The 114608-nt window shown below is 72.4% G+C and carries 101 protein-coding genes (2 of these 101 running past the window's edge); 49 read left to right on the top strand and 52 right to left on the bottom strand.

All coding sequences use genetic code 11. The features are described from left to right. The 3 genes in view from ACIOC0_RS22140 to ACIOC0_RS22130 are tightly spaced (at most 1 nt apart) and all read left to right on the top strand, a layout consistent with a single transcriptional unit that may run on beyond the window. Window positions 1-373, top strand: partial view of a roadblock/LC7 domain-containing protein gene (locus ACIOC0_RS22140; protein WP_402156937.1) — the 3' portion only. 62 nt of this gene lie to the left of the window's left edge; 373 of the gene's 435 nt are visible here — the last part of the coding sequence; the start codon falls outside the window, past its left edge; it ends in the stop codon at window positions 371-373. Window position 374: 1 nt separating this feature from the next. Beyond that, window positions 375-737, top strand: a complete 363-nt coding sequence (locus ACIOC0_RS22135) for a DUF742 domain-containing protein (protein ID WP_402156935.1) — start codon at window positions 375-377, stop codon at window positions 735-737. Further along, entirely contained in the window at window positions 724-1320 is a 597-nt protein-coding gene (locus tag ACIOC0_RS22130; RefSeq protein ID WP_402156933.1) for a GTP-binding protein, read from the top strand. Before ACIOC0_RS22135 ends, ACIOC0_RS22130 begins: the two co-directional genes overlap by 14 nt. A 7-nt stretch (window positions 1321-1327) precedes the next feature. Here the strand turns inward: ACIOC0_RS22130 and ACIOC0_RS22125 are convergent, their stop codons facing one another. Both ACIOC0_RS22125 and ACIOC0_RS22120 read right to left on the bottom strand, forming a co-directional pair. After that, a complete protein-coding gene (locus ACIOC0_RS22125; protein ID WP_402156931.1) occupies window positions 1328-1747 on the bottom strand; it encodes an ankyrin repeat domain-containing protein in 420 nt (139 codons plus the stop codon). Window positions 1748-1844: 97 nt separating this feature from the next. Beyond that, complete coding sequence (locus ACIOC0_RS22120; RefSeq protein ID WP_402156929.1) at window positions 1845-2801, bottom strand: ABC transporter substrate-binding protein; 957 nt, start codon at window positions 2799-2801, stop codon at window positions 1845-1847. 261 nt (window positions 2802-3062) lie between these two features. Between ACIOC0_RS22120 and ACIOC0_RS22115 the strand changes: the two genes are divergently transcribed. Genes ACIOC0_RS22115 through ACIOC0_RS22100 form a run of 4 tightly spaced genes read left to right on the top strand, consistent with a single transcriptional unit; the run spans window position 3063 to window position 7504 of the window. Next, a complete protein-coding gene (locus tag ACIOC0_RS22115) occupies window positions 3063-5954 on the top strand; it encodes an ATP-binding protein (protein ID WP_402156927.1) in 2892 nt (963 codons plus the stop codon). Continuing rightward, a complete protein-coding gene (locus ACIOC0_RS22110; protein ID WP_130438043.1) occupies window positions 5951-6427 on the top strand; it encodes a roadblock/LC7 domain-containing protein in 477 nt (158 codons plus the stop codon). Before ACIOC0_RS22115 ends, ACIOC0_RS22110 begins: the two co-directional genes overlap by 4 nt. Window positions 6428-6477: 50 nt before the next feature. Further along, complete coding sequence (locus ACIOC0_RS22105; RefSeq protein ID WP_402156925.1) at window positions 6478-6918, top strand: DUF742 domain-containing protein; 441 nt, start codon at window positions 6478-6480, stop codon at window positions 6916-6918. After that, window positions 6905-7504, top strand: coding sequence for a GTP-binding protein (locus ACIOC0_RS22100; protein WP_402156924.1), 600 nt, complete (start codon window positions 6905-6907; stop codon window positions 7502-7504). Before ACIOC0_RS22105 ends, ACIOC0_RS22100 begins: the two co-directional genes overlap by 14 nt. Window positions 7505-7613: 109 nt before the next feature. On the opposite strand, the gene ACIOC0_RS22095 is transcribed toward ACIOC0_RS22100, so the two are convergent. The 5 genes from ACIOC0_RS22095 to ACIOC0_RS22075 form a co-directional block, all read right to left on the bottom strand. Further along, window positions 7614-8291, bottom strand: coding sequence for an ABC transporter permease (locus ACIOC0_RS22095; protein ID WP_402156922.1), 678 nt, complete (start codon window positions 8289-8291; stop codon window positions 7614-7616). Next, window positions 8288-8962, bottom strand: a complete 675-nt coding sequence (locus ACIOC0_RS22090; protein ID WP_402156921.1) for an ABC transporter permease — start codon at window positions 8960-8962, stop codon at window positions 8288-8290. The genes ACIOC0_RS22095 and ACIOC0_RS22090 overlap by 4 nt, the downstream gene beginning before the upstream one ends. Next, window positions 8959-10104: an ABC transporter ATP-binding protein gene (locus tag ACIOC0_RS22085; RefSeq protein ID WP_402156919.1), complete on the bottom strand. Its 1146-nt coding sequence runs from the start codon at window positions 10102-10104 to the stop codon at window positions 8959-8961. Before ACIOC0_RS22085 ends, ACIOC0_RS22090 begins: the two co-directional genes overlap by 4 nt. Before the next feature lie 117 nt (window positions 10105-10221). Next, the gene (locus tag ACIOC0_RS22080; protein ID WP_402156918.1) at window positions 10222-10653 is read right to left on the bottom strand and encodes an FMN-binding protein; all 432 of its coding nucleotides are present in this window, start codon (window positions 10651-10653) and stop codon (window positions 10222-10224) included. A 10-nt stretch (window positions 10654-10663) separates the two neighbouring features. Next, entirely contained in the window at window positions 10664-12001 is a 1338-nt protein-coding gene (locus tag ACIOC0_RS22075; protein ID WP_402156917.1) for a ferric reductase-like transmembrane domain-containing protein, read from the bottom strand. 167 nt (window positions 12002-12168) lie between these two features. Here ACIOC0_RS22075 and ACIOC0_RS22070 point away from each other — a divergent pair, with 167 nt between their 5' ends. From ACIOC0_RS22070 to ACIOC0_RS22060, 3 genes are all read left to right on the top strand, one after another. Then, window positions 12169-12858 (top strand): response regulator transcription factor, encoded by a 690-nt coding sequence (locus ACIOC0_RS22070; RefSeq protein WP_130438049.1) that lies wholly within the window; start codon window positions 12169-12171, stop codon window positions 12856-12858. Continuing rightward, window positions 12855-14312 (top strand): sensor histidine kinase, encoded by a 1458-nt coding sequence (locus ACIOC0_RS22065; protein ID WP_402156916.1) that lies wholly within the window; start codon window positions 12855-12857, stop codon window positions 14310-14312. The genes ACIOC0_RS22070 and ACIOC0_RS22065 overlap by 4 nt, the downstream gene beginning before the upstream one ends. 91 nt (window positions 14313-14403) lie before the next feature. Further along, entirely contained in the window at window positions 14404-15441 is a 1038-nt protein-coding gene (locus ACIOC0_RS22060; RefSeq protein WP_402156914.1) for a YbhN family protein, read from the top strand. 46 nt (window positions 15442-15487) lie between these two features. On the opposite strand, the gene msrB is transcribed toward ACIOC0_RS22060, so the two are convergent. The 4 genes from msrB to ACIOC0_RS22040 form a co-directional block, all read right to left on the bottom strand. Then, complete coding sequence (gene msrB, locus ACIOC0_RS22055; RefSeq protein ID WP_402156913.1) at window positions 15488-15895, bottom strand: peptide-methionine (R)-S-oxide reductase MsrB; 408 nt, start codon at window positions 15893-15895, stop codon at window positions 15488-15490. Window positions 15896-15919: 24 nt separating this feature from the next. Then, window positions 15920-17311, bottom strand: coding sequence for a UDP-N-acetylmuramate--L-alanine ligase (gene murC / locus ACIOC0_RS22050; protein ID WP_402156911.1), 1392 nt, complete (start codon window positions 17309-17311; stop codon window positions 15920-15922). A 121-nt stretch (window positions 17312-17432) separates the two neighbouring features. Beyond that, the gene (locus tag ACIOC0_RS22045) at window positions 17433-17906 is read right to left on the bottom strand and encodes an indole-3-glycerol phosphate synthase (RefSeq protein WP_402156910.1); all 474 of its coding nucleotides are present in this window, start codon (window positions 17904-17906) and stop codon (window positions 17433-17435) included. Window positions 17907-18092: 186 nt separating this feature from the next. Next, window positions 18093-18875 carry a pyrimidine reductase family protein gene (locus ACIOC0_RS22040; protein ID WP_402156909.1) on the bottom strand — a complete coding sequence of 261 codons (783 nt, stop codon included), beginning with the start codon at window positions 18873-18875 and terminating at the stop codon, window positions 18093-18095. A 70-nt stretch (window positions 18876-18945) separates the two neighbouring features. On the opposite strand from ACIOC0_RS22040, the gene zapE reads away from it, so the two are divergent. The 8 genes from zapE to ACIOC0_RS22000 all read left to right on the top strand — a co-directional run bounded on the left by zapE (window position 18946) and on the right by ACIOC0_RS22000 (window position 27237). Continuing rightward, a complete protein-coding gene (zapE, locus tag ACIOC0_RS22035; RefSeq protein WP_402156908.1) occupies window positions 18946-20061 on the top strand; it encodes a cell division protein ZapE in 1116 nt (371 codons plus the stop codon). A gap of 209 nt (window positions 20062-20270) precedes the next feature. Next, window positions 20271-20663, top strand: coding sequence for a hypothetical protein (locus ACIOC0_RS22030; protein WP_402156907.1), 393 nt, complete (start codon window positions 20271-20273; stop codon window positions 20661-20663). Between the two features lie 78 nt (window positions 20664-20741). Then, complete coding sequence (locus ACIOC0_RS22025; RefSeq protein WP_402156905.1) at window positions 20742-21320, top strand: carbonic anhydrase; 579 nt, start codon at window positions 20742-20744, stop codon at window positions 21318-21320. An 8-nt stretch (window positions 21321-21328) separates the two neighbouring features. Further along, complete coding sequence (locus ACIOC0_RS22020; RefSeq protein ID WP_402156903.1) at window positions 21329-22822, top strand: SulP family inorganic anion transporter; 1494 nt, start codon at window positions 21329-21331, stop codon at window positions 22820-22822. A gap of 814 nt (window positions 22823-23636) precedes the next feature. Continuing rightward, the gene (locus tag ACIOC0_RS22015; RefSeq protein ID WP_402156902.1) at window positions 23637-24470 is read left to right on the top strand and encodes a slipin family protein; all 834 of its coding nucleotides are present in this window, start codon (window positions 23637-23639) and stop codon (window positions 24468-24470) included. Between the two features lie 94 nt (window positions 24471-24564). After that, window positions 24565-26007 (top strand): alkaline phosphatase PhoX, encoded by a 1443-nt coding sequence (locus ACIOC0_RS22010; RefSeq protein ID WP_402156900.1) that lies wholly within the window; start codon window positions 24565-24567, stop codon window positions 26005-26007. Window positions 26008-26100: 93 nt separating this feature from the next. Further along, entirely contained in the window at window positions 26101-27006 is a 906-nt protein-coding gene (locus ACIOC0_RS22005) for a polysaccharide deacetylase family protein (RefSeq protein ID WP_402156899.1), read from the top strand. Between the two features lie 42 nt (window positions 27007-27048). Beyond that, entirely contained in the window at window positions 27049-27237 is a 189-nt protein-coding gene (locus ACIOC0_RS22000) for a hypothetical protein (protein WP_351092186.1), read from the top strand. Window positions 27238-27261: 24 nt separating this feature from the next. Here ACIOC0_RS22000 and ACIOC0_RS21995 read toward each other — a convergent pair whose 3' ends face one another. Together ACIOC0_RS21995 and ACIOC0_RS21990 are read right to left on the bottom strand one after the other, a co-directional pair. Next, window positions 27262-27933 (bottom strand): ABC transporter, encoded by a 672-nt coding sequence (locus ACIOC0_RS21995; RefSeq protein ID WP_402156897.1) that lies wholly within the window; start codon window positions 27931-27933, stop codon window positions 27262-27264. Then, entirely contained in the window at window positions 27930-28805 is an 876-nt protein-coding gene (locus ACIOC0_RS21990) for an ATP-binding cassette domain-containing protein (RefSeq protein WP_402156895.1), read from the bottom strand. Before ACIOC0_RS21990 ends, ACIOC0_RS21995 begins: the two co-directional genes overlap by 4 nt. Window positions 28806-28893: 88 nt before the next feature. Here ACIOC0_RS21990 and ACIOC0_RS21985 point away from each other — a divergent pair, with 88 nt between their 5' ends. The 5 genes from ACIOC0_RS21985 (at window position 28894) to ACIOC0_RS21965 (ending at window position 34758) form a co-directional block, all read left to right on the top strand. Continuing rightward, a complete protein-coding gene (locus tag ACIOC0_RS21985; RefSeq protein WP_402156894.1) occupies window positions 28894-29625 on the top strand; it encodes an aminoacyl-tRNA hydrolase in 732 nt (243 codons plus the stop codon). Between the two features lie 236 nt (window positions 29626-29861). Beyond that, window positions 29862-31175 (top strand): DUF692 domain-containing protein, encoded by a 1314-nt coding sequence (locus tag ACIOC0_RS21980; RefSeq protein WP_402156892.1) that lies wholly within the window; start codon window positions 29862-29864, stop codon window positions 31173-31175. Between the two features lie 143 nt (window positions 31176-31318). After that, entirely contained in the window at window positions 31319-32152 is an 834-nt protein-coding gene (locus tag ACIOC0_RS21975; protein ID WP_402156890.1) for a DUF4142 domain-containing protein, read from the top strand. Between the two features lie 101 nt (window positions 32153-32253). Then, the gene (locus tag ACIOC0_RS21970) at window positions 32254-33018 is read left to right on the top strand and encodes a TIGR04222 domain-containing membrane protein (RefSeq protein WP_402156888.1); all 765 of its coding nucleotides are present in this window, start codon (window positions 32254-32256) and stop codon (window positions 33016-33018) included. A 147-nt stretch (window positions 33019-33165) separates the two neighbouring features. After that, a complete protein-coding gene (locus tag ACIOC0_RS21965) occupies window positions 33166-34758 on the top strand; it encodes an alpha/beta hydrolase (RefSeq protein WP_402156887.1) in 1593 nt (530 codons plus the stop codon). Window positions 34759-34830: 72 nt separating this feature from the next. On the opposite strand, the gene hemQ is transcribed toward ACIOC0_RS21965, so the two are convergent. Both hemQ and hemG read right to left on the bottom strand, forming a co-directional pair. Then, window positions 34831-35562, bottom strand: coding sequence for a hydrogen peroxide-dependent heme synthase (hemQ, locus tag ACIOC0_RS21960; protein WP_130438070.1), 732 nt, complete (start codon window positions 35560-35562; stop codon window positions 34831-34833). Window positions 35563-35567: 5 nt separating this feature from the next. Continuing rightward, window positions 35568-37058: a protoporphyrinogen oxidase gene (hemG, locus tag ACIOC0_RS21955; protein ID WP_402156885.1), complete on the bottom strand. Its 1491-nt coding sequence runs from the start codon at window positions 37056-37058 to the stop codon at window positions 35568-35570. A 159-nt stretch (window positions 37059-37217) separates the two neighbouring features. On the opposite strand from hemG, the gene ACIOC0_RS21950 reads away from it, so the two are divergent. Next, window positions 37218-38141 (top strand): DUF4349 domain-containing protein, encoded by a 924-nt coding sequence (locus ACIOC0_RS21950; RefSeq protein WP_402156884.1) that lies wholly within the window; start codon window positions 37218-37220, stop codon window positions 38139-38141. A gap of 192 nt (window positions 38142-38333) precedes the next feature. Beyond that, window positions 38334-39740 carry an FAD-dependent oxidoreductase gene (locus tag ACIOC0_RS21945; RefSeq protein ID WP_402156883.1) on the top strand — a complete coding sequence of 469 codons (1407 nt, stop codon included), beginning with the start codon at window positions 38334-38336 and terminating at the stop codon, window positions 39738-39740. Window positions 39741-39756: 16 nt separating this feature from the next. On the opposite strand, the gene ACIOC0_RS21940 is transcribed toward ACIOC0_RS21945, so the two are convergent. After that, the gene (locus ACIOC0_RS21940) at window positions 39757-40032 is read right to left on the bottom strand and encodes a hypothetical protein (RefSeq protein WP_402156882.1); all 276 of its coding nucleotides are present in this window, start codon (window positions 40030-40032) and stop codon (window positions 39757-39759) included. A 124-nt stretch (window positions 40033-40156) separates the two neighbouring features. On the opposite strand from ACIOC0_RS21940, the gene ACIOC0_RS21935 reads away from it, so the two are divergent. Then, entirely contained in the window at window positions 40157-40969 is an 813-nt protein-coding gene (locus ACIOC0_RS21935) for a rhomboid family intramembrane serine protease (protein WP_402156880.1), read from the top strand. Window positions 40970-40985: 16 nt separating this feature from the next. On the opposite strand, the gene hemE is transcribed toward ACIOC0_RS21935, so the two are convergent. Next, the gene (gene hemE, locus ACIOC0_RS21930; RefSeq protein ID WP_402156878.1) at window positions 40986-42053 is read right to left on the bottom strand and encodes a uroporphyrinogen decarboxylase; all 1068 of its coding nucleotides are present in this window, start codon (window positions 42051-42053) and stop codon (window positions 40986-40988) included. A 177-nt stretch (window positions 42054-42230) separates the two neighbouring features. On the opposite strand from hemE, the gene ACIOC0_RS21925 reads away from it, so the two are divergent. The 5 genes from ACIOC0_RS21925 (at window position 42231) to ACIOC0_RS21905 (ending at window position 48947) form a co-directional block, all read left to right on the top strand. Beyond that, on the top strand, window positions 42231-42899 hold the full coding sequence (locus ACIOC0_RS21925) for a DUF3000 domain-containing protein (RefSeq protein WP_130438077.1): 669 nt from the start codon (window positions 42231-42233) through the stop codon (window positions 42897-42899). A 372-nt stretch (window positions 42900-43271) separates the two neighbouring features. Beyond that, entirely contained in the window at window positions 43272-43934 is a 663-nt protein-coding gene (locus tag ACIOC0_RS21920; protein WP_003972894.1) for a response regulator transcription factor, read from the top strand. A gap of 191 nt (window positions 43935-44125) precedes the next feature. Then, on the top strand, window positions 44126-45415 hold the full coding sequence (locus ACIOC0_RS21915) for a ribonuclease D (RefSeq protein ID WP_351092163.1): 1290 nt from the start codon (window positions 44126-44128) through the stop codon (window positions 45413-45415). Window positions 45416-45603: 188 nt separating this feature from the next. Continuing rightward, window positions 45604-46821 carry an acetyl-CoA C-acyltransferase gene (locus ACIOC0_RS21910; protein ID WP_130438079.1) on the top strand — a complete coding sequence of 406 codons (1218 nt, stop codon included), beginning with the start codon at window positions 45604-45606 and terminating at the stop codon, window positions 46819-46821. Further along, entirely contained in the window at window positions 46818-48947 is a 2130-nt protein-coding gene (locus tag ACIOC0_RS21905; protein WP_402156876.1) for a 3-hydroxyacyl-CoA dehydrogenase NAD-binding domain-containing protein, read from the top strand. The genes ACIOC0_RS21910 and ACIOC0_RS21905 overlap by 4 nt, the downstream gene beginning before the upstream one ends. Window positions 48948-49031: 84 nt before the next feature. Here ACIOC0_RS21905 and ACIOC0_RS21900 read toward each other — a convergent pair whose 3' ends face one another. After that, window positions 49032-50066, bottom strand: coding sequence for a hypothetical protein (locus ACIOC0_RS21900; protein WP_402156875.1), 1035 nt, complete (start codon window positions 50064-50066; stop codon window positions 49032-49034). A gap of 59 nt (window positions 50067-50125) precedes the next feature. Here ACIOC0_RS21900 and ACIOC0_RS21895 point away from each other — a divergent pair, with 59 nt between their 5' ends. Beyond that, window positions 50126-50500, top strand: coding sequence for an NTP pyrophosphohydrolase (locus ACIOC0_RS21895; protein WP_402156874.1), 375 nt, complete (start codon window positions 50126-50128; stop codon window positions 50498-50500). A gap of 188 nt (window positions 50501-50688) precedes the next feature. On the opposite strand, the gene ACIOC0_RS21890 is transcribed toward ACIOC0_RS21895, so the two are convergent. The 6 genes from ACIOC0_RS21890 to ACIOC0_RS21865 all read right to left on the bottom strand — a co-directional run bounded on the left by ACIOC0_RS21890 (window position 50689) and on the right by ACIOC0_RS21865 (window position 59427). Then, the gene (locus tag ACIOC0_RS21890; protein ID WP_402156873.1) at window positions 50689-52209 is read right to left on the bottom strand and encodes an amino acid permease; all 1521 of its coding nucleotides are present in this window, start codon (window positions 52207-52209) and stop codon (window positions 50689-50691) included. A gap of 148 nt (window positions 52210-52357) precedes the next feature. After that, window positions 52358-54286 carry a 1-deoxy-D-xylulose-5-phosphate synthase gene (gene dxs / locus ACIOC0_RS21885; RefSeq protein WP_402156872.1) on the bottom strand — a complete coding sequence of 643 codons (1929 nt, stop codon included), beginning with the start codon at window positions 54284-54286 and terminating at the stop codon, window positions 52358-52360. Window positions 54287-54516: 230 nt separating this feature from the next. After that, the gene (locus ACIOC0_RS21880) at window positions 54517-55860 is read right to left on the bottom strand and encodes a sugar ABC transporter permease (protein ID WP_402156871.1); all 1344 of its coding nucleotides are present in this window, start codon (window positions 55858-55860) and stop codon (window positions 54517-54519) included. Then, window positions 55857-56648 (bottom strand): ATP-binding cassette domain-containing protein, encoded by a 792-nt coding sequence (locus tag ACIOC0_RS21875; RefSeq protein ID WP_130438086.1) that lies wholly within the window; start codon window positions 56646-56648, stop codon window positions 55857-55859. The genes ACIOC0_RS21880 and ACIOC0_RS21875 overlap by 4 nt, the downstream gene beginning before the upstream one ends. 361 nt (window positions 56649-57009) lie before the next feature. Then, window positions 57010-58104, bottom strand: coding sequence for a sugar ABC transporter substrate-binding protein (locus ACIOC0_RS21870; protein WP_402156869.1), 1095 nt, complete (start codon window positions 58102-58104; stop codon window positions 57010-57012). A 123-nt stretch (window positions 58105-58227) separates the two neighbouring features. Further along, on the bottom strand, window positions 58228-59427 hold the full coding sequence (locus ACIOC0_RS21865; protein ID WP_130438330.1) for an ROK family transcriptional regulator: 1200 nt from the start codon (window positions 59425-59427) through the stop codon (window positions 58228-58230). A gap of 500 nt (window positions 59428-59927) precedes the next feature. Between ACIOC0_RS21865 and ACIOC0_RS21860 the strand changes: the two genes are divergently transcribed. Further along, entirely contained in the window at window positions 59928-61898 is a 1971-nt protein-coding gene (locus ACIOC0_RS21860) for an alpha-glucuronidase (RefSeq protein ID WP_402156867.1), read from the top strand. 16 nt (window positions 61899-61914) lie between these two features. Here the strand turns inward: ACIOC0_RS21860 and ACIOC0_RS21855 are convergent, their stop codons facing one another. Genes ACIOC0_RS21855 through ACIOC0_RS21830 form a run of 6 tightly spaced genes read right to left on the bottom strand, consistent with a single transcriptional unit; the run spans window position 61915 to window position 69701 of the window. Continuing rightward, window positions 61915-63960, bottom strand: a complete 2046-nt coding sequence (locus ACIOC0_RS21855) for a beta-galactosidase (RefSeq protein WP_402156865.1) — start codon at window positions 63958-63960, stop codon at window positions 61915-61917. Then, window positions 63957-64637 carry a hypothetical protein gene (locus ACIOC0_RS21850; protein ID WP_402156863.1) on the bottom strand — a complete coding sequence of 227 codons (681 nt, stop codon included), beginning with the start codon at window positions 64635-64637 and terminating at the stop codon, window positions 63957-63959. The genes ACIOC0_RS21855 and ACIOC0_RS21850 overlap by 4 nt, the downstream gene beginning before the upstream one ends. Then, on the bottom strand, window positions 64634-66142 hold the full coding sequence (locus ACIOC0_RS21845) for a xylan 1,4-beta-xylosidase (RefSeq protein WP_402156862.1): 1509 nt from the start codon (window positions 66140-66142) through the stop codon (window positions 64634-64636). Before ACIOC0_RS21845 ends, ACIOC0_RS21850 begins: the two co-directional genes overlap by 4 nt. Beyond that, window positions 66139-67791: an extracellular solute-binding protein gene (locus ACIOC0_RS21840; protein WP_402156860.1), complete on the bottom strand. Its 1653-nt coding sequence runs from the start codon at window positions 67789-67791 to the stop codon at window positions 66139-66141. The genes ACIOC0_RS21845 and ACIOC0_RS21840 overlap by 4 nt, the downstream gene beginning before the upstream one ends. A gap of 45 nt (window positions 67792-67836) precedes the next feature. Next, window positions 67837-68718, bottom strand: a complete 882-nt coding sequence (locus tag ACIOC0_RS21835; RefSeq protein WP_402156859.1) for a carbohydrate ABC transporter permease — start codon at window positions 68716-68718, stop codon at window positions 67837-67839. Beyond that, window positions 68712-69701 carry a sugar ABC transporter permease gene (locus tag ACIOC0_RS21830; protein WP_130438093.1) on the bottom strand — a complete coding sequence of 330 codons (990 nt, stop codon included), beginning with the start codon at window positions 69699-69701 and terminating at the stop codon, window positions 68712-68714. Before ACIOC0_RS21830 ends, ACIOC0_RS21835 begins: the two co-directional genes overlap by 7 nt. A 281-nt stretch (window positions 69702-69982) precedes the next feature. Here ACIOC0_RS21830 and ACIOC0_RS21825 point away from each other — a divergent pair, with 281 nt between their 5' ends. Beyond that, window positions 69983-70987: an acetylxylan esterase gene (locus tag ACIOC0_RS21825; RefSeq protein ID WP_402156857.1), complete on the top strand. Its 1005-nt coding sequence runs from the start codon at window positions 69983-69985 to the stop codon at window positions 70985-70987. A 137-nt stretch (window positions 70988-71124) separates the two neighbouring features. Here ACIOC0_RS21825 and ACIOC0_RS21820 read toward each other — a convergent pair whose 3' ends face one another. From ACIOC0_RS21820 to ACIOC0_RS21810, 3 genes are all read right to left on the bottom strand, one after another. Further along, on the bottom strand, window positions 71125-72183 hold the full coding sequence (locus ACIOC0_RS21820; RefSeq protein WP_402156856.1) for a lytic polysaccharide monooxygenase: 1059 nt from the start codon (window positions 72181-72183) through the stop codon (window positions 71125-71127). A 263-nt stretch (window positions 72184-72446) separates the two neighbouring features. Further along, window positions 72447-74753 (bottom strand): FtsX-like permease family protein, encoded by a 2307-nt coding sequence (locus ACIOC0_RS21815; protein ID WP_402156854.1) that lies wholly within the window; start codon window positions 74751-74753, stop codon window positions 72447-72449. Continuing rightward, window positions 74750-75460 carry an ABC transporter ATP-binding protein gene (locus tag ACIOC0_RS21810; RefSeq protein WP_402156853.1) on the bottom strand — a complete coding sequence of 237 codons (711 nt, stop codon included), beginning with the start codon at window positions 75458-75460 and terminating at the stop codon, window positions 74750-74752. The genes ACIOC0_RS21815 and ACIOC0_RS21810 overlap by 4 nt, the downstream gene beginning before the upstream one ends. Window positions 75461-75599: 139 nt before the next feature. On the opposite strand from ACIOC0_RS21810, the gene ACIOC0_RS21805 reads away from it, so the two are divergent. Then, entirely contained in the window at window positions 75600-76436 is an 837-nt protein-coding gene (locus ACIOC0_RS21805; protein WP_402156852.1) for a sensor histidine kinase, read from the top strand. Next, complete coding sequence (locus tag ACIOC0_RS21800; protein WP_402156850.1) at window positions 76433-77212, top strand: response regulator; 780 nt, start codon at window positions 76433-76435, stop codon at window positions 77210-77212. Before ACIOC0_RS21805 ends, ACIOC0_RS21800 begins: the two co-directional genes overlap by 4 nt. 51 nt (window positions 77213-77263) lie before the next feature. Here ACIOC0_RS21800 and ACIOC0_RS21795 read toward each other — a convergent pair whose 3' ends face one another. Further along, the gene (locus ACIOC0_RS21795) at window positions 77264-80062 is read right to left on the bottom strand and encodes an aconitate hydratase (protein WP_402156848.1); all 2799 of its coding nucleotides are present in this window, start codon (window positions 80060-80062) and stop codon (window positions 77264-77266) included. Window positions 80063-80409: 347 nt separating this feature from the next. Here ACIOC0_RS21795 and ACIOC0_RS21790 point away from each other — a divergent pair, with 347 nt between their 5' ends. The 3 genes from ACIOC0_RS21790 to ACIOC0_RS21780 all read left to right on the top strand — a co-directional run bounded on the left by ACIOC0_RS21790 (window position 80410) and on the right by ACIOC0_RS21780 (window position 82766). Beyond that, window positions 80410-80610, top strand: coding sequence for a DUF4236 domain-containing protein (locus tag ACIOC0_RS21790; RefSeq protein ID WP_351092129.1), 201 nt, complete (start codon window positions 80410-80412; stop codon window positions 80608-80610). A gap of 65 nt (window positions 80611-80675) precedes the next feature. Beyond that, a complete protein-coding gene (locus ACIOC0_RS21785) occupies window positions 80676-82205 on the top strand; it encodes a helix-turn-helix domain-containing protein (RefSeq protein WP_402156846.1) in 1530 nt (509 codons plus the stop codon). Window positions 82206-82349: 144 nt separating this feature from the next. Next, entirely contained in the window at window positions 82350-82766 is a 417-nt protein-coding gene (locus ACIOC0_RS21780) for a hypothetical protein (protein WP_402156845.1), read from the top strand. A gap of 69 nt (window positions 82767-82835) precedes the next feature. Here the strand turns inward: ACIOC0_RS21780 and ACIOC0_RS21775 are convergent, their stop codons facing one another. The 3 genes from ACIOC0_RS21775 to ACIOC0_RS21765 all read right to left on the bottom strand — a co-directional run bounded on the left by ACIOC0_RS21775 (window position 82836) and on the right by ACIOC0_RS21765 (window position 87161). Continuing rightward, the gene (locus ACIOC0_RS21775) at window positions 82836-83255 is read right to left on the bottom strand and encodes a peptidase M23 (protein ID WP_402156844.1); all 420 of its coding nucleotides are present in this window, start codon (window positions 83253-83255) and stop codon (window positions 82836-82838) included. Between the two features lie 57 nt (window positions 83256-83312). Continuing rightward, window positions 83313-83819 (bottom strand): hypothetical protein, encoded by a 507-nt coding sequence (locus tag ACIOC0_RS21770; protein ID WP_402156842.1) that lies wholly within the window; start codon window positions 83817-83819, stop codon window positions 83313-83315. 114 nt (window positions 83820-83933) lie between these two features. Then, the gene (locus tag ACIOC0_RS21765) at window positions 83934-87161 is read right to left on the bottom strand and encodes an AfsR/SARP family transcriptional regulator (RefSeq protein ID WP_402156841.1); all 3228 of its coding nucleotides are present in this window, start codon (window positions 87159-87161) and stop codon (window positions 83934-83936) included. Between the two features lie 360 nt (window positions 87162-87521). Here ACIOC0_RS21765 and ACIOC0_RS21760 point away from each other — a divergent pair, with 360 nt between their 5' ends. The 4 genes from ACIOC0_RS21760 (at window position 87522) to ACIOC0_RS21745 (ending at window position 90895) form a co-directional block, all read left to right on the top strand. Further along, window positions 87522-88172, top strand: a complete 651-nt coding sequence (locus tag ACIOC0_RS21760; RefSeq protein WP_402156839.1) for a M15 family metallopeptidase — start codon at window positions 87522-87524, stop codon at window positions 88170-88172. 84 nt (window positions 88173-88256) lie between these two features. Beyond that, window positions 88257-88967: an RNA polymerase sigma factor gene (locus tag ACIOC0_RS21755; RefSeq protein ID WP_402156837.1), complete on the top strand. Its 711-nt coding sequence runs from the start codon at window positions 88257-88259 to the stop codon at window positions 88965-88967. A gap of 128 nt (window positions 88968-89095) precedes the next feature. Next, window positions 89096-90019: a C40 family peptidase gene (locus ACIOC0_RS21750; RefSeq protein WP_402156836.1), complete on the top strand. Its 924-nt coding sequence runs from the start codon at window positions 89096-89098 to the stop codon at window positions 90017-90019. A 90-nt stretch (window positions 90020-90109) separates the two neighbouring features. Further along, window positions 90110-90895: a M23 family metallopeptidase gene (locus ACIOC0_RS21745; RefSeq protein WP_402156834.1), complete on the top strand. Its 786-nt coding sequence runs from the start codon at window positions 90110-90112 to the stop codon at window positions 90893-90895. 97 nt (window positions 90896-90992) lie between these two features. Here ACIOC0_RS21745 and ACIOC0_RS21740 read toward each other — a convergent pair whose 3' ends face one another. Further along, on the bottom strand, window positions 90993-91430 hold the full coding sequence (locus ACIOC0_RS21740) for a DUF6299 family protein (protein WP_402156832.1): 438 nt from the start codon (window positions 91428-91430) through the stop codon (window positions 90993-90995). Window positions 91431-91668: 238 nt separating this feature from the next. On the opposite strand from ACIOC0_RS21740, the gene ACIOC0_RS21735 reads away from it, so the two are divergent. Then, a complete protein-coding gene (locus ACIOC0_RS21735; protein ID WP_351092107.1) occupies window positions 91669-91863 on the top strand; it encodes a DUF5999 family protein in 195 nt (64 codons plus the stop codon). 1 nt (window position 91864) lies between these two features. Here the strand turns inward: ACIOC0_RS21735 and ACIOC0_RS21730 are convergent, their stop codons facing one another. Both ACIOC0_RS21730 and ACIOC0_RS21725 read right to left on the bottom strand, forming a co-directional pair. Beyond that, window positions 91865-92272, bottom strand: coding sequence for a RidA family protein (locus ACIOC0_RS21730; protein ID WP_352245910.1), 408 nt, complete (start codon window positions 92270-92272; stop codon window positions 91865-91867). Beyond that, window positions 92269-93453, bottom strand: a complete 1185-nt coding sequence (locus ACIOC0_RS21725) for an acyl-CoA dehydrogenase family protein (protein WP_402156830.1) — start codon at window positions 93451-93453, stop codon at window positions 92269-92271. Before ACIOC0_RS21725 ends, ACIOC0_RS21730 begins: the two co-directional genes overlap by 4 nt. A 246-nt stretch (window positions 93454-93699) precedes the next feature. Here ACIOC0_RS21725 and ACIOC0_RS21720 point away from each other — a divergent pair, with 246 nt between their 5' ends. Both ACIOC0_RS21720 and ACIOC0_RS21715 read left to right on the top strand, forming a co-directional pair. Further along, the gene (locus ACIOC0_RS21720) at window positions 93700-95385 is read left to right on the top strand and encodes an AMP-binding protein (RefSeq protein ID WP_402156829.1); all 1686 of its coding nucleotides are present in this window, start codon (window positions 93700-93702) and stop codon (window positions 95383-95385) included. Window positions 95386-95400: 15 nt separating this feature from the next. Beyond that, entirely contained in the window at window positions 95401-96225 is an 825-nt protein-coding gene (locus ACIOC0_RS21715; RefSeq protein WP_402156827.1) for a PaaX family transcriptional regulator C-terminal domain-containing protein, read from the top strand. Window positions 96226-96249: 24 nt separating this feature from the next. Here ACIOC0_RS21715 and ACIOC0_RS21710 read toward each other — a convergent pair whose 3' ends face one another. Both ACIOC0_RS21710 and ACIOC0_RS21705 read right to left on the bottom strand, forming a co-directional pair. Then, window positions 96250-98736: a bifunctional salicylyl-CoA 5-hydroxylase/oxidoreductase gene (locus ACIOC0_RS21710; protein WP_402156825.1), complete on the bottom strand. Its 2487-nt coding sequence runs from the start codon at window positions 98734-98736 to the stop codon at window positions 96250-96252. Beyond that, window positions 98721-99548, bottom strand: coding sequence for an enoyl-CoA hydratase family protein (locus ACIOC0_RS21705; protein WP_402156824.1), 828 nt, complete (start codon window positions 99546-99548; stop codon window positions 98721-98723). The genes ACIOC0_RS21710 and ACIOC0_RS21705 overlap by 16 nt, the downstream gene beginning before the upstream one ends. Window positions 99549-99868: 320 nt before the next feature. Here ACIOC0_RS21705 and ACIOC0_RS21700 point away from each other — a divergent pair, with 320 nt between their 5' ends. After that, entirely contained in the window at window positions 99869-100327 is a 459-nt protein-coding gene (locus tag ACIOC0_RS21700; RefSeq protein ID WP_351092095.1) for an ATP-binding protein, read from the top strand. On the opposite strand, the gene ACIOC0_RS21695 is transcribed toward ACIOC0_RS21700, so the two are convergent. The 3 genes from ACIOC0_RS21695 to ACIOC0_RS21685 form a co-directional block, all read right to left on the bottom strand. Continuing rightward, a complete protein-coding gene (locus ACIOC0_RS21695; protein WP_402156822.1) occupies window positions 100281-101738 on the bottom strand; it encodes an amino acid permease in 1458 nt (485 codons plus the stop codon). The two genes, ACIOC0_RS21700 and ACIOC0_RS21695, sit on opposite strands and share 47 nt — an antisense overlap. A gap of 104 nt (window positions 101739-101842) precedes the next feature. After that, window positions 101843-102850 (bottom strand): ornithine carbamoyltransferase, encoded by a 1008-nt coding sequence (gene argF / locus ACIOC0_RS21690; RefSeq protein WP_402156820.1) that lies wholly within the window; start codon window positions 102848-102850, stop codon window positions 101843-101845. A gap of 103 nt (window positions 102851-102953) precedes the next feature. Then, entirely contained in the window at window positions 102954-104177 is a 1224-nt protein-coding gene (locus ACIOC0_RS21685) for an arginine deiminase (protein ID WP_130438120.1), read from the bottom strand. A 153-nt stretch (window positions 104178-104330) separates the two neighbouring features. On the opposite strand from ACIOC0_RS21685, the gene ACIOC0_RS21680 reads away from it, so the two are divergent. Further along, complete coding sequence (locus tag ACIOC0_RS21680; RefSeq protein WP_402156818.1) at window positions 104331-105575, top strand: SPFH domain-containing protein; 1245 nt, start codon at window positions 104331-104333, stop codon at window positions 105573-105575. Further along, on the top strand, window positions 105572-106474 hold the full coding sequence (locus tag ACIOC0_RS21675) for a hypothetical protein (RefSeq protein WP_402156817.1): 903 nt from the start codon (window positions 105572-105574) through the stop codon (window positions 106472-106474). Before ACIOC0_RS21680 ends, ACIOC0_RS21675 begins: the two co-directional genes overlap by 4 nt. Window positions 106475-106565: 91 nt before the next feature. Here ACIOC0_RS21675 and ACIOC0_RS21670 read toward each other — a convergent pair whose 3' ends face one another. The 7 genes from ACIOC0_RS21670 to ACIOC0_RS21640 all read right to left on the bottom strand — a co-directional run. Then, window positions 106566-109124, bottom strand: coding sequence for a polynucleotide kinase-phosphatase (locus tag ACIOC0_RS21670; protein WP_402156816.1), 2559 nt, complete (start codon window positions 109122-109124; stop codon window positions 106566-106568). Beyond that, complete coding sequence (locus ACIOC0_RS21665) at window positions 109121-110590, bottom strand: 3' terminal RNA ribose 2'-O-methyltransferase Hen1 (RefSeq protein WP_402156815.1); 1470 nt, start codon at window positions 110588-110590, stop codon at window positions 109121-109123. The genes ACIOC0_RS21670 and ACIOC0_RS21665 overlap by 4 nt, the downstream gene beginning before the upstream one ends. A 110-nt stretch (window positions 110591-110700) precedes the next feature. After that, window positions 110701-111672: a DUF4232 domain-containing protein gene (locus tag ACIOC0_RS21660; RefSeq protein WP_402156814.1), complete on the bottom strand. Its 972-nt coding sequence runs from the start codon at window positions 111670-111672 to the stop codon at window positions 110701-110703. Window positions 111673-111907: 235 nt separating this feature from the next. Next, complete coding sequence (locus ACIOC0_RS21655) at window positions 111908-112831, bottom strand: LLM class F420-dependent oxidoreductase (RefSeq protein WP_402156813.1); 924 nt, start codon at window positions 112829-112831, stop codon at window positions 111908-111910. Window positions 112832-113281: 450 nt separating this feature from the next. Further along, the gene (locus ACIOC0_RS21650; RefSeq protein ID WP_130438127.1) at window positions 113282-113743 is read right to left on the bottom strand and encodes a DUF6099 family protein; all 462 of its coding nucleotides are present in this window, start codon (window positions 113741-113743) and stop codon (window positions 113282-113284) included. Between the two features lie 230 nt (window positions 113744-113973). After that, on the bottom strand, window positions 113974-114300 hold the full coding sequence (locus ACIOC0_RS21645) for a nucleotide pyrophosphohydrolase (protein ID WP_130438128.1): 327 nt from the start codon (window positions 114298-114300) through the stop codon (window positions 113974-113976). An 88-nt stretch (window positions 114301-114388) separates the two neighbouring features. After that, window positions 114389-114608, bottom strand: the 3' portion of a protein-coding gene (locus tag ACIOC0_RS21640; RefSeq protein WP_351092080.1) for a cell division protein SepF. 170 nt of this gene lie beyond the right edge of the window; 220 of the gene's 390 nt are visible here — the last part of the coding sequence; its start codon lies off the right edge, out of view; the stop codon is at window positions 114389-114391.

Genomic DNA, 114608 nt, shown 5'->3' with positions numbered 1-114608 from the left:
GAAGGTCGCCGATGTGAACCAGGCCGTCGTGCTCTCCGAGGACGGGCTGGTGATCAGCAAGTCCCTGGGCTTCACACGCGAGGACGCCGAGCGGCTGGCGGCGACCGCGTCGGGCCTGATGAGCCTCAGCAAGGGCGTCAGCATGGACTTCCGCGGCGGCCCGGTGCGCCAGGCGCTCATAGAGATGGCGAACAGCTACCTGATCCTCACCTCGGCCGGCCCAGGGGCCCACCTGGTCGTGCTGGCCGGTTCGCACGCGGACGTCGGTGTGGTGGCGTACCAGATGAACATGCTGGTGAAGAAGATCGGCGAGCACCTCAGCGCGGCGCCGCGGACCGGTGTCGGTCCCGCCTCGCGCCGCCTCGGCGGGTGAGGTGAGCGGAGGCGACGAAGCGGGCCGGCTGGTACGGCCGTTCGCCCTCACCGGCGGGCGGACCCGGCCCAGCCGTGCCGACTTCACGCTCATCACGACGGTGACCGCTGTGGACCCACCGCCGGAGCGGGCGAACCGGCCGCAGCCCGAGCATGCGCGGATCGTGCGGATGTGTGCCCGGCCGGTCGCCGTTGCGGAGCTCGCGGCGCTGCTGGACCTGCCGGTGAGCGTGGTCGTCATCATGCTCTGCGATCTGCTGGAGGCGGGGCTGATCACGGCCCGGCCGCCCCGTCCCGTGACCGGTGACGGCGGCCGGGACCTGGAGCTGCTGCAGAAAGTGAGGGACGGCCTTGACCACATCTGACCCCACCGCCGCCGGGGCCCCCGCGGCGCCCGACGCGGTGAAGATCCTCGTCGCCGGCGGTTTCGGCGTAGGCAAGACCACGATGGTCGGCTCGGTCAGCGAGATCGCGCCCCTGCGCACGGAGGAGCCGCTGACCGTCGCGGGGCTGGACGTGGACGACCTGAAGGGCATCGAGGAGAAGCGGTCCACCACCGTGGCGCTCGACTTCGGGCGGATCACCATCGGCGACGACCTGGTGCTGTACCTGTTCGGCACGCCGGGGCAGCAGCGGTTCTGGTTCATGTGGAACGACCTGGCCGTCGGCGCGCTGGGGGCGGTGGTGCTGATCGACGTGCGCCGGCCGGACGCCAGTTTCGCGGCGATCGACTTCTTCGAGCGGCGCAGGATCCCGTTCGTCGTCGGGGTCAACGGCTTCCACGGGCTGCACCCTTATCCGGCGGACGAGATCCGTCAGGCGCTGGCGCTGCCGACGGGCGTTCCGGTGCTGCTGTGCGACGCCCGGGAACGGGAGTCGTGCCGGGATGTGCTGATCGGGCTGCTCGATCTGCTGATCGCCGACGCGGGCCGGCAGATCCGTAATTGACACTCCGTCAGAGCGTGGCTCCCGCCGCGCGCAGTACGGCGATCGTCTCCGGGTACGGCCCCGCGGTCGCCCATTCCAGCGGGGTGCGGCCGGTGCCGTGGTCCTCGCGGCGGGCGGGGTCGGCGCCGTGGGCCAGGAGGACGCGGACGGTGTCGGTGTGCCCCCAACAGGCGGCCGCGCACAGGGGTGTTCCCTCGGAGCCGAGGCCGCCGCTCTCCACGTCGGGTGGGGCTCCGGCGGCGAGAAGGAGCCGGGCGGTCTCCGCCGCCCCGTGCACGGAGGCCGCGTAGAGGGGGGTACGGCCGTCCATGTCGGCCACCGCCGGATCGGCGCCGGCGCGCAACAGCGCGGCCACGCCCTGCCGGTCGCCGGACCCGGCCGCGCCGACCAGGCGTGCCGTCAGCTTCTTCCGCCGTCTTCTGTTCACGGCCGCCGAGGGTAGCGGGGACCGCTTGCGGTCGCCTCCCGTTTTCCGGCGGACCGGGAGCAGGTCACCACTCGGCCCGCCCCGGCCGCCGCGGGCCTCAGGACAGGCCTGCCGACTTCAGCCACGCCTTGGCGACGTCCAGCGGGTCCTTGCGCTGGAGCTGCACCTGATCGTCGAGGTCGAGCAGCGTCTTGGTGTCGAGCTTGGCCGAGACCGCGTTGAGCGCGTCGACGCCCTCCTTCGAGAGCCCGCTCTTGTAGACCAGCGGGGTCACGTTGGCGAAGCCGAAGAGGTTCTTCGGGTCCTTGAGGACGACGAACTTGTCCCTGTTGATGGTCGGATCGGTGGTGAAGATGTCCGCGGCCTGCACGGTGTCCTTCTTCAGCGCGGCCTGGGTCAGCGGGCCGCCGGCATCGAGCGCCTTGAAGGACTTGAACTTCAGGCCGTACACCGCTTCGAGGCCGACCATGCCCTGCTGCCGGGTCTGGAACTCGGGCGAGCCGCCGAGGACCAGCTGCGGGGCGATGTCCTTGATGTCGTCGAGGGTGGACTCGGCGGTGAGGTTGTGCTTCTTCGCGGTCTCCTGGTTGAGCGCGACGGAGTCCTTGTCCTCGGCCGCGGAGGACTCCAGCAGCGTCAGCTTGGGGTCGAGCTTGGCCTTCACGGCGGCGTTGACCGCCTCCGTCGACTTCTGCTCGGCCTTCGGGTCGAAGTAGGCGAGCAGGGAGCCGTTGTACTCGGGCAGAACGGTGATGGAACCGTTCTTGAGCAGGCCGTACGTGGTCTCGCGGCTGCCGATGTTGGGCTTGTAGGACACCTTGATGCCCTTGGCCTTGAGGGCCTCGCCGTAGATGTCCGCGAGCAGGATGCTCTCGGCGAAGTTGTTGGAGCCGACGACGACGGTGCTGCCGTCCGCCTTCCCCTCGGCGAGCGGGTCGGTGGTGTCGTCGGAGGAGGAACATCCCGCCAGCAGAACCGTCGTCGCGACGAGAGCGACGGCTGCCGCGCCGCGGTGGTGCCGGAGGGACCTGCTGCTGTGGGCGTTGGAAGTCACGGTTGCCGTTCCGGGCTCGGGGTCGGTGAGAGGGAACTGAAGCACGCTGCAACTGATCCAATCCATCCGCTTCTCCATCAGTCAAGTGCCTCCGGGTTACCGATCGGCTTCGATTTGTGACCGACCGTGTTCGCGAAAGGGGCGCTTCGTAATGGATTCTTGACTTAGGGCGACAACCTGACCGCACAAAGGCGCGATAGTGTCACGGCAGTTGACGTCGGTCGCAACGGCGTGTGCCTGCGAGACCCTGAAGGAGGCCTGGTGTCCACGAAGCCGGTGGACGCGCCCGCCCGGTCGTCCGGGGCGGCCTCACCGGTCCGCCGGGGCCCGCGGGGCTTCGCCGACAGGTGGCCTTTCCAGCGCAAGCTCAACGTCCTCGTCGGCGTGCCGATGACGGTGATCGCGCTGCTGCTGACGTACCTCATCGTCAACCTGGTCGAGGAGTCCGACCGCGCCGAGTCGGCGGCCCGGCTGGTCCGCGACAGCGCCGAGGTGGCCCGACTCGTCACCGACATACAGGCGGAGCACCAGCAGGCCATCCTGCTCTCGGTGCGGCACGAGGCGTCCTTCGACGGCGGCACCCCCTCCACCAGCGCCTACCGGGTCGCCCAACTCGCCGTGGACTCACAGGTGCAGAAGGTGCGCGACGCGTTCGGCGGGCGGCTGCCGGCCGGTGAGGCGCAGGCGCTCAGGGAGATCGAGGGCCTGGCCGGCCTGCGCGACACCATCGAGCAGGGCTTCCTCCCCGCCGACAACATCGACCCCGCGTACACGGGCGCCGCCGAGGGCCTCATCGACGGACTCGGCCTGGACCGCAACTCCGACCTCGCGACGACCTTCACCGGCAACCTGCTCGACTCGCTGCTGCGCGCCGACGCCGCGCACGGCGCCTTCGAGACCGGTGTCTTCTCCGCCCGCACCGGCGACAGCAACGCCCTCATCGAGTTCATGAACGCGGTGGGCTCCGCCGAGTCGTACGCCTACCAGTCCGGGCGGTTCGCCCGGTTCGCCGGCGAGGCGCAGACCGACGAGCTCGGCGGTATCGAGCACAACTCCTCGATGGCCGCGATCGGTCGGCACTACGCCGAACTGGCCGTCGACCCCAGCGAGTTGCAGGCCGACTCCAAGGACGAGCTGCGCACGGCGTTCCGGGAGGCGCTCGACTCCTACCACCTCTACAGCCAGCAGGCCTCGACGCGGGTCGAGATCACCGGCTCGCTCATCGGCCAGATCGCCGACCGGGCCGACGACGCGTCGACCGGCGCCCAGTGGCGTGCCGGTCTGCTGCTCAGCCTGGCGCTGCTCGGCTTCGCCCTGTGGATCGCCCTCGCGGTCCTGGTGCGCCGTAGCGTGATCCGCCCGGTGCTGGCCCTGACGGGGGTCGCTCAGGAGGTCGCCGACGTCGCCGGGCGCGAGCTCGCGCGGGTGGCGGACGACGACGCCGAGGAGAGCGGGCCGCCCCGTCTGCGCGAGCTGCCGGTCACCGCGGACGACGAGATCGGCGAACTCGCCGAGGCCTTCAACAACGTTCAGACCACGGCGGCCGCGCTGCTGGAGCGCCAGGTGCTCAGCCGGCGCAACGTGGCGGAGATGTTCGGCAACGTGGGCCGCCGCGTCAGCAACCTGACGACCCGTCAACTCGCGCTGATCGACGCGGTGGAGCGTGGCGAGACCGACCCCGCGCTGCTCGAACGGCTCTACTCCATCGACCACATCGCGGTCCGGTTGCGCCGTAACGCCGACAGTCTGATGCTGCTGGCCGGCATCCGCGAGGCCGTCCTGGACTCCGGCCCCAGCGCGCTGACCAACGTGGTGCGTGCCGCGCTCGGCCAGATCGAGGGCTTCCAGCGGGTACGGCTGCACGCCGGGACCGAGGTCATGGTGGAACCCGACGTCATCGGCGACCTGACGCTGATGGTCGCCGAACTCCTGGAGAACGCCGTGGCGTTCTCGCCGGAGGGCAGCCCCGTCGAGGTGGCCGTCGACTCCGTCGACGGCGGTGCGACGATCACCGTCGCCGACCACGGTCTGGGCATGAGCGCGGAACGCCTGGCCGAGGAGAACGCCCGCCTGGTGCGCCGCGAGCGCCTCGACGTGGTGCCGACGAAGGTGCTCGGCCTGTTCGTGGTGGGCGCGCTGGCGCGCCGCTGGGACATCGCCGTCACCCTCTCCCGCACGCCCGGCGGGGGTGTGACGGCGGAAGCGGTGATCCCGTCCGCCCTGCTCCTGAAGCCGGGTGGCACGAGCGACGCCAGGGCCGCGCGAACGCTCACGGGGGCGGACCCGGACACAGGGCCGAACCCGGACGCGGAGGCGCGCGGTTCGCTTCCCGCGCCCTCGGCGCCCGCGTCCGGCCCCTCCCGTGCCCTCTCCGTCCCGGCCTGGGTCGTCGACGACGGTGAGCCGGCCCCGCTCCCCCGCCGCGTCCCCCGGCGCGACCCGGCGTCGGCCGACGAGCCGCAGCCTTCGCACCCGGCACCCGCGGCCACGGAGGACGAGCAGCCCCCGGCCCACGCGAGGACGTCCGACCCGGGTCTCCCCGACGGCACCGGAACGCACGGCGACGAACAGGCCCCGGCCCCCACCGCAGCCCACGAAGGCGCGCCCGCCCCCGCCCACACCGGCACCGCGACCCACCAGCCCGCCCCGGCCCCCCGCACCGAGGCTCCCCGGGCCGCCCGACCCCAGGCCCACCACACCGCCCCGGCCGCCCCCACCGCCCCCACCGGGGCCCGCCACCCCGCCCCGGTCCCCCACACCCGTTCCGAGGGCAGCACCTCCGGCCGTCCCGCCCGGGCCGACCGCCCGGCGGACGCGTCCCGCCCCGCCGGATCCTCCCCGGCGGAACCCGCCCCCGACGGCCCCCGCCCGCTGCGCCGCCGGGTCCGCGGCGCCACGCTGCGCACGACCGCCGAGGCCGCCCAGCAGGCCGCGCGCGGCCCCGCACGGCCCGTGGACGCGGACGCCGTCCGCAGCGCGCTGGAGGAGTTCGAGGCGGCCGTGGAGCGCGCCCACCGCGACACCGGCGAGCACCCCCGCCCCGCGGTCCCCGCCGCCACCCCCGGCACCGAAGACACGCAAGACACGCAGGACACCGACCACCGGAACCCCGCGCACCGCCAGAACCACCTTCCGGAAGGAGCCGAGCAGTGAGCACGTCGACAGGTGAGACTCCCCCGGGAGACGCCACGCCGACCGACCTGCGGGCCGCCGCAGCCGACTTCACCTGGCTGCTCAACCGATTCGCCACCGAGACCGCCGGGGTGGTGGACGCCATCGCGGTGTCCTCCGACGGCCTGCTGATCGCCGTGTCGGAGCTGCGCGAGCACGCCGACTCCGAGCGGCTGGCCGCGATCGTCTCGGGCATCACCAGCCTGGCCGCGGGCGCCTCCGGCAACTACGGCCTGGGCGGGCTGAACAAGGTCATCATCGACCTCGAAGGCGGCCACGTCCTGGTCTCCGCGATCGGCAGCGGCGCCGTCCTCGGCGTGGTCACCGACAAGGAGGCCAAGCTGGGCAACATCGCCTACGAGATGACGGTGTTCGCCAACCGCGCGGGCGCCGCGCTGAGTCCGCAGCTCGTCCTGGAGCTGAAGAACAGCGTCGGCGCCGTCAGGTCGCGCTGAGGCGGCCGTCGGCGCCCGGCCCGCCGGTCCAGAGAGGAAGCGAAGCAGCGATGGCGGACGGCCGCACCGCGCGCGACGCCGGCGAGGACGGCGCCACACCGGTCGGTCCCGCGTCCGCCGTCCGGCCCTTCCTGGTCACCGCCGGGCGGGTCGCGGGCGCGGGCGAGGCGTCGTCCGGGCGGACGATGCCCGTCGAGACCCAGTTGGTGGCCACCGCCGACGGGCTCGGCGCCCTCGACCGGCTCTGTTTCGAACAGCACGACATCGTCGCCGCCTGCCGGGTGCCGCAGTCGATCGCGGAGATCGCGGCCCGGCTGCGGCTGCACCTGAACGTGGTGCGGGTCCTCGCCGAGGACCTGCGCGCGGCGGGGCAGCTGTCGGTGCACGTGCCGGACGCCGGCGTCGCCCACGACGCGTCCGTCCTGCGCAGGCTCATCGATGGCCTCCGTGCCATCCCCGACTCCCGGGGGGTATTCCGTGACTCCGACTGAACCGCTTGTACGGCACACCGCCGACCAGGGCGCCGTACGGCCCCCGCTGCCGGTGAAGCTGGTGATCGCGGGCGGCTTCGGCGTGGGCAAGACCACCGCCGTCGGCGCGATCTCCGAGATCGAGCCGCTGACCACCGAGGCGGCCATCACCGAGGTCGCCGCGGGCGTGGACGACCTCAGCCACACCCCGCGCAAGACGACGACCACCGTCGCCATGGACTTCGGCTGCATCACCATCGACCCCACCCTGAAGCTGTACCTGTTCGGCACGCCCGGGCAGGAGCGGTTCGGGTTCATGTGGGACGACATCGTGGAGGGCGCGGTCGGCGGGCTCGTCATCGTCGACACGCGCCGCCTGGACGACTGCTACGCCGCCGTCGACTACTTCGAGCACCGGAGGATCCCGTTCGCGGTGGCCGTGAACGCCTTCGACGGCCAGGTCGCGCACACGCTGGAGGAGGTCCGCTGGGCGCTCGACGTGTCCGAGGGCGTGCCGGTGCTGGTCTTCGACGCCCGCGAGCGCGGCTCGGTCCGCGACGCGCTGCTGGTGGTGCTGGAACAGGCGCTGGCGCGGACTCAGGGGTGAGCGCGCCTCCCCCGCGGCGCGGACTCAGGGGTGAGCGCGCCTCCCCCGCGGCGCGGACTCAGGGGTGAGCGCGCCTCCCCCGCGGGGCGGTGGCGCGCTTCCCGTCGCGTCAGGCCTTCGGGTCGCCCCGGCGCACTCCCGGCGACACCGCCACCCGGGCCACGGCCCAGAACACCGCGAGGGTCGCCAGGGCCATCACGGCGGTCAGGGTGGCGCCGCCCACCACCTTCTCGTAGTTGCGCTGGTAGAGACCGTCGACGATGTAGCGCCCGAGGCCGCCGAGGCTGACGTACGCGGCGATGGTGGCGGTGGAGACGATCTGGATGGCGGCGGAGCGCAGGCCGCCGAGGATCAGCGGCAGCGCGACCGGCAGCTCCACCCGGAAGAGGATCCCGCTCTCCCGCATGCCCATGCCCCGGGCGGCGTCGACCGGGGAGGGGTCGACGGAGCGCACGGCCTCGTACGTCGTGACCAGGATGGGCGGGACGGCGAGGACGACCAGCGGGATCATCACCGGCAGCATGCCGAAGCCGAGCAGCAGGGTCATCAGCACCAGCAGGCCGAAGGTGGGCAGCGCCCGCCCCGCGGTGGCGACCATGGACAGCGCGTTGCCGCCCCGGCCGTAGTGCCCGGTGAGCAGACCGACCGGCAGTCCGACGGCGGCGGCGAGGGCGAGCGCTTCGAGGGTGTAACCGGCGTGCTCCCCCAGGCGGGTGGGGATGCCGTCGTAGCCCTGCCAGTGGGCGCCGTCGCTGAAGAAGGCGTGGACGAAGTTGAGGACGTTCACCGGGTCGCGACCGCCTTCCGGGGCGTACGGGCGCCGCTCGGCATCCACGGCGTGAGCAGGACGCGCAGGAGCACCAGCAGGCCGTCGGCGAGGATCGCGAGGACGGCCATGGTGAGCACGGCGTTCCAGGCGAGTTCCGGCCGGTTGTAGATGGTGGCGTCGTGCAGGAGGTTGCCGAGGGCGCCCTGGTTGCCGATGAGGGTGCCGACGCTGACGAGGCTGATGCTCGACACGGTCGCCACCCGCAGCCCGGCGATGATCGCGGGCACGGCGATCGGCAACTGCACCTGGAGGTAGCGGCGTACGGGCCCGAAGCCCATGGCGGTGGCGGCGGCGAGCGTCTCCTGCGGCACCGAGCGCACCCCGTCGACGATCGCGGGGACGAGGACGACCAGCGTGTAGACGGTCAGCGGGATCATCACGGTCAGCTCGGTCTGGCCGGTGTAGTCGATGAGGACGACGAAGAAGGCCAGCGAGGGGATCGCGTACAGCACGGTCGTCACCCACAGCACCGGCGGGTACAACCAGCGCAGCCGCACGCAGAGTTGGGCGAGCGGCAGGGCGAGCAGCAGACCGGCCAGGACCGGCAGCAGGGCCTCGCGCAGATGCAGCCCGATGAGACCGGCCCAACTGTGCTGGAGGTCGCTCGGGATGTCGAAGAACCCGTTCACCGGACGGCCTTCACCGCGGTCTTGGCCGCCTCGCCGCGGCCTTCGGCGTGGGCGCCCCGGATCGCCTCGCCGATGCTCTGCTGGGAGACGACGCCGGCCGCCCGGCCCTCCTCGTCGACGGCGACGGCCCAGCCGGTGGGCGAGAGCACGGCGCAGTCCAGCGCGGCCCGCAGCGAGTCCGTGCCCGCGGTGAACGGCCTGCCGCAGGAGAGCAGCCGGGCGGCGTCGATCCGCCCGGCGGTCAACTCGCCCGGTTCGCCCCAGCCCAGCGGCTTGCCCTCGACGTCGGTGACGAGGAGGTAGGGGGCTCCGGCGCCGGCGCGGGCGGCGATCTGCTCGGCGCTCGCGTCGACGGCGACGATCGGCGCGGTGAGCAGGTCGAGTCCGGCGCAGGTGAAGAAGGACAGGCGCCGCACGCCGCGATCGGCGCCGAGGAAGTCCTCGACGAACTCGTCGGCCGGATGGCTCAACAGCTCGGCGGGCGGCGCGAACTGGGCGAGCCGGCCGCCGGTGCGCAGCACCGCCACCATGGTGCCGATCTTCACCGCCTCGTCGATGTCGTGCGTGACGAAGACGATCGTCTTGCCCAACTCGGCCTGCAAGCGCAGGAGTTCGTCCTGAAGTCCCTTGCGGACGACGGGGTCGACGGCGGAGAACGGCTCGTCCATCAGCAGGACCGGCGGATCGGCGGCGAGCGCCCGTGCGACGCCCACGCGTTGCTGCTGGCCGCCGGAGAGCTGGTAGGGGTACCGCTTGGCGAGCGAGGCGTCGAGACCGACCCGCTCCATCAACTCCCGTGCCCGCGAACGGGACTTGTCCTTGCTCCAGCCGAGCAGGCGGGGCACGGTGGCGATGTTGTCGACGATCGTGCGGTGCTGGAAGAGACCGGCGTTCTGGATGACGTATCCCATGGACCGGCGCAGCGTTTCGACGGGTTGCCGCTGGATGTCCTCGCCGTCGAGGAGGATGGCGCCCTCGGTGGGCTCGACCATCCGGTTGATCATGCGCAGGGTCGTCGTCTTGCCGCATCCGGAGGGGCCGACGAGCACGGTGATGGAGCGGTCCGGTATGTCGAGGGAGAGCCGGTCGACCGCCACGGTGCCGTCCGGGTATCGCTTCGTGACTGAATCTATCCGTATCAAAACGCCGAATGCCCTTCGGGTCTGACAGTCTCCGCCCGCTCTCGACCTTTTGAGGTCGGGCCGTTGCGGAGAGAGTCTAGACCTGTCGTTTTTCGGCAGGACGCGGGGCTGCGGCCGTCAGGAGGTCCTCGCGTCGATGGCGGCCTGGAGGGACTTCTTGTAGCCCTCGCTGGTCACCGTCGCCCCTGACACCGTGTCGATGTCCGCGCTCTGCGCCTGAAGCGTCCCCGCGATCAGCTTCGGCACCGCCGCCGTCGTCTGCGGGTGGTCCGGCTGCTTCAGCGTCCTGACGGCCGTGATCCGGTCGCCCTCGTAGGTCACCTCGACCTGCACGTCCCCCTTGTCGGTGCTCACGACCGTGCCCTTGACGACGACGGACGAGCCGGACGCCGAGCCGGACGAGGAACCGGCGGCAGAACCGGCCGGCGAAGTCGTCTGCGCCGGCGCCGCGACCGCGCCGGACGACGACGCACCCGAGGACGGCTCGTAACGCCACACCGGGATGAGCCCGGCGATGCTCAGGACCAGGACAGGCAGTGCTCGCTTCACGGTCTTCCTCTCATCCCGCCAGGCTGAAACGCTCGAAGTGGACCTGCGTCCGGGGCACGTCCAGCGCGCGCAGGCTGCCCAGCACCGCGTTCATCATCGGCGGCGGCCCGCACAGGAACACGTCCCGCTCGGCGATGTCCGGCACCAGCCGGATCGGCTCGTCCGGGGCCAGCCTGTCGGGGACGGGCGGGCCGGTCACGAGGTGCAGCTCGGCGCCCTTGGCGTGGGCGAGGTCGCGCAGCTCGTCGTGGAGGACGGCGTCCCGGTCGGCGCCCACGCGGTAGATCACGACGGCGTGGCCCTGCAGTTCCTCCAGCAGCGCCCGGATGGGCGTGACCCCGACGCCGCCGGCGATGAGGACGGCCTCCGGCCGGGTGCGGTGCATCGCGGTGAAGGCGCCGTAGGGGCCCTCGGCGAAGACGCGGGTGCCGGGTTCGAGGCGACGCAGCCCGGCGGAGCCCTCGCCGGCGGCCTTGACGGTCAGGCGCAGGGTGCGCCCGTCGGGCGCCGCCGACAGCGAGAACGGGTTGGCCTGCCACCAGCGGTCCTTGGTGAGGAACCGCCACAGGAAGAACTGCCCCGCGCGGGCCGGCAGCCGGTCCAGGTCACGTCCGGTGACGTAGACGGAGACGACGTCGTCCGACTCGGGGACGACCGCCTCGACGCGCAGCCGGTGACGCCGGTTGCGCCACAGCGGCAGGACGATCCGGCCGGCGAACACCGAGCCGAGGGCGACGCCCCACACGCCGTACCAGTACGCCGTCGCGGCGGACGAGGCGGTGAAGGTGGTGCCGGCGGCGACCTGGTGGGTGAACGCGAGCACCACGGCGACGTAGGCGTACAGGTGGACGAAGTGCCAGGTCTCGTAGGCGAGTCGGCGGCGAGCCCGACGGGCGGAGGCCCCGCCGACGACCAGCAGGAGGCCCGTCGCCACGACCGCGCGGAAGACGCCCTCGACGGTCTCGGCGAGGTCCACCACCTGGCTGACCGGGTCCAGGGAGGACGACTCGGCGTAGCCGAAGGCGATGAACACGACGTGCCCGACGAGCGTCCACAGCAGGCCGAAGCCCGTCCAGCGGTGCCAGTTCGTCAGCCGGTCCATGCCGATGCGGCGGTCCAGCCAGGGCAGCCGGGCGACCAGCAGCAACTGGAACGCCATCAGCAGCGCGGCGTACAGACCGGCGAACCGGCCCACCACGACGAGGGCGTTGGAGGCGAAGCCCGCCTGGACGGCGAAGAGGGTCACGACGGCCGCGTTGGCGGCCAGCACGGCGTACAGACCGGTGCGGGCCACGGCCCGGGGCCGTATCGTCGCGGTGCGCGCGGGAGGCGACTGGACGGTCGTCACGGACGGGAACTCCTCGGTCTCAGGGGCCCTTGGGGGTCCTCAGGACACCGAGCCTGGCCGCCGGAGCTGTCGATCTCCTGTCGTACAACTTTCAAGTGTGTATCGATCTGCGCACGGGTGCGGAACCGGGCTCCGGTCCGGCCGGGTCGGTGACGCAGTATGACCCCGTGGACAAAGTGCGACTCCTCGTGGTGGACGACGACCCTCCGATCGCCGATCTCGTGGCGACGGTCGCCCGTTACGAGGGCTGGGAAGCGGTCACCGCGAACACGGGCGAGGAGGCGCTGCGCCGCGCCGCCGAGTTCCGCCCCGACATCGTGGTGCTCGACCTGATGCTGCCGGACGTCGACGGCTTCGGCGTCCTGGACCGTCTGCGGCGGTCCGGGACCATGGTGCCGGTGGTGTTCCTGACCGCCCGCGACGGTGTCGCCGACCGGGTCGCGGGGCTGACCCGCGGCGGGGACGACTACCTGGTCAAGCCGTTCGCGGTGGAGGAGCTGATGGCCCGGCTGCGCACCGTGCTGCGGCGCAGCGCGGGACCCGCCTTCCAGCGGTCGGTGCTGCGGGTGAGCGATCTGACGATGGACGAGGACACCCGTGAGGTGCGGCGCGGCGAGCGGCTGCTGACGCTGACGCCGACGGAGTACGAGGTGCTGCGCTATCTGATGCGCAAGTCGCCCACCGTGCTGACCAAGGCGCAGATCCTGGACCATGTGTGGGAGTACGGCTTCGGGGGCCGCTCCAACGTCGTGGAGCTGGTGGTGAGCCGGCTGCGGCGCAAGCTCGACGCGACGGGCGCGCCGCTGATCCACACCGTGCGCGGCTTCGGGTACGTGGTCCGGCAGGCGGCCCGGTGATCCGCAGGGTCCGGCGGGCGTACCGCGGGCTCCGGCTCGGCACCCGGCTGGCGCTGGGCCTGGGCGCGCTGGCGCTGGTGGTGTTCGCCATCGTCGGCACGGCCCTGACGACCTACATGCGCGACTATCTGTCGGCGCAGCTCAACGAGCAGCTGAAGCTCGCCCAGGTCGCGCAGTCCAGGAGCATCGCCGACTCAGGCACGCTGACCGGCAAGAAGTACTACCGCTGGTACTACGCGGTGTACGACGTGTCGGCCGACGGCACGCCGGTGCTGCGCAGGCCCGAGGACGCCGGCGACCTGCCCGGCGACCCGGCCGGCGTCGCCGACTTCACCGCCCTGGCGAGGGCGCAGACGACCACGAGCGAGGAGGTCCTGCGCACCGAGCACCTCAGGGGCGAGGGCGTGTACCGGCTGCGGGCCTGTTCGGCGGGACCCGGCGTGGTGCTGGTCAGCGGCGCGCCGATGGACGCCGTCGAGGGCACCGTACGGCGGCTGGTCACCGTCCAGGTCGTCACCTTCGGCCTCGCGCTGCTGGCGCTCGTGGTGTGCGGCCGGGCGATGCTGCGGCGCGGGCTGAAGCCGCTGAGCGACATGGCGCACACCGCTCATGGCATCGCCTCGCACGATCTGACGGAGTCGGCGTCCCGGCTGCACCTGCGCGCGGACGCGCCGGGCGGCGGCCCGGAGGTGGAGGAGCTGCGCACCGCGTTCAACACGATGCTGGAGCACATCGACGACTCCCTAGCGGTCCGCGCCCGGGCCGAGCAGCGGCTGCGCAGCTTCGTCGCGGACGCCTCGCACGAGCTGCGCACCCCGCTGATGTCGGTGCGCGGCTACGCGGACCTCTTCCAGTACGCGGCGGCCAACGCCCCCGAGGAGCGCGACCGGCATCTGGCCCGGCTGCGCGCCGAGGCCGCGCGGATGGGCGTCCTCCTCGACGACCTGCTGCTGCTCGCCCGGCTGGACGCGGCGGAGGTGGAGACCCCGCTGCGGATGGCGGAAGCCGACCTGGTCGCGCTGGTCGAGCAGGCCGCCGACGCGTTCCGTGCGAGCCATCCCGGCCATCCGCTGACCGTGCGCCCCGGGCCGGAGTCGGCACGGCTGCGGCTGGACGCGCACCGTGTCCGCCAGGTGCTGGACAACCTCCTCACCAACGCGGCCGTGCACACCCCGCCCGGCACACCGGTGTCCGTCGCGGTGTCGGTGACGGGGGACGCGGCGCTGGTGCGGATCTCCGACGAGGGGCCCGGCATCCCGCCCGGCGACCGGGAGCGGGTCTTCGACCGCTTCCACCGCGTCGACAAGGCCCGCAGCCGCGACCGGGGCGGCAGCGGACTCGGACTGTCGGTGGCCCGTTCGCTGGCCGACGCCCACGGCGGCTCCCTCACCCTGGCCGGCGCGGCGGGCCCGACGGTCTTCGCCCTCGCCCTGCCGACGACGTCGTCCGGATGACGCCGTCGGGGCACCTTTGAGCTGTGCGGGGCGCGGGCAGAACTCTCCCAGCCCCCGCCCGCGGACATGACGCGAAAGGACGCCGTGCGCCGTGCCCCCGCTGCCGCTCGACGGTCCCGCCTCCCCGCTCCCCCGCGCGGACGACCGCCCCCCGCCGACCGTCACCTCCGCCCGCCCCTCGGCGGCCCGCGCCTCCGGCTCGTCCGTCGTACGCCGTGTCCTCGTCCTGCTGCCGCTGCTGATGCTCGCCGGGTGGGCCGCCCTCGACCGGCACTCCCTGAGCGAGGGCGCCGCCCGTCTCGCCGCCGCCGACCCCTGGTGGCTGCTGGCCGGGTGCCTGTTCACCGGCGCGGGTTGGATCGCCGCCGCCTGCGCCCGCCAGGGCGCGGTCGCCGACCGGCTGCCCAAGGGCCTGCTGCTGGTCTCCCAGATCGCCGCGGGTGCCGCGAACAACCTGCTGCCCGCGGGCATCGGCGCCCACGCGGTCACGGTCCGCTTCCTCCAGCGCCGGGGCGTCCCCCTCCCTCGCGCCACCGCATCCATCGCCCTGTACTCCCTGGTCAGGGCGGTGGCGAAGACGCTGGTGCTCCTGGTGCTGCTGCTGGCCGCGCCGACCGCGGCGCCCCCGGTCGAGCTTCTTCCCGAAGGGCGGACGCTGCTGACGGCCGCCGCGGGGGCGGTCCTGATCCTCGCCGCGGGCGCGGCTCTCCTGGTCCTCGTTCGGCCCCTGCGCCGGCCCGCCGTGGACTTCGTCCGCACGGCGCTCACCGACGCCCGCCGGCTGCACTCCCGCCCGGCCCGCTTCCTCCCCCTGTGGGGCGGAGCGACGGCGGCCCCGCTGCTCCAGGCCTGCGTCCTCGCCTCGGTCGGCACGGCACTGGACGTGCCGCTGACCTGGCCGCAGCTGCTGTTCGCGTTCCTCGCCGCGAGCACCGCCGCCGGCGCGGTCCCGGCCCCGGGCGGCATCGGGCCCGTCGACGCGGTCCTGGTCCTCACTCTGGCCGGCTACGGCGCCCCGCTCCCCCTGGCCACCGCCACCGTGATCGGCTACCGCGTGCTGACCGTCTGGCTGCCCATGCCGCCGGGCATGCTGGCGCTCTCGGCCCTGGTGCAGCGCGGGGCGCTGTGAGCGCCCGGCCCCTCGGACCGGACGCTCATCCCTGCTCCCGCCGGCGTCAGCTCTCGGCCGGCGTCAGCCGCAGCGACACGCTGTTGATGCAGTACCGCTGGTCGGTCGGGGTGGGGTAGCCCTCGCCCTCGAAGACATGGCCGAGGTGCGAGCCGCAGCGCGCGCAGCGCACCTCGGTGCGCACCATGCCGTGCGAGCGGTCCTCGATCAGCTCGACGGCGTCGCTGTCCTTCGGGTCGAAGAACGACGGCCAGCCGCAGTGGGACTCGAACTTGGTGTCGGAGGTGAACAGTTCGGCGCCACAGGCCCGGCAGGAGTACACGCCCCGCGTCTTGGTGTCGGTGTACTCACCGGTGAAGGCGGGCTCGGTGCCCGCCTGGCGCAGCACGGCGTACTCGGCCGGGGCGAGCTCCGCCCGCCACTGCTCGTCGGGCTTTTCGACGTCGTACGACATGAAGGCCAACCCCTCTGTTTCTCTCTACCTCTGTGCGAGACGGTCCAGGATCCTCGGGCCCAGGTCGGTCACATCTCCCGCGCCCATGGTGAGAACGAGATCACCGGGCTTGGCCATTCCCGCGACGAGGGCCGGCGCCTCGTCCTTGTCGTGGACCGGGGTCACGTCCGCGCCCGCCGCACGGCCCGCGGCGATGATCAGCTCGCTGGTCACGCCCGGGATCGGGTCCTCGCGGGCCGGGTAGATGTCGAGGACGAGGGAGGTGTCGGCCAGAGCCAGCGCCTCGCCCATCTCCTTGCCCAGCTCCTGCGTGCGCGAGAACAGGTGGGGCTGGTAGACGACGAGGATGCGGCCGTCGCCGACCGCCCCGCGCATCGCCTCCAGGTCGGCGGTCATCTCGGTGGGGTGGTGCGCGTAGGAGTCGATGACCTGGACGCCCGCGGCCTCGCCCTTGAGCTGCAGGCGGCGCTTGACGCCGGTGTACGCGCCGAGCGCCGTCGCCAGCGCGGTGGCCGGGACGCCGAGGGCGACGCCGGCGGCGAGCGCGGCGACCGCGTTGTGCGCGTAGTGGCGGCCGGGCACGGAGACCGTGAAGGTGATCTCCTGGCCGTCCAGGGCGACGGTCACGCTGCTCTTCAGCCCCTGGGCCGTCACGGACAGGATCCGCACGTCGGCGTCGGCGGACTCGCCGTACGTCACCACGCGCAGGCCGCCCTCGATCCGCCGCGTCAGCTCGCGCGCGCCCTCGTGGTCGGCGGAGACCACCAGTGTGCCGCCGGGGACGATCTTGCGGACGAAGGTCTCGAAGGACTCGTAGATCTCGTCCATCGAGGCGTAGTTGGCGTGGTGGTCCAGCTCCACGTTGAGGACGATGGCGACCTCGGGCGCGTAGGTGTGGAAGCTGCGGTCGGACTCGTCCGCCTCGGCGACGAAGATCTCGCCCTCGCCGTGTTCCGCGTTGGAGCCGGGGACGTCCAGGTCGCCGCCGATGGCGTACGAGGGGTGCAGGGCCAGCTCGGTCAGCGCGACCGCCAGCATGGACGTGGTGGTGGTCTTCCCGTGGGTGCCGGCGACCGCGATCGGGCGCAGACCGTCCATCAGCCGGGCGAGAGCATCCGATCGGTGGACGACCGGGATGCCCAGCTCCCCCGCACGGGTGAGCTCCGGGTTGTCCGCGCGGATCGCCGACGACACCACGACACAGGTCGCGTCGTCGGCCAGGTGCCCGGCCGCGTGCCCGATGTGCACGGTGACGCCGAGCGCGCGCAGCGCCTCGGCGGTCGCGGTCTCCTTGGCGTCGCTGCCCGCCACCCGGGCCCCGCGCCGAGCGAGGATCTTGGCGATGCCCGACATCCCGGCGCCGCCGATGCCAATGAAATGCGGTCGGTCCATGGCGGTAGGAAGGCCAGGTGCCATGCGTGTTCTCCCAAGTTCCGTACGACACTGAACGCGCCCCCCGGCGGGAGCGCGCCCCCAGACTATTGCGTACAGAACCGACGCGTGCCGCTAGGTGTCCGGAGCGCGCCCGCGTGCCGGGTCACGTCTTGCTGTGTGAGAAGAGTTTGAGCACGGGCACGCCGACCTTGTGGCGGGCGCGGGAGGCCCAGTCGCGGTGGAAGAACTCCTCCACGTAGTGAGGATCGGTCAGGACGATCACCTCGTCCGCGTTCACCTCGTCGACGAGGGACTTCAGCGCGTCCAGCGGATGGTCCTCCACCAGCCGCCCCACCGCCCCGCTCCCGGCCGCGTGCAGTGCCTGCAGGGACACCTCCAGGGCACGCACGCCGAACCCCTTCGCCTCGTCGCCCTCCGGCGTCTCCCCCTCGCGCGCGGCCTCGTCGAGCTCGCCGAGCGCCACGTCGTCGATGGCCCGCAGCAGCCGGTCCGCCTGGTCGCCGCGCGGCTGGAGCAGCACGTGGAAGGCGACCTGCTCGTCGCCGTGCAAGGTGGTGACGAACTCCACGTCGGCGGACGTCAGGGCTTTCTCGATCATCAACACGCTTGTGAACACCAGCGCCCCATTCTCCTTCGAGGGCCCCCGTGGCCCTCAGTCCTCCGTGAGCCGTGCCCGGCCCTGCCGAAACCATCCTTCCCGTGCGCGCACGGGAAGCGCACGGCGTGGTCCACCCGCGCGCCGTGCCCGCCTGCCCCGGATCCGGCCCGCCACACCCGGGTGCGTCCAGCCGGCGCCGGCACGTCAGTCGCCCCGCTCCCGGCGGTAGCTGCCGTACAGGAAGCCATCCTCCTCCAGGAGGGAGGCCAGCGCGTACCGCTGCGGCACGGCGATGGCGGGGCCGCCCGCGATCCGCTGCGCGTCACCCGCCGTGAGCAGCGGCGAGAGCGTCATGCACAGTTCGTCCAGCACGCCGGCGGCGACGAGCTGCCCCAGCAGCCGGGGGCCGCCCTCGGTCAGCAGCCGGGTGTGCCCGAGGCCGGCGAGGGCCGGCACGACCCGGTCCGGCTCGACGCCCGTGCCGTCACCGGCGACGACCACCCGGGCGCCGGCCTTCTCGACGGCCGCGACCCGCTCGGGGGCGGCCGCCGCGCCCGTCAGGACGAGGGTGGGGACCAGGGGCGAGGTGAACAGCGGGAGGGAGAAGTCGAGGTCCAGGCTCGCGGAGACGACGGCGATGGCCGGCGCGGGCCCCTGCCCGGCGGCCTCCCTCCGCCGCGCGAACTCCGCACGCGCGCGTGCCGGGCGGTACCCCTCCTGGCGTACCGTCTCCGCGCCGACGAGCACCACGTCGGCGAGGGCCCGCAGGGTGCCGAAGATCCGCATGTCGGTGGCGTTGGAGATGGGCTGGGAGCGCCCGTCGTGCTGGGCGGCGCCGTCGAGCGTGGACACCATGTTGGCCCGCAGCCAGGGCGCGGGCCCGCCCGCCCCGGGCCGGGGATAGGCGTAGGCCTCGGCGATGTCGTCGAGCCCCCACTCCCGGGGCTCGGTCGCTGTCTGGTCGGTCACAGGGAACAGCCGTCGCATGCCAGGCAGTCTGGCACGCCCCGTACCGCCCCGGCGGGCGGCGTTCGCCGCGGCAGTACGATGGGGAACCGTGTCGTCCTCCACTCCCGCCTCCGCCCAGACCTCCCCTCACGGGCCGATAGCCGACGCCGCGCCGGTGTCCCTGTGCGCTCGTGAGCCGCGGGTCCCCGCGGACCGGCTGGTCGCCGAGATGGTTCCGCCGCCGCGGTTCGACTCGGTCCGGTTCAGCACCTACATCCCGGACCCGAACCAGCCCAGCCAGACCGAGGCGGTCGGCGTGCTGGAGGGCTTCGCAGCGGGGCTCGGCGCGCGGGCGGCCGGTTCCGCCAAGCGGGGGTTCTTCGGCTTCGGCAGGGCGAAGGCGCCGAGGGCCGCGGCCGGCCCGCGCGGCGTCTACCTCGACGGCGGTTACGGCGTCGGCAAGACGCACCTGCTGGCCTCGCTGTGGCACGCCACCGAGGCCGAGCCCGAGCTCAAGGCGTTCGGCACGTTCGTGGAGCTGACCAACCTGGTCGGCGCGCTCGGCTTCCAGCAGACCGTGCGGACGCTCTCCGGTCACCGGCTGCTGTGCATCGACGAGTTCGAGTTGGACGATCCCGGCGACACCGTCCTCGTCTCCACCCTGCTGGGCAAGCTGGTCGACGCGGGCGTCGCGCTCGCCGCCACCTCCAACACCCTGCCGGGCAAGCTCGGCGAGGGCCGCTTCGCGGCGGCCGACTTCCTGCGCGAGATCCAGGGCCTGTCGGCCCACTTCCGCGCCCTGCGCATCGACGGCGAGGACTACCGCCACCGCGGCCTGCCCGAGGCGCCGGCGCCGTTCTCCGACGAGCAGGTGAAGAAGGCGGCGTACGACGTCGAGGGCGCCTCGCTCGACGACTTCCCCCGGCTGCTGGAGCACCTCGCCAAGGTCCACCCCAGCCGCTACGGCGCGCTGACCGACGGCCTGAAGGCGGTCTGCCTCACCGACGTGCGGCCGGTTCCCGACCAGTCGACGGCGCTGCGCCTGGTCGTCCTCGCCGACCGGCTCTACGACCGCGAGGTGCCGGTGCTGGCCTCCGGGCTGCCCTTCGACCGGCTGTTCAGCGAGGAGATGCTGAACGGCGGTTACCGCAAGAAGTACTTCCGGGCGATCTCGCGGCTCACCGCGCTCGCCCGTGACGCGGGCCGCCTCGTCGAAGGCGGCTGACGCACCCGGCCGACAGGCCCACTACCCCGAGGGACGGAAGCGGATCAAGAGGCTTTTCCAGCCGTCCACCCCGCACGCTTCAGCCTGTCTTCAGCTCGAAACGCTAAGTTAACCCTGCAAACGACTTTGCAGGGTTAATGTGTTTCTTGACCATCCGTTGACCAACCGTTGGTCCGGACTAGAGGCGTGAACGGCCGGGAGGGGGGCGTGTGTTCCGAGGTACGACTGTCAAAGCCCTGCTGGCGCTCCTCGCTGCCGCCCTGCTCGCCCTCCCGCTCCTCACGCCCGCCGAGTGCTTCGCAACCGCGCACACAGCCCGCCATGTCGAGGCCAAGACCCAGTCCGGAACCAAGCTCTCCGGCAAGGCGCTCCGCGACACGAGCACGTCGCCCCGCCCCTGCGACCCCTCCGGGGACCCGACCGGTCCCCTGCGCGCCCGCGACCGGCACCGCGCCGCCGACCTCCCCCCACAGGGAATCGAACGGCCCCTGCCGGCCCAGGACCGGACGGACCCAGCCCCACCCTCAGGACGCGCCGCGCTCACCCTGTCGAGACCGTCGGCAGCTCACTCCCCGGCCGCACTCCAGGTCTTCCGCTGCTGACCGCACAGAGCAGTTCCCCCCACCTCTGTCATGCAAGCCCGACGCGCCGTTCGGCGCGCCAGGAGGAGTCAACACGCCATGCAGCCCCTCATCGACAACGCCCGCACGCACGGACAGCGCCCTGAGGAGTTCGCCCCGCTGGCCCAAGGCCAGTCACCGCAGGTCCTGTTCATCACCTGCTCCGACTCCAGGGTCGTCCCGGCCCTGATCACGGGCGCCCGGCCCGGCGAGCTCTTCGAGCTGCGCACCGCGGGCAACATCGTCCCGCCGTACGGCTCCGAGCACCCCACCAGCGAGGCGGCCACCATCGAGTACGCCGTGGAGGTCCTCGGCGTCAGCGACATCGTGGTCTGCGGGCACTCCCACTGCGGCGCCGTCGGCGCCCTGGTCCGCGGCGACGACCTCACCGCCGTGCCGGCCGTGCGGGAGTGGCTCGCGCGGGCCGAGCCCCGCCCCATCGGCGCGGCCGAGGACCCGTGCGTGGCCGAGGGCGTGCAGAACCACGTCCTGGCCCAGGTGCTGCGGCTGCGCTCCTACCCGTTCATCGACAAGAAGCTGTCGGCCGGTGAACTCACCGTGCACGCCTGGTACTACGAGGTCCACACCGGTTCGGTGCTGACCCACGACTCCGCCACCGACGCCTTCCGCGCGCTGTGAGGGGCCCCGTGAACATAGCCAAGACATCCAGGTTTCCCCATCTCAAGGCGGACTTCGCCGCCTCCCTCGTGGTCTTCCTGGTCGCGCTCCCGCTGTGCGTGGGCGTGGCCGTGGCCTCCGGCGTGCCGGCCGAGCTCGGGCTCGTCACCGGCATCGTCGGCGGCATCGTCACCGGTCTGATGCGGGGCAGCAGCCTCCAGGTGTCCGGTCCGGCGGCCGGTCTGACCGTGCTGGTCTTCGAGGCGGTGCAGGAGTTCGGGCTGCCCGCGCTCGGCGTCATCGTGCTCGTCTCCGGGCTGCTGCAGATCGCCATGGGCGCGCTGAAGCTCGGGCGGTACTTCCGGGCCATCTCGGTCTCCGTCGTCGAGGGCATGCTGGCCGGGATCGGCCTGGTGCTGATCGCCGGGCAGCTCTACTCGATGGCCGGCGCCAAGGCGCCGGAGTCCGGACTCGCGAAGATCGCCGGCCTGCCGGAGGCCCTCGTCACGTCTCTCGGCGACACCGGCGCGCTGGCCTCGCTGGGGCTCGGCGCCGGCACCATCGCCGTGCTGGTGCTGTGGAAGCGGATGCCGGCCAAGGTGCGCACGGTGCCCGGGCCGCTGGCCGCGGTCGGTCTCGCGACGCTGGCCGCGCTGGTGTTCTCACTGCCGGTGGCCACCGTCGAGGTGCAGGGGCTGATCGGCTCGATCCAGCCGCCGCCACTGGGCGAGTTCGGCGAGCTCGCGAGCGTCGGTCTGCTCGGCACCGTCATCGCCTTCACGCTGATCGCGTCCGCGGAGTCGCTGTTCAGCGCGGCGGCGGTGGACCGGCTGCACGACGGGCCGCGCACCGAGTACGACAAGGAACTGGTGGCGCAGGGCGCCGGCAACGCGGTGTGCGGTGTGCTCGGCGCGCTGCCGATGACCGCGGTGATCGTGCGCAGCTCGGCCAACGTCGCGGCGGGCGCCCGCACCAAGGCCTCCCGGGTGATGCACGGCGTCTGGCTGCTGCTGTTCGCGGCGCTGCTGCCGAGCGTGCTGGCCTACATCCCGCTGCCGGCCCTCGCGGGCATCCTCGTGCACGCCGGCGCCAAGCTGGTGCCGCTGCGCGCGATCGCCACGCTGTGGCGCGAGCACCGGGGCGAGGCGCTGATCCTCGTCGTCACGGCCGTGTCGATCGTCGCGGTCAGCATGTTCGAGGGCGTCCTGATCGGCCTCGCGCTCGCCGTCGTCAAGACGGCCTGGGAGGCCTCGCACATCAGGGTCCAGGTGATCGACAAGGGCGCGGGCCCCGTCCGGGTGTACCTGTCCGGCAACGCGACCTTCCTGCGCCTGCCCAAGATCCTCGACGACCTGGAGGCCCTCCCCCAGGACCGCCCCGTCGAGCTGGACCTCACCGGCCTCCACCACCTCGACCACGCCTGCCGAACCGCCCTGGAAACCTGGGCAGAACGCCACAGCGCGGTAGGCCCGGAACCGGTGAAGGTACGAGAACCCCACCCGGAGCCGGCCACGGCAGCGTGACGCCCTGCCGGGCCGGCCCCGATTCGGGGCCGGCCCGGTTGACCCGGGTCTGACCCGACTGACCCACCGGCCCGGCCTACCCGACTGAACCGTCAGCCCCGTCCGGCCCACTGGCCCCGGCCGGCGGCCGGCCCACTGGCCCGGTCGGCCGGCTGAACCGACCGGCTCGGCTGGTCGCCGGCCCGGGGGATCCGAACGGCTCGGCGGACCGGCGGACCTTGCAGGTCCGACTCCCCGGCCAATTCAGCCGGTTCGGCCGGTCCGGCCGGTTCGGCCGGGGCCGGCCCCACTCGTTCGCGCTGGTTCGGCCGGCGGGACCATGGCGGTTCGGCCGGTGCGGTCGCTGTGGCAGCGCGGCCTGTTCGGGAGTGCTGCGGGGTGCCGCCGGTCTCGTTGGTGCGGCCGATGCTCCGGTCCCCGTATCCGTCCCCGACGGACCCAGCCGCCCACCCGTTCTGGCCTGGCGGCCCCGCCAGGCTCAGCCCGCCGGTGTGCCCGCCCCGCATCCCCGCGCTTCTCCTGCCGTCCGGCCGGCTTCCGGACGGCGGTCCCTTTCGGTACAGCCGTCCGCGCCGGACCACCCGACCGACCTGCCGGCCCCGTCGGCATGGAGAGGGGACGGCCGGCAGGTCCCCACACCGGCCCCGCCGGACCACTGGATCCCGAGTCGACCTGGCCACCTCCGCCGGCCCACCCGACAGCTCGCCCGGTCTGCCGGAGCCGCACCCGTCGGGGGTGCATGGCTCGGGGGACACATTGGGGCATATCGTTGCATTGCAGGCTTTGGGGCGAGGGGTGGGGTGAGGAGGTCGTCATGGTGGAGGATCTGCTGGCGGCGGGTGCGGCGGTCGGGATCGCCGGGGTGGCGTATCTCATCGCGGCTGCGCGGGTGGTCAAGCAGTACGAGCGCGGGGTGGTCTTCCGTCTGGGTCGGGTCATCGGCGACATCCGCAAGCCCGGCTTCACTCTGGTGATCCCCGCCGTCGACAAACTGCGCAAGGTCAACCTGCAGATCGTGACGATGCCCGTGCCCGCCCAGGAGGGCATCACCCGGGACAACGTGACCGTGCGGGTGGACGCCGTCGTGTACTTCAAGGTCGTGGACCCCGAGGCGGCGATCGTCAACGTCGAGGACTACCGCTTCGCCGTCTCGCAGATGGCCCAGACCTCCCTGCGGTCGATCATCGGCAAGAGCGAACTGGACGACCTGCTGTCCGACCGGGAGAAGCTCAACCAGGGCCTGGAGCTGATGATCGACAGCCCGGCGGTGGGCTGGGGCGTGCAGATCGACCGGGTCGAGATCAAGGACGTCTCCCTGCCGGACACGATGAAGCGGTCGATGGCCCGCCAGGCCGAGGCCGACCGGGAGCGGCGGGCCCGGATCATCAACGCGGACGCCGAACTGCAGGCGTCGAAGAAGCTCGCCGAGGCGGCACAGCAGATGGAGGACACGCCCTCCGCGCTCCAACTGCGGCTGCTCCAGACGGTGGTGGCCGTGGCCGCCGAGAAGAACTCGACGCTGGTGCTGCCCTTCCCGGTGGAACTGCTGAGGTTCCTGGAGAAGGCCCAGCAGCCGGCGCCGGCGACGCTCCCTCCGTCGATGCGCCCGCAGAACAGCCCGCCGCATCCTGAACGCGCCGCGCCGTGACACGTGCTACGCGCGTGGTTCCCGGGGCGCGCGGCGAGTGATAGACACGGGCGGGTCAGTGTGTTCCTGTCCGCCAGCAGGAAGGTGACTGCCCGTGCCGCAAACCCCTCGCCCCACGCCCCCCACCGCCCCCGCGCCGGAGGCATCCCCCACCACCCGCCGCCAACTCCTCGCCCGTACCGGCGCGTTGGGCGCGGGCATCGTCTTCTCCGGGGCCCTCTCCGAGCTGTTCCCGGCCACCGCCGCCGCCGAGGACCTCGGCCACAGCGGCTACGGCCCCCTCGTCCCCGACCCCGACGGCCTGCTCGACCTGCCGAAGGGCTTCCGCTACCGGGTCCTCTCCCGCGAGGGCGATCCGCTGCGCTCCGGCGAGGGCCCGGTGCCCTCCAACCACGACGGTATGACGGCCCTCCCCGCCCGCGGCGGCCGCGTCCACCTCGTCCGCAACCACGAGAACCGCCCCACCGCGAAGATCGGCGTCCCCACCGTCGAGGGCCTGACCTACGACCCCGCCGGCAAGGGAGGCTGCACGGCCCTGACCCTCGGCCCCGGCGACAGGGTGCTCTCGGAGCGGGTCGCGATCGCCGGCACGGCCGTCAACTGCGCGGGTGGGCCCACCCCTTGGCGCACCTGGCTGACGTGCGAGGAGACCGAGGACAAGGCCGGCGTGAACGGCTACACCAAGGATCACGGCTTCATCTTCGAGGTGGACCCGGCGGACCCGCACCGCACCGGCGCCGTCCCGCTGACCGCGATGGGCCGCTTCCAGCACGAGGCGATCGCCGTCGACCCGGTGCGCGGCATCGTCTACGAGACGGAGGACGCGTTCCAGAAACCCTTCGGCCTGTTCTACCGGTTCCTGCCGAGGAAACCGCTGGGCGGGGTCGGCTCGCTGCGCGCGGGCGGCCGGCTCCAGGCGATGCGGGTGCCGGGCGCACCCGACCTGTCGGCGGTGAAGGAGACCGGCGCGTCCTTCGACGGCGTCGAGTGGGTCGACGTACCGGACCCGCTGGCCGTCGGGACGCCCGTCCGGCTCCAGGACTTCGGGCCGGGGGGCATCACGCACGCGCAGAAGCTGGAGGGCTGCTACTGGGGCGGCCGGTGCGTGTACTTCGTGTCCTCGTTCGCACGCGGCGCGGACGGTTCGGCTGCCGACCACTTCGGCCAGATCTGGCGCTACGACCCGGAGCGCCGCCGGCTGACCCTGGTGATCGTCTTCGGTCCCGACACGGACGTGCAGCTGCCCGGCGAGTCCCCCGACAACATCTGCCTCGCGCCCAGCGGCGGCCTGATGGTCTGCGAGGACGGCAACGGCGCCCAGCACGTCTACGGGGTGACCCGCGGCGGCGAGGTGTACGCGATGGCCCGCGGACGCCAGACGATCACATCAGCCGCTGCCGCGGCGGGCGGCACCCCCGAGGAGCCCGAGTGGGGCGAGTTCGCCGGCGTCACCTTCTCCCCCGACGGCCGCACGATGTACGTCAACTGCTACACCCCGGGGACGACGTTCGCGGTGACGGGCCCCTGGCGGCGGTAGCTCCGCCGGCCCGGTGATCCGGGCGGGTGACGGGAGCGAAGACGTGAGCATATTTACACACGAGTGATCGCTCGTTTCTCGTACTTTCATCGGGTGATCACTCCTGTACGTCGTCTCGCCGTGGCCTGTGCCCTGGGCGCCGCTCTGGCCGCCTGCGGCCAGGCCCCGGCGCCCCCGGCCGCCCGCCCGGCCCCCGACCGCCCCAGCCCGTCCGGCTCCCCCACGGCTTCGCCGTCCGGCGCACCCCCCGCCACGGCGCCGCCGTTCCGCACGAGCCCCTCCCCCGCGCCCACCCTGGCCCCGGGGCCGGCCGGCCTGACCCCCGTCTTCGAGCACGGCCCCCGCACCGGCGGCAAGACCGTCGCCCTCACCTTCGACGCCGACATGACCGCCGATCAGGGGCCGCGGGCGGCGGACGGGGAGCGTTTCGACCACCCGCAACTGATCGCCGCGCTGCGCGAGCTGAAGGTGCCGTCCACCGTGTTCATGACGGGCCGGTGGGCCGAGGAGTACCCGGACCAGGCGCGTTCCGTGGGACGCGACCCGCTGTTCGAGGTCGCCAACCACTCCTACAGCCACTACGCCTTCACCGACGACTGCTACGGCCTGCCCACGGTGCCGAAGGAGCGGATGCGGGCCGACGTGGAGCGGGCGTACGCGGCCTTCCGCGCGGCCGGGGTGCCGAACGCGATGCCCTACTTCCGCTTCCCCGGCGGCTGTCACGACCGGCAGGCGCTGCGCGAGGTGAGCGGCGCGGGCGTCACCGCCGTGCAGTGGGACGTGGTGAGCGGCGACGCGTTCGCGACGGACGCGGACGCCGTGGCCCGGCAGGTGCTGGACGGGGTGAGACCCGGGTCGGTGGTCGTCATGCACTGCACCCGCAGCGCAGCCCCCACGACCGAGCGCGCGGTCCGTGCGATCGTCCCCGAACTGCGCCGCCGGGGCTACCGCTTCGTCAAGGTCTCCGAGCTGATCCGGGCGGCGGGCGAGCGGCGCTGAGACACACCCGCGCGCGTGCGGCGCGTTCGTACCCTTGGAGGTATGAGCGACGAGAGCGGCAACGCCTACTGCCTGATCGACGACGCCCGGCCGCCCCGGGCCGACGGGCCGCCGTACGCGGCCTGCGTGCTCTGCCAGGAGCCGACGGAGTACCCGGAGTCGTACAAGGGCATCACCCTGTGCCCCGTCTGCGAATGGCAGGAGGCCCAGCGCACGGCCTGCTCGGGCTGAACGGGCATCTCCGGGTCGGCGGCTTCAGGCCGACCGCCGGGACGTCAGCGCGCACGCCACCGCGATGGCCGCGGCGGAGATCAGCGCCGCGGCGGCCAGCGGCAGCAACGGCGGATGCACCGTCGCCGACCGCGACCCGCTGACCAGGCCCTCGACCGCGGCCTGCGCCGGAGAGCCGGTCGCCACCAGCGCGAGCAGCGCCGCGAGCAGCAGCGAGGGCACCGCGCGGCCGGGTGTGCGCAGGACGGGCCAGGCGGTGAGCGCGCCCACGGCCGTGCCGAGCAACGCGCAGGTCAGAGCCGCGAGCAGCCCCGCCGCGGCGGCCTCGGGCAGGGGGATCCGCTGCTGGTGGTCGGCGCTCACCGGGTCGCTGATCAGCGCCAGGACCGCCGTCGCCGCCGTCCCTGGCACGGCGGCGGCCGCCAGCGCCGCCAGCACGGCGGCCAGGTGCGCCCGCGCGGGTCCGGCCGCCGCCGCAACGACGGCACGGGCCGCCGGGGGCTCGTCGGTCACGCAGATCCGCACCAGCCAGGCGGCGACGGGCAGCAGGGCCGCGGCCGCGTAGCCGAGCGAGTCCAGCACGGGTTGGCCGCTCTGCACGCCGACGCCCAGGAACACGGCGTACAGCAGGAACGGCGGCAGCCAGCGCTGGGAGCGCACCAGCAGGGCGGCCCGGTACCGCAGGAGGGCTTTCACGAGGCGCCTTCACGGTCGGGTCCGGTCGCCGCTGCCGGGCCGACGCCGATCACGTGCCACGACGGCCGGGCGGTGAGCAGGGCGCGGAGCAGGACGTCGGAGCGGGAGGCGGGGACGGTGAGGCGGTGGACGCCGGGGGCTGTCTCCTCGGCGGTGACGGCCAGGCGCAGCGCCCGAACCGGCAGCGGCCCGGCGGGCGGCCCCTGCACCTCGACGGCCACGTGCGGCCCCGGGACGGCGGGGGGCGGTTCCGTACGGGGGTGCAGACCCCCGTCCCGGACCGTGTACTCGGCGTCGGTGGTCCCGGCGAGCCGGCGCGGGTCGTGGTCGACGAAGACGACGGCCGCGCCGGACGCCGTCCTCTCGGCGACCGCCCGCTCCAGTTCGGCCCGCGCGCCCGCGTCCAGTCCGGTCCACGCCTCGTCCAGGACGAGCAGTTCCGGCTCGGCGAGGAGCGCCTGCGCCACGGCGACCTTCTGACTGGTCCCCTTGGACAGCCGGGCCATGGGCACGCACGCGTGGGCGGCGACGCCGAAGCGGTCCAGCCACTCCTCGGCGGCCCGCCCGGCGGCGGGGCGGGTGAGGCCGTGCACGGTCCCGAGGTGGGTGAGGTAGCCGACGGCGGTGAAGGGCAGGGCGGCGGGGAAGCGTTCGGGGACGTACGCGGTGCGGGGGCGGCCGGTGAGCCGTCCCTCCGTCGGGGCGTCGACGCGCGCCAGGAGGCGGAGCAGGGTGGACTTGCCGGTGCCGTTGGCCCCCTGGACTCGGGTGAGAGCGCCGGGCGTCAGCTCCAGGCTCGCGTCGCGGAACACCCAGGGACCACGCACGCCGTAGCGGCGGCCCACCCTGTCCAGACGTAACACGTAGGTCATCGCCACATCCTCCCGTACGCGCCCCCGCGGACGAGGAGGGCGGCCCCTCGCCAGAAGGACTGCCCGGGGCCCCTTAGGGTTGGCCGGTGTGAGCTCTGATCGTGCGTCCGCCGGTGACAGCCCCTTCCGGTCCGAGGTGAGCGCGCGCGACGCCGCGCCGCAGTTCGTGCTGCCCCTCGTCCTCCACCTGGAGAAGGCGGCTCCTCCCGCCCGTACCGATGCGCTGGAGACGGCCGCCCGGGCGGTGCTGGTGCTGCTCAGCGACGAGCGCGCCGTCGCGGACGGGGAGTGGGCGCAGGCGGTGCGGGACTGGCAGGACGCCCGGATCCGGAAGGTCGTACGGCGGGCCCGGGGCGCCGAGTGGCGGCGGGCCGAGGCGCTGCCCGGGATCACCGTCACCGGGAAGGCGGCCGAGGTGCGGGTGTTCCCGCCGGTGCCGCTGGACGGGTGGCCGAAGGAGCTCGCGAAACTCCAGGTGTCCGGCACCGAGCTGGACGACCCCGAGGCCCCGGCGAAGCCGGATCCGGACGCGCCGGTGCTGTGGATGAGCCCGGAGGTGGAGATGTCCGCGGGCAAGGCGATGGCGCAGGCCGGGCACGGGGCGCAGCTCGCCTGGTGGGAGCTGACGGACGACGAGCGGTCGACGTGGCGGGAGTCGGGGTTCGCGCTCTCGGTGCGGACCGCGGAGCCCGCGCGCTGGCGTGAACTGACCGCGAGCGGGCTGCCGTTGGTGCGGGACGCCGGTTTCACCGAGATCGCTCCCGGCAGCTGCACGGTGGTCGCGGACCATCCGGCCCTGCGGGCGCGGTCGGCTCGGTGAGCGCAGCCCGTCCGGCTCCCCTGCGTTGACGTGCACGCGGTCGATTCCTCTCCGCTCCTTTGAACCCGCTGTGCCCGGCGCGCGTACCAGACGGGGACGGGGACCGGCGGGCGCTGCCCGCACGCCCCGGGCCGAACCTCAAATGTTGCTCTGAAGGACGGCGGCGGGCGGTTCGGGGAGCGGTGCCCGGGTCATATCCCCGTCACCGCGGTGGGGGCCGGACGGAGGAGGGGACCATGACGCGACTCGGGACGGGAATCGGCTGGCGGCCGGAGATCGCGGACGCCGTCGAGCGGATGCCGGGCATCGACTGGGTCGAGGCGGTGGCGGAGAACGTCTGCCCCGGCCACCTCCCCGACTCCCTGCTGCGGCTGCGTGAGCGCGGCGTCACCGTCGTACCGCACGGCGTCTCGCTCGGGCTCGGCGGCGCGGACCGGCCCGACGAGGGGCGGCTCACGGCGCTGGCCGAGCGGGCCGAGGCGCTGGGCTCGCCGCTGGTCACCGAGCACATCGCGTTCGTCCGCGCGGGCGGTCCGCTGACGGCCTCCCCGCGCCTGGAGGCCGGACACCTGCTGCCCGTGCCCCGCACCCGCGACGCCCTCGACGTGCTGTGCGAGAACGTGCGCATCGCGCAGGAAGCGCTGCCCGTGCCGCTCGCCGTGGAGAACATCGCCGCGCTCATCTCCTGGCCGGGCGAGGAGATGACCGAGGGCCAGTTCCTCTACGACCTCGCCGACCGCACCGGCGTGCGGCTGCTGATCGACGTCGCCAACCTGCACACCAACCACGTCAACCGTGGTGAGGACCCGGCCGAGGCGCTCGCCGAACTGCCCCTGGAGGCCATCGCGTACGTCCATGTCGCGGGCGGCTTCGAGCGGGACGGCGTCTGGCACGACAGCCACGCCCACCCGGTGCCGCGCCCCGTCCTCGACATCCTGACCGACCTCGCCTCCCGCGTCTCCCCGCCCGGGGTGCTGCTGGAGCGCGATGAGAACTTCCCCGAACCGGCAGAGCTGGAAGGGGAGTTGAGCGCGATCCGGGAGGCGGTGGAGCGGGGCGCGCGCACCCGTCCGCAGGCGGAGGGCCGCCCGGAGCAGCAGGCCCGGGACCACACCGCTCCGGTGCCTCCCGGCGGCGAAGCGGCCCGGCAGCGTCTCGCCCTGGCCCAGGCCGCGCTGCTGTCCGCGCTGGTCGCCGGGACCCCCGTCCCGGAGGGGTTCGACCGGGTGCGGCTCGGGGTGCAGTCGCGGGCGCTGGCGGCCAAGCGGGCGGACGTGGTGGCGAAGGTCGCCCCGGAGCTGGTGTCGATCCTCGGCACGGAGTACCGGTCCGCCTTCGTCGGCTATGCCCAGCGCCACCCGATGCGCGGCGGTTACCGCCAGGACGCCCTGGACTTCGCGGAGTCGCTGTTGCTGAGCGAGAAGCTGACGGAGGGCCGCGCCCGGCGGGAGCTGCGCCGGTGGTGGCTGGACCGGTCGGGGCCCGCCCCGCGGCCGCTGTCGCGGCTGGCCCGGGTGGGGCAGGTCGGCCGGTCGCTGATCGGACGCTGAGCGGCGCTGACACGGCCCCTGGTCCGGTGGCCGGCCCGACGCCTGGTCCGGGGCCGGGCCAGACGCCTGGTCCGGGGCAGTAATATGCCTTTCCCGCACGCACCCGAAGCCCACTGGCGTGCGGTGCGTGTGCAGGAGGCTCCATGCGACCGCGACCCCCGATCAGGGGCAAAGGCATGTTCACCGGCACCGGGCTCATCATCACGGGCCTGGTGGCGACCCTGGCGGCGTTGATCCTCCCGCTCTGGTCCTACGAGGAGCGGTCCGCGCCGGGAACGAGCGTCGACACGCTGAACGCCGACACCGTGCCGACGCTTTACGGGCCGCTGACCGCTCTCGACCGGGACTTCCTCGTCAAGGTCCGGCTGGCCGGGCTCTGGGAGCTGCCGGCGGGGCGGCAGGCACAGCAGAAGGGCGTCGGCGAGGCCGTACGGACGGCGGGCCGGCACCTCGTCGAGGGGCACACCCTCCTCGACGAGCGGGTGCGCACCGTCGCGGCACAGCTGAACATCGCGCTGCCCGACCAGCCGAACGACCAGCAGAAGGCCTGGCTGTCCCAGCTGGACTCGGCTCAAGGCACGGACTACGACCGTGAGTTCGCCAACATCCTGCGGCTGGCGCACGGCCGGGTCTTCCCCCTCGTCGCACAGGTGCGGGCGAGCACCCAGAACGCTCTGGTGCGCGGCCTCGCCGACGACGCCAACACCACCGTCCTGGACCACATCACGGTCCTGGAGGCGACCGGTTACGTCGACTTCGCCGCTCTGGCCCGCGAGATGGCGGCCACCGGCGCATCGCCGACCGCCGCCACGACGCCCGCGGCACCCGCATCGCCCGCCGACGCCGGTACGGCGACGCCCGCCGACCCGACCATCCCCGCCGATCCCGCCGCCCCCGCCGTGTCCGCCCCGGCCGCCCGGGCCGTGCCGGTGGATCCCGGCACCGGGCCCGGGCAGGTCGTCCCGGTCACGCCGTGACGCCGTGACGCAAAACGGAACGTCACATACCCGCAACGCCTTGGGTGCGAACAGTGAACGAGGCATGGCGTTCCCGTGTGCCTCCGGCATAGAAACACGGCATGTTCTGGCTTCTTCTCCTGCTCCTGGCCTGGGCCGGCGCCGGTGTGGCGTGCACCCGGCTGTGCATGGCCGCCGTCCGGGCGGCGGCCGTCGACTCGGACGCGGGACGAGGACATGAACTGACCCTGTACGAGGCGGCGTTCCTGTCCGGCGGACCCACCCGGGTCGCCGACCTCACGCTGGTGGCCATGGCCCGGCAGCGGCGGCTCCTGCTCGCCCACACCGGCTGGGCGACCGTCGTCGACCCGTATGGGCGCGACGAGATGGAGCGGTCGGTCATCGGAGCCGTCGGACCGGCCGGACAGTCCCGCACAGCCCCGGTGCGCGCCGCCGCGGCCGCCGCCGACGCCGTGCGCGGACTGGCGGACCGGCTGGTCGACGCGGGCCTGGCCGTGCCCGACGGCGCCCGGACGACGGTCGCCGCCGGCGTGCGGCAGGTGCGGGCGGCCGCCGTGACCGTCGTCGCGCTGGGCGCCGTCGCGCTGCTGCTGCCGGTCGCCCCGGACGTGCCGCGCGCCCATGTGGCCCTGTGGTTCGCGCTGCCCCTGGCGCTCACCCTGAGCTGCCTTGCGATCGCCCGGTTCGAGGCGCACCCGTACACCCGCTGGGCCTCCCCGGCCGGTATGCGCCTCCTGAACGCACTGACCGTGCCCGCGGCCGGCGAGGGCGACGACGGCGCCTACCTGGCCTCGATCGCCGTCCACGGCGTCCACGCCGTCGGCGAGCCCGGGCTGCGCGCCGCGCTGGCCCACCGTCACCACTGAGCGGGGCTCTCGGATCCCTCGGGGGCGCGCCGACGTTGGAGGGGCGCACCGGGGGCATCGGGTGCGACACCCGGGCGCGGTGCTTGCCTTCGCCCACGGCCGAACCAACCATCCCTTCTGTCGCCGCCGTGCACCGAAGGGACACCGATGAGAGCCGCCGTCCTCTACCCGGCCGCCGGAGCCCTGCTCCTGTCGACCCTGACCGCCGCGCCGGCCGGCGGCGCCCCGCACACCGCGGGCGTCTCCGGCGTCGCGCTCGCCGCCGCCCGGGCCGCCGCCACGGGCATCGCGTTCGGGAAGTGCTCCGACGCGCAGGACCTGCCGGGCGACCTGCAGTGCGGCAAGGTCTCCGTCCCGCTGGACTACGCCCGGCCGGACGGCAGGCAGATCGAGCTGACGGTCAGCCGGGTGCGGGCCACCCACCGCGACCCGCACAACAGCAAGCGCCGGGTGCCCCGGCAGGGCGCGCTCGTCTTCAACCCGGGCGGGCCCGGCGCCTCCGGGCTGTACTTCCCGCTGGTCGGGCTGACACCGGAGTGGAAGCGCATCGGGGCCGCCTACGACCTCGTCGGCTACGACCCGCGCGGCGTCGGCCGCTCCGCGCCGCTGTCCTGCCAGAAGCCCGAGGACTTCTTCAAGGGCCCCTCGCCCGCCCCGGCCCACCCCTCGGAGGCGTACAAGCGAGAACGCGTCGCGCGGGCCAAGAAGCTGGCGCGCGGCTGCGCCCAGCGGACGGGCAGTGCCCTGCGGCACTACAACTCGCTCAACAACGCCCGCGACCTGGACGTGCTGCGCGCCGCGCTCGGTGAGGAGCGGCTGACGTTCATGGGGGCGTCGTACGGCACCTACTTCGGCGCGCTGTACGCGACGATGTTCCCCTCGCACGTGCGGCGGATGGTGTTCGACGCGGCTGTGAACCCCGACCCCGCGAAGGTCTGGTACCGCAACAACCTCGACCAGTCGGTGGCGTTCGAGAGCCGCTGGACCGACCTGCGCGAGTGGATCGCCGCCAACGACGAGGTGTACGGGCTGGGCGGGACCGCCGAGGCGGTGCGGCTGAGCTACGAGCGGGCGCTGGCCCGGCTGGCCGAGAAGCCGGCCGGCGGCGCCGTGGGCCCCGGGCAGTTGCAGGGCGCGTTCCTCCAGGCCGGCTACTACGACGACCTCTGGCCGTCGCGGGCCGAGGCGCTGTCGGCGTATCTGAAGGGCGATCAGGAGCCGCTGGTCGCGCTGGCCTCGCCGGTCAGGGAGGCCGCCGCTGAGGCGGAGAACGCGAGCGCCGTCTACACGGCCGTGGAGTGCAACGACGCGCCCTGGCCGACCGACTTCCGGGTGTGGGACCGCGACAACACGCGGCTCGCGCGGGTGGCGCCGTTCGAGACCTGGGACAACGTGTGGGCGAACCTGCCGTGCGCATATTGGACCGCGCCCCGGCAGCGGCCGCTGGATGTGCGGACGGGGCCGGGCGAGCTGCCGCCGACGCTGATCCTGGCCGCCGAGCGGGACGCCGCCGCGCCGTACGACGGGGCGCTGGAGATGCACCGGCGGCTGTCGGACTCGGTGCTGGTGACCGAGCGGGACGCCGGCACGCACGGCATCGCGGGCGGGCCCAACCGGTGCGTCAACGGCCACCTCGAGGCCTACCTGCTGGAGGGCCGGCTGCCCTCACGGCGGGCCGCCTGCGCGGGACACGCGGCGCCTGCGGCCACGGCTCCGGGCGCGAAAGCGGCGGCGAAGTGAGACCGTGAGCGGCCTCCGGCCCGCTCACGCGCGGAGCCGCAAAGTGCTGCGGCTCCGCGCGGGCGGGGCGTTCTAGGCGAGGCCCGCGATCAGGTCGGCGACCGACTTGCGGCGGCCCGTGTAGAACGGGACCTCCTCGCGGACGTGCATACGGGCCTCGGAGGCGCGCAGGTGACGCATGAGGTCGACGATGCGGTACAGCTCGTCGGCCTCGAAGGCCAGGATCCACTCGTAGTCGCCCAGCGAGAACGAGGCGACCGTGTTGGCGCGCACGTCCGGGTAGCCGCGGGCCATCTTGCCGTGGTCGGCGAGCATGCGGCGGCGGTCCTCGTCGGGCAGCAGGTACCAGTCGTAGGAGCGCACGAAGGGGTAGACGCTGACGTAGTCGCGGGGCGTCTCGTCGGCGAGGAACGCCGGGATGTGCGAGCGGTTGAACTCGGCGGGGCGGTGCAGCGCCATGTTCGACCACACCGGCTCCAGCGCGCGGCCGAGCTTCGTGCGGCGGAAGAGGTTGTACGCCTCCTGGAGCTGGTCGGCGGTCTCGGCGTGCCACCAGATCATGACGTCGGCGTCGGCGCGCAGCCCGGAGACGTCGTACGTGCCGCGGATCGTGACGTCCTTGGCGGCGAGCTGGTCGAACAGCTCCTGGACCTCGTCGGCGTAGCCGGTGCGGTCCTCGGGCAGCACGTCCTTCAGCCGGAAGACGGACCACAGGGTGTAGCGGATGACCTCGTTGAGGTCCTTGGCCAGCTTGCCCTTGTTGGGGATCCTGCCGGGCTCGGTGGTGGAGGCGTCGTCACTCATGGTCCTCATTCTCCCGCTCCGCCGTGCAGGCTCTGCACCGGGTGGGCGGTGAGCTCCTGCACAGCGCGCAGGTCGCCGTGGATCTGGTCGACCGCCGCGTGGGCGCTCGCGACACAGGCGGGGATGCCGACGCCGTCGTACTGCGCGCCGCACACGGCGAGGCCGGGCAGCTTGGCGACGTGGTCGCGGACGCGGGCCACGCGCGCGTGGTGGCCGACCGGGTACTGGGGCAGGCCGTCCGTCCAGCGGGTGACGCGGGTCTCCACCGGGGCGGCGGCGAGACCGGTGGCGGCCTCCAGGTCGCCGCGGGAGACGGCCACCAGATCGGCGTCGGAGCGGTCCAGGATCGCCGTCTCGCCGTGGCGCCCCACGGAGGTGCGCAGCACGACGACGTCCGGGTCCTGGTCGGCGATCCAGCCCCACTTCTGCGAGGCGAACGTCGACGCCTTGATGGTGCGTCCGTCGACGGGCGGCACGAGGAAGCCGCTGCCGTCGGGTAGCGCGGCGGCATCGGAGCGGCGGTAGGCGAGGGTGATCAGGGCCATGGAGGCGTACTCGACGGCGCGCAGTTCGGCGGCGGCCCCGGGCGACTCGGCGGCCAGCAGCGCGGCGGCGGCGGGCGCGGGGACGGCGACGATCACGGCGTCGGCGTGCAGCACCCGGTCGCCGGCGACGACCCGCCAGCACGCCGCGTCCGCGTCGCCGTCCGCGCCCTCGGCCGGCACGGACGTCCTGCGCAGCTCGGTGACCGGCGCGCCGGTGACGATCTCGCCGCCCCGCGCGCGGACCGACTCGGCGACCGCGAGCGGCAGGGAGCCCACCCCGCCCTCGATGCCCATGAACACGGGCCCGGTCTGCTGAGCTGCGGCGGCCTTGGCCTGGATCTCGCGGACGGCCTCGGTGAGCGAGGTGTGCGTGCGCGCCGCCTCGAAGAGCTGGGGGACGGCCGAGCGCATCGAGAGGCGGTAGGCGTCACCGGCGTAGACGCCGCCCAGCAGCGGCTCCACGAGACGGTCGACGACCTCACGGCCGAGGCGGGCCGCCACGTACTCCCCCACCGCGACGTCCTCGCCGACCTCCGTGCGGGGCAGGTCGGCGTCCCGCTCGACACGCGCGAGGCCCTCGTCGGAGAGGACGCCGGCGAGGGCGGAGGCGGTGCCGGGGACGCCCATGACGTGCCCCTTGGGCATGGGGCGCAGCGCGCCGCGGGTCCACAGGGACGCGGTGGCGGTGGCCGGCGGCCGGAGCCGGTCGGCGAGGCCCGCCTCGCGCGCGAGGGCGACCGCCTCGGGCCGGCGCGCCAGCATCGACTCCGCGCCGAGGTCGACACGGACGCCCGCGATCTCGCCGGGCAGCAGCTTGCCGCCGACCCGGTCCGAAGCCTCCAGCACGGTCACGCGCGCGCCGCGCTCCAGCAGCCGGTGGGCCGCGGCCAGGCCCGCGACACCGGCTCCCACGACGACGACATGCCCGCTGCCCGTGCCCGTTGCGCTCATGCCCCCACTCTCTCAGAACCCGCTGACACTCCCGTCGCGCCCGGTGTCCCTTCCGCGTCCCGACCGTGACCTGTTCGGGACCGTCGGCCGCCAACGTTCCGGTCCGCCCCGGCGTCGAAGGACCGTCAGCCGTTCCACGACTCTCGGGGGTTCGCCCGCATGCGCACACGACGATCCGTACGGACCGTACGACCGGCCCGGGCCCTGGCCGGACTCCTGCTCGCCGCCGTTGCGCTCACCGGCTGCGGCGCCGGGGGCGACTCGGGCGACGCGCCTTCCCGGATGAAGGACGCGGCCGCCGCGCCGGGCGAGGCCGACGGCGCGAAAGCGGACGCCGAGGAGGGCGCGGGCCCGGCGGCGAGCGGGGCGCGGCCCGGCGCCGCGCCGAAGCTCCCGGTCGACCACGTCATCCGCACCGCCACCCTGACCGTGCAGGTCAAGGATGTCCCCAAGGCCCTCGACACCGCCCGCTCGGCCACCGAGAACGCAGGCGGCTACATCGGCGACGAGACCACCACCCGCGATGTGGACAGCGCCGAGCAGACGCGGGTCGTACTGCGCGTGCCGGTCGGGAAGTACGACGACGTCCTCGCCGCCCTTCAGGGCGCGGGCACGCTCCTGGAACGCACGGCGAAGGCCCAGGACGTCGGCGACCAGGTCGTCGACGTGGACAGCCGCGTCGCCTCGCAGCGGGCCAGCGTGGCCCGGGTCCGGGCGCTGATGGACCGGGCCACCAAGCTGACCGACGTGGTCGCCCTGGAGGGCGAACTGAGCCGCCGCGAGGCGGACCTGGAGGCGCTGCTGGCCCGGCAGGCGTCCTTGAAGGACCGCACGAGCATGGCCACCGTGACGCTGACGCTGACAGAGACGCCGGTGAAGAAGGCCGCCGAGGACGAAGACCCCGGATTCCTGGACGCACTGGCCGGCGGCTGGCACGCACTGCTGACGACACTGCGCTGGATCGCCGTCGCAATCGGCGCGGCATTGCCGTTCGCCGTCCCGGCCCTGGTGATCCTCCTGGCCTGGCGACGCCTGCACCGAGCCCGACACGAAACCCGGCCGGATGAGCCCACCGAGGACTGACCCGCCCGCCTCCCCGAGCCGGGAGGCGCCCCGGCGGAGAATAGGAGGCGGCGGCCGCCGTCCGGGCGGCGCGGGGCGCGGACGGGGGGGGACCGGTCCGAGAATGACCCGGGCGGGCCCCACGACCCGGGCCGCACCGGCGGGGAGTGGCCCGGGCGGGAGTGAAGTGGGGTGCGGTCGTAGCGTGTTCGCATGAGCTTGAGTGAGAGCGTGCGGGGTGGGGACAGTGGGCGGGAGCGTCTGGTCGTGGTCGGTGGGGATGCCGCGGGGATGTCCGCGGCGTCCCGGGCCCGTCGGCTGAAGGGGCCCGGGGAGCTGGAGATCGTGGCCTTCGAGCGCGGGCACTTCACGTCCTACTCGGCGTGTGGCATCCCGTACTGGGTGGGCGGTGACGTGCCCGACCGGGACGACCTGGTCGCCCGCACGCCCGAGGCGCACCGCGCCCGCGGGATCGACCTGCGGCTGCGCACGGAGGTCACCGAGATCGACGTGCCCGGACAGCGGGTACGCGCGCGTGACGTCGACTCCGGCGCCGAGTCCTGGACGTCGTACGACAAGCTCGTCATCGCGACCGGGGCCCGGCCGATCCGGCCGGACATGCCGGGCGCGGACGCCGACGGGGTGCACGGGGTGCAGACCCTGGACGACGGCCAGGAGCTGATCGACACGCTCACGCGTGCGCGTGGCCGGCGCGCGGTGGTGGTCGGCGCGGGCTACATCGGCGTGGAGATGGCCGAGGCCCTCATCAACCGCGGATATGAGGTGACGGTCGTCAACCGGGGCAGCGAGCCGATGTCCACGCTGGACGCGGACATGGGCCGGCTGGTGCACGAGGCCATGGAGGGCCTCGGCATCACCATGGTGAACGACGCCGAGGTCACCAGGCTGCTCACCGGCGAGAACGGCCGGGTACGGGCCGTCGTCACGGACGACGCCGAGTACCCGGCGGACGTGGTGGTCCTCGGTCTCGGCGTCCGTCCGGAGACGAGCCTGGCGGAGGCCGCCGGCCTGCCCCTGGGCGCCCACGGCGGTCTGCTCACCGACCTGGCGATGCGGGTGCGCGGCCACGAGAACATCTGGGCCGGCGGCGACTGCGTGGAGGTCCTCGACCTGGTGTCGGGCCGGGAGCGCCACGTCGCCCTGGGCACGCACGCCAACAAGCACGGCCAGGTCATCGGCACCAACGTCGGCGGCAGTTACGCCACCTTCCCCGGCGTCGTCGGCACCGCCGTCAGCAAGGTGTGCGACCTGGAGATCGCCCGCACGGGCCTGCGGGAGAAGGACGCGCGCCGGGCCGGACTCCGGTTCGAGACGGTCACCGTGGAGTCCACCAGCCGCGCCGGCTACTACCCCGGCGCCTCCCCCATGACGGTCAAGATGCTCGCCGAGCGGCGGACGGGCCGCCTGCTCGGCGTGCAGATCGTCGGCAGGGAGGGCGCGGCCAAGCGCGTCGACATCGCCGCGGTGGCCCTGACGGCCGGCATGACGGTGGAGCAGATGACCGCCCTGGACCTGGGCTACGCCCCGCCGTTCAGCCCGGTGTGGGACCCGGTGCTGGTGGCGGCCCGCAAGGCGGCGGCGAAGGTACGGGGCGACTGATCCGCCGGACGGGCCCCTAAGCCGTCCCGGACAGCCTCGGCAGCGTGGAGACCGGTGAGCCGGACGTCGGCGGCTGCTCCGTCGGCTTGGCGTGCGCGGCGGTCGCGGGCCGGGAGCGCAGCCGGTGGCTCACCGCCTCGTCCAGCGTGACCGGCCGCTGCGACTGGGAGGCGAGCCGTGCCGCCTCCTGGCCGAGCCTGGCCACGTCCTCCCAGGGGAGTCTGATCACGAGCGCGATCTCCGCCTCGCCGTCGGGCAGGGCGTGCATCGGGGGAGTAACCCGGTCGTTCATCGCCTGTTCCTCACGTCGTCCCCGCGGCCCGCATCCCCGTGCCGCGGACGGTTGACGCTTCATACGCGGCCACGGGAGGGCGCGTTCACCGATTCACCGAACGGATCGGGGGCAGTACTTCCTTGTGGTCATCCCCGTCCATGACGTGAACCCCGTGCGCCGTACTCCGGTGGTGACGTACGCGCTGATCGGCGTGAACGTCTTCGTGTTCTTCTTCATGCCCGGCCTGTCGGGCTCCGTGGCCGGCGACAGCACCCTGGTGCAGACGTGCAACCTGCACGCGTTCCTGGAGCAGTACGCGGCCGTGCCGACCGAGTTGATCCACCATCAGCTGCCGCAGCTCGTCCCCACGGGCGACGCGCGCGACGGCGGCTGCGTGCTGGGCCCGCCCGGCTACGACAAGTCCCCGGCGCTGAGCGTCCTCACCGCGATGTTCCTGCACGGCGGATGGCTGCATCTGCTGGGCAACATGCTGTTCCTGCTGATCTTCGGCAACAACATCGAGGACCGCATGGGCCACCTGCGCTTCGCGCTGTTCTACGTCGCCTGCGGTTACGCGGCGTCGTACGGCTTCGCGCTGCTGAACGCCGACTCCACCGATCCGCTGATCGGCGCGTCGGGGGCGATCGCGGGGGTGCTGGGCGCCTATCTGGTGCTGTATCCGAAGGCCAGGGTGTGGGTGCTGGTGCCCTTCCTGATCTTCCTGCCGCTGCGGCTGCCGGCCTGGCTGGTGCTCGGCTTCTGGTTCGTGCTGCAGGCGGTGTACTCCTACGGCGAGGGCGTCTCCGAGGCGGGCACCGTGGCGTACGCGGCGCACATCGTCGGCTTCCTCGCCGGCATGCTGCTCGCCTGGCCCCTCAAGCCGGGCACGCCCCCGCCGCCGGAGCCGGGCGGCCTGCTCTTCGGCAGGCGGGCCCGGCCCCGGCAGACGTGGTGAGCGACTCGCCCGCCGGTCAGCCGGCGGTCTGGGTGTGGACGTAGTCCACGAGGCGGGTGAGGGCGTCCGGGTCGGTGGACGGCATGACGCCGTGGCCGAGGTTGAAGATGTGGCCCTCCAGACCGGCGGCGGCGTCGAGGACCTCGCGGGTCTTGGTCTCGACGGCCTCGCGGGTGGCGAAGAGGACGGTCGGGTCCAGGTTGCCCTGGAGCGCCTTGCCGGGGCCGACGCGCCGGGCGGCCTCGTCCAGCGGGACACGCCAGTCGACTCCGACGACGTCCGCGCCGGCCTCGCCCATGAGCGTCAGCAGCTCGCCGGTGCCCACACCGAAGTGGATGCGCGGGACGCCGTACCCGGCGACGGCGTCGAAGACCTTCGCGGAGGCCGGCAGCACCGAGCGGCGGTAGTCGGACGGGGCGAGGGCGCCGGCCCAGGAGTCGAACAGCTGGACGGCGGAGGCGCCCGCCTCGATCTGCACCTTCAGGAACGTGGCCGTGATGCCGGCGAGGCGGTCGAGCAGGTCGGCCCAGAGCTCGGGGTCGCCGTACATCATCGCCTTGGCGTTCTCGTAGGTGCGCGAGGGGCCGCCCTCGACGAGGTAGCTCGCGAGGGTGAAGGGCGCGCCGGCGAAGCCGATGAGGGGGGTGGCGCCGAGCTCCCGGGTGAGCAGGCCGATCGCCTCGGTGACGTAGGAGACGTCCTCGGGGGTGAGTTCGCGCAGCCGGGCGAGGTCGGCGCGGGTGCGGACCGGCTGTTCGACGACCGGGCCGACGCCGGGCTTGATGTCGAGGTCGACGCCGATGGCCTTGAGCGGGACGACGATGTCGCTGAAGTAGATCGCCGCGTCCACGTTGTGCCGGCGGACCGGCTGGAGGGTGATCTCGGTGACCAGTTCGGGCCGCATGCAGGACTCGAGCATCGGGATGCCCTCGCGGACCTTGCGGTACTCCGGCAGGGAGCGCCCGGCCTGCCGCATGAACCACACGGGCGTGTGCGGCACGGGTTCACGCCTGCACGCCTTCAGGAAGGGGCTGTCGTACGTCGCTGTCGGCTGCCGGCCCGCCGGGCCCTCGTTCACGCTCACGACGGCAAGTCTCGCACGGCGCCGGAACCGGTGCGGCCGCCCTCTTCCGGGCCCCCTCCCCGGCGCTCTCCGGGGCCCGCCGCCCGCGCGCGTGTTCGCCCAGCGCGCATCCGCCCGCGGCCCGCGCGCGGGTGTCTTGCCCTGCGCGAAGGCCCCGTTCCCTTTAATCTTCCCCGCATGGCTGCGGCTCAGGGACGACTGTCGGACGGCACGGACGGAATGGACGACGGGAACGAGGAGGACCGGAATGGGACCAGTTCGGCTCCGCCGCCCTTCCGGGCCGCCGTCGACGCGCTGAGGGCCGCCCGGCTGCGGCCACAGATCGAGGTCGAGCCGACGCCCGCCCCGCAGCGGCTCGCGCCGCACGCGTACGCGTTGGAGGCGACCGTCGTGGACGGCGACCTTGACCTGGCCGACGGCCGGCTGGTGCTGCTGCACGACCCCGCCGGGCACGAAGCGTGGCGCGGCACGTTCCGGCTGGTGACGCTGATCCGGGCCGAGCTGGAGCAGGAGATGGCCGTCGATCCGCTGCTGCCGGAGGTGTGCTGGTCCTGGCTGACGGGCGCGCTCCAGGCCCGTGGGCTGACCTACGGCGAGCCGAGCGGGACCGTGACGCGCGCGAGTTCGCACTACTTCGGCGGGCTGTCGGAGCGTCCTGCGGCCTCCCAGATCGAGATCCGGGCCTCGTGGACGCCCCGGGAGGGGCTCGGCGGAGTGCCGGACACGGGGGCGCATCTGGCGTCCTGGTGCGATCTGCTGGCCCAGGTGGCGGGGCTGCCGCCGGCCGGGCCCGGGGACGCCTCGGTGGTGACGCTCCCCCAGCGGCGGGACCCCCAGGCCCGCTGACCCCCGGCGGGATCCCGGGGGCGCCGCCCCCGCCACGAGACCTCAGGCGCGCTGCCCTCACGGCAGCGCGCCTTTGTCGTTCCGTACCCCAGTCCGGGGAACCCCTGTGCTGCCGGAAACCTCGCGCCGCCCCCATTGACCATCTCTTTGTCGATACGACCACTTTCGATCTCGTACGACACCCACTCAAACCGACTCGATCTTCGGATGATCGATCGCGTGTCCGAATTGCACAGATTGTTACTCACTAGATCGTGATCATCCCCTAAAGGACACCGGGCCCGGTGCCGAAGACGACTGTGACCTTGAAAGCACGGTTCGCCCCGGCTCCACTCCCCACGAGCCGGCCCGTCCCGCAACCCAGGAGGCCTGGTGTCCGTTCTCCTCGAGCAGCCCGCAAGCCTGGTCGCCTACCGCCCGAACAAGCCCACCGCCATGGTGGTCGTGGCCGACCCGCGCGTCCGCTCCACCGTCACCCGCCATCTGTGGGCGCTCGGTGTGCGCGATGTCATCGAGGCCTCGTCCGTCGCGGAGGCTCGTCCCCGCATCGGCAACCCCCGCGACATCTGCGTCGCCGACGTCCACCTTCCCGACGGCTCCGGCCTGACCCTGCTGTCGGAGACCCGTGCCGCCGGCTGGCCCAACGGGCTCGCCCTGTCCGCCGCCGACGACATCGGAGCCGTGCGCAACGCCCTCGCGGGCGGCGTCAAGGGCTACGTCGTCACCGGCACCCGTACCAACGTCGGGCTCCCCACCCGGCCCGGCGCCGCCCCCATCGGCGCGGCCGCCGCCCGCCTCCACCGCCGCCCCCCGGGCGCCCCGAGCCACCCGGGCGGCTACCGCGAGCTGTCGGGCCGCGAGGTGGAGGTGCTCAGACTGGTCGCCGAAGGCCAGTCCAACAAGGCCATCGGCGTCTCCATGGGCCTGTCCGCGCTGACCGTCAAGAGCCACCTCGCCCGCATCGCCCGCAAGCTCGGCACGGGCGACCGCGCCGGCATGGTCGCGGTCGCCCTGCGGACCGGCATCATCCACTGACCCCCACCCCCACCCTGACCTCGCACCGACCGCTCCGCCTTGCGACCATTGCCCTGAACCGACCGACCGCCGTCCCGACCCTTACGGGACTGCCCGATCGATCACCGATCTGACCGGTTTACGACCCCGCGAAGCCCGCCGACGGAACGTTCCGTCGGCGGGCGACGCCCCCACACGGATACCCTTGACAGGTGACCGACGCCCAAGAAACCGCAGCAGCCAGCTCACTGCGAACCACCGGAGGCGCCCCTCCGGACGACGGCGGATCGACTGCTTCCGGGGCGCCGACACCTCTCCTCGAACCGCGCGAGGGTATCCCCGAGGTGATCGCCGACGAGGCCTCGCTCGCCGAGGTGATCGCCGCGTTCGCCGCCGGCTCCGGCCCCGTCGCCGTCGACGCCGAGCGCGCCTCCGGTTACCGCTACGGACAGCGCGCCTATCTGGTGCAGCTGCGCCGCCAGGGCGCCGGCACCGCGCTGATCGACCCCGTCGCCTGCCCCGACCTCTCCGCACTGGGCGAGGCGCTCTCCGGCGTCGAGTGGGTGCTGCACGCCGCCACCCAGGACCTGCCCTGCCTGCGCGAGATAGGCATGGTGCCGACGCGGCTGTTCGACACCGAGCTGGCCGGACGGCTGGCCGGGTTCCCGCGGGTCGGCCTCGGCGCGATGGTCGAGGGTGTCCTCGGCTTCGTACTGGAGAAGGGGCATTCCGCCGTCGACTGGTCGACCCGCCCGCTGCCCGAGCCGTGGCTGCGCTACGCGGCTCTGGACGTCGAGCTGCTCGTCGACCTGCGCGACGCGCTGGAGAAGGAGCTCGACCGGCAGGGCAAGCTGGAATGGGCTCGCCAGGAGTTCGACGCGATCGCCTCCGCGCCGCCGCCGGAGCCCCGCAAGGACCCCTGGCGCCGTACGTCCGGCATGCACAAGGTGCGCCGCCGCCGGCAGCTCGGCGTGGTGCGGGAGCTGTGGCAGACCCGGGACCGGATCGCGCAGCGGCGGGACGTCTCGCCGGGCAAGGTGCTGTCGGACGCGGCCATCGTGGAGGCGGCGCTCGCCCTTCCCACCACCGTGCAGGCGCTCGCGGCGCTGAACGGCTTCGGGCACCGGATGGGGCGGCGCCAGCTGGAGCAGTGGCAGGCCGCCGTCGACCGGGTGAGGTCGCTGACGGAGGCGCAGCTGCCGCTGCCGGGGCAGTCGGTCGCCGGGCCGCCCCCGCCCCGGGCGTGGGCCGACAAGGACCCGGCGGCCGCCGCGCGGCTGTCCGCAGCGCGGGCCGCGGTGTCGGCGCTCGCCGAGGAGCTGAACATGCCCCAGGAGAACCTGATCGCGCCGGACAGCGTGCGCCGGGTCTGCTGGGAGCCGCCCGCGCAGGCCGACGAGAGCGCGGTCGCGGCAGCCCTCGCGGGACTCGGCGCGCGTCCATGGCAGGTGGAGCAGGTGACACCGGCCCTGACCGCCGCCCTTTCCGCCAAGCCGGCCTGAGCCCCGCAGGCGAACGGACGGCGGTCGGAAGCGGGGCAGGGGCGGCGAGATCACGCCAAGATCTGCGGCGGCCGCGCCCGCCGGTGTGACCTTCGCCGCTCGCCACGCGAGGACTGGGCAGCTACGTTACTCAGAAGTAGCATGGTCTGAGCAAGCGCTCAGCGTCCCGCACCTGGAGGAGAGCCATCGTGCCTCGTACCGTCAGGGACGTCGTCTTCGTCGACGGCGTCCGTACCCCGTTCGGCAAGGCGGGCCCGAAGGGCATCTACCACGAGACCCGCGCCGACGACCTCGTCGTGAAGGCGATCCGGGAGCTGCTGCGCCGCAACCCCGGGCTCGACCCCGCGAAGATCGACGAGGTCGCCATCGCCGCGACCACGCAGATCGGCGACCAGGGCCTCACCATCGGCCGCACCGCCGGGATCCTGGCCGGCCTCCCCCAGTCGGTCCCCGGCTACTCCATCGACCGCATGTGCGCAGGCGCCCTGACCGCCGTCACCTCGGTCGCCGGCTCCGTCGCCTTCGGCGCGTACGACATCGCCGTCGCCGGCGGTGTCGAGCACATGGGCCGCCACCCGATGGGCGAGGGCGTCGACCCCAACCCGCGCTTCGTCAGCGAGAAGCTGGTCGACGAGTCCGCGCTGTTCATGGGCATGACTGCGGAGAACCTGCACGACCGCTACCCGCAGATCACCAAGCAGCGCGCCGACGAGTACGCCGTGCGCTCCCAGGAGAAGGCCGCCAAGGCGTACGCCAACGGCAAGATCCAGGCCGACCTGGTGCCGATCTCGGTGCGCCGCACCAACCCGGAGGCCGGTGAGACGGGCTGGGGCCTGGTCACCGCCGACGAGCCGATGCGCCCGGGCACGACCCTGGAGAACCTCCAGGGCCTGAAGACCCCGTTCCGCGTCCACGGCCGGGTCACCGCCGGCAACGCGGCCGGTCTGAACGACGGCGCCACCGCGTCGCTCATCGCGTCCGAGGACTTCGCCCGCGCCAACGACCTGCCGGTCAAGATGCGCCTGGTGTCCTACTCCTTCGCGGGCGTCGAGCCCGAGGTCATGGGCTACGGCCCGATCCCGGCCACGGAGAAGGCACTGGCCCAGGCGGGCCTGTCCATCTCCGACATCGGCCTGTTCGAGATCAACGAGGCCTTCGCCGTCCAGGTCCTGGCCTTCCTGGACCACTACGGCATCGCCGACGACGACGAGCGCGTCAACCAGTACGGCGGCGCCATCGCCTTCGGCCACCCGCTCGCCTCCTCTGGCGTCCGTCTGATGACGCAGCTGGCCCGCCAGTTCGAGGAGCAGCCGCAGGTCCGTTACGGCCTGACCACCATGTGCGTCGGCTTCGGCATGGGCGCGACGGTCATCTGGGAGAACCCGCACTTCGAGGGGGACAAGTGAGCACCACCGCTGAGCTGTTGAAGGGTGCGGCCGAGCTGTTCCCGGACGAGGTCGTCACCCAGGCGCACGTACGCCACCTGGACCTGCCGTTCGGCGCCGGGCGCTTCGCCCTGATCACGCTGGACAACGGTTTCGACCACACCAAGCCGACCACCTTCGGCCCCGCGTCGCTGGCGAACCTGAACCTCGCCATCGACCAGGTCGAGAAGGAGGCCGCGGCCGGCGACATCGTCGGTGTCGGCATCACGGGCAAGCCGTTCATCTTCGCCGTCGGCGCGGACCTCAAGGGCGTCGAGCTCCTCAAGGAGCACAAGGACGCGCTCGCCATCGGCAAGGGCGGCCACGAGGTGTTCAAGCGCCTCGCGGGCCTCGGTGTGCCGACCTTCGCGTACTACAACGGCGCGGCCATGGGCGGCGGCGTCGAGGTCGGCCTGCACTGCACCTACCGCACGGTGTCCGCGGCGCTGCCCGCGTTCTCGCTCCCCGAGGTCTTCCTCGGCCTGGTCCCCGGCTGGGGCGGCTGCACGCTGCTGCCGAACCTGATCGGCGCCGACAAGGCCGTCTCGGTGATCATCGAGAACTCGCTCAACCAGAACAAGCAGCTCAAGGGCGCGCAGGTCTACGAGCTGGGCATCGCCGACGCGCTGTTCGAGGGCGCGGACTTCCTGGAGCAGTCGCTGCTGTGGACGGCGTCCGTCCTCAAGGGCGAGATCGTCGTCGACCGCCCGGTGATCGACCGCGGCGAGGCCTGGGACCAGGCCGTCGCCAAGGGCCGTTTCATCGCGGACTCCAAGGTGCACGGCGCGGCCCCGGCCGCCTACCGCGCCCTCGACATCATCGCCGCCGCCAAGAACGGCGACCTCCAGCAGGGCTACGACGCCGAGGACAAGGCGCTCGCCGACCTGATCATGGGCGGTGAACTGCGCGCCGGCATCTACGCGTTCAACCTGGTGCAGAAGCGCGGCAAGCGTCCCGCGGGCGCCCCGGACAAGAACCTCGCCCGTCCGGTCACCAAGGTCGGCGTCGTGGGCGCGGGCCTCATGGCCTCCCAGCTCGCGCTGCTGTTCCTGCGCCGCCTGGAGGTGCCGGTCGTGCTGACCGACATCGACCAGGAGCGCGTCGACAAGGGTGTGGGCTACGTCCACGCCGAGATCGAGAAGCTGCTCGGCAAGGGCCGTATCAACCAGGACAAGGCCAACCGCCTCAAGGCGCTGGTGTCCGGCGTCCTGGACAAGGCCGAGGGCTTCTCCGACGCGGACTTCGTGATCGAGGCCGTGTTCGAGGAGATCGGCGTCAAGCAGCAGGTGTTCGCGGAGGTCGAGGCGGTCGCCCCCGCGCACGCGATCTTCGCCACCAACACCTCCTCGCTGTCGGTCTCCGAGATGGCGTCGAAGCTGAAGCACCCCGAGCGGGTCGTAGGCTTCCACTTCTTCAACCCGGTCGCCGTCCTGCCGCTGCTCGAGATCGTCCGCGGCGAGCAGACCGACGACGCCTCGCTGGCCACGGCGTTCGCCGTCGCCAAGAAGCTGAAGAAGACCGCGGTGCTGACGAAGGACGCCCCGGCGTTCGTCGTGAACCGCATCCTGACCCGCTTCATGGGCGAGGTGCAGAACGTCATCGACGAGGGCACCCCGGTCGACATCGCGGAGAAGGCGGTGGAGCCGCTCGGCCTGCCGATGTCCCCGCTGGTGCTGCTGGAGCTGGTCGGCCCGGCGATCGGTCTGCACGTCTCCCAGACGCTCAACCGCGCGTTCCCGGACCGCTTCACGGTCTCCCCGAACCTCAAGGCGGTCGTCGAGGCGGGCAAGCGCGGCTTCTACGTCTACGACAGCGGCAAGCCGGAGCTGGACCCGGAGGTCGCCGCGCTGCTGAAGCAGGGCGATGTGGTCCTCACCGAGGAGCAGGTGCGCGCCCGCGTGCTGGAGGCCGTGGCGCAGGAGATCGGGCTCATGCTCGACGAGGGCGTCGTCGCCGAGGCCCAGGACATCGACCTGTGCCTGATCACCGGCGCGGGCTGGCCCTTCCACCTGGGCGGCATCACGCCGTACCTGGACCGCGAGGGCGTGTCGGAGCGGGTGAACGGCAAGCGTTTCCTGGCTCCGGGCGTGGCGTCCGTCCCGGCGTAACCGCCGTACGGCACACGGGAGTACGACCGTGAAGAGGGCCTCCGCCGGTTCGGCGGGGGCCCTCTGCCGTACTCGTCCCTCCCCTCAGACCTCCTGCCAGGACGCCGGCGCGGGGCCCGGCTCGCCGGCGTGGAGGCGGGCGACGAGGAGGCGGCCGGTCGACGGGGACAGGGCCGCCGCGACCACCCGGCCCTCGTCGTCCTTCGCGAGGGCCACCTCGGTGTCGTCGGGCAGCGTCGGCCCGGACTCGGTCCAGCCGCCGGCCGCTTCCTCCCCGGCGCGGTACGCGGTGAAGGCGACGCGGCCGTCCGTCGAGCGCTGGGCGAGCAACGTGACGTCCCGGCCGTCGAGTTCGCACCGGACGGCGGCCACCGGGCCGGGGCCCGCCACCGGCGCCACCGTGACCGGCTCGCCGCCCGGACGCCAGGCGCGCAGGTCGCCGGAGTCGTCGGCGTAGAAGAGCGTGGTCTCCTCGGAGGAGGTGGCCAGGGCCCTGAGGGTGCCGGGCCGGACCGGCGTGCGAAGGAACTCGGCCGCCGCCACCCGCTTGGCCGGCGCGTCCTGCCGTCGGCGCAGGATGCCGCCGCCGACCACGGTGTACACCTCCACGCACCCCGACTCCCCCACCATGGCGGCCGGCGGCCCCTGCGTCCGGGCCCCCTCCGTCTCCGGTCGGTCCTCCAGCACGCGCCAGGGCCCCCAGCCGCCCTTCTCCTTCTGCGCGATCATGCGCAGCCCGCCGTCGCCGCAGCGCACGAAGACGTGCGCCCGCCCCTGGTGGTCCACGGCCACCGCGGGCGGGCCCGTGCGGTCGCCCTTGGTGTCCGGGTGCCCGAGAGGGGTCCAGTCCATCGGGGAGAGCAGCGGACGGAAGTGGGTCGAGTGCACCACGCCCGCCTCGCCCTTCCCGAGGGGCCGCCAGGAGACCAGGTGTGCGTAGCCGTCGACGCCTCGGCCGACGGCGAGGACCGGGTGCACCTTCTGGTCGCCGCCGACTTTGCGGGGTGCCTGCCAAGAACCGCCCGGGGCCTGCTCGGCCCGGCACAGGACGCCGTCGTCCGACGTGAGGTAGACACAGAGCCGCCCGTCACGCCCGCGTATAAGCCAATCGCCGTTCATCGGCTCACTCTAAGCCGCGGACATCGGGTGCCGTGCGCCGCCCGTGCGACCCTGGGCGCATGGACGACGACAATGACCCTGTGCTGGTGATCGTGGACGCCGCGAACGTGGTCGGGTCGGTGCCGGACGGCTGGTGGCGGGACCGGCGCGGCGCCGCCGAACGGCTGCGGGACCGGCTGGCGGCGGACGGGCTGCCGGGGCACTCCGGGCCCGCGGAGATCGTCCTCGTCGTGGAGGGCGCGGCCCGCGGAGTCCCGACGGTGCCCGGCGTACGGGTGGAGTCGGCACCCGGCAGCGGCGACGACCACATCGTCGCCCTGGTGTCCGACGCGACGGACCGCCGACGCCTGGTGGTGACGGCCGACCGAGAACTACGCCGCCGGGTGACGGAACTGGGCGCGGAGGTGACGGGCCCCCGCACGGTACGCGGCTGACACCCCGCACGGGAGCCCACCGGCCCCGCCGGGGTCGCACCGCCCCGCGGGCTTCCAACCGCCCCGGGGCGCAGCCCACTCAACGAGCCTCCGGCCCCGTCGGCGTCATATCCGCCCGGCGAGCATCCAGCCCCCCGGGGGCGCAGCCCACTCAACGGGTCTTCGGGCGCCGCTCGGGCGCGGAGCCGTCAGTGGGCTTGCGGGCCCGCCGGGGGCGCCGCCTGGGCCGGTGCGGCCTCGCCGCGACCCAGGCGGCTGTGGGAGCGGCCGTACAGGAAGTAGACGGCGATGCCGATGACCATCCAGACGGCGAAGCGGAGCCAGGTCTCGGCGGGCAGGTTGAGCATGAGCCACAGGGAGGCGGCCACCGACAGGATCGGGATGACCGGCACCCACGGGGTGCGGAAGGCCCGGTGCAGGTCGGGGCGGGTCCGGCGGAGGATGATCACGCCGATGGCGACGACGACGAAGGCGAACAGGGTGCCGATGTTGACCAGTTCGGCCAGCTCGCTCAGCGGCGTGAAGCCGGCCAGGATCGCGATGAGCACACCGAGCAGGATGGTCGGCCGGTGCGGGGTCTTGAAGCGCGGGTGGACCTGGGAGAAGAAGCGGGGCAGCAGTCCGTCGCGGCTCATCGCGAAGAAGACCCGGGTCTGTCCGAGCAGCAGGATCATGCAGACCGTGGTGAGGCCGACGGCGGCGCCGAAGCTGATGAACCCGGCGAACCAGGGGTGCCCGGTGGCCTTGAAGGCGTCGGCGAGCGGCGCGGTGACGGACAGCCTGCTGTAGTGCTGCATGCCGGTCACGACGATCGACACCAGCACGTACAGCGCGGTGCAGATGACGAGCGAGCCGAGGATGCCGCGGGGCATGTCCCGCTGCGGGTTCCTGGTCTCCTCAGCGGCCGTGGCGACGACGTCGAAGCCGATGAAGGCGAAGAAGACGACCGACGCGGCCGTGAAGATGCCCAGCACGCCGAAGTTGGACGGCGCCCAGCCGAACATCAGCTGGATCAGCGGGGACTGGAGGCTGTCGCCCGGCGGTACCGGCTGCGACTTCGGGATGAACGGCTTGTAGTTGTCACCGTCGATCAGGAAGGCCCCCGCGACGATCACCGTGAGCACGACGGTCACCTTGATGGCGACGACGACCGTGGTCACGCGCGCGGAGAGCTTGGTGCCGATCACCAGGATGGCGGTGAGCACCAGCACCAGCAGCGCGGCGAGGAGGTCGAAGCCGAAGCCCGTGGCGCCGTCCCGCACGCCGAGCGTGGCCGGCAGGTGCACGCCCACGTTGTCCAGCAGCGAGTGGATGTACCCGGACCAGCCGACGGCGACCACCGCCGTGCCGAGCGCGAACTCCAGGACGAGGTCCCAGCCGATGATCCAGGCGGGCAGCTCCCCCAGGGAGGCGTACGAGAACGTGTACGCGGAGCCCGCCACCGGGACGGTGGAGGCGAACTCGGCGTAGCAGAGCGCGGCGAGCGCGCAGACGACGCCGGACACCACGAAGGCCAGGGCGACGGCGGGACCGGCGTTGTTCTTGGCCACGGTGCCGGTGAGGACGAAGATGCCGGTGCCGATGATGACGCCGACGCCGAAGACGGTCAGGTCCAGCGCGGACAAGGACTTCTTGAGCGCGTGCTCTGGCTCCTCGGTATCGAGGATGGACTGCTCGACCTTCTTCGTCCGGAAGAGGGTGCTGCTCACGGGGGTACCTCCCACGCTGTGTCGTCCTCGACATGATCGAGAGGGGGCGTATTGCGTATGCCCCGGCGCGGGCGCGTTAACGCGAATGGGCCGGTGCGACCACTCCTTACAGTGGTCGCACCGGCCCATCCGGGCGTGTCGGGTGGCGTCAGTCGCGCGCGGACTCGACCGCGTCGGCCGCCGCCGTCGTCCCGCCGTACCGGCCGTCGAGCCGGGAGACCAGGCCGGTGACCTGGCGGGCGATGTCGGGGGCGGTCAGGCCGATCTCGGCCATGACCTCGGCGCGGGAGGCGTGGTCGAGGAAGCGCGGCGGGATGCCGAAGTCGCGCAGCGGGACGTCGACGCCGGCGTCGCGCAGGGCCTGGGAGATCGCGGAGCCGACGCCGCCGACGCGGGAGTTGTCCTCGACGGTGACGACGACGCGGTGGCGGTCGGCGAGCGGGGCCATCGCCTCGTCGACGGGCTTGACCCAGCGGGGGTCGACGACGGTGGTGGTGATGCCCTGCCGGTCGAGCAGCGCGGCGATCTCCAGGCACATCGGGGCGAGGGCGCCCACGGAGACGAGCAGCACGTCGGGCCGGTCGGTGCCGGGCTCGCGCAGCACGTCCATGCCGCCCACGCGGCCCACGGCGGGCACGGCGGGGCCGACGGCGCCCTTGGAGAAGCGGACGACGGTCGGGGCGTCGTCGACGGCGACGGCCTCGCGCAGCTGGGCGCGCACCTGGTCGGCGTCGCGCGGCGCGGCCAGCCGCAGGCCGGGGACGACCTGGAGGATCGACATGTCCCACATGCCGTTGTGGGAGGCGCCGTCGGTGCCCGTGACGCCGGCCCGGTCCAGGACGAAGGTGACGCCGCACTTGTGCAGGGCGACGTCCATCAGCACCTGGTCGAAGGCGCGGTTGAGGAAGGTGGCGTAGACGGCGAAGACGGGGTGCACGCCCGCATGCGCGAGGCCCGCGGCGGAGACGGCGCCGTGCTGCTCGGCGATGCCGACGTCGTAGACGCGCTCGGGGAAGGCCTTGGCGAACTTGTCGAGGCCGACGGGCTGGAGCATCGCGGCGGTGATGGCGACGATGTCCTCGCGCTCCTTGCCGAGCTCGACCATCTCGTCGCCGAAGACGGAGGTCCAGTCGGCGCCGGAGGTGGAGATCGGCAGGCCGGTGTCCGGGTGGATCTTGCCGACGGCGTGGAAACGGTCGGCCTCGTCCTGGAGGGCGGGCTGGTAGCCGCGGCCCTTCTCGGTGAGGCAGTGCACGATGACGGGGCCGCCGAACCGCTTGGCGCGGGCCAGCGCAGACTCCAGGGCCTCGAGGTCGTGGCCGTCGATGGGGCCGACGTACTTCAGGCCGAGGTCCTCGAACATGCCCTGGGGGGCGACCAGGTCCTTCAGTCCCTTCTTGGCGCCGTGCAGGGTCTCGTACAGGGGCCGTCCGACGACCGGCGTGCGGTCGAGGATCTCCTTGGTACGGGTGAGGAAGCGCTCGTAGCCGTCGGTCGTGCGCAGCGTGGCCAGGTGGTTGGCGAGGCCGCCGATGGTCGGCGCGTAGGAGCGCTCGTTGTCGTTGACGACGATGACGAGCGGGCGGTCCTTGGCCTCGGCGATGTTGTTGAGCGCCTCCCAGGCCATGCCGCCGGTCAGGGCGCCGTCGCCGATGACGGCCACGACGTGGCTGTCGCGATCCAGCAGCTGGTTGGCCTTGGCGATGCCGTCGGCCCAGCCCAGCACCGTGGAGGCGTGGCTGTTCTCGATGACGTCGTGCTCGGACTCGGCCTGCGAGGGGTAGCCGGACAGGCCGCCCTTCATCTTCAGCCGGGAGAAGTCCTGCCGCCCGGTGAGCAGCTTGTGCACGTAGGACTGGTGGCCGGTGTCCCAGAGCACCTTGTCCTTGGGGGACTCGAAGACGCGGTGCAGGGCGATGGTGAGCTCGACCACGCCGAGGTTGGGGCCGAGGTGGCCGCCGGTCTTGGAGACGGCGTCGACGAGGAAGCTCCGGATCTCCCCGGCCAGCAGGGTCAGCTCCTCCGGGCTGAGCCGGTCCAGATCGCGCGGTCCCCTGATGCGGGTCAGCAGCGGCACCCGTGCCTCCTTGCAGTAGAGCTGATCGAGCTGTTTCCGGGCGCATCGAGTCTAATGTTCCGCCCGGGCGGACGGCGCCCACCCCGTGCGTAGTACGTCACGCCGGGTCAGTTCCCGTGACGGCGGTCCCCGTCACACGGGTCGTGCCCGGGCCGCCCGCACACGACCCTGCCCGGCACCGAGGACGGTGCCGGGCAGGGGTGCGGGGCTTTGTCGTGCCTGGTGAACCGTTATCCGCGGCCCGCGGCCTTCTGGCTGCGGCGGGAGACGGAGTCGATGACGACCGCGCCGAGCAGGACACCACCGGTGATCATGTACTGGATCGAGGTGTTCATGTTCAGCAGGTTCAGCCCGGTCGTGATCGACTGGATGACGAGCATGCCCAGCAGCGCGGACCACACGGAGCCGCGGCCGCCGAAGAGGCTGGTGCCGCCGATGACCGCCGCGGCGATGGCCAGCATCAGGGTGTTGCCGCCGCCCGCGTTCAGCGTCGCGGACGCGGTCTGGCCGGCGAAGAACATGCCGCCGATCGCGGCGAAGCCGCCGGAGATGGCGAACACCGTGATGCGGATCATCGGCACGTTGATGCCGGCGCGGCGTGCGGCCTCGATGCCGCCGCCGACCGCGAACACCTTGCGGCCGTACGTGGTGCGGCGCAGCACGAAGTCCACGATCACCAGCGCCGCGAGGAAGATCACCAGCGCGTTGGAGACGCCCTGGGCGTTGTTCAGCACGGCGGCGGCGGCGAAGGAGGCGACGGCCAGCAGGCCGACCCGGACGAGGATCTCGCCGGTGGGCCGGAAGGGCACGCCGGCGGCCTTGCGGCGGCGCTGCTCGCCGAAGTTGCCGACGAGGGAGAGCACGACGCCGAGGCCGGCCAGCAGGTAGGCGCCGACGATGGCCTGGTCCATGAAGAAGGAGCTCTGGCCGAGGATGTGGACGGGGCCGTCGTCGGAGGGGATGTTGATGGTGCCGGTCGAGCCGAGCAGCCACAGCATCAGGCCGTTCCAGCCGAGGAAGCCGGCGAGGGTCACCACGAACGCCGGTACGCCGATCTTGGCGAAGAACCAGCCGTGCAGCGCGCCGATGCCGAGGCCCGTGACGATGGCGAGGATCAGCGCCAGCCAGCCGTTCATGCCGTGCTCCACGACGAACACGGCGAAGAGCGTGGAGGCCAGACCGCTGACGGAGCCGACGGACAGGTCGATCTCGCCGAGCAGCAGGACGAACACCAGGCCGATGGCGAGCATGCCGGTGGCCGACATGAAGTAGCTGATGTCGGAGAGGTTGTCGGCGCTCAGGAAGCGGTCGTTCTTCGACTGGAAGATGACCCAGATGATGATCAGGCCGAGGACGACCGGGAGCGAGCCGAGCTCGCCGCCCTTGATCTTGCGCTTGAACTCGGTGACGTATCCCTTGAGGCCCTCTTCGCGGACCAGCAGGCGCGGGTCGACGACGGCGACCGGGGCGGCCGTCGGGTCGTCGGCGGGCGCGACCGTGGTCTGGTCCTCCACGACGCCGTCGGTCTTGACGTCCCCGGCGGCGCTCTTGACGGTCTTGGACGTGTCGCTCACTTGGCCGCCTCCGTGGTGCGACGTCCGGCACGACGGGTGACGGCGTTGTCCGTGGCACCCGTGATGGCGGCGATGATCTCTTCGTGGCTGGTGTCCTTCACGGGGAAGGAACCGTTGTTCTTGCCCAGGCGCAGGACGGCGACGGTGTCCGCGACCGCCTTCACGTCGGCCATGTTGTGGCTGATGAGGATGACGCCGAGGTCGCGCTCGCGCAGCCGCTCGACGAGGTCGAGGACCTGCGCGGTCTGCTCGACGCCGAGGGCGGCGGTGGGCTCGTCCAGGATGACGACCTTGGGGTCGCCGATCAGAGCGCGGGCGATGGCGACGACCTGGCGCTGGCCTCCGGAGAGGCTGGCGATCGGGATGCGCACACTGGGGATGCGGATGGAGAGCGTGGACAGCAGCTCGCGGGCGTTCTTCTCCATCATCACCTCGTCGATGACGCCGCGGTGCAGCAGCTCGCGCCCGAGGTAGAGATTGCCGACCACGTCGAGGTTGTCGCACAGGGCGAGGTCCTGGTAGACCGTCGCGACGCCGAGTCCCTGGGCGTCGTGCGGCTTGTTGATGCTGACCGGCTTGCCCTCCCACTCGATGACGCCCTCATCGATGGGGTGGACACCCGCGATCGTCTTGACCAGGGTGGACTTTCCTGCGCCGTTGTCGCCGACCAGCGCGACGACCTCTCCGGCGTGGACCTCCAGTTCGACGTCGGTGAGGGCCTGGACCGCACCGAATCGCTTGGAGACTCCGCGCAACGCCAGCACGGGCGTAGCGGACACGTGAACCATCTCCTTCGCCGCCTGACCGGCGGGGATGCCGCGCTGTGGGACAGGCGCGGAGGGATGTGCGGGGCGGTCGCGGGTGGGCGGCGCCTGCGCACGTGGTTTACAGAATGAACATGCGCGAGACCGTCTGCGTTGGCAACGGTTCCGTTCGGTCGTCGTCGGCGACGGTTTTCGCGTCGTCGTCGGCGGCGGTGCCGTCCGACGCCCGCCCCGCAGCGGGGTGTTGGGCGGGGCGGGCGTCGGCGGGGTCTCGCGGGGCCGTGCGGCGTGAGGCCGTCGGCATGGGCCGTGCGGCGGGGGCCGTGCGGCGGCCGGGGGCCCGGGCCCCTCTGCGGGGCCCGGGCCGCCGGCGGGGTGCGGGCGCCTACTGCAGGCCGGCGGCCTTGCAGGCGGCGGCGTACTCGGCGGTGCAGATCTCGCCGACGGTGTACACCTTGTCCTTGAGGACGGTGTCCTTGATGTTGGCCTTGGTGACCGACACCGGGGTCAGCAGCTGGGAGGGCACCTTGTCGCCGGAGCCGCTGGTCAGCTCCTGCGTGGCGAGGGACTTGACGTCCTTGCCCTGGAGCAGGTTGACGGCCATCTGCGCGGCGGCGTCGGCCTCCGGCTTGAAGGCCTTGTAGACCGTGGCGGACTGAGTGCCGGCCACGATCCGCTGGATGGCGGCGAGTTCGGCGTCCTGGCCGGTCAGCGGGATGGTGCCGATGCCGGCGCCCTTGAGGGTGTTGGCGATGCCACCGGCCATGCCGTCGTTGGCGGCGTAGACGCCGGCTATGTTCTTCGCGCCGATCTGGGTGATCGCGGCGGACATCTTCTCGGCGGCGACCGTGTCCTTCCACAGACCGGACTGCTCGTAGGCGATGGCCACCTTGCCGTCGAGGGCCTTGTGGGCACCTTCCTTGAACTGCGCGGCGTTCGGGTCCTGGTCGTCACCGTTGATCATGACGACCTTGGCGGCCGGGGTGGCCTTGGCGCCCAGGGCGCCGAGCAGGGCCTGGCCCTGGAGCTCGCCGACCTTGACGTTGTCGAAGGAGACGTAGGCGGAGACGGGGCCCTGCGCGAGGCGGTCGTACGCGACGACCTTGACGCCCTTGTCCACCGCGGCCTTGATGGAGGACTTGATCGCGGCGGAGTCCTGGGCGGAGATCACGATGACCTTGACGCCCTTGGTCACCATGCTGCTGACCTGCTGGGCCTGCTTGGCGGTGTCGGCGGCGGCGTTGGCGTACTCGACGTCGCAGTCGGAGCAGAGCTCCTTGACCTTGGCCGTGAACAGCGGCTTGTCGAACTTCTCGTAGCGCGCGGTGACGCTGTCGGGGAGCAGCAGGCCGATGGACTTGCTGTCGGAGTTGCTGCTGCCGGAGTCCTTGTCGTCGCCCGCCTTGCCACACGCGGCAATCGACAGGGCCATGGAGACGGCGGTGGCGCCGATCACGACTCTACGCATCGTTGCGTTCATTTGGGGTGTGCCTCCCTGACAGGGCCGCAACGCTGCGGCCGAGGTGGCTCGAAGTCAACTCGGCCGCAAGTTCGACGTCAAGAAGTAAATACTTAACGAGATGGCAACGGCGTCATGCGTTCTCTAAGTGAAGGCGGGTGCCGCGACGGCGAGGGTGCCGTCCAAAAGGGTTGAATCACCCATCTCGCTGAGGGCCAGCGCGAGCGCCCCGAGCACCTCCGCGCGGCCTCCAAGTGCCCCTGGGAGCACGGAGAGCTGCCGGGCCGCACTGGGGATCGCGTAGCGGCCCACGGACTCCCTTATCGGCCCGAGCACCAGCTCTCCGGCCTCGGCGAGATCACCGCCGAGGACGACCCGGCTCGGGTTCAACAGGTTGCAGAGGTTGGCGACTCCGCTGCCGACATGGCGGCCGACGTCGGCGATCACCCGGCGGCAGCCGGGGTCCCCGTCCCTGGCCAGCCGCACGACGCCCTCCATGGTGAGGTCGGTGCCGTGGCTCCCCTGGAGCAGCGGCAGGACGTACCGCGCGGCCGCGAAGGTCTCCAGGCAGCCGCGGTTGCCGCAGCGGCAGACGGGGCCGGACTCGTCGAGGGTGATGTGCCCGATCTCGCCGGCGGTTCCGCCGGGACCTCGGTAGATCTTGCCGTCTATGACCAGCCCCGCGCCGACGCCGCTGGCGACCTTGATGTAGGCGAGATCACGTACGCCCCGGCCGCTGCCCCACACCATCTCGCCGAGGGCGCCGAGGTTGGCGTCGTTGTCCACGTGCACGGGCACGCCGAGGCGGCCTCTCAGTTCCTCGGCGGGACGGGTGCCGATCCAGCCGGGGAGGATGGCGGAGGAGCCGAGCGTGCCGGACTCCAGCTCGATGGGGCCGGGGACGCCGAGGCCCACTCCGGCGATCTTCGAGCGGTCCACGCCGGTGGCCTCGATCAAGCGGCTGACCAGCTGTTCCGCCCGGTCGAAGCCCTGTTGCGCGGAGGCGTCGACGTCCAGCGGCTCGGACTCCTCGGCGAGGACCTGATGGGCCAGGTTGCCCACCGCGACCCGCAGATGGGTGTGGCCGAAATCGACCCCGATGACGATGCCGGCGTCCCCGCTCAGCGATACGCTGCGAGCCCTTCGGCCGCCCGCGGAGGTGGGCGTGACCTCGACGGTTCCGCCGTCCTTCAGCTCCCGCACGATGTTGGACACGGTCGCCGCCGACAGCCCGGTCGTCCGGGCGATCTCCGCCTGGGTGAGTGACCCGGCCAGACGCACGGCCCGTACGACTCGCTCCAGGTTGGCTCGGTGCAGCGACGACTGCGACCCCGGAGTCTCCACGACGACCTCCTGCGCGCGGGGCCGCTTCGATGAGACCCCGTCCATGTCCAACTAGTGAACTCTAAGCTGAGCTGTTCGGGTCGCCTCCCGTCAAGAGGTTGAACGGTTTCCGCGTGGTCGAACACGTGGGCGCGGAGCGACCCGATCGGTGGTCGCGGGGTGTACGGGGGCAGGTGCGCGGTGTCGCCGGAAGGGCCCTGTGCGGGGAGTTCATACCGGGACCGATACGGGCACTGGCGGACAAAATGCGACGTGTGCACGCCCCCGGGAGCGAGGAGTGCGCGTACGCCGCCTGAAGGCACGGGGTTCGTTTCAACGCTCCCTCCGTCGACCTCCATGAGACAGCCCGGGAAAGTGCGCCGGAAAAGCACAAGCCGTTGGCGCGACAGGCGTTCTTGACACGCTCCGTCGCCGGGCCGCTACTGAAGTCTGCGTGTCCCGCGGGACAACGTTGTCCGGCACCGTGAGCGTGCGCGGTTTCCCGAAGGGGAGTTGGCGTCTTGAGTCGACCGGATGCGGCGGGCGTCGACCCCGCCTGGCTGCCGCCCGAGGCGTTTCGCGCCCTGGGGGCGCGGCGGACCCTGATCCGGGGGGCGGGGCCGCTGGTGGACACCGTGCGCGGCGAGGTGTCGGACGCGTGCGGGCGGTTCGGCGGGCGGCTGGTCGAGGACGGCGGCTCCCCCGACCTCCTGCTCGAAGTGGCCGACGCGGAAGGCGAGTCGGGATCCGAGGGCTTCGTCTTCGCACGGGACGGCGGCACGACGACGGTCACGGCCTCCGACGGACGCGGGCTGCTGTACGGCCTCTTCCACGTCGTACGGCTCGGCGAGGCGGCGTTCGAGGGCGAGTCCCCGCGCGAGACGCACCGGCCGGCGACGGCGCTGCGGATGCTGGACCACTGGGACAACGTCGACGTGCACCCGGTCATGGGCCAGGTGGAGCGCGGCTACGCGGGCGGCTCCCTGTTCTGGCGGGACGGACGGGCGCGGGGCGAGAGGGAGCGGATACGGGCGTACGCGCGGCTCCTCGCGGCCTGCGGGATCAACGCCGTCTGCGTCAACAACGTCAACGTGCACGACACGGAGGCCCGTCTGCTGACCGACCGGCTCGGCGAAATCGCCGAGATCGCCGAGGAGTTGCGGCCGTACGGGATCCGGACGCATCTGTCGGTCACCTTCGCCGCGCCGATCGTGCTCGGCGGGCTGCCCACGGCCGACCCTCTGGACGCGGCCGTGCGCGACTGGTGGGAGCGGGCCGTGCGCGGAGTGTACGCGGCGATCGGGGACTTCGGCGGGTTCGTGGTGAAGGCGGACTCGGAGGGCCGTCCGGGGCCGTTCGCCTACGGCCGCTCGCACGCGGACGGCGCGAACATGCTCGCCGCGGCGCTCGCCCCGCACGGGGGCACCGTGCACTGGCGGGCGTTCGTCTACGACCACCGCCAGGACTGGCGGGACCGCACCACGGACCGGGCGAGAGCGGCGTACGACCACTTCGCGCCGCTGGACGGGGAGTTCGCCGGCAACGCGGTGCTCCAGGTGAAGCACGGGCCGATGGACTTCCAGGTGCGCGAGCCCGTCTCGCCGGTGCTGGGCGCGATGCCGCGGACCCGGCTGGCGCTGGAGGTGCAGGCCACGCAGGAGTACACCGGCCAGCAGCGGCACGTGTGCTGGCTGGGCCCGATGTGGAGCGAGGTGCTGCGGTTCCGGCCACGGGAGGAGGCCTGTGTCGGGGAGACGGTCCGGGGCGGGATCGTGGCGGTGTCCAACGTGGGCGACGACCCGTTCTGGACCGGGCACCCGCTGGCGCAGGCCAACCTCTACACCTTCGGGCGGCTCGCCTGGCGGCCGGACGCCGACCCGCTGCGGATCCTGGACGAGTGGATCGCGCTGACCTTCCCGGCCGCCCCCGGACGCCTGGCGGCCGGCCTGCACCGGGTGCTGGACGGCTCCTGGGCGACGTACGAGAAGTACACGGCGCCGCTGGGCGTCGGTTTCATGGTGCAGCCGGGGCACCACTACGGGCCGAGCGTCGACGGCTACGAGTACAGCCCGTGGGGCACCTACCACTTCGCCGACCGCGACGGCGTGGGCGTGGACCGCAGCGCCGCCACCGGGACCGGTTTCGCCGCCCAGTACGCCAAGCCGTGGTCCGAGCTCTACGAGACGCCCGGCACGTGCCCGGACGAGCTGCTGCTGTTCTTCCACCACGTCCCGTACGGGCATGTGCTGCACAGCGGGAAGACGGTGATCCAGCACATCTACGACACCCACTTCGAGGGCGTCGAGGAGGTCGTGGAGGCTCTCCGCGTGTGGGAGGGCCTCGCGGACCTGGTGGCGCCGGCCCGGCACGCGCGTGTGGCCGCGCGGTTCGAGGAGCAGTTGCGCTGTGCGCGGGAGTGGCGGGACCAGGTGAACAGCTACTTCCTGCGCAAGTCGGGGATCGGGGACGAGCGGGGCCGGACCGTCTACTGAGGTCTGAGGGGACCGTCTACCGAGGTCTGAGGACCGCCACGCCCAGCGGGTCGAGGGCGAGTGGCTCGCCGCGCGCGTACCGCTTGCCGGTGAGCAGGTCGGTGGCGGCGGTGTGGGCGGTCAGGTGCGCCGGGGCGGGAGCGTGGTTGAGGAGGAACAGGAGGTGCTCGCCGGCGGGGGTGACACGGCCGGCGGTCTCGACGGCGGGCAGGTGGGCGTACGGGCCGACGAGGCCGTGGCGGTCCAGTACACGCCGGACGACGTCGTCGACGCCGCTCGGGTCCAGGGCGGTGGCCACGTACCAGGCCTCCCCGTCGCCGAACCGGTTGCGGGTCACGGCGGGCGTGCCGGCATAGAAGTCCGCGCCGTACGTGGCGATCGGTTCGGCGCCGCGCGGCTGCACGATCTCGAAGACGAGACGGGCGTCGTGGCAGGACTCTCCCATGCGCACCGGCTGTATGACGTCCTGCGGGCGGGCGTCCCACTCGTCGACGCGGATGCCCAGGAGGCCGGCGAGCGGGCCGGGCACGTCGGTGGGGAACGCCCGGTCGTGCTCGTCGCAGCGCGCGGTGAGGAAGGTCGCGAGGAAGGTGCCGCCGCGGCGGGTCAGCTCCTCCAGGCGGGTGGGCAGGTCGCCCCGGATCAGATGCAGGACGGGGGCGAGGACCACGTCGTAGCGGGTCAGGTCGGCGGTCACGGGGACGACGTCCACGTCGGCGCCGGCCTCCCGGGCGGCCCGGTAGTAGGTGTGGACGACGTCCGGGTAGCGGACCAGCCGCGAGGGGCCGTCGGAGATCTCCAGGGCCCACCAGCTGTCCCAGTCGAACAGGAGCGCGGTGCGCGCCGGGGTGCGGGCCCCCAGCGTGAGGTCCCCGAGCTGCGCCAGCTCCTCGCCGAGGGCGGCGACCTCGCGGAACACCCGGGTGTCGGCGCGGCCGGCGTGTCCGATGACCGCGCCGTGGTACTTCTCGCAGGCGCCGAGCGAGGCCCGCAGCTGGAAGTAGAGGGCGGCGTCGGCGCCGTGGGCGACGGCCTGCCAGGTGGCGAGGCGGAGCTCGCCGGGGCGTCTGAGGGGGTTCACGTCGCGGCAGGCTGTCGTGGACGGGGTCTGCTCCATCAGCCAGAAGGGCGCGCCGTCCTTCAGGCCGCGGATCAGGTCGTGGGCGAGGGCCGGCCGGGTGGGCGGCGCGTCGGGGGGCGGGTAGTTGTCCCAGGAGGCGAAGTCCAGGTGGGGCGCCCAGCGGTGGTAGTCGAGCGGGCGGTAGGCGCCCATGAGGTTGGTGGTGACGGGGGTGTCCGGGTCGTGGACGCGGATCGCCTCCTTCTCGGCAGTGAAGCAGCCGAGCAGGGCGTCGGTCATGAAGCGCTGGTAGTCGAGGGTGATGCCCTGGAAGGCGGTGTGGTCGGGGCCGCGCCAGTGCTCGGTGAGCGCGCTCGGGGGCTCGATCTGGTCCCAGTCGGTGTAGCGGTGCGACCAGAAGGCGGTCCACCAGGCGTCGTTGAGCGCGTCGAGCGTGCCGTGCCGCTCGCGCAGCCAGCCGCGGAAGGCCTCGGCGCACAGGTCGCAGTGACAGACGCCGCCGTACTCGTTGTTGATGTGCCAGGCGAGCAACGCCTCGTGTCCGGCGTACCGTTCGGCGAGCCGGCCCGCCATCGCCGTGGCGAGCCGGCGGTAGGCCGGCGCGGTGGGGCAGAAGTTGTGGCGCTGGCCGTAGCGGTGCCGGCGGCCCTCGAAGTCGGTGCGGTTGACCTCGGGGTACCGCTTGGCGAGCCAGGGCGGGACGGCGGCGGTGCCGGTGGCCAGGACGATGTGCCGGCCCGCCCGTGCGGCGCGGGCGAGGACGCGGTCCAGGAGGCCGAAGTCGTAGGCGTCCTCGGCGGGCTGGGTGAGGGACCAGGAGAAGACGCCGACGGTGAGGGTGTCCATGCCGGCCCGGGAGAACAGGCGGTGGTCGTCGTCCCAGACCCGCTCCGGCCACTGTTCGGGGTTGTAGTCGCCGCCGTAGGGGATCTTTCCGGTGCGCGGGAGGCGGCCGTCGTTTCCGGTGTCGGGGGCGGTCATACGGTGAAGTCCTTCCGGGTCTCGGCGATCACCGTGCGGCTCGTGTGCAGCAGGGAGAGCAGCAGCGGCGCGGCGAGCAGGGCGGGCAGGGCCTCGGTGAGCAGGGCGGTGAGCGCGGCTGCCAGCACGAGCAGGGAGGCGGCGGCGAGGGTGGCGCGGCCGTGCCGGAGCAGGAAGTACGCGGCGAGGCGGGCGGTGTCGCGGGCGCGGAAAGCGAAGAGCGAGGTGAGGACGAGGGCGTGGGCGCCCCACAGCAGCAGCGTCACTCCGATCGTGCCGAGCAGCGCCGCCCACCAACCGGGCAGTTCGGTGGCGGCGAAGCGGGTGAGGGTGAAGGCGATCACGGTCAGCCAGGCGAGCAGGGGCGTGAAGAGCTTCAGCGCGGGCAGGGCGTTGAGGCGCAGGCCGCGCAGGTAGGCGCGGGCCGGGTGGAGGTCGGTGAGGTCGCGGCCGCGGTGGTGCAGGGCGTAGACGGCGGCGGACAGGGCGGGGCCGAGCGGCAGCAGGCAGAGCGCGGCGAGCGGCATACTGCCCGGGTCGGTGCCGAGGAACAGCAGGGCGGCGAAGCCGGGTGCGGCGGTCAGGAGCAGCAGCGCCTCGACGGTGAGCAGGGTGTGGACGAGGGCGGCGGCGCGGGAGAGGGGGCCGGCGCCGAAGGCGATCGGCGGGGTGCTCATCGCGGGTCCCTTCCGAGCAGCCGGCGCTCGTCCGACCAGGGCGGGGCCTCCTCCTCGACGGGGCTGATCTCGACGAGGGTGATCTCGTGGCGGGTGAGCGTGAGGTCGAGGGCGATCCGGCCGTCCTCGACGGGCAGCCGGAGGTGTACGCGTGCGGGCTCGGCCGCCTCGTGCAGGACGTCGAGCTGGTGCGGGCGGGGTGAGCGTGGGCTGCCCATCCGCTGCCATGCGGTACGGGCGTTGCCGTGCTCCTCGTCCACGGTGGACCGGCGGACGAACGCCTCCGGCCCGCGCAGGGGGACCGACAGCCGCAGGGTGTGCCGCTCCGGGCCGGGTGTCGTGCCGCTCGGGTCGACGGGCGCCCAGGCCAGGACGGTGACCCGGCCGTCCGGGTGCCGTGTCACCAGGTGGTCCGGGCCGCGCGTCAGCAGTTCCTCGCCCATCCGCGCCATGAACGCGTACAGGTGGTACGCCGGCTTCCTCACCTGCCGGTGGGTGAGGAGCCCGAAACCGCCGTGGAAGAGCGCGATGGGGACGCCGGCCTCCTCGAACATGTCGCTGAACGTCCAGTAGGAGAAGGAGTCGGCGTGCTCGTGGCCGCCCGCGAGGACGGGGGCCAGGTACGCGGCGTTGAAGGCGGTGTCGTGGACGGGGTTGTCGGGGCAGTACGAGGAGTTGAACTCGGTTATGTGGACGGGGAGTTCCGCCAGGCGGGTACCTTTGAGCAGCTCACGGGGCGTGGCGAACTGGTCCAGGAGGCTCCGTGCGGGCGCCAGCGTCTGGTACGAACCGAACGGAACGTGCTGGGCCGGCCCCGAGGTGTAGGCGTGCTTGGACACGAAGTCCACGGGCACGTCCCGGCGTTCGGCGAAGTCGGCGAAGCGGAGCAGCCAGTCGTCGGCGCCCGGTGAGATCGCGGGACCGCCGACCTGGAGGCTCGCGTCCACCTCCTTCACGGCGTGCGCGGTCACCTCGTAGAGCCGGTGGTAGGCGGCCTCGTCGGCGCCCTGCCAGAAGTCGGACAGGTTGGGCTCGTTCCACACCTCGATCGGCCAGGTGCGGACCTCGTCCAGGCCGTAACGGTCGACGAGACGGGCGAGGGTGGCGCGGACGAGGTCGGCCCACTCCCGGTCGGAGCGGGGTGGGGTGACGTTGCCCTTCCACCAGAAGACCGTCTGCTCGCCGGAGGCCAGCCCCGTCGGCATGAAGCCGAGTTCGAGGAAGGGCCGGATGCCGAGGCCGAGGTAGGCGTCGACGACCTGGTCGACATAGGTGAAGGAGTGGTGGACGTGCCGGGCGCCCTCATGGTCGTAGGGGCGGTGTACGCCCATGCCGTCACTGAGCAGGCCGTGGCCGCGGATGTACCGGAAGCCGATCTCGCGCTGGAGCAGGGCGAGGGAGTCCTGGTAGTCGCGGCGCAGGGCGAGCTCGATCCGGCCGGTGCCGACGCAGGTCCGCCAGGCGTCGGGGAGCCGGCCGGTCGCCTCGGCGGGGACGCGGATCACTTGCTCTCCTTCGTGAAGCGCTCATGGGCCTTGTTGTGCAGGTCGACGAGCCGGTCCATGTTCTTGGCCTTCAACTCCCTTATGTAGGCGTCCCATTCGGACAGCGGGCGCTTGCCGAGGACGAACTTCAGCGTGTTCTGGGTGACGTGGTCCCTGAGCGGGGTGTCCCACAGGGTGGCCTGTTCCTGCTCGACGGACTGCAGCGGGTGCGCGGGCGCGATCGGCAGTTGCCTGCGCTCGGCCATGGCGTCCTGGAACTTCTTCTCGTCCGGGCTGAAGGAGGAGGAGACGAGGGCCCAGCTGCCGCCGTAGGTGAAGACGCCGTTGAAGAAGCCGTAGTCCTTCTGCAGGTCCTTCGGGGCGTCGGCGTCGGAGCCCATGAGGGAGATGCCGTCCTTGAGCCGGTACCGGCCGCCGGCGTCGGTGTAGGTGAGGCCCTCCACACCCCACTTGGCGAACCGCTGCCCCTCGTCGGAGTACCAGAGCCAGTCGACGAACTGCATCATGGCGACGAAGGTGTCGCTCTCCAGCGCCTTGCTGGAGATCATGACGCCGTTCTCCAGCCGGGCGCCGCCCAGCACCACGGGCCCGGCGGGTCCGAGCGGCACCGGGATCATCTCGATCCGCGCGCCCTTGACCTGCCTTTCCAGGTTGTAACGGTACTTCTGCACCAGTTCCTGGGGGTTGGCGCTGATCACGAAGGACTTCTCGGACAGCAGCTTCGTCACCGCGTCGTCGTCGGTCTGGGTGAAGCTCTCCGGGTCCATGAGCTTCTCGGCGACCAGTCTGCGCACGTAGTCGATCATCTGGCGGAAGCCGTCGGTGGCGCCGGTGAAGACGAACGTCTTCGCGCCGTCGTCCCAGCTGATGTTGTCGTAGGTCCAGCCCGCCCGAACCCCGTACGCCTGGCCGAGGTAGCCGAAGAAGGCGCCGGCGGGGAAGGGGGTGTTGGTGCTCCAGCGGTCGGTGAAGGGGTAGCGGTCGGGGTACCGGTCCTTGATCGCCTTGAGGACGGTGTACACCTGCTCCCAGGTGGTGGGCACGGTCAGGCCGAGCCGGTCGAGGACGTCCGTGCGCAGCGACAGCGAGTAGCCGGACTTGACCTTCTCGTGCAGGCCGGGCAGCAGGTAGTACTTGCCGTCGGACTGGCGGATGGAGTCCAGTTCCGGTTCCAGCCGCCACTTCCTCACCTTGTCCTGGAAGTTGGGCATCAGATGGACGTACTCGCTGACCGGGAGGATCGCGCCCGACGACACGAACGCGACCTCGGAGGGGTGATACGTCTTGGGGATCAGGAACGGGGCGTCGCCGGCGCCGATGAGGAGGCTGCGTTTCTTCTCGTAGTCGCTCAGCGGGACCGACACCGGTTTCAGGGTGATCCCGGTGCGTTTGGTGAGCTCCTGCCAGAACGGCCAGCCGCTCTTCATCGGGTAGGCCGGGTTGTCGTTGTGCAGCACCGAGAAGGACAGCGGCCGGGCCGCCTTGAACTGCTGGCCGACGCGGTACTCCTTCATCGCGCCGTTCTGCTTCTTCGACAGGTCCTTGCTGTCGCCGTCGCCGCCGCTGCCGCAGCCGGTGAGGGCGGCGAGGCCGACGAAGCCGGCGACCCCGAGGATCTGACGCCGCGACAGGTTTCCTTGGTTCTTCACGGACGCTCCTTTGTTCGTCGAGCCGTTGCGAGCCTTCGGTGGCGCTCAGCCCTTCACCGCGCCGAGCATCACGCCCGAGACGAAGTAGCGCTGGACGAAGGGGTACACGCTGAGGATGGGCAGGGAGGTCAGCACGATGGTGACCGCCTGGATGTTCGCCGCGACCTGGCTGCCCTGTTCGGTGGTGGCGCCGGCGTTGGTGGCGCCGGTGGCGCCCGCGATGAGGTTGCGCAGATAGACGGTGACCGGCATCAGGTCGGTGCGGTCCATGTAGAGGAAGGCCGAGAACCAGGAGTTCCAGAAGGACACCGAGTAGAACAGCACCATCGTCGCGATCACCGCCTTGGACAGCGGCAGCACGATCCTGAGCAGGATGCCGTAGGTGCTCAGCCCGTCGATCTCTGCGGCCTCCTCCAGCTCGGCCGGCAGGCTCTCGAAGAAGGCCTTCATCACCAGCAGGTTGAAGACGCTGATCGCGTTCGGCAGCGCGATCGCCCACACGGAGTTCTTCAGGCCGAGGCTGGTGATCAGCACGTAGTTCGGGATGAGACCGCCGGAGAAGAACATGGTGAACACCGCGACCCCGACGAGGAATCCGCGACCCCGCAGCTGCTTCTTCGACAGCACGTAGGCATAACAGGTCGTCAGCACCATGGCCACCACGGTGGAGAGCACCGTGTACAGCACGGTGTTGCCGTAGTTGCGCCAGAACACCCCGTCCCGGATGACGATCTCGTAGGTGGTGAGGTTGAACCCCTTGGGCCACAGGGTCACCTCACCGGCCCGGATCTGGCGTTCGCCGCTGAGGGAGCGGGCCACGATGTTGACGAACGGGTAGAGGGTCACCACCACGACCAGGGTGAGGATGACGCCGTTCACACCCTGGAAGGCGCGCTGGCCGCGCGTCGGCCGGCCGACGCTCACCACAGGCTCGTTCCCACCGTGCGGCGCGACAGCTGGTTCGCCGAGGTGATCAGCACCAGCCCGATGACTGCCTCGAACAGGCCGATCGCGGCGGCGTAGCTGAAGCTGTTGGACTCCACGCCGGCGCGGTACAGGTAGGTGGAGACCACGTCGGCCGTCGGATAGGTCAGCGGGTTGTAGAGCAGCAGGATCTTCTCGAACCCGACCGCCATGAACGTGCCGATGTTGAGGATCAGCAGCGTGATCATGGTGGGTCGGATGCCGGGCAGGGTGACGTGCCAGATCTGCCGCAGGCGGCCGGCGCCGTCGATACGGGCGGCCTCGTAGAGGTCGTCGTCGATCGTGGTGAGCGCGGCGAGGTAGAGGATGGTGCCCCAGCCGGCGGTCTGCCAGATCTCGGAGCCGACGTAGATCGTGCGGAACCACTCCGGTTCCTGCACGAAGCGTATCGGGTCGTGCCCGAACCAGCCGAGCGCGTGGTTGACCGGACCGTCCGTGGCCAGCATCTGCATGGTGATGCCGGCGACGATCACGATCGACAGGAAGTGCGGCAGGTACGACACCGTCTGCACGAACCGTTTGAGCGCCGTGCGGCGCACCTCGTTGAGCAGCAGCGCCAGCACGACCGGGACCGGGAAGCAGAAGACCAGGGTGAGCGTGCCGAGCCACAGGGTGTTGCGGAACACCTGCCAGAAGGTCGGGTCGGTCAGGAACATCTCCACATAGCGCAGCCCGACCCAGCGCTCCCCCAGGATGGAACCGCCCGGCTCGAAGCGGCGGAAGGCGATCACGTTGCCGATCATCGGCAGGTAGCGGAAGACCAGGAAGAACAGCAGCGGCAGCACGGCCAGCGAGTACAACTGCCAGTCCCGGCGCAGGGAACGCCGCCAGCCGCGCCGGGCGTTCGGGGCCGCCGGTCCGTGCCGGGTCTTCGCCGGCTGCGGCCGGGTGCCCGGCGGTGGGGCCGATGTGGTGGAGGTGCTCATGCTCGGGCCTCCCGGGGCGTCATCAGAAACGCTCGATCTCCGGACGCCCCGACACGGCGCGCCTCGAAACTTTCGTGCCCTTACCGGTAACTGTGCGGAAACGTAAGGGCACTCGGAAAGCGCTGTCAATGGGTGCTGCACGGCGGGCGGTTGGGGCGCAACGGGCGTTGGAAACCCTGCCGGGCGGGGTAGGACCGGTGAGTCGAGTGGTACTGTCCTGGCGCAATTTTCTGGACGACGCACGCAACGATCGATCGCCCACGACCTGCGAGGTGCCGCCCGTGCCCGCGTTCGACCTGCCCCTGCCCGATCTTGAGCGCCACCGTCCCGACATCGACGAGCCCGCCGACTTCGCCGCGTTCTGGCACGACACACTGAAGGACGCCGGGCGGCACGAACCGCTGGTCTCGGTCCGGCCCGTGGAGACCGGCCTGCGACTGACCCGGACCTGGGACGTGACGTTCCGCGGCTTCGCGGGCGATCCGGTGCGCGCCTGGTACAGCCGGCCCGCGCAGCCTCGTGACGAGGAGCCGGCCGAGCCCCTGCCGGCGGTCGTCGAGTACGTCGGCTACGGCCGCGGCCGGGGTCTGCCCCATGAGCGGCTGACCTGGGTCAACGCGGGCTGTGCGCACCTTTTGATGGACAACCGCGGTCAGGGCGACCAGTACGGCAACGGCGGCGGCACCCCGGATCCGCACGCCACCGCACCGGGCGGCCCCGGCCCGGCCGTGCGCGGGATCCTCTCCCCGCACGACTACCACTACCGCCGTCTGATCACGGACGCCGTGCGCGCGGTGACGGCGGTGCGGGCGCTGCCGGGGGTGGACGGGACACGGGTCGTCGCCGCCGGCAACAGCCAGGGCGGCGGCCTCGCCCTGGCCGTGGCGGGCCTGGTGCCCGACCTGGCCGCCGTCCTGGTCACCGCGCCGCTGCTGTGCGGCGTGCGCCGCGCGCTGGATCTCACCGACGCCGGACCCTATGGCGAGATCGCCGCGTACCTGGGCGTTCACCGGGGGGCCGAGCGGGCCGCGTACCGCACCCTCTCCTACGTCGAGGGGGTCTCCTTCGCCCGCCGCGCCCAAGCCCCGGCGCACTTCGGCACGGGGCTGCGGGACACGGTGTGCCCGCCGAGCGGGGCGTACGGGGCGTTCAACCGGTACGGGGAGCTGACGGGCGGGGCCGTCCGCAAGGAGATGCACGCGTACCCGTACAACGGGCATGAGGGAGGCGAGGCGGAGCAGGTGAGGCGTCAACTGCTCTGGCTGAGCGAGGCATTGGAGAAGTGACCGTCCTCACCGGTCGCCGGTGACAGCGGCCCGCCGGCAAGCCTCGGGCCGAACGTGCGGATCCGGTGGGCGGACAGGCACATCCGCCCACCGGATCCGTGTTCCGTCGTCCGCCGGGGCGGACCGAGCGGAACGACTCAACCCACGCGGCAGGGAAGGCTGGTGGCGCTGTCGCCGCCGGTTCCGGAGACCACGTATCCGAACGTCGCGCTCTGGCCCGGACTCAACGAGCCGTTCCAGCCCGCGTTGTGGACCATCACCGCTTGGCCGTTGTAGGTGGCGGCGCCGTTCCACAGGCTGTCGACCTTCTGGCCGGCGGGCAGGGTCCAGTCGACCATCCAGCCGAGCATCGGCACGTCACCGGAGTTGGTGACGGTCACCTCGGACTGGTAGCCGCCGCTCCAGGTGCCGGTCGTCCTGCGGGTGGCGGTGCAGGTGCCGGGGACGGGCTCGGTCGGGTTGCCGGGCTCGTGGATGCCGGTGACCTCGCCGTTGCCGCCGTCGAAGACGACGTCGGAGCAGGAGTAGAAGGTCTCCTGGCTGTCGGAGCGCTGCCAGACCATGTAGATGATGTGGCGTCCCGACTTGCCTGCCGGAAGCCGGCCGTTCCAGCTGTAGTTGGCCTCGACCGTGCCGGGACTGCCCTTGAGCGGCGGGTGGTCGACGGAGAGGAAGGGGCGGTCCTCGATGTCGTTCCAGGTGAGGGTCCTGGTCGGGTCGAAGCCGTCCTTGGTGACGTAGACGTAGAACCAACCCGGGTGGGCGGCCCAGGCGTTGTAGGAGAAGTCGACGGACGCGCCGGCGGTCAGGTGGGTCAGCGGCCAGTCGCTGCGAGCGGCGTTGAAGCCGGTGAAGTTGGTGTTGCCGCCGCTGCACAGCTGCCCGTCGGGCACGAAGCCGCGGGTGCGGCCGGCGCCGTCGGAGCGCAGCACCGAGAACCAGTTGTAGAACGGCGTGGTGCCGCTGACCTGTTGGGCGTTCTTGCAGGCCGGGTTGACGGGCTTGATCTCGCCGGTGTCGGTCAGTCCGTCCTGCCAGCACAGGAAGGTGCGGCTGCCGGGTTTCATGGGGGTGCCGTGAGCCTCGGCCCTGCCGCCGGTGCTGAGGATCAGGCCGATGGCGGGGACGGCGGCGAGGAGGGAGACGAAGACGAGGAGGAGGGCTCTGGCGCGTAAGCCCGGTCCCCTTTTTGTCATGATCATGACGCTTTGCATGACGGAGTCCGTCCTTCCGTGTACGGACCGTGCGGGTGGGGGGCGGTACTGGGTGGAACGACGCGGCCCGAGGGCTGACGCGTGCGTGCGTGTGGGGGTGCGGAAGAGACGTGAAGCGGGAGCGAACCCGGGCGGGTTCCGGTCCACCGGATGGGAGCGCTCCCACCTCACCTGAGCCGGAAGATAACCGCAGAGCGCGGGTTTGTAAACGCCTGCCGCGGCCCTGTCGACGGCATCGGAGGGGGCTACTCGTTGTGCAGCACCTCGGCGATGGTCAGCCGTGCCGCTGACCGCGCCGGTACCAGCGCGCCCAGTACGGCGATGATGACGCCCGACAGGATCAGCGCGGCCAGCTGCGGCATGTGCCAGACCTGCTTCATGGACTCCGGGAAGGAGACCACTCCCACGTGGTCCACCACCAGCCGGTGCGCGGCGATCCCCAGGGGGATCCCCAGCAGCCCGCCGACCACTCCCAGAGCCGCGACCGACGACACCGTCATCACCATGACCTGGCGCGGGATCATCCCGATCGACTTGAGCATGCCCAGGTCGCGGCGCCGCTCACGGATGTTGAGCAGGACGGTGTTGAACACCCCGAGCGCAGCCACGGCGGTCAGCAGCACGGTGAACACCGACGAGAAGCCGACAACCGTCGTGGTGGCGGCGTTGTCCGAGCGCAGCAACGTGGGACGCAGGGCCGGATCGGCCGCCCCGATCGCTTCGACGCAGCGCTGGGGGTCGGCGCCGGGAGCGAGCCGGATCGTGTACTCGGCAGCCTGTGGCGTCGGGTCGAGCTCCGCCAGGGTCCGCCAGTCGAAGTCCAGTGCCTGGGCGTTGCCTTCCATGAGCTCGCCCACGATGGTGACGGGTGCCTGCCTGCCGTTCAGCCGGACGGTGACCCGGTCGCCCACCGACAACCCGTGCTGGCGGAGGAACGCCGGACCGGCTGCGGCCTCCCCGGCACCGGCCGGCCAGTGTCCCTCGACGATCGCGGAGGCGAGATCCTGCGTGTCCCCGCGGTAGAAGTTGGCGAACACGGTCTGGGCGGCCCCGGAGAGACTCACCTTGGTGAGCGCGCGGGCGGTCACGCGATCGGCCCCGGGCAGGGAGCGCAGTCGTTGTTCGGTCTGCCGGTCGCTCGCTTCCGGAGCGGCCCGACCGCGGGTGGACGTATCGGCCTGCACCTGAATCCGGGCGGCCCCGTCGCTCTTCCCGGCCTTCTCGTAGGCGACCATGGTGCTGGTCAGACCGGTCGTCAGGGTCACGGTGGCGACCCCCAGGACAATGGCCGCCATGGTCAGCAGGGACCGGCCCGGCCGGGCGAACGGCTGGCCCAACCCCAGGCTCACGGCCCGCTGCAGCCGGGTTCCGCCGAGTCGGCGCTGGACCCGCAGTCCCCGTCCGGCCCGCGGTGCGGTGCCTGCCGTGATCGCCTGGGCCGCGGACAGGCGGTGAGCGCGTACGGCGGGGATCAGGGCGGCGACGACGACGAGGGCGGGCATGCTCAGCAGGCAGACGGCTGACGGCCACCAGCTGACGCCGATCGAGGCGCTGCCCGTCTCGATGCCGGAGAAGGCCGCCCGCAGGACGGGGCCGGCCACCGCGTTCCCGACCAAGACGCCGAGCGCACAGCCGACGAGCGCCGGGACGCAGACCATCGTCAGGTAGACCGCCACCACTTGTCTCGGGGTGAAGCCCAGCGACTTGAGCACGCCGATGTGCCGGTGCCCGGAGACGACCGCTCCGCTGACGACGTTCCCGACGATCAGTGCGGAGAGCACAAGGCCGAGAACGCCGAAGAGAGTCATGAACGGCAGGTACGCGTCGGCCTGTGCGGAGAAGGCGCGCTTGAGGGCGAGGTACGACTGCGCGGTGGTCAGCGAATCGGCGGGCAGTTCGGCGGTGGCTGTGGTGAGGCCGGTACGCAGCTGCTGCTCGGTCGCGGCGTTGGTGAAGCGGTAGAGCATCTGGGCGGTGGTGGGGCGCAGTCGGTCCATCTCCTCGGGTGAGACCCAGGCGCCGGCCGACTTGCTCATGCTGGTGGCGAACCCGACGACGGTGAGTGTCGGGGCGCCGCGAGCCTTCAACTCGGTGCCGAGCAGGCCGGGGCCGGGTGTCCCGCCGACGGGCCAGTTGACGACGACCTCACCGGGAGCGCCGACCCAGCGGCCTTCGAGGAGACGGATGCGGTCCACCGGGCCGTCCGGATCGGCCCGGCCCACGACCGACAGAGAACCGGGCGCCATCCACAGCCAGTCTTCGGGCATGTCCAGGACGGCTTGCCCGAAGGGTCCGGCGGCGGCCTCGACGCCGGGGCGGCGGGCCGTCCGCGCGAGCTGCGCCCGCGATGCGTCTCCCAGGTCGAACACCGCGACCGTGTGGGCCCCGCGCTGCTGGTCGAAGGCTTTGTCGAAGGGAGCTGAAGCCGCGGTGAGCAGCCCCAGCCCGAGCAGGACGGTCGTGGTCGCGCACAGGACCACGAGCCCGATGACGAACGTCTGGAGCCTGCGGTGTCTCACCGCCGCCCGCGAGGCCCTCCACACGGCGTTCACCTGGTCGGCTCCAGTGTGCTCTCGCGGGCCACTCGGCCGTCGGCGACCTCGACGAGGCGGCTGGCGCAGCGGCCGGCCAGGCGCGGGTCGTGCGTGACGATCAACAGGGTCTGCCCGATCTGGTTGAGGTCGATCAGCAGGTCCATGACCTGCTCTCCCGAGCGGCTGTCGAGCGCGCCCGTCGGCTCGTCGGCCAAGAGCAGGGCCGGGCGGTTCATCAGGGCCCGGGCCACGGCCACTCGTTGACGCTCGCCTCCGCTCAACGCGGCCGGGTAGGCGTCCTTGCGGTCGGCGATGTCCAGTTCGTCGAGCAGTTCCAGTGCACGGCGGCGTGCCTGCCGGGCGGACGTGCCGGTCAGCTGGGCGGCCAGCGCTACGTTGTCCAGGGCAGGGAGATCGTCGATCAGGTTGAAGAACTGGAAGATCATGCCGATGTGCCGCCGCCGGAACAGCGCCAGCCCCGTCTCGTTCAGCGTCCCCAGGTCCTGACCGTGGACCTGCACCGTTCCCGACGTGGGACGGTCCAGACCGGCGACCATGTTGAGCAAGGTGGACTTGCCGCACCCGGAAGGCCCCATCACCGCTACGGCTTCCCCGGCGCGGATGTCCAGGCAGACGCCGTTCAGGGCCTTCGCGTCGCCGTACTCCTTGTGAACGTCGTCCAACCGGACCACGGTCTGTCCGGAGCTGTAAAGATCAGTTGTCATGGGATGAACCTAGAAGCGCCCGGACCGGTGCGGCGTCCTCCACCGGATGTAACCGGCCCAGCAGGTCATCCTGGGGATGTAGGGAACTGGGTCCGGAGCATGACGCGGACGGGTGTGCCGGGCTGCGATGCTCGCTGCGATGGGGAGTTCAGGGTTGGTCTGGCTGGTCACGGCACTGGCGGCGGTGTGCACCGCCGTGGTCGTCCTGGGAGTGGCGCTCGCCCGGGCACGTCGGCGGCACCGGGCAACTGTCGAAGAGCGGGGGTGGCTGCTGGAGCGGGAGCGGGAGGCAGCGGCACGGACCGCGGTCGACGCTGAGCGGGCCAGGATCGCAGCCGAACTCCACGACATCGTCAGTCACAACGTGAGCCTCATGGTGGTCCAGGCCGGGGCAGCCCGCGAGGTGCTGACCACTCTGCCCGACGAGGCGGAGGCCGCGCTGAGCGCCGTGGAGAACGCGGGACGGACCGCGATGACCGAGCTACGGCACCTGCTCGGCCTGCTCGCCCCCGCACAGAGCGGCGAGGACGAACCTTACGGCCAGGACCTGGCGCCGCAGCCCAGCCTGAGCCGGCTCAGCTCGCTGATCGACCGGATCGCCTTCGCCGGCCTGCCCGTGGAGGTACGCGTCTCCGGAGAGCCCCGCCCGCTGCCGAGCGGGATCGATGTCACCGCCTACCGGATCATCCAGGAAGCGCTGACGAACGCGCTCAAGCACAGCGACGGAGCCCAAGCCGAGGTGACGGTGCGGTACGCAGAGCACTGCCTGCGCGTCGAAGTCCTGAACAGCGGACCGAGCGTCCTGGCCGGCGACGCCGTCCGGGCCGGCAGCCGCCCGGGCCGGGCGGACGGTGCGGGACGGGGACTGGTCGGTCTCCGGGAGCGGATCGCCGTGTACGGCGGCGACCTGGACGCCCGGCGCCGCCTGGGCGGCGGCTACCGGGTCCGCGCCCGGATCCCGCTGGACCGGCCGTGACCCCATCCGCCGATCCCGGCCCCCGCGTCGTGATAGCCGACGACCAGGAGCTGGTCCGTACCGGCTTCCGCCTGATCCTGACCGCGCGCGGCATCGACGTGGTCGGCGAGGCCGCAGACGGAGCCGAGGCCGTCAGAGCCGTCCGCCGCCTGCGCCCTGACGTCGTGCTCCTGGACATCCGCATGCCGGCCATGGACGGTCTGGAAGCCGCCCGCCGGATCCTCGCCCGGACGCCGGACTGCCGAGTGATCATGCTGACCACCTTCGACCTCGACTCCTACGTCTACGCGGCCCTCGCCGCCGGCGCCAGCGGCTTCCTGCTCAAGGACGTCACACCCGCACACCTCGCAGCCGCCGTGCGCCTGGTCGACACCGGTGACGCGCTGCTCGCACCCTCGATCACCCGCCGTCTGGTGGAACGCCACGCCTCCGGCGCCGCACGGACCGCTCCCTGCTCGACTTCCCTCGCCGTCCACCGCGACCTCGCTGTGCTGACACCGCGCGAGCGGGAGGTGCTGACACTCATGGGCAGGGGCCTGTCCAACGCCGAACTCGCCCGGGTACTGACACTGAGCGAAGCGACGGTGAAAACCCATGTGGCCCGGATCTTCGCCAAGCTGACGTTGCGGGACCGGGCCCAGGCCGTCGTCCTTGCCTACGAGACGGGACTGGTCTCACCGGGCGGATCCGCGCACTCCGCCGACCCGGTCCGCTGGAACACGTCCGAGCCTCATCACCGTGGCCGTCCGGGAACGGCGCAGGGCCGCACCCCTTGAGCGGGGTGCGGCCCTGTGGCGGCTCGGGTCCGCCGCGGCGGGTGTCGCCGCTTACTTGCGGATCAGGCTGCGCAGCACGTACTGCATGATGCCGCCGTTGCGGTAGTAGTCGGCCTCGCCGGGGGTGTCGATGCGGACGACCGCGTCGAACTCGACGCCCGTGTCGGTGGTGACCTTCACCGTGCGCGGGGTGGTGCCGTTGTTGAGCTCCTCGACGCCGGTGAAGGAGAAGGTCTCCTCGCCGGTCAGGCCGAGGGTCTCGGCGGACTGGCCCTCCGGGAACTGGAGCGGCAGCACGCCCATGCCGATGAGGTTGGAGCGGTGGATGCGCTCGTAGGACTCGGCGATGACGGCCTTCACGCCGAGCAGCGCGGTGCCCTTGGCGGCCCAGTCGCGGGACGAGCCGGAGCCGTACTCCTTGCCGGCCAGGATGACCAGCGGGATGCCCTGCTCGATGTAGTTGCGCGAGGCGTCGTAGATGAACGCCACCGGCGCGTCGGCCTGGGTGAAGTCGCGGGTGTAGCCGCCCTCGGTGCCCGGCGCGATCTGGTTGCGCAGGCGGATGTTGGCGAACGTGCCGCGGATCATGACCTCGTGGTTGCCTCGGCGGGAGCCGTAGGAGTTGAAGTCACGACGCTCCACACCGTGCTCGGTGAGGTACTTGCCGGCCGGGGTGTCGGCCTTGATGGCGCCGGCCGGGGAGATGTGGTCGGTGGTGACCGAGTCGCCCAGCTTGGCGAGCACGCGCGCGCCGGTGATGTCGGTGACCGGGGACGGCTCGTGCGCCATGCCCTCGAAGTACGGGGGCTTGCGGACGTAGGTCGACTCGGCGTCCCACTCGAAGGTGTTGCCGGTCGGGATCGGCAGCGCCTGCCACTGGGCGTCGCCCGCGAAGACGTCCTGGTAGGACTTGGCGAACATGTCCTCGCCGATGGCGTTGGCGACGACGTCGTTGACCTCGGCCTCGGAGGGCCAGATGTCCTTGAGGAAGACCGGGTTGCCGTCCTGGTCGGTGCCCAGGGCGTCGCGCGTGATGTCGACCTTCATGGAGCCGGCGAGGGCGTAGGCGACGACCAGCGGCGGGGACGCCAGGTAGTTCATCTTGACGTCGGGGTTGATACGGCCCTCGAAGTTCCGGTTGCCGGAGAGGACCGAGGTGACCGCGAGGTCGTGGTCGTTGACGGCCTTGGAGACCTCCTCCGGCAGCGGGCCGGAGTTGCCGATGCAGGTGGTGCAGCCGTAGCCGACGAGGTTGAAGCCGACCTTGTCGAGGTACGGGGTGAGGCCCGCCTTGTCGAAGTAGTCGGTGACGACCTTCGAGCCGGGCGCGAGGGTGGTCTTGACCCACGGCTTGCGGGTCAGGCCCTTCTCCACGGCCTTCTTCGCGACGAGCGCGGCGGCGACCATGACGTACGGGTTCGAGGTGTTGGTGCAGGAGGTGATGGCCGCGACCGTCACCGCACCGTGGTCGATCTCGTAGGTCGAGCCGTCGGGGGCGGTCACGGTGACCGGGTTGGACGGGACGGCGGAGGCGGGGCCGTCGGCGTGCTGCGGCGCGCCGGCGCCGTTCTCCTGGCTGCCGTAGGCGGGGGCGTCGGAGGCCGGGAAGGACTCGGCGCCGGCCTCGTCGACCGGGGAGGCCGCGGCGGCGGGTGCCTGCGCGACGGGCGCGTCGACGTAGTTGAGGACGTCCTTGGCGAACTGCTCGGCGGCGTCGGCGAGGACGATGCGGTCCTGCGGGCGCTTCGGGCCGGCGATGGAGGGGACGACCGTCGACAGGTCCAGCTCGAGCTTCTCGGAGAAGTCCGGCTCGGCCTTCGGGTCCAGCCAGAGGCCCTGCTCCTTGGCGTACGCCTCGACGAGCGCGACCTGCTGCCCGGAACGGCCGGTCAGCTTCAGGTAGTTCAGGGTCTCGTCGTCGATCGGGAAGATCGCGGCGGTGGAGCCGAACTCCGGGGACATGTTGCCGATGGTGGCGCGGTTCGCCAGGGAGGTGGCGGCGACGCCCTCGCCGTAGAACTCGACGAACTTGCCGACGACGCCGTGCTTGCGCAGCATCTCGGTGATGGTGAGCACGAGGTCGGTGGCGGTGGTGCCGGGCTGGAGCTCACCGGTGAGCTTGAAGCCGACGACGCGCGGGATGAGCATGGAGACCGGCTGGCCGAGCATCGCGGCCTCGGCCTCGATGCCGCCGACGCCCCAGCCGAGGACGCCGAGGCCGTTGACCATGGTGGTGTGCGAGTCGGTGCCGACGAGGGTGTCGGGGTACGCCTGGCCGCCTCGGACCATGACCGTGCGCGCCAGGTGCTCGATGTTCACCTGGTGGACGATGCCGGTGCCGGGCGGGACGACCTTGAACTCGTCGAAGGCGGTCTGGCCCCAGCGCAGGAACTGGTAGCGCTCCTTGTTGCGGCCGTACTCCAGCTCCACGTTCTGCGCGAAGGCGTCGTGGCTGCCGAACTTGTCGGCGATGACGGAGTGGTCGATGACCAGCTCGGCCGGGGCCAGCGGGTTGATCTTCGCCGGGTCGCCGCCGAGCTCCTTGACGGCCTCACGCATGGTGGCGAGGTCGACGACACAGGGGACGCCGGTGAAGTCCTGCATGATCACGCGGGCCGGCGTGAACTGGATCTCCTGGGAGGGCTGGGCCTGCGAGTCCCAGTTGCCGAGGGCGCGGATGTGGTCGGCGGTGATGTTCGCGCCGTCCTCCGTGCGGAGCAGGTTCTCCAGCAGGACCTTGAGGCTGTACGGCAGGCGGGCCGAGCCCTCCACCTTGTCCAGCCGGAAGATCTCGTACGACTCGTCGCCCACCTGCAGCGTGCTGCGGGCGTCGAAGCTGTTCGCCGACACGACAGTCTCCTTCATTGATGTGCGCGTACCACCGCATCCTGCCGCCACGCGAGCTTGTCCGATCCGCTGAGGTCAGGCTAAGTTAGGTAACCCTTACTGCCAGACCGGGATGCGTGCGACTGCGGTGCGCCTCGGCAGATATCTCGATGTCGAGATAACTCTAGTACATGAGGGCTGATTGGTCATGCCCGGGCCCGGCGTCCCGCCTCAGCGACCCCGGGCAGTCCCGGTCTTCCCCGAAGGGATTACGCCCGCGTCTGAGGCCGCGTGGCCATGACAGGGCGGAGCGGGGGTAGACGACGGCGGAGAACGTTTTCCGCTGCACGACCCCAGTCGAAGGAGGCCCGATGCCCCTCACGTTCCGCAAGAGTTTCCGGATCCTGCCCGGTGTGCGCCTGAACATCAACCGGCACTCCTGGTCCATCACCACCGGCGGCGGCTCGCACGGCCCCCGGCACACCCACAGCAGCACCGGCCGCCGTACGACCTCCATGGACCTGCCCGGCCCCTTCGGCTGGCGTCGCACCCGTACCGCCAAGCGACGCTGACGGGTTCTCACCCGAACGGCCCCCTCCGTGAGGCGCAATCTCATATCTGAGATAACCTCAGCCTCATGGCAGACGACTACCTCGTACGTATCGGCAAGCTCATCCGTGACGCCCGTCAGCACCGGGGCTGGACCCAGGCACAGCTGGCCGATGCGCTAGGAACCAGCCAGAGCGCCGTCAACCGTATCGAGCGCGGAAACCAGAACATCAGCCTTGAGATGATCGCTCGCATCGGCGAGGCGCTGGACAGCGAAATCGTCTCTCTGGGCTATGCGGGACCGATGCATCTGCGCGTCGTGGGGCGCCGGCGGCTGTCCGGCGCCATCGACGTGAAGACCAGCAAGAACGCCTGCGTCGCCCTGCTCTGCGCCTCCCTGCTCAACCGGGGACGCACGGTGCTGCGGCGGGTGGCCCGCATCGAGGAGGTCTACCGCCTCCTGGAGGTGCTCAACTCCATCGGCGTGCGCACGCGGTGGATCAACGACGGCGTGGACCTGGAGATCGTCCCCCCGGCCCGGCTGGACATGGACGCGATCGACGCCGAGGCCGCCGTGCGCACCCGGTCGATCATCATGTTCTTCGGCCCGCTGCTGCACCGTATGGACCACTTCAAGCTGCCGTACGCCGGCGGCTGCGACCTCGGGACGCGGACCATCGAGCCGCACATGATCGCGCTGCGCCGGTTCGGGCTGGACATCGCCGCGACGGAGGGGCAGTACCACGCCCAGGTCGACCGGACGGCCCGTCCGGACCGGCCGATCGTGCTGACCGAGCGCGGCGACACCGTGACGGAGAACGCGCTGCTGGCCGCCGCCCGGCACGACGGCGTGACCGTCATCCGCAACGCCTCCTCCAACTACATGGTCCAGGACCTGTGCTTCTTCCTGGAGGCGCTCGGCGTGAAGGTCGAGGGCATCGGCACGACCACGCTCACCGTGCACGGCGTTCCGGACATCGACGTCGACGTCGACTACTCCCCCTCCGAGGACCCGGTCGAGGCGATGAGCCTGCTGGCCGCCGCCGTCGTCACCGAGTCGGAGCTGACGGTGCGCCGGGTGCCGATCGAGTTCCTGGAGATCGAGCTGGCCGTCCTGGAGGAGATGGGGCTCGACCACGACCGCAGCCCGGAGTACCCGGCCGACAACGGCCGCACCCGCCTGGTGGACCTCACCGTGCGGCCCTCCAAGCTGGAGGCGCCGATCGACAAGATCCACCCGATGCCGTTCCCCGGCCTGAACATCGACAACGTCCCCTTCTTCGCGGCCATCGCGGCCGTCGCCCAGGGCAAGACCCTCATCCACGACTGGGTCTACGACAACCGCGCGATCTACCTCACCGACCTCAACCGCCTCGGCGGACGGCTCCAGTTGCTGGACCCGCACCGTGTCCTGGTCGAGGGCCCCACCCGCTGGCGCGCCGCCGAGATGATGTGCCCGCCCGCGCTGCGCCCCGCCGTGGTCGTCCTGCTGGCGATGATGGCGGCCGAGGGCACGTCCGTCCTGCGCAACGTGTACGTCATCAACCGCGGCTACGAGGACCTGGCGGAGCGGCTGAACACGATCGGCGCACAGATCGAGACGTTCCGGGACATCTGAGCCGCCGCCCCGGACTCCCTTGTCATATACGGCCGTCGTGCGGGCCGTCCTTCCTGTGCCGGTTGCCGCGCCCGTCCGTGGGCGCGGTGGGCGGTGGTGTAGTGCACCGGTCACTCGGAAGGGAGAACGATGAGAGTGCGCAGCGTGACCAGGGGGCTGGCGGTCGTGGGGGCGGTGGGGGCCGCTGTGGTCGCCGGGCCCGGGGCCGGCGTGTCCGCCGCTCAGGGCGGCGGGCAGGGAGCGGCCGCTGGGGCGGCCGCCTTCACGGAGGTCCGGGTGTGGGCTTCGGGCGTCAACGTCCGTAACGCGGAGTCGGGTTCGGCGCAGTTCCGGATCTGCCAGAACCACCCGTCCCGCGCGAACTGCCCGGTCGTGGCGACGGTGTCCGAGACCACCGTGACCGCCTACTGCCAGAAGCAGGGTGAGGAGATCGTCGACTCCGGCTACCGCAGCCGGTGGTGGACGTACGTGGAGTCGCCCAGCGGTCCGTGGGGATGGGTCAACAACGTGTATCTCGTGGGCGACGAGCATCTGGCCCACGTCAGCGACTGCACGTTCTGAGCAGCGGGACGAACGCGGCCGTGGGTCACCGCCCCGCGGCGGTGGCTCACGGTCGTCGTCGCGTCCGGCTCACCAGGAGCAGTCGGGCACGCCGGCGATCTTCTCGCCGCCCTGGATGTAGATGTTGTTGACCCAGCCGATCCTGCCGTCGGCCAGTTCGACCAGGGTCCACCAGCGGTTGCTGTAACCGCTGTCGTGGATGGTCTCGCCCTCGCGCTGGCAGTGAGCCTGTGCCGTGGTGCGCGAGACGGTGGCGACGACGGTCGGGCAGGTCCCCCGCGACGGGTGGAAGACGCAGTCCGCGTCGGCCCCGTCATGGCGGACGTTGACGCCGGTGGCCCAGATGTGGACGGAAGTCAGGGCCGCGCGGGCGGGGGCGGGACGCGGCGTCGCGGGGGCCGCGGAGGCCGCGGTCGGCGACGCGATCAGGACGGTGGCGGCCAGGGCGGCGGCCGTGGCCGCCACCCTGGTCAGGCTTCTCGTGTTCATGGGCCTCCGTGGTCCGGGGTGCGCGACGGGTGCGGGGAGCGTGGTCTGCCGGTACGGCTAGATGTACTCGCAGTCGATGGTGGGGTCCGAGGGGCCGTCGACCGGGGCGCCGGGCACCGGGGAGTTGTTGGAGCCGCCGCTGACGTAGACCGCCGAGATCCAGCCCAGCGTCCGGCCCGGCGTGATGACCTGCACCCAGTAGGTGTTGGTGTAGAGGCCGTCGGTCACGCGGCCGGCCGCGCCGTTGTCGACCTGGCAGTACGCCTGGACCCTGACCCTGGTGAGCACCTCGTCGGTCGCGAGGGAGCAGGAGGTGCTCTGGCACGAGCGCACCCGTACATCGCTGGCCCACACGTACACGGACCCGGTGGGCGGGTGCGCGGCGGCCGGCTGCGCGCCGACGACAAGGAGCGACGCGACGACCGCCAGCAGGCCGGCGAGCGTCCGCAGCGCCCTGCCGGCGAGGCCTCGGCGGTCGCGTGCCCGGCCGCCGTCCTCCGCCCGGCCCTCGTGTCCGCGTCGTGCGTGCTCGCTCGTCGCCGGTGACGTGTGCGTCGTCGTCATCGTGGGTTCCTTCCCCGAAGTGGCAGCGGCGGCGGGCGCCGCCCTGTCCGTGTGGGGGACGGGCGGTGGGCGGAGCCCGTATGACTGCCGCCGCGTGCCGCCGGCGGCCAGGGCTCAACCTGCCGGGGCGTCCTCGGTGGCCTCGCGGCTGCCGAGTTCGAGGAAGACGCGCCGGGCTTCCTCCCTCAGCTCCTGTGCCGGCCCGGTGTCTCCCCGGCCTCGGGCGGCGGAGGCGAGGTCGCGGAGGGTGCGGGCGCGCCACAGGGGGAGGTCCAGCTTCTCCCAGAGGCCGAGGGCCCGGCGCAGGTCATCGGTCGCGGACGACCAGTCGGACGCCGCGAGGTGCCATTCGCCGAGCGTCCGCAGGACGAGGGCCTCACCGAACATGTCCTGGCGCTCACGGGTGAGGTCCAGGCAGCGGTCCAGGCGTTCGCGGGACTCGGCCATCCGGCCCTGCCGGAACTCGACCTTGGCGAGGGACTGGCTCGCGTACATCACCCCGTAGGCGTCGCCCGTCTCCTCGAAGAGGGCGAGCGACCTGCGCAGCACCGGCTCCGCCGCGCGCAGTTCGCCCCGTGCCCGGTGCCACAGGCCCTGTGCGCGCAGGGTGAGCGCTTCTCCGTGCCGGTCGCGGGCCGCCGTGTACAGCTGGTGGGAGCGGGACAGGGCGTCCCACGCCTCCTCGTAGCGGCCCTGGTCGCGGTGCACGCAGCCCATGCCGTACAGCACATGGGCCGTGAAGGCGTCGTCCTCCGGTTCCCGGTTCTGTGCGAGGGCCGCCGCCAGCAAGGTCGACGCCTCGTCGAAACGGGCCTGTTCGCGGCGGGCCGCCCCCATGCCGGCCAGTGTCTGCGCCCGCCCGCGCGGTACGTCCCCGTCCTCGAAGAGCCGCAGCGCCGTGGCGAACAGGGCGTACGCGTCGTCGAAACGGTCCTGTTCCAGGCGCAGTTGCCCGAGGCCCTGCAACAGCCAGGCCTCGCCCTCGACGTCGCCGCCGCGGCGTGCCGCGACCAGGGCGACGTCGTGGGAGCGGGACCAGGCGTCGAAGCCGTTGTAGAGAGCGGCGGAGGCCGCCATGAGGGCGGTGGCCAGTTCCCGTGCCGCGTCGAGCATGCCGTGCTCCGCGCAGTGCGTCACCGCCGCGAGCAGACATCGTTGTTCGGCGGCGAACCAGGCGGTGGGCTCGGCGGCCGGGTGGGAGCCCTGCTCCTGCCTGCCGGGTGCGAAGGGTGACGCCGAGCGGGAGGCCAGGTTCAGCGTCTCGTACAGCGCGTCGTGTGCCGCTCCGGTCGCGAGCGGGAAGAGGCGCGACGCCCCGCCGGGGCTGCGGGCCGCCGCGCTGCGGGCCATGTCCAGCCAGCGGTCCACGAGCCGGCGGACCGCCGCCTCCCGCTCGCCGCGGTCCTCGTCGGCCAGGCAGCGTTCCCGGGCGTGCTCGCGCGCGAGGTCGTGGATGCGGTAGCGGGTCCTGCCGGTCTCGTCGGTGCGGACCACCTCCACGAAGTAGCAGTCGACGAGCCGCTCGACCGCTTCCTCCGCCTCGTCGGCGGTGACGTCGAGGAGCGGGCCCGCGACCCAGGCCGCGAAGTCCGGCAGGTCCATCAAGGCCAGCCGTCGCAGGGCGCGTTGTTCCTGCGCGCCGAGGTCCGCGTAGCCGAGTCCGAGGCTCGCGCGCACCTCCAGGTCGCCGGCCTGGAGTTCGTCCAGTCGGCGGCGCTCGTCGCGCAGTCGTGCGGCGAGCCGGTCCGGCGTCCAGTGCGGGCGGGCGGCGAGGCGGGCGCCGGCGACGCGGACGGCGAGCGGGAGCCGTCCGCACAGGGCGACGATCTCGGCGGCCCGCGCGGGCTCCACTCCGGCCCGCGCCGGTCCCGCCACGCGGGCCAGCAGGTCGAGGGCCTCCGCCTCGGAGGGCACGTCGAGATCGAGGTGGGCGGCGCCCTCGATCGCGACCAGCCGGCGCCGGCTGGTGACCAGCACGGCTGAACCGCCGCCCGGGGGCAGCAGAGGGCGCAGCAGTGCCTCGTTGACAGCGTTATCGAGGATCAGCAGCACCCGGCGTCGTGCGATGTGGGTGCGGTAGAGCCCGAGGAGGTCCTCCTCGTCCCGGGCGGGGGTGTCGGGGTCGACGCCGAGGGCGCGCAGCAGCCGGGCGAGGGCGTCGGCGGTCCGTACCGGCTCCAGGTCGGAGGCGCGCAGGTCCACGAAGAGCCGGCCGTCGGGGAAGAGCGCGGCGGTGTGGTGGCCCACGTGCACGGCGAGCGCGGTCTTGCCGGTGCCCGAGCGGCCGGAGACCACGCCGATGGGCGGCGCGGTGCGCTCGGGGTCCCGGACCCGTTCCAGTACGGCGGTCGCCCAGGCGATCTGCTCGGAGCGTCCCGTGAAGTCGGCCAGGTCCGGGGGAAGTTGGGAGGGAGCGGGGCGTCGGTCCGTGGTGTCGCGGGGTGGTTCGGCGTCCCCGTGGGGCGGTTCGGCGGCGTCGCGCGGGTGCGGGAGCGGAGGGTCGTCGCCGGGGGCGTGCGGCGGGCCGGCGCTCTGGGCCTGCACGGGGGCCGTGCGGGTGGCGGGCGTGGCGGTCCGTCGGGCCGGGGTGCCGAGCACGTCGGTGTCGGCTCGGAGCAACGCCTGTTGCAGGGCGCGCAGTTCCTGCCCGGGATCGATGCCGAGTTCGGTACGCAGGAGTCGGCGGCCCTCGTCGTAGGAGCGCAGCGCGTCGGCCACCCGGCCGGCGCGGAACAGAGCGGTCATCAACTGACCGCGGGGCCGCTCACGCAGGGGGTTGGCCGCGACATGGGCGACGAGTTCGGCGACGAGGTCGGTGCGGCGGTTCAGGTCCAGCTCGGCGGCGAAGCGGAACTCCTCTGCCTCCAGGCGCAGTTCACGCAGGCGCATGGCCTCGACGCGGGCGAAGGACTGGCCCAGCCCTTCGAGGGCGTCCCGGCCGCGCCACAGCCGCAGGCCCTCCTCCAGGGTGTCGACGGCGTCCTCGGGCCGGCCGTCGAGCGCCGCCCGGCGTCCGGCGGCGCAGGCCTGTTCGAAGCGCCGGGCGTCGACAGCGGCGGGCGGCAGGTCGGCGACGTATCCCGGCGAGCGGGTGCCGATCACGCCGTCGCCCGCGGTGCCGGCCAGGGCGCGGCGCAGGCCTGACACATGGGTGGCGACGAGCGCCCGTGCGGTGGCGGGCGGCTCCTCCTCCCACACCAGGTCGACCAGGCGCCCGGCGGAGAGAACTTCACCCGGATGAATGACGAGAGCGGCCAGTATGGCCGTCGGTTTGGCGCCGTTGAGCGGAATCCGCTTTCCTTCGCTCCATACCTCGACAGGGCCCAGAAGGCGAACGTCCACCGTGATCCCCCGATTTCGCGTTCCCGCAGTCGGGGACAAGATACCGGCGGCCGACGGCGGGCATGCCTCATGCCGGACCGCCCCTTTTCACACGGCGGACCGGCGCGAACGTCACTTGGCCGGAATTCGACGGGGGCCCGGTGGGATTACCTCCTCATCCGAAGTGGCGACTGTCCCATGTCGAACGGGAGACGCTGCCGGCGGGGCGCCCGTATGAGGGACCGGCCGCATTTCGCGCATACCGTCGCGGCGGATTCTCATGCCGTCTGCAGAGGTTCTGCAGGCTTTCTGCAGGGCTTCTGCAGACGGCTTACAGGTGCGCTGCAGGTGTTCTGCAGAGACCCTTCAGACGCTGTGTCCGTGACAGAACTCATCCTGCTCTCGGACCGGCGCGTGGCCGAGACCCCCGTGTTCGAGAACGGCGAACGACTGGTCGACGCCCGCGACTCGGCCGCACTGCGCGTCGACGCCCGCAAGGCCGACGCCGACGGTTCGTACGCGCATGTCCGGGCCGACGTGATGCGCCGGCTGCTGCTCGCCCAGGGCGCCTTGCCCAGGGGCGTGCGCCTGCTGCTGGTCGAGGGGTTCCGCCCGCCGGCGTTGCAGCGCAGCTACTTCGACGCCTACTCGGCCACGCTGCGCCGCGCCCACCCCGACGCCTCACCGGCCCGCATCCGTGAGCTGGCCAGCGCCTACATCTCGCCCCCGGAGGTCGCGCCGCACGTCAGCGGCGGCGCGGTGGATCTGACCCTGTGCACCGAGGACGGCAGGGAACTCCCCCTCGGCACCGAGGTCAACGCCACCCCGGAGGAGAGCGAGGGCGGCTGCCGCACCGCCGCGACCAACATCGACGCCGAGGCACGGGCCAACCGGCTGCTGCTGCACCGGGCGATGACGGCGGCGGGCTTCGTCAACTACCCGACCGAGTGGTGGCACTGGTCGTACGGCGACCGGTACTGGGCACTGCTGACCACCGCGCCCGCCGCCGAGTACGGGCCCGCCGACCGGTAGCGAACGTCACGCACGCGACCGCACAGCGCCTCACCGCAGCCCGCACCACCGCACCGCACCGTGAGACAGACCCGGGGGAACACCGTGCAGACCATCTCCGTCCCGCCGCCGCCGACGACCACGACCGACACGCCCACCGCCAGAGCCGCGGCCGCCTCACCTCCCGCGGTGGAGGCCGGCCGCGCCGACCACATGACCGCGGCCGAGTTCGACGAGGCGTTCACGGCGGTGATGCCGAGACTGCGGCGCCGGCTGCTGGCGCTGACGGGCGACCCGCACGACGCCGACGACCTGCTCCAGGAGACGTACGTCCGGCTCTCCCACCGGGCCCGCGCCCGCACCCTGGCGCGTCAGCAGCAGCCGTACGCCTACACCTGCGCGGCGGCGCTGAACCTGCTGCGCGACTCCTGGCGGCATCCCGCACGCCGTGAGCACTGCACCGACCGGCTGCCCGAACGCGGCTGGGACGGCGGCTTCGCGACCAGGGAGGCGGAGTCGGCGGCCGCTTCTCTGCTGAGCGGGCTGTCCCCCAAGGAGGCGGCCGCCGTGATCCTCGTCGACATCGAGGGGCTGACCCACGACATGGCGGGCGAGCGGCTCGGCGCGCACCGCGGCACCGTCCAGCGCAACCGCATGCGCGGGCTCGCCAAAATGCGCGCCGCGCTCGACGCATACGAAACCGGCGCCACAACCGTCTCCACGACGAAAGCCACGAAAGCCACGAAGCCCATGAAGGCTGCGAAGCCCGTGGCGGCTGCGAGAGGCGCGAAAGCCACGTCGGAGGCATGCGCCTGAGGCGGACCGACCAGCCGTCTCACCCGTCCGCGGGCCTCACCATCCACCCACCTCGTCCGTTGACCCGGTGATCCAGTCGTCTTGCTGGTCACCCGCCACAGCGCCACCTGAACCAGGGGGACCCCATCATGCGCCGTGCACACCGCACTCAGCGAACCCATCGAACCCACCGCGTCCACCGCACCGTCGCGTCCGCCGGCGGGCTGCTCCTCGCCACCGCACTGGCCTGCACCGGCACGGCGTACGCCGCCCCGGCCGGCGTGCCCGCGGCGTCCACCGCCTCCGCGGCCGCCGCCGACTGCCGTGCGCTGACCGGCGCGCCGGCCCAGGCGCAGGCGATCGTCGACGCCGCGTGCTCCCAGATCGGGGTGCCGTACTCCTGGGGCGGCGGCTCCATCCACGGGCCGACGTACGGCCAGGACTACCCGGGCGGCGGCCCCGGCGCCCACGACAGCCAGGTGAGGGGCTTCGACTGCTCGCACCTCGTGCAGTACGCCGCATGGCAGGGCGCCGGGATCAGCCTGCCCGAGGGGTCCTGGAACCAGGCCCAGTGGAGCGGCGCCACGGCCCGGTTCTCGCGGGCCGACGGCCTCGCCCCGCTGCAGCCGGGCGACCTGCTGCTGTGGGGGACGAACCCAGCGAACCTCAACAGCGTGCACCACATCGCCGTCTACCTCGGCAACGGCAAGATGGTCGAGGCGCGGGAGTCCGGCACGCTGGTGATGGTCAGCGACGTGCGGATGAACGCCCAGTACGCGGGCGCCTTGCGCATCGTCGGGGGTGGCGAGCAACCGCCGGCGAACACGAAGCGGTTCATGACCTGGGGCACCGACGTGAGCCTGCGCCCGGACCCCGGCACCGCCAGGCCCCCGGTCGGCACGCTGCCCCGGCCCACCGCGGTCGACGTCCTGTGCCAGGCGCACGGGGAGCTGGTCAGGGCCGAGGGATACGTCAACGACGCCTGGTCCTACCTGCCGAAGTACAACGCCTGGATCTCGAACATCTACATCGACGACCCGGCGGCCTGGCTGCCCGGCGTCCCCAACTGCTGAACCCGGCCCGCCCGGTGGCTCGCCGCCGGACCGATCGCCCACGTCCCGATCACGCACGTCCCGATCACGCACGTACGGAGAAGAACCGCCATGCGCGTACTCACTCGCACCAACCGCACCAAGGCCGTCGGCCTGTTCGCCGCCGCGCTCGCCGCGGCCGGACTGGTCCCGCTCACGGCGGGCGCGGCCGACGCCGCCCCGCCCGCCAGGCCCGCCGAGGCCGGCTCCTGTCCGGCCGCCGGCACCGTGACCCAGTGGTGGCACTCCGGCCACGACGGCGTCGACATCGCCAACGACCGCGGCACGCCCATCCATTCGACCGGTTCCGGCACGGTCATCGCCTCCGGTCCCGCGAGCGGCTACGGCCAGTGGATCCGCATCCGGCACGACGACGGCACCGTCACCGAGTACGGCCACATGTACGAGCGGCTCGTCTCCGTGAACCAGCGCGTGAGCAGCGGTCAGTTGATCGCCCGGATGGGCTCCGAGGGCGACTCCTCCGGCAACCACCTGCACTTCGAGGCGCACGCGTCCACGTCCAGCACCCGCGGCATGGACCCGGTGCCGTACCTGGCGGCGCGGGGTGTGAACCTGCCGTGCACCCCGGGTGGCGGCGGGGGTCAGCCGGGGACCAACTTCACCACCTGGGGCACCTCCGTGCGGGTGCGGCAGGACGCGCGGCTGAACGCGGCGGTCGTGCGCACCCTGACCGGGCCGACGCCGGTGTACGTGGAATGCCAGAAGCACGGCGACCTGGTCAACGCCGAGGGGTACAGCAACGACGCCTGGTCCTACATCCCGGCGCTCGGCGGCTACATCACCAACATCTACATCGACGACCCGGCCGCCTGGCTGCCCGGAGTGAGGGAGTGCTGACCGCACACCCCGGGCACTGCACGTGCCTGTGAACCACGCGAGGGGCGTCGCGACGGTCCGTCGGGCCGGCGCGGCGCCCCGGCGCGTGTTCGCTCGTTCAGCGTTGGACCAGCGTGACGTCCTGCTGCAGGGTCGCGTGGAACCCGGGCAGGAGCAGCAGGCCCTGGGGGCGCAGTTCCAGGACCGTCGCCTCGACCCGGGCGGTGCCGGCCTTGAGCGAGCCCGGCATGGGCTTGCCGGTGTTCACCCAGCGGTGCTCGACGCCGTCGCACACGGCGCGGCTGCCGCCGATGCCGTAGCGCACGGTCGAGGGGTCCTGGCCGATGGAGGAGGCGACGAACACCGGGCCGGTGCTGTCCACGCAGCGGTAGGTGCCGGACAGGGTGACGGTGCCGTCCGCCGCGATGCTGCCGGCCGGGTCGACGGTGACGGCCTCCGCGGCCGGGGCCGGGTCGGCGGCGGCGGACGCGGACGGGACGGCCAGCAGGAGCAGGGCGGCGCCGACGGCCGCGGTGAGAGCGGGACGCAACGACATGGATGACCTCCGGGGGTGAGGAACCTCAGACGGTTTCCACTGGTACCGGGCGGCCGCCCTCCCGGCGGTGACCGTCACCCCTTCGGTGGCGAGTCCGCACCGGGCGTCGGCATACGGTCGTGGAGTCGTCCCGGTGCTGTCACATTCGGCGGCGGCATCTGGCGGCGGCCGTCCGGCAGGCGCATCGTCGGAGCACGGGGCCCGCCGAACGGCCGGTCCCCCGACGTGGAGGTGCGCCATGTGTTCCCACCAGTCTCCGAGCGTCCCGGCCGGCGTCCGCCCCGCGCACGTCGTCGCCGCCCACCCCGAGCAGGGCTGGAGCCTGCTGTGCGACGGCACGATCGTCTTCGACGACTCCGGTGAACTGCTCCCCGACGGCCGCATCGTGGCCCCGCACCGCGCGACACCCGACCGGCTGACCGTCGCCGCCTGATTCAGGGCCGTTCGTCGAGGACCGCGAACCCGTCGAGTTCGACGAGGGCGTCCTCGTCCCACAGCCGTACGATCCCGACGACCGCCATCGCCGGGTAGTCCCGCCCCGCCAACCTCCGCCAGACACGGCCGAGTTCGGCGGCCCGGGACCGGTAGTCGGCCACGTCGGTGACGTGGACCGTGACCCGCGCCAGGTCCGAGGGGGCGCCGCCCGCCGCGGCAAGCGCGGCCAGCAGGTTGGCGAGGGCCCGCTCGAACTGCTCCGTCAGCGTCCCGCCGACCACCTTCCCGGCCTGGTCCAGCGCGGTCTGGCCGGCCAGGAACACCACGCGGGAGCCGGTGGCGACGACGGCGTGGGAGAAGCCTGCGGGCGGGGACAGCTCGGGCGGGTTGACGCGCTCGACGCTCACCGGCTCTCCCCCGCCCCGACGATCGCGCCCTCTCCCGTGCCCACCCCGGCGCCCCGGCCTTCACGCAGCTCCCTGTACAACTCCCGTGCGATGATGCCCCGTTGCACTTCGCTCGCCCCCTCGTAGATGCGTGGCGCCCGTACCTCGCGGTACAGATGCTCCAGCAGGTGCCCTCGGCGCAGCGCCCGCGCTCCGTGCAACTGGACGGCTGTGTCGACGACATACTGCGCCGTCTCGGTGGCGAGCAGTTTGGCCATGGCGGCGCGACGCGGGACGTCCGGGGCGCCGGCGTCGTACGCGGCCGCCGCCGCGTGGACCATGAGGCGGGCGGCCTCGGTGCGCAGGGCCATCTCGGCGACCTGGTGGGACACGGCCTGAAGGTCGCTCAGTGTGCCGCCGAAAGCGGTGCGTCGGGCGGTGTGCGCGAGGGTGGCGTCCAGGGCGGCCTGTGCCATGCCCACGGCGAAGGCGCCGACGCTGGGGCGGAAGAGGTCGAGGGTGGACATGGCCACGCGGAAGCCGTGCCCGGGTTCGCCGAGCACGTCGGCCGCCGTGACCGGGACGGCGTCGAAGCGCAGCGTGCCGATCGGGTGCGGGGAGAGCATGTCGAGGGCGGAGCCGGTCAGGCCGGGGCGGTCGGCGGGGAGCAGGAACGCGGTGACGCCGCGTGCGCCCGCCGCCTCGGCGGTGCGGGCGAACACCGTGTAGAGGTCGGCCTCGGGGGCGTTGGAGATCCAGCATTTCTCGCCGGTGAGGCGCCAGCCGTCCGGGCCGTCGGGCTCGGCCGCCAGGGCCAGGGCCGCCGCGTCGGAACCGGCACCGGGCTCGCTCAGCGCGAACGCGGCGACCGCGCTGCCGTCGGCGACGCGGGGCAGCCAGCGCTCCCGTTGGGCGGCGGTGCCGTGGGCGTGCACGGGGTGTGCGCCGAGGCCCTGGAGGGCGAGGGCGGTCTCCGCCTCGGTGCAGGCGTGGGCGAGGGACTCGCGCATCAGACAGAGGTCGACGGCTCCGGAGGTGAACAAGCGGGACATCAGGCCCAGTCGGCCGAGTTCGGCGAGAAGCGGGCGGTTGACGCGGCCCGGCTCGCCCTTGTCCGCGAGCGGGCGCAGTCGGTCTGCGGCCAGTGCGCGCAGTTCGGCGCACCAGGCGGTCTGTTCCGGTTGGAGTGAGAATGCGGACATCGTCGGCCCTTCTCTGCGACGGCTCCCTCGGACTCTCCGCGCGCCTCCCCCACGCGCCCGCCCCGGCCCCTTTCGTTCGCGCCCCAACGGTATCGCGAACCGTTGACTGTCGTCACGGACACGATACGCTCGGTGGGCGAGCCCACCACGACGCCCACCACGGCGCTCCAGGCGCCCATCACGGCGCTTCCCGGCGCCCATCACGGCGCTCCCGGGCGCCCACCCAAGGCAAGGGGGCGACCCGCCATGAACGTCCCGCGACCCGCCGGGCCCCGCTCGGCCCACGTCGACACCTTCGCGCGCGACCACCTCCCGCCACCCGACCAGTGGCCCGACCTGCGCTTCGACCTGCCGGAGCTGCGCTACCCCGAACGGCTGAACTGCGCCGCCGAGCTCCTCGCCGGCCCCGACGCCGGCCGTCCCGCGTTCCGCACCCCCGCCGGGCCGGTGTGGACGTACGGCGAGCTGCGCGCCCGCGTCGACCGGCTGGCGCATGTCCTCACCGGGGCCCTCGGGGTCGTCCCCGGCAACCGGGTGCTGCTGCGCGGGCCCACCACGCCGTGGCTGGCGGCGTGCTGGCTGGCGGTGCTGAAGGCGGGCGCGATCGCGGTCACCGTGCTGGCCCAGCAACGCCCGCACGAGCTGCGCACGATGTGCGAAATGGCCCGGGTGCGGCACGCCCTGTGCGACGTCCGGGCGGTCGACGACCTCGCCAAGGCGGAGATCCCCGGACTGCGGATCACCACGTACGGCGGTGACGCCCCCGACGACCTGCTGCGCCGGCCGGCGCCGGACGTGCCGTACGGGGCCGTGGACACCGCCGCCGACGACGTGGCGCTGATCGCCTTCACCTCCGGCACCACCGGTCGCCCGAAGGGATGCATGCACCTCCACCGGGATGTGCTCGCGACAGCCGACACCTTCTCCAGGCATGTGCTCAGACCCCAGGCCGACGATGTGTTCGCCGGCAGCCCACCGCTCGGTTTCACCTTCGGTCTCGGCGGGCTGCTCGTCTTCCCGCTGCGGGCCGGCGCGAGCACCCTGCTGCTCGAACAGGCGGGCCCGAAGCAGCTGTTGGCGGCGATCGCCGCCCACCGGGTGTCCGTGCTGTTCACCGCGCCGACCGCGTACCGCGCGATGCTGGCGGAACTCGACGGAGGCGACGGACCCGCCGTGCGGGGCGTCTCCCCTGCGCACGACCTGTCCTCGCTGCGGCGCTGCGTCTCGGCCGGGGAGAACCTGCCCGCCGCCACCTGGCGGGCCTGGCACGAGCGGACCGGGCTGCGGCTGATCAACGGCATCGGCGCCACCGAGCTGCTGCACATCTTCATCTCCGCCGCCGACGAGCACATCCGGCCCGGCACCACGGGCGTTCCCGTCCCCGGCTGGCAGGCACGCGTGCAGGACGAGCGGGGCGTCCCCGTCCCCGACGGGCGGCCCGGGCTGCTCGCCGTGCGCGGCCCGGTCGGCTGCCGCTATCTGGCCGACGCCCGGCAGCGGGAGTACGTGCGGGACGGGTGGAACGTCACCGGCGACACCTACGTCCGGGAGAGCGACGGCTACTTCCGTTACGTCGCCCGCGCGGACGACATGATCGTCTCCGCCGGGTACAACATCGCTGGCCCGGAGGTCGAGGAGGCGCTGCTGCGGCACCCGGACGTCGTCGAGGCGGCCGTGATCGGTCGGCCGGACGAGGCGAGGGGGCACGTCGTCGTGGCGTACGCGGTCCTGCGCGCCGGCGCGCGGTCGGACACCGAGGCGCTGCGGGCCTTCGTCAAGGCGGAGCTGGCACCGTACAAGTGTCCCCGCGAGATCGTTCTGCTGGACTCGCTGCCGCGCACCGCGACCGGCAAGCTCCAGCGGTTCCGCCTGCGCACAGGCGCGGAGACCGGCACCGACACCACCGTGGACACCCACGATGACCAGCGGTGATACCGACAACCTAAGATGATCAACGTGTCCGACCAGCCTGCACCCCGGTCTCTCATCGTCACGCTCTACGGCGCGTACGGCCGTTTCGCGGCGGGTCCCGTGCCCGTCGCCGAGCTGATCCGGCTGCTCGCCGCGGTCGGCGTGGACTCGCCCTCCGTGCGCTCGTCGGTGTCCAGACTGAAGCGCCGCGGGCTGCTGGTGCCGGCCCGTACGGCGCGGGGCGCGGCAGGGTACGAACTGTCCCCGGAAGCACGGCAGATGCTCGACGACGGCGACCGGCGGATCTACGCCGCCGCGCCGCCCGAGGACGAGGGCTGGGTGCTGGCGGTGTTCTCCGTGCCGGAGTCGGAACGGCAGAAGCGGCACGTCCTGCGCTCCCGGCTGGCGGGGCTGGGCTTCGGCACGGCCGCGCCCGGCGTGTGGATCGCCCCCGCCCGGCTCTACGAGGAGACCCGGCACACGCTGGAGCGGCTGCGCCTGGAGGTCTACGTCGACTTCTTCCGGGGCGAGCACCTGGGTTTCGCGCCGACCGTCGACGCCGTCGCCCGCTGGTGGGACCTGACCGCCCTCGCCGAGCGGCACGAGGCGTTCCTCGACCGGCACGCCGGTGTGCTGCGCGCCTGGGAGCGGCGCGCGGACACCCCGCCGGAGGAGGCCTACCACGACTATCTCCTCGCCCTGGACTCCTGGCGCCATCTCCCCTACGCCGACCCAGGCCTGCCCGCCCACCTGCTCCCCTCGAAATGGCCCGGCACGCGTTCGGCGGCGGTCTTCCGGGGCCTGCACGAGCGACTGCGGGACGCGGGGGCGGAGTTCGTCGCGGCGGGACCGCCCGGGTGACGGGCGGGCGGCCCCTCGCGTGCTTCAACTCCGCAGGGTGAGACGGGGCTTCGGCGCGTCGGTACGTCCGGTGCGCGGGGGGCGGCTGCCCGCGCGGTACGGTGCAGGCCACAGGACGCCGGGGCCGTCGTAGCCCTGCTCGGCGGCGGCGTGCAGCGTCCAGTGCGGGTCGTAGAGGTGGGGGCGGCCCAGGGCGCAGAGGTCGGCTCGGCCCGCGAGAATCAGCGAGTTGACGTCGTCCCAGGAGGAGATCGCGCCGACCGCGATCACCGGCAGGCCCACCGTGTTGCGGATGCGGTCCGCGAAGGGCGTCTGGTACGACCGGCCGAATTCCGGTTCCTCCTCGGCGACGACCTGGCCGGTCGACACGTCGATCGCGTCGGCGCCGTGCGCGGCGAAGGCGTGGGCGATCTCGACGGCGTCCTCCGCCGTGGTGCCGCCCTCGGCCCAGTCGGTGGCGGAGATCCGGACCGTCATCGGCTTCTCCTGCGGCCATACGGCCCGTACGGCGTCGAAGACCTCCAGCGGGAAGCGGAGCCGCCGGGCGAGCGAGCCGCCGTAGGCGTCGGTGCGGCGGTTGGTGAGCGGGGAGAGGAAGCCGGACAGCAAGTAGCCGTGCGCGCAGTGCAGTTCTAGCAGGTCGAAGCCGGCGCGGGCGGCCCGTCCGGCCGCTGAGGTGAACTGCTCGCGCAGGTCGGTGAGTTGCGCTCGGCTCAGCTCACGGGGCAGTTGACCGCCCGGCTTGTACGGCAGGGCGGAGGCGGCCACCAGCGGCCAGTTGCCGTCGGGCAGCGGCTCGTCCATGCCCTCCCACATCAGCCGGGTCGAGCCCTTGCGGCCGCAGTGGCCGAGCTGGACGCCGATCGCGGCGCCCGGCGCCCGGGAGTGGACGAAGTCGGTGATCCGCCGCCACGCCTCCATCTGCCTGCCGGTGTAGAGGCCGGTGCAGCCGGGGGTGATCCGGCCCTGCTCGCTGACGCACACCATCTCCGTCATCACCAGCGCGGCCCCGCCGAGGGCGCGGGCGCCGAGGTGGACGAGGTGGAAGTCGCCGGGGAGGCCGTCGGCCGCCGAGTACATGTCCATCGGGGAGACGACGACCCGGTTGCGCAGAGTCAGGCCGCGCAGTCGGAACGGGGTGAACATCGGGGGTGTGCCGGGCGGGCAGCCGAACTCCCGCTCCACGCCCTCGGTGAAACGGGCATCGCGCAGGCGGAGGTTGTCGTGGGTGACGCGGCGGCTGCGGGTGAGCAGGTTGAAGGCGAACCGGCGGGGCGGCTGGTCGACGTGACGGGCGAGGTCCTCGAACCAGTCCAGGCTGGCGCGGGCGGCGCGTTGGGTGGAGGCGACGACGGGGCGGCGCTCGGCCTCGTAGGCCGCCAACGCCTCCGGCAGGGAGGGCTGTTCCCCCAGACACGCCGCGAGTGCGAGGGCGTCCTCCACGGCGAGCTTGGTGCCGGAGCCGATGGAGAAGTGGGCGGTGTGGGCGGCGTCGCCCAGCAGGACCGTGTTGCCGTGCGACCAGCGCTCGTTGACGACCGTGCGGAAGGTCGACCACGTCGAGTGGTTGGACCTGAGGGGTCGGCCGCCCAGCGCGTCCGCGAAGATCTTCGCGCAGCGTGCCACGGACTCCTCCTCCCCGAGCTCCCCGAAGCCGGCCGCCCGCCACACCTCCTCGCGCATCTCGACGATCACGGTGGAGGCGTCCGACGCGTAGGGGTAGCCGTGCAGTTGCATCACGCCGTGCTCGGTCTCGGCGATCTCGAAGCGGAAGGCGTCGAAGGCGAAGTCCGCGGCGAGCCAGATGTAGCGGCAGCGGTGGTTCACGACGGTCGGGCGGAAGAAGTGGGCGTGGGTGTCGCGGGTGGCGCTGTGGACTCCGTCGGCGGCGATGACGAGGTCGTACGTCTCGGCGAGGCGCTCCGCGGGTGGGGCGGGGGTGTTGAAGCGGAGGTCCACTCCGAGGGTGTGGCAGCGGGCGTGCAGGATCTGGAGGAGCTTCTTTCGGCCGAGGGCCGCGAAGCCGTGGCCTCCGGCGGTTTGGCGGATGCCTCGGTGGACGATGTGGATGTCGTCCCAGCGGGTGAACTCCCGTTCCAGGGCGGCGTGGACGACCGGGTCCGCGCTCTCTATGCCGCCGAGGGTCTCGTCGGAGAGGACGACTCCGAAGCCGAAGGTGTCGTCGGGGGCGTTGCGCTCCCAGAGGGTCACCTCGCGGTGTGCGTTCAGGTTCTTCAGCAGGGCTGCGGCGTAGAGGCCTGCGGGGCCGCCGCCTATGACTGCTATACGGTCGGGGTGGGTGGGGGCGCATGACGGGTGCGGGTGCGTTGTGGCTTGTCGCGCAGTTCCCCGCGCCCCTGAGGTGGATGTCCTCGCGTCGGGATTCGGGGGTACCGGCTGCGCACCGGAGGCCGGCGGGTGCGGATGCGTTGTGGCCTGTCGCGCAGTTCCCCGCGCCCCTGAGGTGGATGTCCTCGCGTCGGGATTCGGTCGCATCAGCGGCCCTGCCATTTCGGGGGGCGTTTGGCTGTGAAGGCTGCGTGGAACTCCGCGTAGTCCTCGCCGTTCATCAGGAGGGCCTGGGTGGCGGCGTCCAGTTCGATCGCTGCCGCCAGCGGCATGTCGAGTTCGGCGGTCAGGAGGGCCTTCGTCTGGGCGTAGGCCAGGGCGGGGCCGGTGGCCAGGCGGTGGGCGAGGCGTTGGGCGGCCTGGTCGGCGCCGCCGTCCTCGGCGAGTTCGCTGATCAGGCCGATCCGCTCGGCCTCGGGCGCCCGCACGGGTTCGCCGAGCATGAGCAGCCGGGTGGCGTGACCGAGGCCGACGACCCGGGGCAGCAGATATGCGGCGCCCATGTCACCGCCGGAGAGGCCGACGCGGGTGAAGAGGAACGCGAAGCGGGCGGTGGGGTCGGCGACCCGGAAGTCCGCGGCGAGGGCGAGGACCGCGCCGGCGCCCGCGGCCACCCCGTGCACCGCGGCGATCACCGGGAACGGACACTCCCGTACGGCCCGTACGACCTGCCCGGTCATCCGGTTGAAGTCGAGCAGTTGGGCGGTGTCCAGGGCGAGGGTCGCGCCGATGATCTCGTCGACGTCCCCGCCGGAGCAGAAGCCCCGCCCCTCGCCCGCCAGGACCAACGCGCGCACGGACCGCTCCCGGGACAGTTCGGCGAGCAGATCGCGCAGGTCGGCGTAGGCGCCGAAGGTGAGGGCGTTGAGCTTCTCGGGGCGGGCGAGGGTGACGGTGGCGACGCCGTCGGCCCGGGTGACCCGGAGGTGGCGCCAGTCGGAGGTGCGGGCGGCGGAGCCGGTGAAGGGACTCATGAGGGCGGCCTCCTCGACGAGTGGTCTCCTCGAAATTATCACTCTTGCGTGACTGTCGTCAGGAGTGCGCGATAACCGGAGAGGGTATGCCACGGACGTGTCACTGCGTGACCGGGCCACGTCACATGCGTCACCGCTCGTCAATAGGGCGGTAACAAGGGGAGCAGGGGTGCGAGGGAAGGCGTTGTGCCGGGTAGGCCGCCGACGACGGGGTCGACGACCCCGGGCGGCGACCCTCGTGCGACTGAGCCGGAGGCCGCCGTACCATTCCTGGAAGCTGAGAGCAGGACTGCCTGATGTCGAGCACGGGAACCTGCGCCATGAACGGAATCGCCTTGCACGAACGTCCTGCCTCGCCCGCCTCCTGGCGCATCGCGCTGCCGCACTCCGCCGCGGCCGTGCCGGTGGCCCGCGCCCTGATCCGCACCGCGCTGGCCGAGCTGGAGCACGGGGCGGACAGCGACACGGCGGAACTGCTGACCGCCGAGCTGGTGGCGAACGCCGTTGAGCACACCTGCGGGGACGCCCCGATAGAGCTGGTCGTGGAGTTGCAGCCGACCGGCTGCCAGGTGGAGGTGCACGACCCCGACCCCACCCCGCCGGGCGACCTGACCCGCCCGCCCGTCGTCGAGCCCGACCCGTGGCAGGAGCACGGGCGCGGGCTGCTGCTGATCCGCGCCCTCAGCTCGTCCTGCGGGCACCGGCCTACGGAGACCGGCAAGGCGGTGTGGTTCAGGCTGGCTGCCGTTCCCCGGCAGTGGCGTCCTCACCCGGCGTGACAGCCTCGGCCTCGTCGGCAGCCGCCAGCCGGGAGTTGCGGCGGCCGTACACCCCGTACAGCACGAGTCCGGCGGCGAGGAACACGGCGAACTGGAGCCAGGTCGCCCACCCGGTCTCGTACATCAGGTAGAGGCAGAAGGCGACGCCGAGCAGCGGAACGGCGGGGTAGAGCGGGACGCGGAAGGTGCGGGCCAGGGACGGCTCGCGGCGGCGCAGGGCGATCACCGCGAGGTTGACGACGGCCATGATCGCGAGGGTGCCGATGGTGCACAGGTTCATCACGGCGTCCAGGGAGGCGAAGGCCGCCGGGAGCGCGAAGACGATCGCCACGATCAGGGTGCCCGCGACGGGCGTGGCGGTGCGGGGCGAGACCTTCTCGAAGACGCGCGGGACGAGTCCGTCGCGTGCCATCGACATCAGGATGCGGGTCTGCCCGTACATCACCGCGAGGACGACCGAGGCGATCGCGACGACCGCGCCGAAGGCGACGATCCCGCCGCCGACCGAGGAGCCGGTGACCTGGTTGACGACGTGGGACAGGGCGGCGGGACGGCCCCCGACCTCGTCGCCGCCGACGGCGCCGATCGCGGCGAGCGCGACCGCGCAGTACAGCAGGGTGACCAGGCCCATGCAGACGAGGATCGCGACGGGTACGTCCCGGCGCGGGTTGCGGGCCTCCTCGCCGGCCGTGGTGATCGCGTCGAAGCCGATGTAGGAGAAGAAGGCGGCGGTGGTGCCGGCGCCGATGCCGCCGAGGCCGGCCGGGGTGAAGGGGGTGAGGTTGCCGTCCTTGAAGGCGCTGAAGCCGATCGCGCAGAACGCGACGAGGACGGCGAGCTTGAGGACGGCCATCGCGGCGGTGGCCCGGGCGCTCTCGCGGATGCCGCGGACCAGCAGCACGGCGGCCATGGCGATCACGAGCACGGCCGGGAGGTTGACCATCCCGCCCTCGCCGGGCCCCGCGGACAGCGCGGCGGGCAGGTGCAGACCGGTGAGGCTGTCGAGGAGTTCGTTGACGTACTGGCTCCAGCCGACGGCGACGGCGCTCACCGACACGCCGTACTCCAGGAGCAGGCACCAGCCGACGAGGAATGCGGTGCGCTCGCCGAGGCTCGCGTAGGCGAAGGAGTACGAGGAGCCGGAGACGGGGATCGCGCCGGCCAGCTCGGCGAACGCGAACGCGGTGAACACGCAGGTGATCGCGGCGAGGACGAAGGAGACGACGACGGCCGGGCCGGCCTGGGCGACCGAGTCGGAGAGTCCGACGAAGATGCCGGTGCCGACGATCGCGCCGAGACCGAAGCAGACCAGTTGGAAGAGGCCCATGGTGCGGCGCAGGCCGTGGCCCTCGCGGTCGGCGCCTGACTCGGCCACCAGGCTGGCGGGGGACTTGATGCGGTGAGCGGGCATGCGGGTGGTGCTCGTTTCCGGTGGTGCGGGGCGACGGGGTGTCGTCGCCGGACGGTCACGGAAGGGGTGGTTCCGGACCGCCCGACAGCATAAGGGCAGGTCGGTCAGCCGAGTGTGGCGACGAGCACAGCCTTGATGGTGTGCAGCCGGTTCTCCGCCTCGTCGAAGACGACGGAGTGGGCCGACTCGAACACCTCGTCGGTCACTTCGAGGGAGTCCAGGCCGTACGTCTCGTGGATCTCGCGGCCGACCTTGGTCCCGAGGTCGTGGAAGGCCGGCAGGCAGTGCAGGAACTTCACGTGCGGGTCGCCGGTGGCACGCAGGACGTCCATGGTCACGGCGTACGGGGCGAGGGCGGCGATGCGCTCCTCCCAGACCTCCTTGGGCTCGCCCATCGAGACCCACACGTCGGTGGCGACGAAGCCGGCGCCGCGCACGCCGTCGGCCACGGACTCGGTGAGGGTGATGCGCGCCCCGCTGGTCTCGGCGAGCTCGCGGGCCCGGTCGACGACCTCCTGGGCGGGCCAGTAGCTCTTGGGGGCGACGATGCGCACGTCCATGCCGAGCAGGGCACCGGTGACCAGGTAGGAGTTGCCCATGTTGAAGCGGGCGTCGCCCAGGTAGGCGAAGGCGATCTCGCGCAGCGGCCGGTCGGAGTGCTCGGTCATGGTGAGCACGTCGGCGAGCATCTGGGTGGGGTGCCAGTCGTCGGTGAGTCCGTTGTAGACGGGCACGCCGGCGTACGCGGCGAGCTCCTCCACCTTCTGCTGGCTGTCGCCGCGGTACTCGATCGCGTCGTACATCCGGCCCAGCACCCGCGCGGTGTCCTTCACGGACTCCTTGTGCCCGATCTGGGAGCCGGAGGGGTCGAGGTAGGTGGTGGAGGCGCCCTGGTCGGCGGCGGCGACCTCGAACGCGCAGCGGGTGCGGGTGGAGGTCTTCTCGAAGATCAGCGCGATGTTCCTGCCCTGCAGCCGCCTGTCCTCGGTCCCGGCCTTCTTCGCGGCCTTCAGCTCGGCGGCCAGCTCGATCAGGCCGCGGAACTCCTCGGCCGTGAAGTCGAGCTCCTTGAGGAAGTGGCGGCCGGCGAGGGCGCTCGGGGACGTCGCCATGGGGGCGCTCCATAGGTACGAGAACAGGACCGTGGAAGTATATACGACAACTGGAATTTCTATACAGCCCCCGTGTCCGTTCCGTTCTATCCCGCGCTCCCTTCTACACAGCCCCGCGTTCGACCGGGCAGCTCATGCAGCGCGGTCCGCCCCTCCCCCGGCCCAGCTCGCTGCCCGGGATCTCTATCACCTCGATGCCCTGCTTGCGCAGGTGCGTGTTGGTGGTGGCGTTGCGCTCGTAGGCGATGACGACGCCGGGCTCGACGGCGAGGACGTTGCAGCCGTCGTCCCACTGCTCCCGCTCGGCGGCGTGCACGTCCTGGGTGGCGGTGAGCACCCGGATCTCGCTCAGCCCGAGGGCGGCGGCGATCGCACGGTGCATGTGCTCCGGCGGATGGTCGGTGACCTTGAGCTCCTTCTCGCCGACGCCCGGCTCGATGGTGTACGAGCGGAGCATGCCGAGGCCCGCGTACTGGGTGAAGGTGTCGCCGTCGACCATGGTCATCACGGTGTCGAGGTGCATGAGGGCGCGGCGCTTGGGCAGGTCGAGGGCCACGATGGTCTGCGCCGAGCCGGCGTCGAAGAGTTTGTGGGCGAGCATCTCGACGGCCTGGGGCGTGGTGCGTTCGCTCATGCCGATCAGGACCGCGCCGTTGCCGATGACGAGGACGTCCCCGCCCTCGATGGTGGAGGGGTAGTCGGCCTGCCCCTCCGACCAGAGGTGGAAGGTCTCGGCGCGGAAGAGCGGGTGGTGCCGGTAGATCGCCTCGAAGTGCACGGTCTCGCGCTGCCGGGCCGGCCAGCGCATCGCGTTGATGGAGACGCCGTCGTAGATCCAGGCGGAGGTGTCGCGGGTGAAGAGGTGGTTGGGCAGGGGGCGCAGGAGGAAGTCGTCGAGTTCCATGACGTGGAAGCGCACGGACGTCGGCTCCGCGTGCTCCTCCAGGAACTCCCGTTTGGTCATGCCGCCGACGAGGGCCTCGGCGAGTTCGGGGGCGGGCAGGGTCTCGAAGGCGGCGCGGAGGTGGTCGGTGGCCAGCACTCCGTACTCCTTCTCGTCGAAGACCCGGTCCAGGACGAGCCTCCTGGCCGCCGGGATGTCCAGGGCCTCGGTGAGCAGGTCACCGAAGAGGTGGACGGCGACGCCTCTGTCCCGCAGGACGTCCGCGAAGCCGTCGTGCTCGGCGCGCGCCCGGCGCACCCACAGCACGTCGTCGAAGAGGAGGGCGTCCTTGTTGCTGGGGGTGAGCCTTTTGAGCTCGAGATCCGGCCGGTGCAGGATGACGCGGCGCAGTGGCCCGGCTTCGGAGTCGACATGGAATCCCATGCCTCCATCCTGGCCGCCGGGGACCGCCTTCACCCGCTTGTGGACAGATTCCGGCCGAGCTTGTTCTCGTCTGCTTGACGACAAGCGGATCGACTGATTATCGTCGCACTGACGAAAAATCGGGTCGCGTGAGTTCGAACGAGGGGGACTTCCATGGCCGACATCACCCGGCGCCTGGGCTGGCGCCATCTGCGGGGCGCGCCCACGGCGCACATCCGTCACCACCGCTCCGGCAAGCTGGCGCACGACGGCCCCGGACTCAGCTTCTGGTTCCGCCCGCTGAGCGCCGCGCTCTCCGAAGTGCCGGTCGACGACCGCGAGTTGGCCATGACCTTCCGGGCCCGCACGGCCGACTTCCAGGACGTGGCGGTGCAGGCGACGGTCACGTACCGCGTCAGCGACCCGGCCGTGGCGGCCGCCCGCCTCGACTTCTCCATCGACCCGGACACGGGCGTCTGGCGGGGCGCGCCCCTGGAGCAGCTCGGCACCCTGCTGACGGAGACGGCGCAGCAGCATGCGCTGGACGTCCTGGCGCGTACGCCGCTGTCGGCGGCGCTGGTGGACGGGGTGAGCTCGGTGCGCGAGCGGGTCGCGGCCGGGCTGGCGGCGGAGCCGCGGCTGCCCGCCACCGGCATCGAGATCGTGGCCGTGCGTGTCGTCGCGCTGCGTCCGGAGCCGGAAGTGGAGCGGGCACTGCGTACGCCGGCCCGGGAGCAGATCCAGCAGGAGGCCGACCGGGCGACGTACGAGCGGCGGGCGGTCGCGGTCGAGCGGGAGCGCACGATCGCCGAGAACGAACTCGCCAGCAAGATCGAACTCGCCCGCCGCGAGGAGCAGTTGGTGGAGCAGCGCGGCACCAACGCCCGTCGGGAGGCGGAGGAGAGCGCTGCGGCGGACAAGGTGCGGGCCGAGGCGGAGGCGACGCGCACGGTGCGGCTCGCGGAGGCGGAGGCGGCGCGGGCGGTGAAGCTGTCCGAGGCGGAGGCGGCCAGGTCGGTCAAGCTCGCCGAGGCGGAGGCCGAGCGGGCGGTGAAGCTGTCGGAGGCGGAGGCGGCCAAGCAGCTCCGGCTCGCCGACGCCGAGGCGCAGAGCACGCAGCGCCTGTCCCGGGCGGAGGCGGCCCGCACGGTGACCCTCGCCGACGCGGAGGCGGCCCGTTCCGTACGGCTCGCCCGCGCGGAGGCGGAGGCGGCGCGCGAGGTGGGCGAGGCGCGGGCGCAGGCCCAGGCGGCCTGGCTGCGGGTGCACGCGGACGCCGGGATCGACGGCGTGGACACCCTGCACGCCCACGCGGCCACGCGTCTCGCGGAGAACCTGCCGCAGATCGACAGCGTGACCATCTCGCCGGACGTGCTGACCGGCCTGCTGGCCAGGCTCGGCGGCGGGGACCGGGCGTGAGCCTCGCCCCGCGTGCCGTCCTGGTCCACCGGAGAACGGAGTACGAGGAGCTGGTGGCCCGGCACGGCACGCACGGCCAAGCCGCCTTCTTCCTCGCCTCGCGGGGCCGGGACATCGAGGAGGTCGCCGAACGCCACCGGCGCACCCGCCGGGCACTGGCCGAGGTGACGGCGGCGGTTCCCCTGACCTGGCGTCAGATGCTGCTGGAGCGGTCCGATCTGGACCGTTTCCTCTTCGGCCCCGAGGACGTGGTCGTGGTCGTCGGCCAGGACGGTCTGGTGGCGAACGTCGCCAAGTACCTCGCGGGGCAGCCGGTGGTGGGCATCGACACGGACCCCGGACGCAACCCGGGCGTCCTGGTCCGGCATCGACCGCGGGACGCCGGCGCCCTGCTGGCGTCGGTTCACGCGGCCGGCACGGGGGTGTCGGAGTTGACCATGGTCGAGGCGGTCGCCGACGACACCCAGCGGCTGGTGGCCCTCAACGAGATCTATCTCGGCGCGGCCGGCCATCAGACCGCCCGCTACCGCCTGGGCCTCGACGACGACGGGGGTGCCGTCGAGGCCCAGGCCTCCTCCGGGGTGCTGGTCGGCACCGGCACGGGGGCGACCGGCTGGATCCGCTCGGTCTGGCAGGAACGGGGCGGCGACGGCCCGGCCCTGCCGCAGCCCTCGGAGCCGCGCCTCCTGTGGTTCGTCCGCGAGGCCTGGCCGTCCCCGGCGACGGGAACGTCCCTGGTCGCGGGCGAGTTGTCGGCAGCGCGACGACTGACCCTGACCGTCGAGTCGGAACGGCTGATCGCCTTCGGCGACGGCATGGAGACCGACGCGCTGGAACTGACCTGGGGACAGCGCGTACGGGTGGGGGTGTGCGAGGAGAGGCTACGACTGGTGGGGTGACGCCGCGGGACGCCCGCCGGGGGCGTTCACGCTGCGGGGCGGAGCGGGGGACGCCCGGGAGGGTGTCCCAGGGCGACGCCTCCGCCTCGCGTCAGAGCCGGGGGTCGACCGGTTCTGACTCCAGGGCCAGGACTCCGAAGACCGCCTCGTGGACGCGCCACAGGGGTTCGCCCTCCCCCAGTCGGTCCAGCGCCTCCAGGCCGAGGGCGTACTCCCGGATCGCCAGGGAGCGCTTGTGGTTGAGGAAGCGCCGGCGCAGCCGGTCGAGGTTGTCGGGCCGGGTGTACTCCGGGCCGTAGATGATCCGCAGGTACTCCCGGCCCCGGCACTTGACGCCCGGCTGGACGAGACGCCCCTCGCCGTCGCGGACCACCGCGCCGACCGGCTTGACGACCATGCCCTCGCCGCCGCGGCCGGTCATCTCCAGCCACCAGTCGACGCCGGCCCGCACCGACCCGGGGTCGGCCGTGTCGACGTACAGACGTCGGGTGGTCTGCAGCAGCCCCGTCACGTCGTGCTCCACCAGCCGGTCCAGCAGGGCGAGTTGCTCGTCGTGGGGTATGCCGGCGAGGCTGCGTCCCTGGACCGCGAGGATCTGGAACGGCGCCAGACGGACGCCGTCCAGGCCATCCGTGGTCCAGCAGTAACGCCGGTAGGCCTGTGTGAACGCGGCGGCGTCAGCGGCGCGTTCACGCTGCCGGGCCAGCAGGTCCGACACGTCGACGCCGCGCGCTGCGGCGCCCTCCAGGGCGTTCAGCGCGGCCGGGAGGACCGCTCCGGACGCGGCGCCGACCGCCGCGTACTGCGAGCGCAGCAGACCGGACGCCTTCAGCGACCACGGCATCAACTCGGCGTCGAGCAGCAGCCAGTCCGTGTCCAGCTCGGTCCACAGGCCCGCCTCCCCGACGGCCGCGCGCAGCCGCCCGAGGATCTCCTCGGTCATCGACGCGTCGTCGAAGAACGGACGGCCGGTGCGCGTGTAGAGGGAGCCCGTCACGCCGTCCACACCGAACCGCCGGCGCGCCGCCTCCGCATCCCTGCACACCAGGGCGACGGCTCGCGAGCCCATGTGCTTCTCCTCGCACACGACCCGCGCGACGCCGTCCCGCGCGTACTGCGCGAAGGCCTCCGCCGGGTGCTCCAGGTAGCCGTCCACGTCGCTGGTCGGCGTGGGCGCCATGGTCGGCGGGAGGTACGGCAGCAGCCGGGGGTCGACGGCGAACCGGCTCATGACCTCGAGCGCGGCGGCCGCGTTCTCCTCCCGGATCAAGATACGGCCCTGGTGGCGGGTCTCGACGACCCGCCGGCCGTGCACGTCCGCGAGGTCCAGCGGCCGCCCGTCCCGTCCGCCGGGCGCCTCTGCCCGCAGCGGCTTCGCCGGCTCGTACCAGACCCGCTCGGCCGGTACGTCGACCAGTTCCCGCTCGGGCCAGCGCAGCGCCGTCAACTTGCCGCCGAACACGGCGCCCGTGTCCAGGCAGATGGTGTTGTTGAGCCAGGTCGCCTCCGGGACGGGCGTGTGACCGTAGACGACGGCCGCCCGGCCCCGGTAGTCCTCCGCCCACGGGTAGCGCACCGGCAGCCCGAACTCGTCGGTCTCACCGGTTGTTTCGCCGTACAGCGCGTGGGAGCGGACCCGGCCTGAGGTGCGGCCGTGGTACTTCTCCGGCAGACCGGCGTGGCAGACGACCAGCCTGCCACCGTCCAGCACGTAGTGGCTGACCAGTCCGTCGAGGAACTCCCGCACCTCGGCGATGAACTCCTCGCTCTCGCCCTCCATCTGCGCGATCGTCTCGGCGAGCCCGTGCGTGTGCTGCACCTTGCGGCCGCGCAGGTGACGGCCGTACTTGTTCTCGTGGTTGCCCGGCACGCACAGGGCGTTGCCCGACTTCACCATCGACATCACGCGGCGCAGCACCCCCGGGCTGTCCGGGCCGCGGTCGACGAGGTCGCCGACGAAGACGGCGGTGCGCCCCTCGGGGTGGATACCATCGACGTATCCCAACTTGCCCAGCAGCGACTCCAGTTCGGCTGCGCAGCCGTGGATGTCGCCGACGATGTCGAAGGGGCCGGTGAGGTGCGTCAGGTCGTTGAAGCGCTTCTCGGTGACGACGGTCGCGTGCTCGACCTCCTCGACGCCGCGCAGCACGTGCACCTTGCGGAAGCCCTCCCGCTCCAAGTGCCTCAAGGAGCGCCGCAGTTCCCGGGTGTGACGCTGGACGACCCGGCGGGGCAGGTCGATGCGGTCGGCGCGGCCCGCGTTGCGTTCGGCGCACACCGACTCCGGCACGTCCAGGACGATCGCGATGGGCAGCACGTCGTACTGCTTGGCCAGCTCGATCAGCTGCCGTCGGGACTCCTGCTGCACGCTGGTCGCGTCGACGACCGTGCGCCGGCCCGCCGCGAGCCGCTTGCCGGCGATGTAGTGCAGGACGTCGAAGGCGTCCCGCGTGGCGCTCTGGTCGTTCTCGTCGTCGGAGACCAGCCCGCGGCAGAAGTCGGACGAGATGATCTCGGTCGGCTTGAAGTGCCGCCGCGCGAAGGTGGACTTGCCCGAGCCGGACGCGCCGACCAGCACGACGAGGGAGAGGTCGGTGACGGGCAGGACACGGCCCTGCTTCACGGGAACCTCGACGTCGGTGTCGGTCATGCCGCCTTCGCCTCCTTCTCGTTGCCGGCGCTCAGAGTGAACACGACCATCTGGGTGGGGGGTCCGACCTCGGGGTCGTCGGGTCCGACCGGCACGAACTCGGTCTCGTAGCCGTGCCGTTCGGCCACGGAGCGCGCCCAGGCGCGGAACTCCTCGCGGGTCCACTCGAAACGGTGGTCGCCGTGCCGGACGTGCCCGGCCGGGAGGGACTCCCAGCGGACGTTGTACTCGACGTTCGGGGTGGTCACCAGGACCGTGCGCGGGCGGGCCGCACCGAACACCGCGTACTCCAGGGCGGGCAGCCTGGGCAGGTCGAGGTGCTCGATCACCTCGCTGAGCACGGCCGCGTCGTAGCCCTTGAGCCGGTTGTCGGTGTAGGCCAGGGAGCCCTGCATCAGCTTGACGCGGGATGCCTGCCGCTCGCCCATGCGGTCCAGCTTCAGCCGGCGCGAGGCGATGGTCAGCGCGCGCATCGACACATCGACGCCGACGATCTCGGTGAACTTCGGGTCCTTGAGCAGCGCCTGCACCAACTGGCCCTGCCCGCAGCCGAGGTCGAGCACCCGGGCGGCGCCGGACGCGCCGAGCGCGGAGAGGATCGCCTCCCGGCGCTGCACGGCGAGCGGCGTCGGCTTCTCCTCCGCCTCGGTCTCCGCCGCGACCGCGTTGTCGATCTCCTCGACCTCGCTGTCGTCTGCCTCGGCGAGCCGCACCAGCTCCAGCCGCTCCATCGCCTGCCGGGTCAGCGACCAACGGCGCGAGAGGTAGCGGCTGGTGATCAGCTTCTGCTCGGGGTGCTCGGGAAGCCAGCCCTCACCGGCCCGCAGCAGCTTGTCGACCTCGTCGGAGGCGACCCAGTAGTGCTTGGCGTCGTCGAGGACCGGCAGCAGCACGTACAGGTGCCGCAGGGATTCGGCGAGGGTCAGCGTCTGCGACTCCAGGACGAGACGGACGTACCGCGAGTCGCCCCACTCGGGGAACTCGGCGTCCAGGGCGACCGGTTCGACGTCCACCGCCCAGCCGAGCGGCTCGAACAGACGCCGTACGAGCCCGGGGCCGCCGCGCGCGGGCAGCACCGGCACCTCGATCCGCAACGGCCGCGGCTGCGAGGGCAGTTCGGGCTTGGCGTTGCACACGCCCCGCATGGCGCTGGAGAACACCGCGCTCAACGCGACCGCGAGCAGTGAAGAGGCCGCGTACGGGCGGTCGTTGACGTACTGCGCGAGCGCGGCGTCGGGAGCGCCACCGCGCCCCTTGCCCTTGCCGCGCCTGACCAGCGCCACGGCGTCCACCTCCAGCAGCAGCGCCGCCGTGCAGCGCCGATCGTCCGCCTCGGGGTAGAGGACGGACGCCCGGCCGTAGGAGGTGGAGAACGCCTGCGAGTTGTCGGGATGCTTGTGCAGCAGGAAGCCGAGATCGGTGGCGGGGCGTTCGGGGGTGCCGGTGGTGCTGATCGTCAGGAACACGTGAGTCGCCTCGAAAGGGTTCGGAAAGGAGCGAAAGCGCTGGTAGTGCGCTTGTGCACGGCCAACGTACCGAGAGACGGCACGACGGCACCCCGTATTTTCCGGGACCGCTACCCGGGCCGCTGCCAGGGCGTGACGGCGAGCTTGCCGGTCGTCCCGAGGTCGAGGCGGGGCGTCACCGTCACGGCTGCGGCGCCGTCCTTGGCGCGGACCCGGACGTAGGGGACGTTCACGGGGGTGCCGAACCCGGTGGTGTTGCGCCACACCAGGCGCGCGACCGCTGTCTCGCCGGACTTGAGGGTGACCGGCCGGGGCGTCTCGTCGCCGAGGCCGGTGGTGATCTCCTTGCTGCCCTTGAGGATCTTCACGCCGTCCACCGGTTCGCGGTCGTCGTCCAGCAGCTCCAGCAGCGGGTAGCCGTCGACGGTGTACTCGCCCTTCCCGCAGTACTCCACATGCAGTCCGACGACACGCAGGCCCATGGCGGCGTCGCCCTCGTCGGCCCACAGGCGGGTCCCGGAGGCGGGGCAGTCGCCGGTCCCGCCGGGCGCCTCGGCCGCGGGGACCTTGGTGACGCCGGCGACCTTCACCCGGGTCACGCGGGACGCGCCGGGCGCGAGGGCGCCCAGCTCCACCTGCGAGCGCACGGTCTTGCCGGGGGCGACCGCGCTCACGGTCTCCCGCCTGGTCTCCATCACCTCGCCCGTGCTGGTCATGAAGGCGAAGGCGATCGTGTACGTGAGCGCCTCGGGGCCCTCGTTGGCGACCGTGTAGACGGCGTACCCGCGTGAGGCGCGGGAGTCTGTGGGGCGGTCGAGCCGGTCGGGTGTGACCCGGAAGTCGCTCGGGTCGGAGGGCGAAGGGGTTGGCGAGGCGGATTCGGCGGGAGAGGAGGAGTGCGACGGGAGCGCCAGCGCGACGATCCGCACACCGTCGACGGCGGGCTCGGTGACCTGGGTCAGGGACGGCTGTGAGGCCGCGCGGGAGCCGCTGTTCCGGTCGTCGGCGCGTTCCGATCCACACGCCGAGAGCAACAGGACGACGGCGAGGACCGGAACGAGGAGGGGGGCGGGTCTGCGCATCCGGCCACCTCATCAGGGCGGTGCCTCGGCGACTGTGGTGGAGGCCACAGTTCCGGTCACAGGAGTGTCACAGACGGGGGTGGGGTGGGGGTGCGCGGCGTTCGGGGTGCCGGAAGGAGGGGTCCCGGACGGAAGGGGATCCCGTGTTCCGGACGGAGGGGTTCCGGACGGGAGGTTCGGCACCCCGAACGCGGGGCCTGCGGGCGGCGAGCGCGGCGGCGGTGCGCCGGAGGCGTTACGGCAGCTGCGCCTGCACCTCGGCGGAGATCAGCTCCAGGTGGTCCAGATCGTGCACGTCGAGGATCTGGAGGTACATCCGCCGCGAGCCGACTTCCATGTAGCGGCCGATATTGTCGACGACCTCGGCCGGGCTGCCGGCCAGACCGTTGGCCTTCAGCTCGTCCACCTCGCGACCGATCGCGGCGGCGCGGCGGGCGACCTCCGCGTCGTCCTTGCCGACGCAGGCCACGAGGACGTTGGAGTAGGTGATCGCGTCCGCCGGGCGGCCCGCGGCCTCGGCGGCGGCCCGGACGCGGCCGAACTGCCGCTCGGTGTCCTCGACCGAGCCGAACGGCATGTTGAACTCGTCGGCGTACTGGGCGGCCAGCCGAGGCGTACGGCTCGCGCCGTGGCCGCCGACCAGCACGGGGATCTTCGACTGGGCGGGCTTGGGCAGCGCCGGCGAGTCCTTGAGCTGGTAGTACTCACCCTGGAAGTCGAAGGTCCGGCCGGCCTCCGTGCCCCACAGGCCGGTGAGGATCGCCAGCTGCTCCTCCAGGCGGGCGAACTTCTCCTTGGGGAACGGGATGCCGTACGCCACGTGCTCCTCCTCGAACCAACCGGCGCCCAGGCCCAGTTCGACCCGGCCGCCGGACATCTGGTCCACCTGCGCGACCTGGATGGCGAGGACGCCGGGGAGGCGGAAGGTGGCGGCGGTCATCAGCGTGCCGAGGCGGATGCGGCTGGTCTCCCGGGCTAGGCCGGCGAGGGTGATCCAGGCGTCGGTGGGGCCGGGGAGGCCGTCCACGTCGCCCATTTTCAGATAGTGGTCGCTGCGGAAGAAGGCGTCGAAGCCGAGATCCTCGGTGGCCTTCGCCGCGGCGAGGAGGGTGTCGTAGGTAGCGCCCTGCTGGGGCTCGGTGAAGATACGCAGATCCATGGTCTCCATCCTGCACCCGACGCCTCCGGAGCCACCGGGCGACCCGTCGGCCCCACCACGCTCGGCGACCCCGGCGGGCCCACGGGCAGCGGAGTGCGGGGCGGCGAGGCGAGCGGGCCGGGCCGGAGGCCCCGCACCCACCGCCCCTCCGGGCCTCGCCCCGCCGACGCCTGGACCCGCTGCCGCCGCTCCACCGGGCCCCAGCCCAGCCACCCCTCCGAACCCCGTGACCGCCGCTCCACCGGGCCCCAGCCCAGCCACCCCTCCGAACCCCGTGACCGCCACTCCACCGGGCCCCGGCCCCGCCACCGAACCCCGTGACGGCCGCCCCTCCGGGCCACGGCCCCGCCGCCCCCCTCCGGGCCCCCAACCCGCCGCCCCTTGGAGCCGCAACCGCCGTTTCGCTCTCCCCCCTCGCCCCCGACTCCTCCGGGCCCCGCCCCCGCGCCCTCACCGCTCCCGCAGCGCGCCTTCCCGCGCCGCCAGCTTGCGCAGCATCTCCCGGACCCGGTCCCGGGACTCGTCCGCCGCGTCGATGGCCTCCATGCACTGCCAGTACGTGCCCTCGTCGGCCGCCGCGCTGGCCAGACCGACGAGAGCGATGCCGACGTCGGTCAGCAGCACGCCCAGGCAGAGCAACGCCTCGCGGGCGTCGTCCAGTTCCGTGAGCTGGGCGGCCCGCAGGTCACCGGGATCGAGGTCCGGGGCGTCCAGCACCCCGCAGCCCCGGCCCGCCAGCTCTGTCAACCCCAGTGCCTCGCCACGCAGTTCGGGCGGGCCCGAGACCGCGAGCCGACTGCCGATCGCCTGGGCCAGCGCCTGCGCCTGCCATACCTCCTCGAGTGTCCGAGACCCGTCGTCGCCGCCTGAGAGAGCACGTCTGCTCATCAGGATGAGCCGCACCGCGTCCATGGGCCGCCCCCGTCTGTCCGGACGCGCCTCTCGCACGTCCGCCCGAACTCTGTCGTCCACTACCCAGAGTGAAGGCGTGTGGGGCGAAAAGCCAGAGGAAGGCGGAAATCTGCGGACAACAAATCGGTTTCGACTCGTCGAACAACTCCGGAGAGTGACATCGGGGTGCTGCGTCGCCCGACGACACGGCCAACCGGCAGTCGTTCGGAACGCGTCGACCCGCCACCGGCTCACGGCGCAGGAAACCGCCGCTCGTTGCGGTCGATCTTCGCGTCGAGCGCCGCCAGCGGGTCGATGCCGAGCACCTCGCACAGTTGCAGCAGGTACGCGAGCACATCGGCGACCTCGTCGGTCACCCGGTGCGCGGTGTCCGGCTCCTCCATCACGCGGGCCGACTCCTCCGGGGTCAACCACTGGAAGATCTCGACCAGTTCGGACGCCTCGACGCTCAGCGCGGAGACGAGGTTCTTGGGGGTGTGGTACGGCTGCCAGTTCCGCGCGGCCGCGAACTCGGCCAGCCTGCGCTGCAGCGTCGCCACGTCGAGGTGTTCAGTCACGGCTCCAGGTGTACCACCGTGACAACGAGGCACAGGCAGACCCCTGCCCGCCCTCCCGGTCGCCCCCGGGGGCCGCAGGGCGGCCCGCTCACACGCCCGGAACCCCGGCCTCGCCCATGAGCCCGCTCACCTCCGTGCCCGCCGGGGTCAGCAGGAACACGTTCCGGTCGACCCGGTGCATCCCGCTGGCCAGGCCGAAGACGACGCCGGTGGAGAAGTCCAGGACGCGCTTGGCGACCTCCGTCTCCGCGCCGGTCAGGTCGAGCAGCACCGGGATGCCCGCCATCAGCGTCTCGGCGACGTCCCGG

The organism is Streptomyces sp. NPDC088254, assembly GCF_044740925.1.
Classification (GTDB): Bacteria; Actinomycetota; Actinomycetes; order Streptomycetales; family Streptomycetaceae; genus Streptomyces.
Note: the sequence above shows the minus strand (reverse complement) of the source record. Positions and strands in the feature narration are given on the sequence as shown.

Bases quoted from the DNA above. Each gene is read 5' to 3' on its own strand.
- ACIOC0_RS22025 (WP_402156905.1), top strand. From the start codon at position 20,742: ATGCAGCCCCTCATCGACAACGCCCGCACGCACGGACAGCGCCCTGAG.
- ACIOC0_RS21705 (WP_402156824.1), bottom strand. From the start codon at position 99,548: ATGAGTCCCTTCACCGGCTCCGCCGCCCGCACCTCCGACTGGCGCCAC.
- ACIOC0_RS21740 (WP_402156832.1), bottom strand. From the start codon at position 91,430: ATGTCGTTGCGTCCCGCTCTCACCGCGGCCGTCGGCGCCGCCCTGCTC.
- ACIOC0_RS21850 (WP_402156863.1), bottom strand. From the start codon at position 64,637: ATGAGCACCCCGCCGATCGCCTTCGGCGCCGGCCCCCTCTCCCGCGCC.
- ACIOC0_RS22015 (WP_402156902.1), top strand. From the start codon at position 23,637: ATGGTGGAGGATCTGCTGGCGGCGGGTGCGGCGGTCGGGATCGCCGGG.
- ACIOC0_RS21770 (WP_402156842.1), bottom strand. From the start codon at position 83,819: ATGACGACGACGCACACGTCACCGGCGACGAGCGAGCACGCACGACGC.
- hemG (WP_402156885.1), bottom strand. From the start codon at position 37,058: ATGAGCGCAACGGGCACGGGCAGCGGGCATGTCGTCGTCGTGGGAGCC.
- ACIOC0_RS21775 (WP_402156844.1), bottom strand. From the start codon at position 83,255: ATGAACACGAGAAGCCTGACCAGGGTGGCGGCCACGGCCGCCGCCCTG.
- ACIOC0_RS21810 (WP_402156853.1), bottom strand. From the start codon at position 75,460: ATGACAACTGATCTTTACAGCTCCGGACAGACCGTGGTCCGGTTGGAC.
- ACIOC0_RS21950 (WP_402156884.1), top strand. From the start codon at position 37,218: ATGCGCACACGACGATCCGTACGGACCGTACGACCGGCCCGGGCCCTG.
- ACIOC0_RS21945 (WP_402156883.1), top strand. From the start codon at position 38,334: ATGAGCTTGAGTGAGAGCGTGCGGGGTGGGGACAGTGGGCGGGAGCGT.
- ACIOC0_RS21855 (WP_402156865.1), bottom strand. From the start codon at position 63,960: ATGACCGCCCCCGACACCGGAAACGACGGCCGCCTCCCGCGCACCGGA.
- ACIOC0_RS21715 (WP_402156827.1), top strand. From the start codon at position 95,401: ATGATCAACGTGTCCGACCAGCCTGCACCCCGGTCTCTCATCGTCACG.
- ACIOC0_RS22105 (WP_402156925.1), top strand. From the start codon at position 6,478: ATGGCGGACGGCCGCACCGCGCGCGACGCCGGCGAGGACGGCGCCACA.
- ACIOC0_RS21975 (WP_402156890.1), top strand. From the start codon at position 31,319: ATGCGACCGCGACCCCCGATCAGGGGCAAAGGCATGTTCACCGGCACC.
- ACIOC0_RS21660 (WP_402156814.1), bottom strand. From the start codon at position 111,672: ATGCGCAGACCCGCCCCCCTCCTCGTTCCGGTCCTCGCCGTCGTCCTG.
- ACIOC0_RS21745 (WP_402156834.1), top strand. From the start codon at position 90,110: ATGCGCGTACTCACTCGCACCAACCGCACCAAGGCCGTCGGCCTGTTC.
- ACIOC0_RS22040 (WP_402156909.1), bottom strand. From the start codon at position 18,875: ATGCGACGGCTGTTCCCTGTGACCGACCAGACAGCGACCGAGCCCCGG.
- ACIOC0_RS21900 (WP_402156875.1), bottom strand. From the start codon at position 50,066: ATGAACGGCGATTGGCTTATACGCGGGCGTGACGGGCGGCTCTGTGTC.
- ACIOC0_RS21790 (WP_351092129.1), top strand. From the start codon at position 80,410: ATGCCCCTCACGTTCCGCAAGAGTTTCCGGATCCTGCCCGGTGTGCGC.
- argF (WP_402156820.1), bottom strand. From the start codon at position 102,850: ATGGCGACGTCCCCGAGCGCCCTCGCCGGCCGCCACTTCCTCAAGGAG.
- ACIOC0_RS21875 (WP_130438086.1), bottom strand. From the start codon at position 56,648: ATGGTTCACGTGTCCGCTACGCCCGTGCTGGCGTTGCGCGGAGTCTCC.
- ACIOC0_RS21710 (WP_402156825.1), bottom strand. From the start codon at position 98,736: ATGGCAGGGCCGCTGATGCGACCGAATCCCGACGCGAGGACATCCACC.
- murC (WP_402156911.1), bottom strand. From the start codon at position 17,311: ATGGCACCTGGCCTTCCTACCGCCATGGACCGACCGCATTTCATTGGC.
- ACIOC0_RS21725 (WP_402156830.1), bottom strand. From the start codon at position 93,453: ATGTCCGCATTCTCACTCCAACCGGAACAGACCGCCTGGTGCGCCGAA.
- ACIOC0_RS21650 (WP_130438127.1), bottom strand. From the start codon at position 113,743: ATGGACGCGGTGCGGCTCATCCTGATGAGCAGACGTGCTCTCTCAGGC.
- msrB (WP_402156913.1), bottom strand. From the start codon at position 15,895: ATGTCGTACGACGTCGAAAAGCCCGACGAGCAGTGGCGGGCGGAGCTC.
- ACIOC0_RS21965 (WP_402156887.1), top strand. From the start codon at position 33,166: ATGAGAGCCGCCGTCCTCTACCCGGCCGCCGGAGCCCTGCTCCTGTCG.
- ACIOC0_RS21970 (WP_402156888.1), top strand. From the start codon at position 32,254: ATGTTCTGGCTTCTTCTCCTGCTCCTGGCCTGGGCCGGCGCCGGTGTG.
- ACIOC0_RS21870 (WP_402156869.1), bottom strand. From the start codon at position 58,104: ATGAACGCAACGATGCGTAGAGTCGTGATCGGCGCCACCGCCGTCTCC.
- ACIOC0_RS21680 (WP_402156818.1), top strand. From the start codon at position 104,331: ATGGCCGACATCACCCGGCGCCTGGGCTGGCGCCATCTGCGGGGCGCG.
- ACIOC0_RS21685 (WP_130438120.1), bottom strand. From the start codon at position 104,177: ATGGGATTCCATGTCGACTCCGAAGCCGGGCCACTGCGCCGCGTCATC.
- ACIOC0_RS21830 (WP_130438093.1), bottom strand. From the start codon at position 69,701: ATGAGCACCTCCACCACATCGGCCCCACCGCCGGGCACCCGGCCGCAG.
- ACIOC0_RS21700 (WP_351092095.1), top strand. From the start codon at position 99,869: ATGAACGGAATCGCCTTGCACGAACGTCCTGCCTCGCCCGCCTCCTGG.
- hemQ (WP_130438070.1), bottom strand. From the start codon at position 35,562: ATGAGTGACGACGCCTCCACCACCGAGCCCGGCAGGATCCCCAACAAG.
- ACIOC0_RS21820 (WP_402156856.1), bottom strand. From the start codon at position 72,183: ATGACAAAAAGGGGACCGGGCTTACGCGCCAGAGCCCTCCTCCTCGTC.
- ACIOC0_RS21925 (WP_130438077.1), top strand. From the start codon at position 42,231: ATGGCTGCGGCTCAGGGACGACTGTCGGACGGCACGGACGGAATGGAC.
- ACIOC0_RS21785 (WP_402156846.1), top strand. From the start codon at position 80,676: ATGGCAGACGACTACCTCGTACGTATCGGCAAGCTCATCCGTGACGCC.
- ACIOC0_RS21670 (WP_402156816.1), bottom strand. From the start codon at position 109,124: ATGACCGACACCGACGTCGAGGTTCCCGTGAAGCAGGGCCGTGTCCTG.
- ACIOC0_RS21895 (WP_402156874.1), top strand. From the start codon at position 50,126: ATGGACGACGACAATGACCCTGTGCTGGTGATCGTGGACGCCGCGAAC.
- ACIOC0_RS21735 (WP_351092107.1), top strand. From the start codon at position 91,669: ATGTGTTCCCACCAGTCTCCGAGCGTCCCGGCCGGCGTCCGCCCCGCG.
- ACIOC0_RS21695 (WP_402156822.1), bottom strand. From the start codon at position 101,738: ATGCCCGCTCACCGCATCAAGTCCCCCGCCAGCCTGGTGGCCGAGTCA.
- ACIOC0_RS21720 (WP_402156829.1), top strand. From the start codon at position 93,700: ATGAACGTCCCGCGACCCGCCGGGCCCCGCTCGGCCCACGTCGACACC.
- ACIOC0_RS22000 (WP_351092186.1), top strand. From the start codon at position 27,049: ATGAGCGACGAGAGCGGCAACGCCTACTGCCTGATCGACGACGCCCGG.
- ACIOC0_RS21990 (WP_402156895.1), bottom strand. From the start codon at position 28,805: ATGACCTACGTGTTACGTCTGGACAGGGTGGGCCGCCGCTACGGCGTG.
- ACIOC0_RS21750 (WP_402156836.1), top strand. From the start codon at position 89,096: ATGCGCCGTGCACACCGCACTCAGCGAACCCATCGAACCCACCGCGTC.
- ACIOC0_RS21655 (WP_402156813.1), bottom strand. From the start codon at position 112,831: ATGGATCTGCGTATCTTCACCGAGCCCCAGCAGGGCGCTACCTACGAC.
- ACIOC0_RS21805 (WP_402156852.1), top strand. From the start codon at position 75,600: ATGGGGAGTTCAGGGTTGGTCTGGCTGGTCACGGCACTGGCGGCGGTG.
- ACIOC0_RS21940 (WP_402156882.1), bottom strand. From the start codon at position 40,032: ATGAACGACCGGGTTACTCCCCCGATGCACGCCCTGCCCGACGGCGAG.
- ACIOC0_RS21980 (WP_402156892.1), top strand. From the start codon at position 29,862: ATGACGCGACTCGGGACGGGAATCGGCTGGCGGCCGGAGATCGCGGAC.